Origin of the sequence: Aeromonas media (assembly GCF_000819985.1) — a bacterium.
Classification (GTDB): domain Bacteria; phylum Pseudomonadota; class Gammaproteobacteria; order Enterobacterales; family Aeromonadaceae; genus Aeromonas; species Aeromonas media.
On record NZ_CDBZ01000132.1, the window covers coordinates 1 to 115343 of the forward strand.

A 115343-nucleotide genomic window follows, 5' to 3' on the forward strand; every position below is an offset into this window, starting at 1 on the left:
TAGGCTGATTCAAGGCATTTACGGGAGAAAAGATCGGCTCAAACTGAAAAAATGAAATGACTGAGTCAGCCGAGAAGAATTTCCCCGCTTATTCGCACCTTCCCTAGGTGTTGGGACATGGGAAACTCCTTGACTGAAGAGGGGGCCCGCGCCCCGGCTGGCGCGCATCATAACGGCTGGGAGACCGGGGCTCCAGCCGCAATCAGCTTCGCGAAGGCAAGGCCCTTAGTCGGTGGGCAGGGCTGCACCCTAGCCCACCTCGACCCCGTTCCTTGGCCTGATAGAGCGCCTCGTCCGCTCGCTTGAGGGTCAGCTCAAGGGAGTCCCCGCGCCGCTCCGCCACCCCGAAGGAGGCGGTGATCCTGAGCCCGAGGGGCCAGTCCCTGTAGGCCTCCAGCGCCCCCCTCAGTCGCTCGGCCAGCCGCTCGGTCCTCGCCTGCTCATGGTGCAGGCAGACCAGCACGAACTCCTCTCCTCCCCAGCGCACCAGGCGGCACAGGCTGTCACAATGGCGCAGCAGCTCGCTCACCATGTGCTTGAGCACCTCGTCCCCCATGGGGTGCCCGTGGGTGTCGTTGACCCCCTTGAAGTGATCGATGTCGATATAGATGAAGGAGAGCGGCATCTCCCCCAATTCGCTCAAGAGCTTCTCGCCACCGAGCCGGTTGAGGGCCCCGGTCAGGGGATCGTAGCGGGCCTCCTCCTCGGTGCGGCGGTACTGCTCGGACAGGCTCTGGCTGAGCGCCCCCGCCGCCAGCCGCGCCTCGCGAGCCTTGCGCAGCTTGTCTCCCATCAGCAGGTACTGGGTCAGAAACAGCAGTATTCCGTATATCAGCCAGCCCAGCAGCAGCTGGCGGTAGAAGTCCCCCGGCTTGCCCCAGCGGCCATAGAACTCCAGCTTTTCCAGGATCAACCTGTAGTCCCCGGGCTGCATCCTGTCGTCGGTGGCAAGCTCGATGGCATAGACATGGTGCAGATCCGCCCCCTGCTGCGCCAGCGGGATCCGGTACTGCTGCACCCACCAGGAGCTGGGGGCGAACACCTTGAGGGGGATGTCCTGGATGCGGCCGTAATCATCGGGACGAAAGAGCACCTCGTTGAACTTGTGGGAGATCTCGTCCCCGGCTATCGAGTAGGCGGGATCATAGTTGCGCAGATAGAGGCGCCAGCTCTGCGGCTCACTCCCCTCCACCCTCAGCTTGACCCGCACGCCGTTGAAGTGGGAGAGATCCAGCCCCCACTCGGGGGCAGACAGGGTCAGGATCAGTTCACAGAAGGGGGAGCTGTGGCCCGCGCGCAGCTTGCAGTCGATGGCGGGCTTGTCACCCCCAGGGATCAGCGTGGTGACCGATTGGCCGCCATGGGCGCGATCATCCTGGGCCCTGACGGCCAGGCTGGCCTGGCTCAGGATATCCAGCCGCCGCTCTGGCCCGAACTCGAACACCAGTATGGCCAGCAGGCTGCCGAGCAGCAGGCTCCAGAACAGCATATTGGTCACGCGGGAATAGGATGGGGTCATGACGATCACACCTGAAAAAGAGCTTTTACTCTACACCTTGTAATTCTGCACCGTGCTGATCCAGATCCAAGGTTATTACACGCGCCCTCATGGGCGCCGGGGCATTGGTCGGCTCAGTCAGCGCACAGGGCGTCGCTTGCCATCTGCCGGGCTGAATCCTGTCGGCATTGCACCGCAAGAGGCGGACGCCAGCTCCTGGGGAAACGGGTTCCCGATGTCATCATTCCTTTCACCACTGAGCGCTCCATGCCATGGAAAAATAAAGAAAAATCATCGCAGAGCCCCAGTCTACACAAGCAAGCGGTGCGGCAACACCCCTATCCCTCTTCCCGCAGCGCCCGGTAGAGGGTGGTGCGGCTGATGCCAAGGCGGCGCGCCGCCTCGCTCACGTTGCCGCCACACTCCGTCAGGGTCTGCTGCACCCGCAGCCGGCTCTGTTCGCGCAAGGTGGTAGCGCCTCGGGGAGCCGGCATGGCGACCACCTCCGGCAGATGCAGGTGGGCGGGTTCAATCCAACCCTGCCCTTCCGCCAGCACGCAAGCCACCTCCAGCGCCTGCTTGAGCTGGCGCACGTTGCCGGGCAGGGGATGGGCCAGCAGTTGCCGCTCCGCCTGCGGCGTCAGTTGCAGGGCCGGGTCCATCTCCGAGAGCAGGCGCCGGATCAGCCCCAGGCGATCGCCCTGGGGCCAGGCCCGCAGCGGCGCAAGCTGCTGGCGCCAGCCACAGATGCGGTAATAGAGATCCTCGCGAAACGTCCCGGCTTGTACCATGGCCGTAAGATCCCGGTGGCTGGCGCTGACCAGCCAGAAATCCACCGGCTCGGGTTTGTGGCTGCCAACCGGCGTCACGCTGCGCTCCTGCAACACCCGCAGCAGCCGGGTCTGGGCCGGGAGCGGCAGCTCGCCGATCTCGTCCAGCATCAGGATGCCGCCGTGGGCGGCGCGCAGATAACCCTGGCTGCCCTGGCTGCGGGCGCCGCTGAAGGCCCCGCCCACATAGCCAAACAGCTCGGCCTCCACCAGATCGGCGGGCAGGGCGCCGCAGTTGACGCATACCAGGGGCTTGTCTCGTCGGCTCGACTGGCGGTGCAGGGCGCGCACCAGGTGCTCCTTGCCGCTGCCGGTCTCCCCCTCGATGAGCAGGGAGATGCCCCGCTCCAGCATCTTGAGGGGCACCCCGGCGGTAACGGCTGGCTGGGGCTGGTTTTCGGTTTGAATCACCACAGGTTCGGGCTCCAGCCGCAATCCGCGGCGATCCCGCAGCAGCTGCTTGCCGTCAAACGGGTGCTGGCCGAGCCAGAGCCGTCCGGCCCGGTTGGCCCCGAGCAGCTCGCCCCCCTCTCCCAGCAGCAGGCGGGCGGACCAGAGACTCTGGGGATCGAGATCCACCAGCCAGCCCGGTTGACGCGCCAGCAGGGCGTTTTCCAGGGTCATCGCCAGGAGCCGCACAGTGCCCAGCATGTCGCCATCGTGATGGGCCGCATCGGTGGAGATGTCGAGCACCCCCAGCAATTGCCCGTCCGGCCCGAGCAGGGGGCAGGCGCTGCAACTGAGGAAGCTGTGCTGGGCGAAGAAGTGCTGGGCCCCCAGCACCTGCACCTCGCTCTGCTCGGCCAGCGCTGTGCCTATGGCATTGGTACCCTTGCTCGCCTCCCCCCAGCGGGCACCGCTGCGCAAAAAGATCCGCTCGGCGTGGCGGGCGAAGCCATCGTCACCGCTGGCGGCCAAAATGGCCCCCTCGCCGTCACACAGCAGCAGGCGACAGGGCCTGCCCGCCAGTAACTGGGCAAACAGCGGCAACACGAAGCGCTGGAAGCAGGTGATAAGGGTTCTGTGCTGCTCCTGGCGGGCCGACAGCTCTCCCTGGGGCAGCAAATCCAGCTCGGCGCTCTGTTGGCGGAGCAGGCCCTGATGCAGGCAGCGCTGCCAGGAGCGCTGGATCGGGCTGGGGCTGGGACTGGGAATGGACTGAGGTAACTCGCTCATCACGCCTCCTGTTCACAAAGGGCACAGTGTCACGACCACTGTCCAGAAACGGCACAGTCTCATCGGCACCGCCGCGGTCATTGGTTAATCAAGATACGCCGCCGCACCCCATTTGATAACGTTTTATTAACTTTCGTCCCTCTGGTCAGACCCTCTGGCACGGCCCTTGCGATAGCAGCTGGTCACCGGCCCCGGGCCGGTCAGGACCACACACATAAGGATGATGAGATGATTTACACCGCTCCCGGTCAGGCAGGCGCCCTGGTCAGCTTCAAGTCCCGTTACGACAACTTCATCGGTGGTGACTGGGTGGCCCCCCGCGCCGGCCGCTATTTCGAGAACGTCTCGCCGGTGGATGGCCGGGTGTTCTGCGAGGTGGCCAGATCCGACGCCGCCGACATCGAGCTGGCGCTGGATGCCGCCCACAAGGCGTTTGCCAGCTGGAGCAAGACCAGCGTCACCGAGCGCAGCAACCTGCTGCTGCGCATCGCCGATCGCATCGAGCAGAACATCGAAGTGCTCGCCGTCGCCGAGACCTGGGAGAACGGCAAGGCGGTGCGCGAGACCCTGGCCGCCGATCTGCCGCTGGTGGTGGATCACTTCCGCTACTTCGCCGGTTGCATCCGCGCCCAGGAGGGCTCGGCCGCCGAGCTGGATCAGCACACCGTCAGCTACCACTTCAAGGAGCCCATAGGCGTGGTCGGCCAGATCATCCCCTGGAACTTCCCCCTGCTGATGGCGGCCTGGAAGCTGGCCCCTGTGCTGGCGGCCGGCTGCTGCAGCGTGCTCAAGCCCGCCGAGCAGACCCCGGTCACCATCATGCTGATGATGGATCTCATCAAGGACATACTGCCCCCCGGCGTGGTCAACGTGGTCAACGGCTTCGGCGCCGAGGCGGGTCAGGCGCTGGCCACCAGCGACCGTATCCAGAAGCTGGCCTTTACCGGTTCGACCGAAGTCGGCGCCCATATACTGCGCTGCGCCGCCGACAAGCTGATCCCCTCCACCGTCGAACTGGGCGGCAAGTCCCCCAACATCTACTTCGCCGACGTGATGCAGCATGAGAGCAGCTACATCGACAAGGCGGTGGAAGGCATGCTGATGACCTTCTTCAACCAGGGCGAAGTGTGCACCTGCCCCTCCCGCGCTCTGGTGCAGGCCAGCATCTATGACGACTTCATGGACAGGGTGCTGGCCCGCGCCCGCACCATAGTGCAGGGCAACCCCCTGGACACCACGACCCAGGTGGGCGCCCAGGCGTCCCGCGAGCAGTTTGACAAGATACTGAGCTACATGGAGATTGGCCGCGGCGAGGGGGCCAAGATGCTGATAGGCGGCGGCCCGGCCAAGGTGAGCGGCCTTGAGGGGGGCTTCTACATCCAGCCCACCATCTTCTCGGGTCAGAACAAGATGCGGGTGTTCCAGGAGGAGATCTTCGGGCCGGCCCTCGGGGTCACCACCTTCAAGGACGAGGCGGATGCCCTGGCCATTGCCAACGACACCCAGTACGGCCTGGGGGCGGGTCTCTGGACCCGGGACAGCAACCTGGCCTGGCGTATGGGGCGCGGCATCCAGGCTGGCCGGGTCTGGGTCAACTGCTACCACGCCTACCCGGCCCACGCGGCGTTTGGCGGTTACAAGAAGTCAGGCATAGGCCGCGAGACCCACAAGATGATGCTGGATCACTACCAGAACACCAAGAACCTGCTGGTGAGCCACGACATCAACCCCCTCGGCTTCTTCTGAACCTGCCACCTCTGATGACAAGGGCGCCTGCGGGCGCCCTCTCTTTTTCCACCAGGCTCATCAACCCCCTGGCTGGCCCAGCTGCTGGCGATAACGCTGGGGGGCACACCCCTGCTCACGCTGGAACATGGCGATAAAGGCCGAGGTCGAGGTGTAACCCAGGCGCCAGGCTATCTCCTGCACCGGCATCTCCCCCCGCAGCCAGTCCAGCGCCTTGACCATGCGCAGTCGGGTGCGCCACTGCCCCAGGCTCATGCCCAGCTCCTTCTGGCAGCGCCGTGCCAAGGTGCGCTCCGTGGTGTGCAAGACCTTGGCCCATTCGGCCAGGGTGCGGTTGTCCTCGGGGGCCGCGTGCAGAGCGGCCAGCAGCGGGGCCAGCAGGCGGTCGCGACTCTGGGGCAGGTAGCTCGGCTGGCAGCGGGTGCGAGCCAGCTTCTCGATGAAGAGCTCCCCCTGGCGCGCGTCCCACTCGTCCTCCAGATGGCCGACCCGGCGCTGGGTAAAGTCCTCCAGCAGGGCCCGCAGCAAGGGGGTCAATTCCAGCAGCTGGGGTTCCCTTGGCAGGCGCGGGGCCAGCGCGTGGCTCACATAGATGGAGGTGTAGTCCAGGGTCTGCTCGTTGAAGGCGCTGTGGGGCAGGTTGGCCGGCACCCAGATGAGGTAGTCGGCCGGCGCCACCAACCGCTCCCCCCCGACCTCCACCACCATGACCCCCAGGCTGATGAGGCTGAGCTGGCCCCAGGGGTGGGTATGTTCGGCGCAGGCGTTGCCCCCCTGGATCTGGCGGTAGCGAAAATAGAGGGGGTTGGGGTCGGCCAGCAGGCGATCCTGCTCGGCCAGGGTGAGGCTGCCCATGAAGATTGTCCCAAAGCGGTTATGACATGTCTTATTTACGCTACTTGCATCGTTCAAGACAAGGCTAGACTCTCGTCATCGTATCAAGGAGTGCCTATGCCCTTTCTCTTCCCCCTGCTCGCCATCCTGATCTGGGCCGCCAATACCGTGGTCTCCAAGGCCGCCGCCGGCGTGCTGGATCCCGCCGCCATCTCCTTCTACCGCTGGGTGATCGCCGCCCTGGCGCTCTCCCCCTTCTGCCTGCCGCAGCTGTGGCGCCGCCGGCGCGATCTTCGCCCCTGGCTCGGCAAGCTGCTGGTGCTGGCGGCCCTTGGCATGGTGCTCTACCAGTGCCTGGCCTACTACGCCGCCCACAGCACCTCGGCCACCAACATGGGGGTCATCGGCTCCCTCATACCGCTGCTGACCCTGCTGCAGAGCGCCCTCTTCTTCGGCCAACGTCCGGGCAAGCAGGCGCTGCTCGGCATGAGCCTCTCCCTGTTCGGGGTGCTCTGGCTGCTGGGTCAGGGCAACCCCCTGGCCCTGCTGCACGACGGCATCAATCAAGGGGACGGCCTCATGCTGCTCGGCTCCGCCAGCTATGCGCTCTATGGCCTGCTGATCCGCCGCTGGCAACTGCCGTTCGGCCCCTGGCTCAACCTCTATCTACAGATCCTGCTGGCGGTGCTGCTGCTCATTCCGGTGGCCCTCAATGCCGACTCCCTGGCCATTCCCGCCCAGGGCTGGAGCATGGTGCTGTTCGCCGGGCTCGCCTCCTCCATCTTCGCCGCCTACTGCTGGATGCGCGGCCTCGCCTGCCTGGGGGCGGAGCGCACCTCGGTGTTCATGAACCTGATGCCGCTGTGCACTGCGCTGTTGGCCGTCATCACCCTGGGGGAGCCCATCCACGGCTATCACCTGCTGGGGGGCGGCCTCGTCCTGATCGGCGTCATGATCTCCCAGTTCAGACCGAGGGCGCGCCCCGCCCTGCTGGAAGGGGCATAAGCCGGCACCATCAACCGTGTCCGGCAAAAAGGGAGCCGAGGCTCCCTTTTTGTTTGCAATGCTGTGGTCACGCCGCCTCAGCTGCTCCGGCGCCAGTGGTAACGGCGCTCGGGGCGACCGCGCTGGCCGTAGTTGAGATCCACATCCAGCTTGTCTTCGGACTCCAGAAACTCCAGGTAGCGGCGCGCCGTGGTGCGGCTGAGTGACAGGCGCAGCGCCACCGTATCGGTGGAGAAGGCGGTGTCCGGCTCCCCCGCCAGCAGCTCCAGCACCTGGCGCAAGGTGATGGCGTCTATGCCCTTGGGGGTGTCGCGCACCTCCCTCGGCTGAATTCGCCCCTTGCCCATCAGGCGATCGAGATCGCTCTGCTCCAGCAGGCCGCGCTCGCACAGGCGGCGATGCAGGGTCAGGATCTCGTCCAGGCTCTGCTGGATGCGAAACAGCCGCAGCGGCTTGATGATGTAGTCCTGCACCCCGAGATTCAGGGCCTGCTGTATGGTTTCCACGTCGCAGGAAGCGGTCACCATGACCACGAAGACCTCCCGATTGTGGCTGCGCAGCCGGTTCACCCACTCGAGACCCGAGCCGTCCGGCAGGGAGATGTCCACCACCAGCAACTGGGGTTCGGTGGCGCGCATCATGAGATCGGCCTGGGCCAGGCTCTCGGCCCGCCCCAGCAGGGAGTAGCCCGGGGTCGAGGAGATAAGCTCCGCCAGGATGGCGCCGATCCGCTCGTCGTCCTCGATAACAAGAGTGAAAATTGGCTTCATGACTCACACCAATTGGTTTTTATTCAAATAGATACCGAACAAGGTGGTCTGTTCGGCGGTGCGGCGCCATTCTATCACACCCCCACGGCGGGCCACCGTCTTCTTGACCAGGAAGAGACCTACGCCATGATCGCCGGTCTGGCGGCTGATCCCATAGTCGAACAGGTGATCCGCCAGCGCCTCGTCCACCCCCTCGCCGCTGTCCTCCACCTCGATCACCAGCCGGCGCCCGAAGTCATCCACCGAGATGAGCACCCGGGGCGCGCACCGCTGGCGATTCGCCCAGGCGGCCCTGATGCCGTTGTCCAGCAGGTTGCCGATGCAGGTGATGAGATCCGCCGACACCTCGGCCGGGTACTCCCCGAGGGCCGAGCCGGGATCCAGCACCAGCTCGACCCCCAGCTCCCGCGCCCGGCTGAACTTGCCGAGGATGAGGCCGGCCACCGGCTTGTTCTCGATGGAGCGCAGCAGATCCTGCAGCATGGTCTGGCAGGCCTCGTTCTCCTGCTGGATCAGCTCCACCGCCTGATCCACATGACCGAGCTGCAGCAGACCGGAGAGGCTGCTCAGCTTGTTGGCGAACTCGTGGGTCTGGATCCGCAGCATCTCGGCATACTGGCGCAGGTGAGTCACCTGCATGCCGAGGCTGCCGGTGCCGTCCGGTCGGCTGAAGATCAGCATGCGGCCCGGCTCGCGGCCGCTGAGATCCTGCCAGTGACCGACGAAGGCCTCCCCCTGCACGGTGAAGTTCACCCCCCCCTGCTGGTTCAGGGCGGGCAACAGGCTGGGGGCCAGTTCGGCCAGGGACTGCCCCAGCAGGGCGTGGCGGCCGGTGCCCGGTAGCCGCAACTGATAGAAGGCCGCGCTGTTGAGCATCTTGATGCGATGGTTGCCATCGAGGGCCACTATCCCCTCCGAGATGCCCTCCAGCACCAGATCCTGCTGGGCGAAGCGGTTGACTATGGTCTCCGGCTCCAGATCCAGCAGGGTGCGCCGCAGCCGGTGCTGCAACCAGAGCGCCAGCAGCAGGCCGCAGCCCAGCACGGCGCCAATGGCGCTGATGAGCAGGGCGATCCGCTCCAGATAGATGCCCTCCACAGTCCGCATCAGATAGCCCACCGCCACCGCCCCTATGGCGCGCCCGTCCGCCCCTATCACGGGCGAGAAGCAGCGGATGGCCGGACCGAGCGTGCCTTTGTCCCTGGAGCAGTAGCTGCGCCGCTCCTGGATCGCCGGCCAGATGTCCTCGCCACGGAAGGTCGCACCGACCAGCTCGGGAGAAGGGTGGCTCAGGCGGCGGGCATGCTCGTCGGTCACCACCATGTAGGCGGCATCGGTGCGGCTGCAGATCCCCTGCACATAGTCGCGCAGGCCGGGATCATTGCCCTGCTGCAGGGCCTGCACCACCCGGCTGTCCGCCGCCAGCACCCGGGCCAGATCGCTCCCCTTCTCCTCCAGGTTGCTCTCCAGCAGGTGGCGGATGAAGAGGGCGAGCAGGCCACCCAGGATCAGGATCAGCAGCAGTGACAGCCCGAGGGAGAGGGTGACCAGTTGGTGGCGCAGTTTCATCGATTAACCTTGCAAGCTCAGGAGGCGGACCAATAGTGCGGGCGCCACCAGGTCTGGTCAATGAGCGGCGCGGGATCACCGTCAAAATCCGCCAACCCCTCCTCGCGGGCGGTCAGGGCCACGGCCCTGGCGACCGCGCGGGCCACCTCTCCCACCTGTTCGATAGGGGGCAGCAGCAGCCCCGTCACCAGCGGATAGGCACCCACAGCCCGCACCGCGGCCAGCAACATGCCATCGCTGATGCGGCGCGCCTTGACCGCGCAGGCCCCCAGGCCAATGCCCGGGAAGACATAGACGTTGTTGCACTGGGAAACCACCCGCGCCTCCCCCCCTACCTCGACCGGGGCGAAGGGGCTGCCGGTGGCGAGCAGGGCACGCCCCTCGGTCGCCCGCCACACCTGCTCCGGGGTCGCCTCGGCGCTGCGGGTCGGGTTGGAGAGCGGCAGTATGACGGGGCGCTCGCACGCCGCCCCCATGGCGCCAAGCACCTGCTCGGTGAAGAGGCCGCCCTGGCCGCTCACCCCGATCAGCACCCCGGGCCTCAGCCGGGCGATGAGCTCGGGCAAGGAGCCGCAAGCCTCCTCTGCCGGGCGGGCAAAGGGCTGCTGGGAGGGGGTCAGGTTGGCCCTGTCCAGGCAGACCAGGCCGTCCTGATCGAACAACTGCACCCGCTCTGGACTGCCCGCCAGCCGGGCCAGCATGGCGGCGATGCCGCAGCCCGCCGAGCCCGCGCCGACGATGAGCACCGGGGTGTCGGCCAAGGTGCTGCCCGCCTGCTGCAAGCCCGCCAGCACGCAGGCGGAGGCGACCGCCGCCGTGCCCTGGATGTCGTCGTTGAACATGCAGAGCTCATCCCGGTAGCGGGTCAGCAGGTTGGCGGCATGCTTGCCGGCGAAGTCCTCGAACTGCAGCACCACTTGGGGCCAGCGTTTATGGATGGCCGCCACTACCTTGTCCATGAAGTGGTAGTAGGTCTCGCCGTCGATGCGCGGGGCCTGCCAGCCGAGGTAGGAGTCATCCTCCAGCAGGGCCGGGTTGTTGGTGCCCACGTCCACGCACAGGGGCAGGGTGCGGGCCGGGTTGATGCCACCGGCGGCGCTGTAGAGCGCCAGCTTGCCGATGCAGATCCCCATGCCGCCGATGCCGAGATCGCCAAGCCCCAGCACCCGCTCCCCGTCGGAGATGACGATGACGTCCACCTCCTGATCCACCGCAGCGAAGATGGCGTCCAGCTCGTCCCTGTCGTGCCAGGAGAGGTAGAGACCGTGGCTGCGCAGGTAGAGATCGCTGTGGCGCTGGCAAGCCTCCCCCACCACTGGGGTGTAGATGATGGGCAGGAGCTCGGGCAGGTGGTGGCGCACCAGATCGTAAAACAGCACAGGGTTGTCCTCCTGCAACTGGCGCAGCAGCAGGTGCTGATCGAAGGGGCTCTGCATGGCCGAGACCAGGCGGTAGATGCGGCGGCGCTGCTGGGAGAGGGACTCCTCCTTGTGAGGCATGCGCCCCATCAGCCCCTGACGCTTGCGTTCGGCATAGGGCAGGCTGGTGCCCATCATGATGTCGTTCATGTCGTTTTCCTGTATCCGGTCGTCACGCGAGCAGAGAGATGAGGGCGGTGGCCAGGATCAGCATCACGGCCCCGCCGAGGCGAGAGGAGATCTGGGCGAAGGGCATCAGCTTCATGCGCTGGGCTGCCGACAGCACGGCCACGTCGCCGGTGCCCCCCATGTTGGCCATGCACAGGCCGCCGGTGATGGCCGCCTCTATGGGATAAAAACCTATCATGCGCCCCACCAGGGCCGCCCCCAGGGCGCCACCCACCACAGTGGTCAGCACCATGATGAAGTAGTTGACCGAGAAAGCGCCGATGAGCTCGGGGATGCTGGTGTAGGCCACCCCTATGCCCACCAGCAGGGAGGGGGTGAGGTTGCTCACCACGAATTGATACCAGTCGGCGGCCGCCTGTTCATAACGACGGGGCAATACACCACTCACCTTGATGAAGGCCACCGCCAGTATCATCAGGGCGAAGGGGTGCATGGGGATGAAGTTGCCGAGCAGGGAGCCCAGCACGAACATGCTGGAGCTGATGAAGAGCCCGAGACCCAGGCTCTGCAGGGTCGGCGCCTCGGCCTGCTCGTCGGCGACGCTCTGGCTGTTTTCCTTGACCATCAGCTTGCCGTTACCGGTCAGGGAGGGGTAACGACGACCGAGGCGCGCCAGCAGGGAGCCCACCAGTATGGCCAGGGTGTTGGCGATCACCACGGCGGGCACCATGCGCGACAGCAGGTCGGCGCTGGACATCTGCAAGGGGCCGGAGAGGATCTCCACCAGGGGCACGGCGCCGGCGCCCATGCCGCCACCCATGATGGGCAGACCGATGAGCAGCACCGCATTCTTGAAGCCGTACCCCATCAGGGAGCCGACCAGGCCGACGCTCAGCAGCGCCAACGCCACGCCCCCCAGGATCACCGGCAGGTAACGCATGGCGGCGTTTTTCAGCAGGGCGCCGCTCATGCCGAACACAGATCCGGTCACCAGGCTGGCGATGAAGAAGTTCAGAAAGCCCCCCTCCTTCATGAAGCGGGTGATCACCTCACCGGCCTCGACCGGCAGAATCCGGTACTCGAACAGCGCGGCGCCGCCGAAGATGGCGAGTATGGTGCCGCCCCCCAGGTATTCCCGTATGGGGGGGATCCGCTCGCCCAGCTCGCTCAGCAGGGTGCCGAGCACGAACATCAGCGCCAGGGCGCCGACCATGCCGAGCGGCAGGGAGCCGTTCCAGCCGGCGTAGAGGACGCAGGTGGCAAGCCCCAGGAAGATCATCATGGGCATGCCGGCGATCTGCTGGTCGCTCCAGGCGCCCTTCATCTGTACTTCGGGGGTAGAGAGGTTTTTCATTGTTATGCTCCAGCTTGTGGTGTGGCGCCACTCTACGTATCCCCTCCTCTGCTGTCGGTTAGCGGGCCTGCAAAGCCATATAAAAACATTGAAACCTTAAGCACCATTCAGCCCCTCCGTGCCCCCTCCCCCGCCGAAAACTGAACGTGACCTGCATCACACTATTTACTTAGCCTGCGAAATAAATATAATGCTTAGCAAGCTAAGTAAATAAGGAGCCCGTCATGGGAAAGGATCTGGAAATGCTGCGCGAGCTCTCCCTCGCCGAACAGCTGGGACGGCTGCACCGGTTGTGGCGCACCGTGGCCGACCTCGAGCTGGCCCCCCTGGGACTCACCCACCCGCGCTGGACCGCGCTCTGGAAGCTGAGCCGCCTCGGTGGCCACCTCAGCCAGAAGACACTGGCCGAGGCGCTGGAGATAGAGCTGCCCTCCCTGATGCGCACCCTGGGCCAGTTGGAGGAGCAAGGTCTTATCGAACGCCACTGCTGCAGCCAGGACAAGCGCGCCCGCATCGTCACCCTGACACCGGCCGGCAAGGCGCTGCTCGACAAAATCGAGGATCGCATCATCGCCGTGCGCCGGGAGCTGCTCGCCGGCATCAGCCAGCAGGAGCTGACGCAGTTTGAAGAGATAGTGCACCGCATATCCGCCAACGCCCTCGGCAAGATTGACACCCAGCATGAAGAGAGAGAATAAGATGACCCCGGATCAACAATTCAAGCGCTGGATCAAATGGGCCATCGCCTGCTTCACTCTGGTGTTTGGTTACTTCCTGCTGGCCGACATCAAGATGCCCCTCACCCCCCAGGCCATGGCCACCCGGGTCGTCACTAGGATGGCGCCCCAGGTCAGCGGCAAGGTGACCGAGGTCGCGGTAGCGAACAACCAGCACGTCAAGCAGGGGGATCTGCTGTTCGTGCTGGATCCGGCCCCCTTCGAGCTCGCGGTCGAGCAGGCCAGACTCGCCCTTGATCAGGCCGAGCAACAGAATCGCCAGCTGGATGCGACCCTCAATGCCTATGAGGCTGAGTACAGCTCCCTGCAGACCCAGGCGGCCCAGAAGCAGCGGGAAGCCGAGCGCATCGACGCCCTCTATCGCCGCCACATGGTGTCGGAGCAGCAGAAAGACGACGCCGACAGCGCCGCCCGCACCGCCCGTGCCAATCTGCTGGCCAGCCAGGCCCGGGTGGAGCAGGCTCGCGTCAACCGGGGCCTGCCCGGTGACGACAACCTGCTGCTGCGCCAGGCGCGCAACCGCCTGGCCCAGGCCGAGCTCAACCTCACCTATAGCCAGATCCATGCAAGCCAGGATGGCATCATCACCAACCTGCAGCTCAAGCCGGGCAGCGTGGCCACGGCAGGCTCTCCCCTGCTGGCCCTGGTCTCCGAGCAGGTGGACGTGATCGCCGATTTTCGCGAGAAGAGCCTGCGCCACATCACCCCGGAAAGCCGGGCGCTGGTCGCCTTCGATGGCGAGCCAGGCCGCCTCTACCCGGCCCGGGTCGCCAGCCTGGATGCCGGGGTCAGTGCCGGCCAGTTCGATGCCAACGGTCTCCTGGCCAATCCCGTCGAATCCGATCGCTGGGTGCGCGATGCCCAACGGCTGCGCCTGCACCTGACCCTGGAGCAACTGCCCGCCCATCTGCCGGCCGGGGCTCGCGCCACCGTCCAGCTGCTGCCGGACAACGCCCTGACCGGGCTGCTGGCCCGCGGCCAGATCCGCCTGCTCAGCCTGCTGCACTACATCTATTGAGATGACGACCATGAACCTGTGGCACAGACTCCTTACCGCCAACGAGCTGCGCCAGTGCCTGCGCATCGCCTTTGGCTGCACCCTGGGATTTGTGCTGTGCAAGATCTTCGGCTGGAGCAACGGGGTCTTCTTCACCGTCACCCCGGTGCTGCTGCTGGGGATGATCCCCGTGATGAACGGCCACGCCGCACGCCAGCTCATCGCCTCCGCCGCCATGTGCGGGCTGGAAGTCGGGCTGCTTGGCGGCCTGTTCGGCGGTCATCCCGGCCTGATGCTGCCCATCGTCTTCCTGCTGTTTCTCTACCGCTTTGCCGCCATGTCCCGGGGCAGCCTCTTCCTGTTCGGCGCCAATGGCGTGCTCAGCCTCAGCATCATGCTGCACTTTGCCAGCTACCCCGAGACCGATCTGAACGATCTCATCTTCAGCAACCTCTGGGCCAGCGTCCTGTCGGTGCTCATCGCCTACCTGATGACGGCGCTGATCCCGGATGTGGAGGCGCGGCCCGCCCCCACCCCCTCTCCCAAGGCACCACACCGGATGCGCCACGAGGCGCTGCTCGGCGCCAGCATCGCCACCCTGTCGTTCCTGGTGTTCCAGCTGTTCGATCTGCGGGACTCCATGTCCGCCCAGGCAACCACCCTGCTGGTGCTCTTCCCCATGCACTGGGACGGGGCCCTGAGCTACGCCCGCAAGCGCGCCATGGGCACCCTGCTGGGGGTAAGTTTCGGCATCCTGGGGCAACTGGTGCTCTACGACTGGTCCGGCTTGCTCTTGCTGGTGACCCCGCTGCTCTGGTTGGGAGCCATGCTGTTCAGCCATGCCCATGTGAAGGAGGCGAGCGGCTCCGGCGTTGGCTTCGGCGCCCTCACCACCCTCGGCATCCTGTTTGGCCAGTACCTGACGCCCGGCAACGATCTGGTGTTCAGCGCCCTGTACCGGGTCAGCAGCATACTGTTTGCCATCGTCGCCACCCTGCTGGCCTGCTACCTCATCCACCGCCTGCTCAACCGCTTCGAGGCGACCCGCTTCGGCCATTGATATCTCTTTTCTGTAGCCCAAGGACGGCACCCTTTCGCCCCGCTCGCCTGGCGGGGCGTTTTTTTGCCCGCTGACTGTGCAGGGTGACGGACGCATCCCGACGCAAGAGGGGGACACCGAGGTTGCAGTTGCCTCTCAGCCTGTTAGGCTCAAGGCCATATGACACCGATCAAAGGATGCGACATGAAACAGGCCAAGCTCTTTCTACTGGGGATAGGCACCCTGACCCTGCTCGGCGGCTGCGATCTGGGGGCCGGCAAGCTGGGGGTTACAGGGGGCGATCCCGTCACCTATCTGTGCGAGCAGAACCAGAAGGTGCAGGTGCGCTACTTCTCCCTCTCGGACGAGAGCCTGAACTTCGTCAAGCTCGCCCTGCCCGATGGCAAGGATTACACCCTGCCTCAAGCGGTCTCCGCCTCCGGCGCCCGCTACACCGACGATCACGAGGTGGTCTGGTGGAACAAGGGGAAGGAAGGCTTCGTGGAGATGCGCGATGACGCCGGGGAGTGGCAGAGCCGCTACAACGACTGCAAGGAGCAATAAGCCCCGCAGGCAACAGCGCCCCCGCACAGTGACAAAGACCCCGGCCAAGGCCGGGGTCTTTGTCATCTCACTTCGACGTCATATCGGACCACCACCCGCACCGGGATGGCTTGTGGATTCTGCTCGGACACCCGATAACGCACCTGCGCCAGTCCAGAGATGGCGATGAGATCCAGCACGCCGGGTGGCTCGGATGACAGGACCTCGGGGCTGAACAGATCGCCATTGGAATCGATGAGGTAGCGAAGCGTCACACAGCCCTTCACCGGCCTCTCTTTGGGCAGTCCACCGACCGGATTGAAGTCGCCTATCTGCTCCACCTGAACCCAGTATTTGGGCAGGTCTTCCCAAACGATATCCACCGGAGGCTGATTCAGCTTCGCGGTGGGGCTGGCACAGCCCCCCAACAGGACCAGGGTGGCCCACAGCAACAACAGTTTCAAACGCACTGACACTCCCTCTTCGTCAAACCGCTCGGCTCCTTGAACGGCCAGCCAGTGTCAGACAATGAGGCTCATTCGGGAAGCCCCCATCTGGCGAGACACTCTCGCGGGCAATAAAAAGGCCAACCCTGGGGTTGGCCTTGTTCGCACAGGGATGGCTCAGGCGCGCTTGTCGCTGACCACCAGCCAGAGCGCGTGGACCATGCCGGGCAGACCGCCGAGCAGGGTCAGCACTATGTTGATGAAAAAGTGCAGGCTTAAGCCTACCTGGATAAAGGCACAGACCGGCGGCAGGAAGATGGCCAGCAGGATCTTGAGCAGATTGTTCATCTCATGGTTCCTCATGAAAGATGTCTCGTGATTCGGATGGGCTAACCATAAACATCCCTGGCCTCAACTGCAAACCACAGCGGACAGCTTTCGCGCCTTTCTCGCCCGGGATTGAGCCAGGGTTCAGCTGACGGAGGCCCGCGTCCCCACGTCATCCTGGGATCTACGGGTTGTGGCGATGATCATGCCAGCCGTTGGCAAGGGATCAGTCCCTTGTGCTCCCGCTCCCGCCAGGCGTTGAGATCGTGAATGATCTGGTTGCTGCTGCCGCGCCAGAGCAGGCCGGGATCTGCCAGCTCTTTTTCAAACTTGCCATCCACCAGCACATCCAGCAGGGCGATCAGCTCGCGCTGGGCCGGGCTGAGCTCGCCGAGCAGGTAGCCGGTCCAGCACCAGATGTCCTTGCCCGGGCACTCGGCACGCACCCGCCGTACCAGCGCCAGCACCTGAGGTACGTTGGCGGGGTGGAGCGGATCGCCGCCCGAGAGCGACAGCCCCCGGCGCTTGATGCGGCTGTCGTTGAGATCCTGGATGATGCGATCGCTCATCGCCGCATCGAACGGCTTGCCGCCGTCGAGCCGCCAGGTGCTCTGGTTGTAGCAACCCGGGCACTGGTGCTCGCAACCCGACACGAACAGGGTGGCGCGGGTACCGGGGCCGTTTATGACATCGACCGGATAGTATTGGTGGTAATGCATCGCTTGTTTCCTGCCTCCTTCATAGGGGTGCAAACGGTCGCCATCCCATGAAAATGGCCCCTTGCAACAGGGGCCAGCGCTTCATCGTTACCGCACTTACATATGCTTGACGCGACGTTTCACCTCTTCCTGCTTGCCCGCATTGAAGGGGCGCGCATCCGGGCTGCCGAGGTAGCCGCACACCCGGCGGGTCACCGACACCTTGGCGGGATCGTGGTTGCCGCAGCGCGGGCAGGTGAAGCCCTTGGAGGTACATTCGAACTCGCCGGTGAAGCCGCAGTCGTAGCACTCGTCGATGGGGGTGTTGGTACCGTAGTAGGGCACCTTGTCATAGCTGTAGTCCCAGACGTTCTCGAGCGCCTCCAGGTTGTGCTGGATGTTGGGGTACTCGCCGTAGCAAATGAAGCCGCCGCTGGCGATGGGCGGATAGGGCGCCTCGAAGTCCAGCTTGTCGTAAGGGTTTACCTGCTTTTCCACGTCCAGGTGGAAGCTGTTGGTATAGTAACCCTTGTCGGTCACCCCGGCCACCACGCCAAACTCCTTGGCATCGATGCGGCAGAAACGGGTGCAGAGGTTCTCGCTCGGAGTGGAGTAGAGGCTGAAGCCGTAACCTGTCTCCTCCTTCCACTCGTCGGTGGCCGCCTTGAGCCGCGCGATGATGGCGATGGCCTTCTGGCGCAGCACCTCGCTGTCGAACAGGTGGACGTCGGTGCCATAGAGGGCGTTGATGGTCTCGTGCACCCCGATGTAACCCAGGGAAATGGAGGCACGGCCATGTTTGAAGATCTCGCTGACGTTGTCATCGGCCTTGAGGCGCACCCCGCAGGCCCCTTCCATGTAGAGGATGGGAGCGACCCGCGCCTTGACGCCGTCCAGGCGCTCGATACGGTACATGAGCGCCGTCTTGGCCACCCGCAGGGCGGCATCCAGCTTGTCCCAGAAATCCGCCTCGTCGCGGGATCTCAGGGCGATGCGCGGCAGGTTGAGGCTCACGACACCCAGGTTGTTGCGCCCTTCATGGATCAGGTCACCATTCTCTTCATAAGCACCGAGGAAGGAACGACAGCCCATGGGAGTCTTGAAGGAGCCGGTCACCTTCACCACCTGGTCATGGTTGAGGATGTCCGGGTACATCCGCTTGGAGGCGCACTCCAGGGCCAACTGCTTGATGTCGTAGTTGGGATCCCCCGGCTTGTGATTGAGGCCATCCTTGATGGCGAACACCAGTTTCGGGAACACGGCGGTCTTCTTGTTCTTGCCAAGGCCGGCGATGCGGTTGCCGAGGATGGCACGCTGGATCATCCGCGACTCCCAGCTATCCCCCAGGCCAAAGCCGAAGGTGACGAAGGGGGTCTGGCCGTTGGCGGTGTGCAGGGTGTTCACCTCGTACTCCAGGGACTGGAAGGCGTCGTGACACTCCTTCTCGGTGCGAGCCATGGCGTAGGCATCCACGTCGCCGATGCCCCACTCCTCGGCCACTTCCCGATGCTTGTGCCAGCTGATGGTCACATAGGGAGCCAGCACCTCGTCGATCCGGTTGATGGTGGTGCCGCCATAGATGTGGCTCGCCACCTGGGCGATGATCTGGGCGGTGACCGCAGTGGCGGTGCTGATGGATTTTGGGGTGTCGATCTCCGCATTGCCCATCTTGAAGCCATGGGTCAGCATCCCCTGCAGATCGATCAGCATGCAGTTGAACATGGGGAAGAAAGGGGAGTAGTCGAGATCGTGGAAGTGCAGATCGCCGCTCTCGTGGGCCTGCACCACCTCGCGGGGCAGCATGTGGCTGATGGCGTAGTGCTTGGCGACGATACCCGCCAGCAGGTCGCGCTGGGTCGGGATCACCTTGGAGTCCTTGTTGGCGTTCTCGTTGAGCAGGGCCGCATTGGTCTGCTCCACCAGGCCTCGGATCTCCTGGGCCAGTCGGCCACGGGCCTCGCGGGCCTGATCCCGGTCGTGACGGTACTCGATGTAGGCGCGGGCGATGGCCTTGTCGTCGGAAGCCATCAGGTGGTTCTCGACCCGGTTCTGGATCTCGTGGATGTCCACCTCGCCTCGCCCCTCCAGCTCCTGGCTGACGGCACCGGCGATGCGCTCGGCCAGCATAGGGTTGGCCTGATTGACCGCTTCCGCCGCCCGGCTTACCGCCTCGGCAATCAGCTGGCCATTGAATGGTGCACGACATCCATCGCGTTTGATCACTACCGGTTTCATCGATTTTCCCCGCGTTAAAGGCCTGGCTCTCGCCCTCGGCTCACCCTTGTTGAGTCCCCTTCTCCGCACCTGTCCCCGGCGCAAATAAATTCAGCCGAGGCGTGAGAAACCCGGGCTGACACTGAGAGGGTGACGACTTATGCACAGCTTGATAACACTATATATGGGTGTTTTTTTTATGATAACCCCTATATGTGGGGTCTATTAGGCACCAAAGCAGTACCTCGTTTCTTGATCCAGAACAGGTTTTGGGAGGGGTGGTGCAGTTCACAACCAGCGCCAAAAGAGGCTTATTTAACGCATCCCAGACGGGGAGCGGGCTGGCGCACCATACGACCGGCTGGAAAAAGATTTCCCCTCCGACAGTAATTGACCGGGACAGGCCTGCACCAAGATGGACATAATGAGTGACGACTCTTTTCTTGTCCGATGGGAAGCGACATGAACAAGCCTGTATTGCGGTGGCTGCTACTGCTGCTGTGTACCCTGCCGCTGCGGCTGTGGGGGGCCGAGATCCTGGTGATCAGCAGCTATCACCCCGAGTACCTGTGGGATCGGAGCTACAACGCCAGCCTGGAGGCCCATTTGGGCAGCAACCACCGCATCAGCCACTTCTACATGGATACCAAACGTCGCTCTCCCGATGACTTCGACCAGATTGCCGAGCAGGCGCTCGCTTTCTACCGGCAGACCAAGCCGGATCTGGTGGTGCTCGGCGACGACAATGCCATCAATTACCTGGCCAGAGAGATCGCCACCCTCGGCACCCCTGTGGTGTTTCTCGGCATGAACGAGAATCCGCGCCACAAGGGGCTGGTCGGCCATCCCAAGATCACCGGCGTGCTGGAACGCCCCCTGCTCAAACGCAACATCAACGAGATGAGCCAGCTGATGGGGGGGCTCGACAAGGCGCTGGTACTGTTTGATTCCAGCAACGTATCGCTCACCGCCATCGAGGACGAGTTCAAGACCCAGACCGAGTTCCGCGTCGGCCAGACCCTGGTCAACAGCCAGTTGATCGGCGACTACGGCCTGTGGCAGGAGGCCGTGCTCAACGCCAAACAGAATGGCTATCAAGCCATCTTCATCGGCCTCTACCACACCCTCATCGACGAGCAGGGCAGGCATGTGGACGAACAGCAGGTACTGGCGTGGGCTAGTGGCCACAGCCCGGTGCCGCTGTTCTGCTTCTGGGAGTTTTCGGTGGGCAAGGGCCGCGCCATCGGTGGTCTGGTGCTCGATGGCCGCGATCAGGGGGCCAAGGCGGCCGAACTGGTCAATGCCATACTGGCGGGGGCCCAACCCAAGACCCTGGCTCCGCGTGCCGCCCTGCGCGGAGAGTATGTCTTCAGCGAAAGCGAGTTGGCCCGCTGGCGGCTCACCCTGCCCGACAAGTGGCGCTACAGGACCCTTTGGCGCGACTGACCCAGTCAGGCCCTCATAACAAAGAACCCGGCCATGCCGGGTTCTTTGTTTCTCGTTCTGTGTTGGCGACTCAGCCCTGCAACGCCTGTTGCAGCTCTTCTTCACTCCAGACTGTGATACCGAGCTCCTGGGCCTTGGCCAGCTTGGAGCCTGCCGCCTCCCCCGCTACCAGCACATCGGTCTTGGCCGACACCGAGCCCGCCACCTTGGCCCCCAGGGCCTGCAGCGCCGCCTTGGCATCGTTGCGGGACAAGGTGGTGAGGGTACCGGTCAGCACGAAAGTCTTGCCGGCGAAGGGCTGATCGCTTGCCTCCTTCTTCTCGATGGCCGGCCAGTGGATGCCGGCGGCCAGCAGGGCGTCCAGCACCTCGATGTTGTGGGGCTGGCGCAGGAAGTAGTAGACGTGCTTGGCCACTATGTCCCCCACGTCGGCTACTTCTAGCAACTGCTCCACCGAGGCGGCACGCAGGGCATCCAGGGTGAGGAAATGGTTGGCCAGGTTCAGCGCCGTCGCCTCCCCCACCTCACGGATCCCCAAGGCAAACAGGAAGCGCGGCAGGGTGGTGCTGCGGGCCTTGTCGATGGCGGCCACCAGATTGAGGGCGGATTTTTGCCCCATCCGCTCGAGACCGGCCAGCTGGATGGCGTTGAGGCTGAACAAGTCCGCCGGGGTCTTCACCAGCCCCTTGTCCACCAGCTGCTCCACTATCTTGTCACCCAGACCGTCCACATCCATGGCGCGGCGGGCCGCGAAGTGCTTGATCGCCTCCTTGCGCTGCGCCTCGCAGAACAGGCCGCCGGAGCAGCGGGTCACCGCCTCCCCTTCCAGTCGCTCCACCGCAGAGCCGCACACCGGACACTGGGTGGGGAAGAGGATCTCGCGGGCATCCACGGGGCGCTGCGCCTCCACCACGGCCACTATCTGCGGGATCACATCCCCCGCCCGGCGCACTATCACGGTGTCGCCGATCATGACGCCAAGGCGCGCTATCTCGTCGGCATTGTGCAGAGTGGCGTTGGAGACGGTGACGCCGCCGACGAACACCGGCTTGAGCTTGGCCACCGGGGTCACGGCGCCGGTACGGCCGACCTGGAACTCGACATTCTCCAGCAGGGTCATCTCCTCCTCGGCCGGGAACTTGTGGGCCGTGGCCCAGCGCGGGGCCCGGGCCACGAAACCGAGCTCCTGTTGCAGCGCTATGTCGTCCACCTTGTAGACCACGCCGTCGATCTCGTAGGGAAGCTCGCTGCGGCGGGCCAGGATGTCGTCGTGGAAGGCCTGACAACCGGCAGCGCCCTCCTTGAGCTTCACCTCGGGGCTGAGCGGCAGCCCCCAGGCCTTGAGCTGGTTGAGGCGAGCGAAGTGGGAGTTCCCCAGCTCGTCGCCGCCTATGCCAACCCCGTAGGCGTAGAAGCTCAGGGGACGACTGGCGGTGATGCGGGAATCGAGCTGGCGCAGACTGCCGGCGGCGGCATTGCGCGGGTTGACGAACACCTTCTCCCCTGCCGCCTGCGCCTTGGCATTCATCGCCTCGAAACCGGCCTTGGGCATGAAGACTTCGCCACGCACCTCCAGTCGCGCAGGCCAACCCGAGCCCCGCAGGACGAGCGGAATGGCCTTGATGGTGCGCACGTTCTCGGTGATCTCCTCCCCCGTGGCGCCATCACCCCGGGTGGCCGCCTGCACCAGCTGGCCGTCCACATAGAGCAGGCTGACCGCCAGACCATCCAGCTTGGGCTCGCAGCAGAAGGTGAAGTTCAGCTCGCGCTTGAGGCGATCGCGCATGCGCTGCTCGAAGGCCTGCAGCTCTTCGTCACTGAAGACGTTGTCCAGGCTCAGCATGGGGATCTCGTGGCGCACCTGGCTGAAGGCCGAGAGTGGCTGGCCGCCGACCCGCACGCTCGGGGAGGCCGGGGTTTTCAGCTCGGGGTGGTCGACCTCGAGCGCAATCAACTCGCGCATCAGGCGATCGTATTCGGCGTCCGGCACCGTGGGGTTATCCAGCACATAGTACTGATGGCCGTATTCAACCAGCAGCTCACACAATTGACGGTGGCGGGAGAGGATGTCGCTCATGAAGAAGTCTCGAAGTGTGATGGAACAATCAGTCTGGGGCAGAAATGAAAATGCGGCACCGGGGTACCGCACTTTTCATGGCTGAGGCCAAATGGCGCATCAGTCGCGGCTGGCCTCGTAGGCGGCCAGCTCATGGCGATAACGGGCAATGTCGTCGTCGCTGAGCGGGCTGCGCGAGGCATCGGTCAGCATGGCATCGAGATCGCTCGCCAGCTGATCCGCCGCCTGCAGCATGTGCTCGAATGCAAAGGCCGCATTGCTGCGCAGGGGCAGCTGCATGAAGAGGGACACACCCGGGGTGCTGAACTGCTCCATGCGGTAGGGATTGAAGGTACCCGGCTTGACCATGTTGATCATGGAGAAGAGCACTTCACCCTTGCCGTTGAGATCCTCGTGACGGTGGAAAATATCCATCTCGCCAAACTTGAAGCCCAGCGCCAGCAGGGAGGAGAGCAGGGTCGCCCCTTGCAGATCGTGACCAGGACGGGCCATCAGGTTGATGACATAGACATCCTGCCAGATCTTCTCGACCGGCGGCTGCTCCTGGACGGGCTCTGCCACCTGGACCGGCTCTTCGTAGGCGGGCTCGTCATCATAATCGGGCTCTTCATACGCAGGCGCGGGCTGGGCATAGCGGGCTTGCTGCTGCGGCGCGGGCTCGCGGGCACCGAAGGTCGGCGCCTGGGCGTAGGCCGGCTCCACCAGCGGCTCGTCGTCCAGTGGCTGCATCATGGGTTCGCGCTGGGGGCGGGAGCGGTGCACCGGGGTGCGGCGGATCACCTGGGCAGGCTTGCGTACCGGCGCGGCAGGCACCTCTTCGACAGGCTCGGCGCTCGGCTCCTCATACTCGTCTTCTTCTTCATAGACGGGGGGCGGCGTCACCGGACGGGGGGCTGGCTTGCGCACCACGGGCGGCGGCAGATCGTCATCCTCGTCCTCATCGAAGGCGGGCACGGTGGCGGCACGGCGGGGTTCCGGCTGATGGGCCTCGTCGTTGCGCAGCTTGGGCTCGGCACGACGGCCACCGCTGACCACGCGCACCTGACCGATGCCATCGCTGTCAAACGCATCGCTGTCACGATCCCGTGACTTGGATTCCATCCGACCCAGGGGTTTTTCCTTGATCGGTGCCTGACGGTTCTTTCTGTTGCTCCACAACCCGTGAATGAGCAATGCCGCGATGGCAATACCGCCCAGGGCAACCAAGATGTAACGCAATTCCTGCATTAGCTGCTTCTCTTTCTAGTTTTGCTCAGCCAAAGCGACGGCTTCACCGATGTCAACCGACACGATGCGAGAAACCCCGGGCTCTTGCATCGTGACGCCTATCAGCTGCTCGGCCATCTCCATGGAGACCTTATTATGACTGATGTAAACGAACTGTACTGTGCTCGACATCTCTTTGACAAGAGAACAGAAGCGACCCACGTTCACTTCATCGAGCGGTGCATCCACCTCATCCAGCAGACAGAAGGGAGCTGGATTGAGTCTGAAGATGGCAAAAACCAGCGCAAGGGCGGTTAGCGCCTTCTCCCCCCCGGAAAGCAGGGCAATGGTAGCATTCTTCTTGCCCGGAGGTCTTGCCATGATGCTCACCCCGGCTTCCAAAAGATCGTCCGAGGTCAGCTCAAGCCAGGCACTGCCCCCCCCGAACACTTTCGGGAACAGGGATTTTAAATCTTCGTTGACCTTATCGAAAGTGTCGCGGAAGCGTATTTGTGTTTCTTTATCAATTCTTTTAATGGCTTGGCTCAGAGTTTCCAGCGCCTGCTCCAGATCCTGGCACTGATTTTCCAAGTAGCTTGCCCGGGTTTTCGCCTCTTCATACTCCTCTAGCGCCGCCAGGTTGATGGCGCCAAGTGCCTCCACCTGTGTCTCCAGGGTCTGGATCTCCTGGCGCAGCTTGCCGCGATCGGCGGCGATCAGCACGGCCTGATCGAGATCCACCAGCCGCACGCCCAGCTCTTCGAACTGCTCGTGCAGTCCCTGTCGCCGGGTGAGGTTGCGCTCCCGCTCCAGTCTGAGCTGGGCGAGCTTCTCCTGCAGGGTCACCAACTGTTTGTGGTCGGCGCTTCTGGCCTGTTCCAGCTCGGTCAGCTGACGCTCCAGCTCGGCGAGCCGCTGATGACAGGCCAGCTGCTGCGCCTCCAGGTTGCGTTGCTCCGCCAGCAGGGGCGAGATGTCCTGCACTGCCTGAGCGTCCGGCCCCTTGAGCTCGGCCAGTTCCAGTCCGAGCCGGGCCAGCTCCTGTTCGCGCAGGGCGATGAGCTGCGCCAGATTTTGCTGCGCCAGTTGCCAGCGCTGGCAGCTTGCCTGCTGCTGCTCCCGGCGCACACGCGCCTCCTCCAGCGCCCGCTCGGCACTGGCGACTCCTTCCTGGGCCAGCAAGAGTGCCTCCGCAAGCGGCTCCTCCTGCTCCTGCAGCTCGGCAAGCTGCGCCTCTTCCAGCTCGAGCTGCTGCTGGGCCGCAGCCAGCCGCTCGGCCTCCTCGGCCTGCTCCTTGTCCAGCCGGACCAACTCTTCCCCAAGCTGGCCGAGGCGCAGCCGCCGCTCCTGACGCTGACCCTGCTGCAGGCTCCAGGCTTCCCGCAGTTGTTGCCATCGCAGCTCCTGCTCGCGCAGGGTGCGCTGGTTCGCCTCAAGGGCGCTGTGCAAATGGGCGCGGTCGGCATCTGCGGCCTTCAACTGGGCATCCAGCTGAACCAGGGCCTGCTCCCCAGCGGCCAGTTCGGTGTGTAACCGCTCACGTTCACCGAGCAGCGCCAGGGTGCCGAGGGCGCCGCCCTGGCCGAGATCGGCCCAGTTCGGGCCAAACCAGTCCCCCGCCGGGGTCAGCACAGACTCACCGGCCAGGAGGGATGACTGGCGGGCCAGGGCCGCCTCCCTGTCATCGGCCAGCCAGATGACGTTGAGGAAGGCGGGGATGTGATCCCCCTCGATCCGGGCCGCCAGGGTGCCGGGCACCGCTGGGTGAGCCGGGCCTATCCAGAGCCCGCCCTGCTCGAGGTTGCACTGGTCCCCCGGCTGGGCGGTGAGCCAGCGCCCGAGCACCTTGTCCAGCCCCTGGGCCCACTCGGGCGCGACCTGCAGCCGATCCGCCAGGGTCGCGCCCTGCATCTGCTCCCCCAAAATCTGATCAAGGGTTGTGAGGCGGGCGCCGAGCTCGCGCAGCAGGCCGCCCTGCCGATCCCGCCGTTCTTTGAGGGCCTCGTGGCTGGCCACCCCGGCCTGCCACGCCTGTTCCAATGCCTCGTGGCGGGCGCGAGAGAGTGCCAGCTCATCCGACAGGGCATCCAGCGCGGGCTGCAGGCTCTCACCTTCCCCGCCAAGGGGGCCTGCCTGTTCATCCTCCAGCTTGAGTCGCGCCAGCCGGGTCTTGGCCTGCAGCTCCTGCAGGCCGCTTCGCTGGGCACGGGTCTGGTTGAGCCTGCCCTGTGCCTGACCGAGCTGCTGCTGCCACTGCTGCTGGTGTTGGCGGGCCAGCTCCAACCGCTCGCCGGCCGCGAGGCGAACGGCCTGCTGATCGGCAAGTAACTGCTCACACTGCTCGAGGCGAGCCGACTCCACCTCCCCCTGGAGGACGCCCTCTGTCAGCTGCTCCTGCTGGCTCCCCAGCTCTCCCCTGATGGCCTCGATGCGCTCGCCGAGGGCCTGACGCCGTGCCTGCCAGTCGCGACCGAGCTCGGTCTGGTGAAGCTGCTGCTGTTCGAGGCGGGCGATGGCCTGGCCGCCGAGGAAGATCTGCTGCTGACGACTCGCCTGCTCGGCCTGGGCCTCCTGGCGGGCCACCGATAGTGTGACGTGGCGCCCTTCGCCCGCGGTGCGCTTGGCATCGAGCGCCGCCAGCGCCTGCTCTGCCTGGGCCAGCTCGCTCTTGGCTTCGCCGAGGCGGGTCTCCAGCGCCCACAGCTCGGAGCCGATGAGCTCGGCCCTTGCGGCACGACTGCGGCTCTTGAGCTGCTTGTAACGCTCGGCGGTTTCGGCCTGGGATTTGAGATGCTCAAGGCGGGAACCCAGCTCGCCACGAATGTCGCCGAGGCGCTCCAGATTCTCCTGAGTGTGACGGATGCGCTGCTCTGTCTCCCGGCGCCGCTCCTTGTAGCGGGAGACCCCGGCGGCCTCTTCCATGAAGAGCTTGAGGTCCGCCGGGCGCGACTCCACCAGCCGGCTGACGGTGCCCTGCTCTATGATGGCGTAGCTGCGCGGGCCCAGGCCGGTGCCGAGGAAGAGATCGGTCACGTCCTTGCGACGGCACTTCTGGCCGTTGATCTGGTAGTGGTTGGAGCCGTCACGCAGCACCTCGCGGCGCACCGAGATCTCGGTAAAGCGGCCGAACTCGCCGGGTACCCGGTTGTGGGGATTGTCGAACACCAGCTCCACCGAGGCGCGGCCGTGGGGGCTGCGGTTGATGGAGCCGTTGAAGATGACGTCCGTCATGTTCTCCCCGCGCAGGTGGCGGGCCGAGCTCTCCCCCAGCACCCAGCGCACGGCGTCGATGACGTTGGATTTGCCACAGCCGTTGGGGCCCACCACGGCGGTCATGTCGGCCGACAGTTCGATGCGGGTCGGCTCGACGAACGACTTGAAGCCGGCGAGTTTGATCAGTTTCAGACGCATGGCGACCCGTGTCAGTGGCGAAATGAAGAGGCGGCGGGCGGGCTGTCAGCCCACGAATATCATCCAGCATCCGGGTCCGGCCTGACTGGACGGGATATCGGGAATAATTCGCGACTTTACCAGATCCGGACCCGGCCTTGTTGGGACTACGTAGGCAGCCAGCACACCCATATCATCCGACGTCCGGCCTGACCGGACGGGATATCGGGAATAGTTCGCGACTTTACCAAATTGGAGGCTTGTTTGTAATATGCTGGCACCCTACCCATTCATTGATGGATCTCAGATGAGCCAATCCCCTCACATGGTCAAAGATTCGGTCAGCGGTGCAGACTACTTCCTGCGCGGCTTCTCCCTCATTCGCCAGCCGGGCATCCGCACCTTCGTGCTGATCCCTCTGCTGGTCAACTTCGTGCTGTTCGCCGGTGCCTTCTATGCCCTGCTGCTGCAACTCGACGGCCTGTTCGCCTGGCTGCACCAGCAGATCCCGAGCTGGCTCTCCTGGCTCGACTACCTGCTGTGGCCCATCGCCCTCATCACCATACTGGTGGTGTTCTCCTTCATCTTCAGCTCGGTGATCAACTGGATAGCGGCCCCCTTCAACGGCCTGCTGGCGGAGAAGGTGGAGCAGATCCTCACCGGCGAGGCGGTGAGCGACACCGGCATGCTGGATGTGGTCAAGGACGTGCCGCGCACCTTCAGCCGCGAGTGGACCAAGCTGAAGTACTACCTGCCCAAGGCCATCGGCTGCCTGATCCTGTTCCTCATCCCGGTGGTGGGCCAGACCCTGGCACCTGTGCTCTGGTTCCTGTTCAGCGCCTGGATGATGGCGATCCAGTATGTGGACTACCCGTTCGACAACCACAAGATCGACTTCATCACCATGCGCGATGCCTTGAAGCAGCGCCGCGGCAAGTGCCTGAGCTTCGGGGCCCTGGTCACCCTCTTCTCCGCCATTCCCGTGGTCAATCTGTTCGTGATGCCGGTCGCCATCTGTGGCGCCACCGCCATGTGGGTGGATCAGTATCGCAGCGAGCAGCTTCGCCGCTGAGCCGCGCAGACATAACCAAAAACGGGGGCATGGGCCCCCTTTTCATTACTTAATCTAATGCAAACATGAGAGAGCTTGTCGTGCCAGACCAGGCTTGTTAGGATGCGGGCCTTTCTCGCACCCTGGGATAACTCATGTTACATGCACTCTTCTTGCTCGGCCTGGTGGCCGAAGGGATGACTGGCGCGCTGGCGGCGGGCCGGCGGCGGATGGATCTGTTTGGTGTCGTCATCATCGCCTCGGCGACAGCCATAGGGGGAGGTACCATCCGGGATGTGCTGCTGGGGCACTACCCCCTGCTCTGGGTGGAGCACCCCGAATATGTGCTGCTGGTGGCGGGGGCAGCCATGGCAGGCGTCATCTCGGCCCCGCTGATGCGTTATCTCGGCAAGCTGTTCCTGGCCCTCGATGCTCTGGGGCTGGTGGTGTTCTCCATCTTTGGCGCCGCCCGAGCGCTCGAGATGGGCCACGGGGCCGGCATCGCCTGCATCATGGCGGTGGTGACCGGGGTGTTTGGCGGCGTGCTGCGGGATCTCCTGTGCCAGCGCATCCCGCTGGTGTTCAAGCGCGAGCTCTACGCCGCCGTCTCCCTGGTGACAGCCGCTCTCTACTGCTTCGCACTGGATCAGGGCCTGCCCAATGACTGGGCCGCCTTCGGGGCCATCGGCATCGGCTTCGTGCTGCGGCTGCTGGCGGTGCGCTTCAAGTGGGGACTCCCCACCTTCAATTACCAGTACGCCACCCACTGAGCGCGCCAGTTTCTGGCCAGATTGGCTGGATTGCACACAACAAAAAAGCGCCGGATGGCGCTTTTTTGTTGCTGATGGCAGTGAAAAAACTGACTCAGTTGATCCCTTCCGAACTGAAGAAGGTGGCCTTGTCGGCGATGAAACGGATCTTGATGTTCTTGCCGTCCCCGCCCCAGACGCAGCTGGTGGTGCCGAGCGCATCGTCGCAGCGCTCCGCCTTGCCAAGGATGGCGCTCGCCTCGGCATAGGTGATCCCCATCTTCAGCTTGTCGTAGTTTTCCCGGTTCAGCTTGCTGCACCCGGTCAGCAGCAGGGCGATCAGGCCCCCGATCAGAATCTGCTTCATCTGTCTCTCCTCTGGATAGAGCCCAGAGCCTAGCAGCTCGGAGCCCTCCTGTGCCAACCCGTTACCAGCTGCGCACCGGCCCGGTATCGAGGTGGACGAAGTTGTCGGAGGGGTAGTAACCCACGCCGCCGACCTTGAGGTTCAGAGCCGCCTTGCGCAGGTGCGCCAGCTGCACGCCGGGGATGCGCACATCCACCGCCTGCCCCAGGGTGTGGTAGCTGTGCTTGGCGACGCCACGGCTGCGCTGGCGCTTCTGGCGATTGGTGGCCGGGGAGCGATACCCCGAGATGAGCTGGATCTCCCCCTTGCGGCCCAGCTTGTGCTGCAGCAGAAACAACTGATCGAACAGCTTCCTGTCGATGTTGAACACCTCGTTGCGGCGATAGTCGCGGAAGATATGGTTGAGCTCCGCCAGACCATCGTTCAGATAACGACCATTCTCCCAATAGCTGGCGTTGACCCGCTCGCCGGTATTGAGGTTGAAGAAGCTGAGTTCACGCCCTGTGGTACTGCGGCTCGCCACGGCCGGGAACGACAGCAGGCTGGCCCCCATCAGGCAACCGGCCCCCAGCAGCAGACGGCGTCGGCTTATCTCTTGTTCCAGCATCCGTTGTCTGTCCATTCCAGAGTGAAGTAACAGTGGTGAATGAATTTGATACAGAGGCCGAAACTACCCGCCCGTAAAAGTCATGTCAAACCGCAAAGGCCCATGAAAAAGCCCGGCACTGGCCGGGCTCTTCACTCTGTGGCGGGGATCACAGCAAGCGGCTCTGAAAGCTCACTCGATCGAATCCGTAAATATCATTGCGCAGTTGCTGGCGCCCCTCTTCATCGATCCAGCTGCTCCAGTAGACGGTGAACACCGGGATAGGGGTAGTCAACGGCAACCACTTGGTCTGGGTCTCTTTCAGGATGCTGGCGACCTTGTCCGGCTGATAGCGGGAGTCCGCGAGCAGCAGCTCGGCCAGATCGTCCGCATGCTCGACCCGGATGCAACCGGAGCTGAAGGCACGTGCCCCCTGCTCGAACAGAGCCCTGCGCGGCGTCGAATGCAGGTAGATGGCATCGTTGTTCGGCAGGTAGAACTTGTAGCGCCCCAGGGCATTGTGATCCCCCGGCTTTTGCCGCAACCGATAGGGGAAGCCCGATGCCAGCGCATGGTGCCAGCCATCTTCGCTGAACTGCACCGGATTGCCCTCGCCGTCGATCACCTCGAACTGTTCGCGGTCCAGATAGGCGGGATCCCGTCCCAGCTTGGGCAGAATGTCCTTGCTCAGAATGGAACGCGGCACATGCCAGGCGGGATTGAGCACGATGGAGCGGATCTCGCTGGCAAGGATGGGGGTGGCCCGCTGCTCCTTGCCGACGATGACCCGACTGGTAAAGACCTCGCTGCCGGACTCCACCACGCTCAGGCGGTAATCCGGGATGTTGACCAGCACGTAGCGGCCGGCGAGGTGATCCACCAGATCCCGACGCCACAGGTTGCGCAGCAGCAGGCTGGCACGCACTTGCGGCCCGGTATTGAGCCAGGAGCGGGTCTGACGGCCGATGATGCCGTCGGCGGTCAGGCCATGGCGGCGCTGGAACTGCTTGATGGCCTGCTCTGTCTCGGCGTCATAGGTGGCATCCTGGTGGTTCGGGGCACCGTCCCCCAGCTCGTTGAGGATGGAGCGGATCTGGCCAAGCTCGGTAGCGCTCTCCCCGGCTCGCAGGGTCGGCATGTCCAGGGTCGGCCAATGCTTGGCCATGGGCATGGCCAGCAGCTTGCGCACTTCATCGCGTACGGCCTCATATTCGGCGACTTGGGGCCTGAGCTGTTTGACCTGATCCAGCAGGTTGTCACCCAGGGGCTCATGGGCCAGGGGCTTGGTCAGGTCCAGCTTAAGGGTCTGCATCTGCTCGCGGGCGACCAGGTCCATGGCGCGCCAGGTTTGCTGGAAACGCGCCAGCTTGCCGAAGGCTTCGTCGTAGAGGGCGCCGCGCCGATCGGCCGGGGTCTTCTGCAACTGCTGCCAGAGCCGATAGAAATCCGGGTGCAACTGGGCAAGCACCGCCTCCTGCAGTTGCAGCTCCAGCTCATGGCGTGCCTGTTCTGCGGTACTGTTCTGATACCAGTCATGCTGGATGCTGGGACTGGCCACCACCATCTGTTCTGTGCTGGCATGGACCATGCCAGCCGGCCAGCAGCCCAGCCAGATAAGGTTTGCCAATGCCAACCAATACTTCTTACCCATGCTTCTTACCACGCTTGCCTCAAATCGGTTCACTTCGGCCTGTCAGGCGCAACGGTCAGGTGCCCATGATGCGGGAATGGCGGCGACTTTGCTAGCGGGCGGAGGTGTAGCGTCGCCAGATGAGCGCATGCTCCCCGCTCTTGCCAACGGCCATGATCGCCTGATTGAATCGCTGCACGAATTCGCTCGATATCGTCTTTTTGCTCAACATGAAAGAGGTCGGCGTCTCGTAGATCCCCATCACATGGGGGACCACCTCCTCCAACAGCCCCTCTTTCTTCAGACCCCAGGGAGTGGCCAAACTATCCCCGAGAAATCCGTCTATCCGACCCAGCACCAGTTTGCGGTAATTCTGCACGTCATTGACTGCGCTCACCTGATCAGGGTAACGGCGCAGCAGTTCGGAGATCTCGGCGCCATAGTAGTAGTCCCGGGTGATCCCCAGCCGGTGGCCCTGAGCCAGCCAGCTCCCCAGATCCGTTTCATCGTCGGTGCCGGCCTTGCGCACCCAGAGCGCCGTCCTCCCCGGATTGTAGGCGGTGGAGAACCAGGCATAGCGCGCCCTGTCCTCAGTGAAGTAGGCCTCCATGGCGATGTCCTGCCGCCCCAGTTCCAGCTCGTGCAGCCCCCGCTTCCAGGGACGCTCTACGTAGATGAGACGGCATCCCAACCGGGCCGAGACGGCGTTGAGATAGTCGACCGCGAAGCCGCGCAGCCGCCGTTTGTCGCCATCCTGCTGGTAATAGTGGTAAGGGGGCCAGTCATCGAAACCGACGCGCAGCGGGGAAGGACAAAGCGGTTGAGCCAACAGCGAGTGAAGGGGCAAACAGCAGAGCACACACAGGAAGAGCAGTCTCATGGGTCATCCTTGACAGCGGGACGGGTCATCTTAATTCTGTCAAACGAAAATGGCGACAGATCCTGCCACAGCGATGCACTATATCAGCCATTTGCCTGATAAGGCCATGGGCAGGACAGGGCCCAGGTCGCACTGGATGCCCGCCACAAAAGCAGGATGCGCACGACACCAAAGCCCCTTGGTACGCAGGGGGATTGGGGGTTAATATGTGAGCAAATTTATTTTTGTGATCCACTATGCTTTTTTTGCAATTGGATTAGCATATGCGCGAATCCAGCCTACCTATCCGTCGGGCATCGAGTGAGTAATATGACCTACAAAAAGTTCGGTTTTCTGGCTGCCATCCTGGCATTGAGCGGTTTTTACCTTTACACCCTCTACCTGGCCGCTCACCCCAACGTGAGCCTGGCTTACAAACTCTATTACCTGGAAGGCAAGACCCGCTTCTGGGAACACAACTCCAGCATGACTTACCAGCCGGGCAACGAACTCAACCTGACCAAACCGAGCCGCTTCCTCTCGAGCGAAGGCTGGGCCAAGAAGCCGAGCGAGCAAGGCACCGAGCTGAGCGGTCAGGGTGGACTCTATTTCGTGCTGCCCAAACAGCAGGCTCAACCTGAGCAGCTCACCATCCAGGCCAGGATCAACAGTCCGCAAGCCGGCACCCTGCTCAAGGTGGCGCTCGGCCATGATTTCACCACCACGGTCAAGCTGGCCAAGGCGGGCATCAACGAAATCAGGCTCAACCTGCCGGGCGACTCCCTGACAGCCGATCCCAAGCATCCCAACTTCCTTGCGCTCTCCGCTCCGACACCGCTCAACGTCCAGTCGGTACGTCTGACCGTCGCGCAGTGAAGCTGCAGATCCCAGCATCAGTAGTCTTATAAAATAATTCTTTCAATAAGGAAGTTCCCATGTCGCATGCCGATTTTCGACTCTCTCTGGTCGTGCCCGTTTACAACGAGGAAGAGAGCATAGACGCCTTCATCAGCGCGATAGATGCCGAACTGGCTCCCCTCAAAGACCGGCTTGAAATCGTGTTCGTCAATGACGGCAGCCGCGACCGCACCCGTGAAGTGGTCGAACAGGCCATTGCCCGCGATCCCCGCGTGACCCTGGTCAACCTGGCCCGCAACTTCGGCAAGGAAGCGGCCATGACCGCAGGCCTGCATCAGGCCAAGGGCGATGCCATGGTCCCCATGGATGTAGATCTGCAAGATCCCCCCGCCCTCATCCTGGAATTCGTCAAGCTGTGGCAGACCGGCGACTACGACACCGTCTACGGTATCCGGGTGGATCGCAGCGCCGACACCCCGATGAAACGCCTCACCGCCGGCGGCTTCTACCGCTTCTTCAACGCCCTCTCCACCAGCACCAAGCTGCCGGAGAACGCCGGTGACTTCCGACTCATCGATCGCAAGGTGGTCGAGGCTCTCAAGCAACTGCCCGAGCGCAACCGCTTCATGAAGGGGCTGTTCGCCTGGGCCGGTTTCCGCGCCGTCGGCGTGCCCTACGAGCGTCCCGCCCGCCACGCCGGCGAGACCAAGTTCAACTACTGGAAGCTGTGGAACTTCGCCCTCGACGGCCTGATGAGCTTCTCCAGCTGGCCGCTGCGGGTGTGGAGCTACGTCGGGGTCGGCGTCTCCTTCATCGCCTTCCTCTATATCCTCAAGATCATCACCCAGGTGCTGTTCTTCGGCATCGACGTGCCGGGTTACGCCTCCCTGATGTCGGTGATGTTGTTCCTCGGCGGCATTCAGCTGCTGTCGCTCGGCATCATAGGCGAGTACATAGGCCGCATGTTCGTGGAAGTGAAGCAGCGTCCCGTCTACCTCATCGAGGGAGTCTACGGCCAATATGCCCGGCAGGATGCGGGCAAGCAGCCGGATGCGGCGGCAACCCAGAGTGAAAAGGCGCAGGATGCGGACAAGCAGGAGCCGGCGTCCCAATGATCTCCCGCGAGGAATTCTGGCGGCTGGTTCGCTTCGGTTTCGTCGGCGGGGGAGCTACCCTCGTCGATCTGGGCAGCTCCATCGCCCTGTTTCACACCTGGCCCGCCATCTCTGAGCACCTGGTCACGACCCTGGCCTTTGCCATCGCGTTCTGGTTCTCGTTTTTCGGCCATCGCTACATCACCTTCCAGAAGCAGGGTGCCGCCAGCAAGTTTCTGCTGGTGGCCCTCTTCTCCCTGGCGGTGCGTAACCTGATCCTGAGCGGCCTGCTGTTTGCGGGCCTCTCCGGACTGCTGCCGGTGGTGATTGCCACCCTGACCGTTACCGTACTCACCTACATACTCTCTCGCGTCTGGGTTTTTGCCTGATGAATGACATGACCAATACCCCTCCCCTCGCCGGGGACGCCCTCCCCTATCGCCCGTCACTGCGCATCAGCAGCCGCGACTGGCTGATGATCATCGCCGCCTTCGTGCTGAGCCGGGTGGCCCTGTACGGCATGGGCTATTTCGGCGTCCAGCTCTACGGCGCCCCCGACATAGGCCCGCTGCAAGCCTATTGCCAGTTCGACTGCGTCTGGTTCCAGCGCATCATCGAGAACGGCTACGACCTCTACCCACGCTGGCTGAGCAAGGGCAACGCGGCAAACTGGGCCTTCATGCCGCTCTATCCCATGCTTGCTGGCGGGCTCTCCAGCCTGCTCAACATCGAGAGCCTGATCGGCCTGATGCTGGTGGCCAACATCGCCTTCTTCATCAGCCTGCCGCTGATGCTGCTGGTGCTGCGCCAGCTCAAGCTGGGGGATGAGACCGCCCGTTTCGGGGTCTGGCTGCTGGCCTTCTCCCCCTTCTCCGCCTACTTCGTCTCCGGCTACACCGAGCCCATGTTCATGGCGCTGATGCTGGGGATGTTCCTGTTTGCCTACCGCGAGCAGTGGCTGATGGTGGCCTTCCTCGGGATATTCATCTCCGGGACCCGCAACCTAGGGGTCATGATGGTGTTCCCCGTGCTGATCCTGGCGCTGCAGGCCTATGGCTGGCGCGAATTCTTCCGCTTCACCGAGCGGGCTTTCAAGGTGGTGTTCACCCTCTGGCTCATCCCCCTCGGCCTCTTCTCCTACATGGTCTACCTCTATCACCTGACCGGGGATGCGCTCGCCTTCAAGCACATCCAGGTCGCCTGGGGTCGCTACATGGACAGCCCCCTGGACTGGTGGCTGAGCGGCTTCGAGCTGGGCGGTCGCAAGGCCTACCTCTCCATCATGGTGATCTTCGGCTGGTGCCTGAACGGCTACCTGTTCAGCCAGAAGCGCTGGGCCGAGGCGACCCTGATGTTCATCTGCTGCACCATACCGCTGATGACCGGGCTCAACGCCATGCCGCGCTACATGTTCGGCCTCTACCCGACCCTGCTGGCCATCATCTTGCTGGCCCATCGCTGGCCGTCCATCCGCCCTGCGGTGCTCTGCATCAGCGGCATGGTCGCCTCCTTCATCGCGGTGGCCTTCGTCAACTTCAAGTTCTTTACCGTCTGACGAACGATCCCCCGCAGGCGAACAGCCCCACCTGAACATGCCGGTCCATCGACCGGCATTTTTTATGGCGCCGCGCTCCGGGCAGCAGGGCGGCCATCACACTTTGCCGGGCTTGAAAACGTAACCATTTGAACTGACCTCACAAATCGGCATTTTGCCGGTCCAAGCCCACCCGCAGGGCCCCTAGAATGAGTGCCTCAACGGAACCCGATCTCCTCACTCAGCTCAAGGAATGGCCTATGCGTCCCTCGCCTCGTTTCGATCTCCGCCCATCCTCCCTGTGGCTCGCCCTGCTGGCCACGCCACTGTTCGTCGGTCAGGCGCTGGCCGCCCCCGAGGTGCATCTCCACGTGGATGGCAAACCGGTGGCCGAGGCGCTGACGCTGGACAAGGGCACCGTCACCCTGACCCACAGGCTGGACAAGGGGAACCACCAGATCCGCATCGCCGATGCGGGCAACAGCTGCGGCACCAGCTTCGGGCCGACCGAGGCCAGGCCGCTCCCCTTCGGCACAGCCCAGCCCATGGACAAGTGCAGCAAGGGGGCGAGCTTCACCCTGAGGGTGATGCTGGCCGGTGACTACGAGTTCACCTTCAACCCGGATACACCCAGCCTCAAGGTGCTGCGGGCGACCAAGAAGAGCGAGTTCAAGCGCCAACCCCCCGAAGAGCCCTGCATCCAGTGGGATGGCGGCCCTGTCACCGTATCGCTGCAAGGGGTCTGGCCCAATGGCACCCGGTTGCGGGATGCCTACTCGGGACAGGAAGCCGTGGTCAAGGGCGGCAAGCTGACCCTGACACCGAGCAAGGAGAGCGGCGGCCTGCTGCTGCTCGAGCCGGTCAAGACGGCCAAACCCGCGCCCTTCAGCTGGGAGCAGGCGAGCGTCTATTTCCTGCTGACCGACCGCTTCCACAACGGCGATCCCGCCAATGACCATAGCTTCGGCCGCCAGAAAGATGGTCAGGACGAGGTCGCCACCTGGCATGGCGGCGACTTCAAGGGGTTGACCGAGAAGCTCGACTACATCAAGTCCCTCGGCATGAACGCCATCTGGATCACCCCCATGGTGGAGCAGGTGCACGGCTTCATCGGCGGTGGCGAACAGGGCAACTTCCCCTTCTATGCCTACCACGGCTACTGGGCGCTGGACTTCACCAAGATTGACCCCAACTACGGCGACGAGGAGAGCCTGAAGACCCTGGTGGACGAGGCCCACAAGCGCGGCATGCGGATCATCCTGGACGTGGTGATGAACCACGCCGGCTACGCCACCCTGGCGGATCTGCAGGATCTGGGGCTCACCGATCTCACCCAGAACACCGGCAAATTGCCGACCCGCTGGAACGAGTGGCGCCCGAACGGTGGCCTCAACTGGCATGGCTACAACCAGTTTATCGACTATCAATCGAGCGATTGGAGCAGCAAATGGTGGGGCCCTGACTGGGTGCGCGCCGGCCTGCCCGGCTACCTGCAGCCCGGCACCGACGATGTCACCGGCTCGGTGGCGGGGCTGCCGGACTTCCTGACCGAGTCCACCAAGCCGGTGGGCCTGCCGCCGCTGCTGGCGGCGAAAAAAGACACCCGGGCCAAGGCCCTGCCCAACGCCACCGTGAGCGACTACCTCATCGCCTGGCACACCGACTGGGTGCGTCGCTTTGGCATAGACGGCTTCCGGGCCGACACCGTCAAGCATCTGGAGCCCGCGGTCTGGGCCAAGCTCAAGCAGGCGGGCACCACCGCGCTCAAGGAGTGGAAGGCCGCCAACCCAGACAAGGCCCTCGACGATCTGCCCTTCTACATGGTGGGCGAGGTATGGGATCACGGGGTCGCCAAGGATTTCTGGTATCAGAACGGCTTCGATTCCCTGATCAACTTCGACTATCAGCGGGAGTTCGCCCTGCCCCAGGCCCAGTGCATGGCGGGCGCCGAGCCCACCTATGCCAGCTACGCCAGCCGCATCAACCAGGATCCCGAGTTCAACGTGCTGAGCTACATCAGCTCCCACGACACCAAGCTGTTCTTCGGCGACTATCAGGACGTGCCGCTACAACGACGGGTCGCGAGCAGCTTCATGATGCTGCCGGGGGGCATCCAGCTCTACTACGGGGACGAGTCCGGCCGCGGGCTCGCCAAGGATGGCGGCGTGTTCGATCAGAGCGTGCGATCCGACATGAACTGGCAGGAGCTGGGGAGCGGCGAGAAGGCCGATCTGGTCAAGCACTGGCAGCAACTCGGCCAGTTCCGCGCTGCCCACCCGGCGGTGGCGGCAGGCAGCCACAAGAAGCTGTCCGATGCCCCCTACGCCTTCGTGCGGGAGAAGGGGGAGGACAAGGTGGTGGTGGTGTTCGCCGGCCGGCAGCCATAACCGGGCACGAATCGGACAAACGAAGAGGGGAGCCAGTGGCTCCCCTCTCTCATTGCACAGGCACACTTCATGCCGACTGCCGGGCGATGGCCGGCCACTGCAGCCGTGCCTTGACCAGGGTCTCCTGCCACAGGGGCCAGGCCAGCAAGGCTTGCTGATAGGCGCCCGCCTGACCGGGCAGCGAAATGCCGTAGCTCGCCAACCGATAGGCCATCACCGCATAGAAGGCATCCAGGATCCCTGCCTCCCCAAAGTAGAAGCGCCCTCTCGCCTGGGACCAGATGGTCTGCAAGCGAGCCAGCTCGCCGATGGTCTCTACCGGCGGCTCGCTCTGGGTCGGCGCTCCCAAAAAGAAGGGCAGACGACTGCGGATCTGGCCAAAGCCCGCGTGCAGTTCGGCGCACAGACTGCGGGCCAATGCCCGCTCGGCCCGGTCCGTCGGATAGAGGTGGCGCGCCGGGCACAGCTCGTGGAGATACTCGGCGATGGCGAGGGAGTCGTGGATGCGCAGCATCCCGTCATCCAGCCAGGGCACCAGCCCGGCCGGCGCCGTGCGCTTGAGCCGTTGCAACGCCTTGGCATCCTCCAGATCGAACACCTGCTCCTGCCACTCCAGCCCGCTCATGGCGAGCACCAGTGACGCCCGCATTGCCCAGGTGGAACCTGTGCCTACCGTCAATACCAAGGATCCCATCAATTGCCTCCTGCGTTGGGTTGTTCATGACCACCCCGTCGGCCCCGTTGGCACGACATCTCATGGTCGCCTCACATTTGCACACCAGCGAGTTTGACCCCCTTGGGGAGCAGTGCTAGTTTGATTTTTCAAAACAATCAGTTAGCAAAAATGTGAGCAATGGACAGCCAATTTACCATCGTCATCGCAGATGACCACCCCCTGTTTCGGGGCGCCCTCTATCAAGCGGTGCACATGGCCATCGACGAGGCCAGGCTGCTGGAGGCCGACTCCATCGACAGCCTGACCCACCTGCTCGCGGAGCACCCCGAAGTCGATCTGCTGCTGCTAGATCTCAAGATGCCGGGGGCCAATGGCTTCGAGGGGCTGGCCTATCTGCGCGGCCAGTACCCGGACTTGCCCATCGTCGTGGTCTCTGCCTCGGAAGATGCCGCCATCATCCAGCAGGTGCTGCGACTCGGGGCCCTGGGCTTCATTCCCAAGTCGGTGCCCATGAAGGAGCTGGTCAGCGCCCTCAATACGGTGATCGGGGGGGACAACTGGGTGCCGGAAGGGATCTCCCTCCACCCTGAGTCCGAGGATGGCCCCGACTTTGCCAGCAAGCTGGCCAGCCTCACCCCCCAGCAATACAAGGTGCTGATCATGTTGCGGGACGGCAGCCTCAACAAGCAGATCGCCTGGGAGCTCAACGTCTCCGAGGCCACCATCAAGGCCCACATCACCGCCATATTCAGAAAGCTCGGGGTCAAGAACCGCACCCAGGCGGTCATCGCCCTGCAGCAGATGGACATCAAGGACAGCTGAGCCCCTTGTCACCCCCAGGGCTCATATCACGCCCATCCTTCAGAAAGATCGGGGTCAAGCACCGCACCCAGGCGGTCATCGCCCTGCAGCAGATGGACATCAAGGACAGCTGAGTCAGCAGCTTGTCTCCACCACTATGGCGGTTTGTTGCTCGACAATTAGCACGATCGTACTTTATGCTGCAGAACCCAGAGAGGAGAGTGCGATGAGCAAGGGCCGTCTGACCCGCGACAACATTTTGCAGACCGCCTTCGAGCAGGCGAGCCAGCAAGGGCTCGAGAGCCTGACCATAGGCTCGCTGGCCAGTGCATGCGAAATGTCCAAGAGCGGCCTGTTTGCCCATTTCCAGTCTCGCGACAACCTGCAGATCGCCGTGCTCGCCTACTCTGCCGAGGTGTTCCGGGAGCGGGTGATCCAGCCGGTGCGCCAGCAACGGCACGGCTCCCAGCAGGAGAAACTGCTGGCCCTGCTGCAGGCCTGGCTGGCGTGGAACCAGAGCTTTGCCGGACGCTGCATGTTCCTCGACGCCTGGACTTCGGCCCAGGAGGGGGAGGTGCAGCAGGCGGCCCGCCAGCTGGTGCGTTTCTGGCTCGACTATCTGGCTCGCCAGGTGGTGCAGGGCCAGGAGAAGGGAGAATGGCGCAGGGATCTGGATCCCTGGCGCGCCGTCTACCGGCTATATGGCCTCTATCTGGGAGATCAGGTGTTCAATGCACTGGACTTGTGTCAGGATCCGGCCCGCCACTTCTGGCCCGAGGTGGAAGATCTGCTGACCAGCTGGCGCTGAGGTTCTGGCTCTTCTTTTTAAAAACAGACAAAAAAGCACGACCGTTCGCACATAAAAACCACAGGATGACCATGAGCAGCAAGATCTATTTCAACACCCGCCGCGTCAGCCCGAGCAAGTTGCTGCTGGGGCTTGGCACCCGGTTGCACCACGCGCTGGCACCGGCCCACGCCAAGCGCACCGCCAGCAAGTTGTTGCTGACCCCGCAGCGCCCAACCCGGGAGGTCGCCGCCCCCACCGGGCTGGTGCAGCAGGCCATCCACACCGGTGAGGGCACCCTGATGAGCTACCGGCTTGGCCAGGGCCCGGTGTGGCTGCTGATGCACGGCTGGTCCGGCAGTGCCAGCCAATTCTACCCGCTGATGAGCCATATCGCCGCCCAGGGCTTCACCGCACTGGCCTATGATCACCCCGCCCACGGCCAGAGCGAAGGCAGCACAGGGCACCTGCCCCGCTTCGTGCGCGCCTTCGACGAGATCCTAGCGCGCGTCGGCCCAGTTCAGGGGGTCATTACCCACAGCATGGGGGGCGCCGTCACCCTCAGCAGCCACCACCCCGCCCTCGACGCGCTGCCGCTGCTGCTCATCTCGCCCGTGCTCGACTATGTGCCCCAGCTCTATGGCATGGTGGCCCGCTCCGGCTACTCCATCCGGCTGTTCGATGCGGTGGTCAAGGAGATCGAGCACGAATATAAGCATCCCTTGAGCACTGTCGATCCTCTGGGTCGTCTCGCCCGTCGCCAGGGGGCGGCCCTCATCGTTCACGACGAGGAAGACAGGTTTGCCCCCCATAAAGACTCGTTGCGGGCGGCAGAGGACGGCCGTACCCGGTTGGTGAGTACCCGTGGACTCGGCCATGGTCGCATCCTGGCAAGCCCCCCCGTGTTCGCCGCCTTCGATCAGCTGACCCAGCCCAGAAGCGAGGCCTGATCCCGCCGTACCGGTCGCCTCAAAAAAATGATGAGGCGGCCCATTTTTATCCGGGATACAACGTCTTATAGTTAAATTGCGCGGTGGCACCCCGCCCTTGCAATCACAATAAGGCGCAGCAGCATGGCCAGACCCAATACAGCTCTCCTGTTGACCGGTGGTGGTGCTCGCGCCGCCTATCAGGTCGGCGTACTCAAGGCAGTGGCCGAGCTCTATCCCCGCAACCTCGGCATCCCCTTCCCCATACTGTGTGGCACCTCGGCAGGAGCCCTCAACATCACGGCGCTGGCGTGCTACGCCTCCTGTTTTCACCTGGGGGTGCGCAAGTTGGAGTGGGTCTGGCGCCGTTTCGAGACCCATCACATCTTCGACTTTCATCCCTGCCAACTGCTGTGGCGCACCCTGTATCAGGGCTCGGCCGGTCTCATCAGCCCCCAGAGCAACCACGCCTTCCACCTGTTCGACAATGCCCCCCTGCGCCGCCTGCTGGATCAGCTCATCGACTATCACCGTATCGATGACAACATCCTCTACGGCAGCCTGGAGGCCATCGCCATCACAGCTTCCGACTATGACGACGGCCTCTCCACCACCTTCTTCCAGGGGCGGGCCGAGCATCAGCCCTGGGAGCGGGCCAGGCGGCGCGGCCTGCGCACCCTGCTCACCTCGGATCACCTGCTGGCCTCGGCAGCCCTGCCCTTCGTCTTTCCCGCCACCCCCATAGGCGATCGTTTCTACGGTGACGGCTCCATCCACCAGCTGAGCCCCCTGAGCCCCGCCATTCACCTGGGCGCAGAACGGATCCTGCTGGTGACGCTGGATTCACCCCATCAGGGGAGCGCGTCCCCGCACCAGAGCCGCCTGACCAGCTCCAACATCGCCAGCCACCTGCTCAACACCGTCTTCTCCGACACCCTGAATTCGGATCTGGAGCGACTGGGACGCATCAACCAGACCCTGTCGCTCATCCCGCCGCGGGAGCGCAACCGACTGAAGCTGCGCCAGGTGGAGACCTGCGTCATCAGGCCAAGCCAGGATCTCGACCTCATCGCCCTCGATTACCTGCCCAAGCTGCCGACCCAGTTGCGCCGCCTGCTGCGGGTACTGGGGGTGAATGGCCAGGAGAGCAGCAGTCTGGCCAGTTTCCTGATGTTTCACCCGGGTTACTGTCAGCAGTTGATAAGGTTGGGGTATCAGGATGCAATGGCGCAACGTCAGCACATCGAGTCCTTCCTGGACATCGAAGAGCGGATCCGCGAGGAGGCTTGAACAGGCAGTCGTCGCCCGGACCGGGGGCCTAATGCCCCTCCAGCAGGCGCTGCTCCGCCTGCTCCATGGCCACGGCCGTACCAAACAGCACCAGCCGATCTCCCGCGAGCAGCCTCAGATCGGCCTTCGGCTCCAGGCTCCGCTCTCCGCGATGGACCGCCTTGATGCGCACCTCCCCCAGGGGCAATTCCCGCACCCGACGCCCAACCGCCCAGGCCTGATCGTGCAGCAACACGGGGTGCAGCCGCTCCAGCAACTGATCCGTCTCCAGGTTGCCCGCACTCTGATCTCCCCAGTAGAAGCCATGCAGGAAGCGGTACTGGCTGCTGCGCTCGTGCTCCATGCGCCGGATCACCCGGCCTAGGGGGACGTCGCAGTTGACCAGCAGGTGGGACACCAGCATCAGGGCACCCTCCTGGGACTCAGGTATCACCTCGAAGGCTCCGGCCTGCTTGTAGTGCTCGAGGAAGCTGTCGTCCCGGGTTCGTACCAGCACCTTGAGATCCCCCGCCAACGCCCGGATCTGCGTCAGCATGGCATCGACCCGCTTGCGATCGTCGAAGGTGATGATCACCAGGCGAGCCCGCATCAGACCGGCCGCCAGCAGGATGTCGCGCCGGCTGGCATCGCCAAACGCCACCTGCTCCCCCGCCAGCTTGGCCTCGCTCACCCGCTCGGGATCGAGATCCAGCGCGAGAAAGGGGATCTCCTCGAGTTTGAGAAAGCGGGCACAGGTCTGCCCGGTACGCCCGAAGCCGGCGATGATGACATGCTGATGCTTGCTGAGCCCCGACTGGGCGACCCCGGCGCGCGAGAGCAGGGCCCCGTCGGTGAGGGAGTGGGCGAGCCCCAGCGCCCGCTGCACCAACCAGGGGGTGAGAGAAAGGGTGATGACGCCGACGCCGATGAGCAGGGAGACCATCTCGTGACCGAGCAGGCCATGGTGGCTCGCCAGCGCCAGCAGCACGAAGCCGAACTCGCCGACCTGGCTCAGCATGATACCGGCCGCCATGGCATCGCGCTTGCGCTCCCCCATCAACCGGCCCGCCAGCAGCACCAACAGCGACTTGCACAGGATGAGCCCGAGCACGCAGAGCAGCACCTGCCACCAGGCGTTCGCCACCAGCGTCCACTCCATGGTCATGCCGATGGTGATGAAGAAGAGCCCCAGCAAGACGTCCCGAAACGGCTTGATGTCCACCTCCAGCTGATGACGGTAGTGGGACTCCCCCAGCATCATGCCGGCCAGGAAGGCCCCGAGCGCCATGGAGAGCCCCATCCACTGGGTCAGAGAGGCCGCCAGCAAGGCCACCAGCAGGGTACTGAGCACGAACAGCTCATCGGATCGCGCCCGCGCCACCTCGTGAAACACCATGGGCAGCAGCCATTTTCCCACCGCGAGCAAGACTGACAGGGCAAACAGCCCCTTGAGGGAGGCCCAGGCGACTTCCGCCAACAAGGCGCTGCCCTGCACCTCTGGTCTGGCCAGGATGGGGATCATCACCAGCAGCGGCACCACCGCCAGATCCTGAAACAGCAGGACGCTCACCCCGAGCTGGGCCCGCCGGGTATGGAGTTGCTGCAACTCCCCGAGTTGCTTGATCACCACGGCGGTGGAGGAGAGGGCCAGGGTGCCCGACACCACCAGCGCCTGGGGCAGGCTCAGACCCCACCACCAGCCGAGCCAGAAGAACAGCAATGAGGTGAGCAGCACCTGCAGGCCGCCGACCCCCAGCACCAGCTTGCGCATGGCGAGCAGGCGCGGCAGCGAGAATTCGAGCCCGAGGGAGAACATCAGGAAGACGATGCCGAGTTCCCCTATGGTCTGCATCATGGCCTGCCCGGTGACGATGGCCGCGCCATGGGGGCCGAGCAACATGCCGACGAACAGGTAGGCGAGGATCACCGGCTGACCCAGGCGTCGGAAGATAGCCACCAGCAGGACGGCGGAGAGCAGCAGGATCAACACATCGGCGTACACACATCCCTCTCTTTTATCTGTCCCCATGGCATGATGAGACTGTGCATCGGGCTCCTCGCACCGTCCGGTCATCTTCGGGGCTACGGGACAGGATCCCGCTCCTTCCGGGCGCTCGCGACAAGCGGCACACCGGGGTTATTTACCCTCCCATTTCATCTCGTTAAGCCTAGCCAGCACCTTTGTTTTCCATCGAACATATTTTGGGCACGAGGATTGCAGTAACCCGCCTAATGAGTGGAGAGGTGCAAGGCTGCAACGTGGAAAACACATCGTCATTGAACGGCTTCGGACACGGCATCGAGCAGTGGGTACAGCAGATGGAGCGGCTCACGCCGCTGACCGGACAGGATCCTTATCAGCAACTTCAGGAGCTGCTGAGGCAACGGGATCTTGACGCCCTGCTGGCAATCTTTGCCGAGCGGGTGGCAAAGATTGTCCGGATCCACACGCTCCACCTCGACTGCGGCCAGCCTCACAGCCTCATCGCTCACCCACCCCAGGCCAGACAGGTGCTGCATGGCTATCGCTTCGAGCTGCGCGGCCAGCATGAACAGTTGCTCGGCCAGTTGCAGTACGAGCTGGATCAGCCCATGAGCGACGGCCAGCGACGGCTGCTGGAGCAATATCACCAACTGTTCTGCCTGCCTCTGCCGCTCTATCTTCGGTTAAGCCAGCTGGAACAGCAGGTGCGGCTCGATCATCTGACCGGGCTTGGCAACCGCGCCTATTTCGATGAGGCCATCGGCCGGGCGGTGGAGCAACACTGCCGGGAACCCCACGGTCTGGTGCTGGTGCTGCTGGATCTCGATCGTTTCAAACAGGTCAACGATACCTGGGGTCATCCGGTGGGGGATCTGGTGCTGAGCCGCTTCGCCCAACTGCTGCAAGGCTGCATTCGCGGCACGGATCAGGCGTTTCGCCTCGGCGGGGATGAGTTTGCCCTCTTGCTGCAACCCGCGGACCCCGAGGCCTGGCGCCCGGTCTGGCTGCGGCTGCAACATGTACTGCACAGCCACAAGGAGCTCAGCGCCTTCTCGGTGGGGTGCAGCCTGGGAGCCGCCAGCTGGCACTCTGGCATGGACGTGGAGCGGCTCTATGCCACGGCGGATGCCCACCTCTACGCCCGCAAGAAGGCCGGCGAAGCGGGCATCCTCGAATAGGGCGCCGTTTATCCCGTGCCGTCAGCCAGTGCCCAGGGTGACGGCACGCCGCCACTCCCAGGCCATGCCACCCTCGGGCGCCAGAAATCCGTCGCAGACGAAGAGCCCGGCCACCAGCGCCACCTGCTCCCCGTAGTAGAGGATGGGGATGCGTCCCCTTTGCCAGGAAGGCATCCCGTACTCTTGCAACAACTTCTTCAGGCGTCGGCTGCCAACCCGCCCCACCGGCTTGAGCATGACGCCTGGCGCCACCTGAAAACGTACCGACAGGGGCTCGTCCTCCCGTGGCGGGCGCAGCCCTTCTCCCCCATCCGATGACAGCAGCCTGAAGGTCCCCAGTCCGTCCGGCAGGCGGAGCGTCTCCCCCGCCCGGGTGGGCAACACCTCCTCACGGGGGGCAAGGCCGGGCGGCACCAGATGGAGTCGCCCCTGAAAGCGGCGGCACTCCAGCCCCTGCAGACTCAGCCTGGGGTTCGCGTCTTCGCGCGCCAGCGCCACCTCCTGCCACAGCAGCCCCAGCAGCTCCCGGGACGGCATCTCCCCCCCCTGACGGCGGATCCAGTGGCGCAGCAGGTTGTTGCGCCGCACCGGGGAGAGCGGCTGCAGCGCCTCGATGCACAGCGCATCGCCCTCACCTGCCACCTGCCAGTCCGCCTCCGCTAGCTCGCTGATCAGCGCCTCCTGCTCGGCGCACAGGGCCATGCTGCGCGCCGCCGTCTGGGCCATGGCAGGCCAGCGGGCCTTGAGCTGGGGGATGAGCTGCTGGCGCAGGAAGTTGCGGTCATAGCTCACATCCTCGTTGCTCTCATCCTCCACCCAGCCATAAGGAAGTGACTGCGCGGCTTCCGCCAGCTCGGCCCGACTCACCTCGAGCAAGGGGCGCAGCAGCAGCCCACCCGCAAAGGGTTGGCTCGGCACCATGCCCGCCAGCCCGCGCAGGCCGGCGCCACGCTTGAGCGCCAGCAGCAGGGTCTCCAGCTGATCGTCCTGATGGTGGGCGGTGAGCAGCCACTCCCCCTCCTCCAGCTGAGCGGCAAGGGCCTGATAACGGGCCTCCCGCGCCTGGGCCTCCAGGCTGTCGCCATTGCCTCGGGAGAGCCGCACCCGCTCCACCACGAGCGGCACCGCCAGTTGCTGACACACCGCTTCGCAGTGGGCCACCCAGTCGTCGGCGTGAAGGCTCAGGCCGTGATGGACGTGCAGGGCGCGCAGGGTGAGGCCGTGGGCGTGAGCAAAGCGGGCCGCCAGCACCAGCAGCACGGTGGAATCGAGCCCGCCACTGAAGGCCACCAACAGGCCCCGGGAACCTTCCGGTGCGGGCAGAGTCTGACAAAAACGAGAATAAATACGAGAAATCATAGGCTTCCCCAATACGACCAGGCCGATCTTAGCAGAGTCGGGCTTATCAAGCGCTAACCCGACTGCTAGAGTGAGTTTCCTCCCGACCTGGGCAGGGACGCTGAGTAACCCGAATTGGAATCAGAAAAATGAACAATAAGAAAAGCATACTGGCCGGCCTCATCGGGCTGGCCCTGCTGGCCGGCTGCAGTCAGGGACCGGACCAGACAGACAAGCACTCCGGCCTCGCGCTGGCCAACATGGACACCCGGGTCAAACCCGGTGACGACTTCTTCCGCTACGTGAACGGCCACTGGCTCGGTACCGCCAAGATCCCGGACGACAGGCCCGCCGACGGCGCCTTCTACATGCTGCGGGACAAGTCCCTGGCGGACGTGCGGGTGCTGGTGGAAGGGCTGGACGGCAAGGCTGCCACTGGCACCCAGGCCCAGCAGATCCGGGATCTTTACCAGAGCTATCTGGATCAGAAGACCCGCAACGCCAAGGGCACTGCGCCGCTGTTGCCCATGCTGAGCGAGATAGAGCAGATCCGAACCCCTCAGGACCTCGCCCGCGCCTTCGCCCAGAGCGGCCGCATCGGTGGCAACGCCCCGTTCGGCTTCTGGATAGACGCGGACGCCAAGGCACCGGACAGCTATGCGGTCTACCTCTATCAATCCGGACTCAGCCTGCCGGACAGGGATTACTATCTCAAGACGGATGCCGCCAGCCAGGCGCTGCTGCAAAAATACGAGCAGCACATCGCCGCCATGCTGAGCCGCTTCGGCGAGGCGGATGCGGGGGCCAAGGCCAAACGCATCCTGGCTCTCGAGACCCGGCTCGCCCAGATCCAGTGGGACAACGTGGCCCTGCGGGACAGGGAGAAGAACTACAACAAGGGGCCGGTGGGCGAGCTCAAGCGCCTCGCCCCCGCCATCGACTGGGACGCCTATCTCGGTCAGGCCGGCCTTGCGGGGCAGCAGAGCCTGGTCATCGGCCAGCCGAGCTACCTCGCGGCCCTGAACGAGGTGATGCAGCAGACCCCGGTCAATGACTGGCAGGCCTACCTCAAGTGGCAGCTCATCACGGACTTCGCCCCCTACCTCGACAGCCAGACCGATGCCCAGAACTTCGCCTTCTTCGGCACCACGTTAAGCGGCACGCCCAAGCAGCGCGCCCCCTGGGAGCGAGCGCTCGGGGTGCTGGACAACAACCTTGGCGAGGCGGTGGGCAAACTCTACGTGGAGCGCTACTTCCCGCCCCAGGCCAAGGCCCGTATGGAGCTTCTGGTGGAGAACCTGCGCACCGCCTACGGCCAGAGCATCGAAGAGCTGGACTGGATGTCGCCAGCCACCAAGACCCAGGCCCTGGCCAAGCTCGCCAAGTTCAGACCCAAGATCGGCTACCCGGACAAGTGGAAGGATTACAGCGCCATCGCGATCCGTGCCGATGATCTGGTGGGCAACCTGCAGCGGGCCCGCGCCTTCGAATACGCCGACAACCTGGCACGCCTCGGCAAGCCGGTAGACAGAGACGAGTGGCACATGTCGCCGCAGACGGTGAATGCCTACTACAACCCGAGCAACAACGAGATCGTCTTCCCGGCCGCCATCCTGCAGCCCCCCTTCTTCGACATGCAGGCGGATGACGCGGTCAACTACGGCGCCATCGGCGGGGTGATCGGCCACGAGATGGGTCACGGTTTTGATGATCAGGGCGCCAAATCCGACGGTGACGGCGTGATGCGCGACTGGTGGACGCCCCAGGATCTCAAGGAGTTTCGCTTCCGCACCAGCCGGCTGGTGGCTCAGTACAACCGCTTCGAGCCCATCAAGGGGCAGTTCGTCAACGGCCAGTTCACCCTAGGGGAGAACATCGGCGATCTCGGCGGCCTTACCATCGCCCACAAAGCCTACCTGCTGTCGCTGGATGGCAAGGAGGCCCCGGTGCTGGACGGCTTCACCGGCGAGCAGCGCTTCTTCCTCGGCTGGGCCCAGGTATGGAAGGGCATGTATCGCCCCGAGCTGATGCAGATGCTGCTCGCCTCGGATCCCCACTCGCCGCCGGAATACCGGGTCAACGGCGTGGTGCCGAACATCCCCGCCTTCTACGAGGCGTTCAACATCCAGCCGGGTGACAAGCTCTATCTTGATCCGGCCAAACGGGTCAAGATCTGGTAAACACAGGGTTGACAGGGGCTGGCCGACAACCGGCCCCGGGTCGACCACAGACAGGGCGGGGGCCAGGCCCCTGCCCACTGACACCGCAAGACAAGCAGCAACAAGGGTCACATCCATGAAAGCCTTATTCCTTACTCTCGGCCTGCTCACCCTGCCCCTCGCCAGCCAGGCGGCGGACGGGTTCTTCAAACAGCTGACGCTCCCTTCAGGCCAGGTAGTAACCGTCAGCGAAGGGCGTGGCGAGCCGGCCTCCACCGGCAGCTACGACGTGCGCCTCTACTCCGGCGCCAACCCCCAGTTCCCGCTGGATCAGTTCATCGACGGCAAGGTGCTGCCGCGCGATGGCAGCATCAAGGAGCTCAAGCTGCTGGATCTCAACGGCGACAAGCAGCCTGAGCTCATCGTCGTGGTCGAGAGTGCCGGCAGCGGCCGCTACCTGAGCGCCGACGCCTTCACCCTCACCCCGCAGGAGGGGCTGGACAGCTTCAACCATGTGGAGGGGCTGGCCCCCAATGAAGATGTGATCCAGGCGCTCAAGACCCCCCGCGACTGACCCCCCATCACCACGCCCCGCACTGCGGGGCGTCTTTTGTCCCGCCGCTGACGATGTTCCTTCCCACCTCCCCCGCAGGGCGTCGCCATGGATAGACGGTTATTTTTTCTGCGCTTATAATCGCCGCACCGTGCCATAACGAAACACAAGGAGGTAAAACATGGTTATCCAAGCGTGCCCGATCATTTCGGCCCGCCTGTTCGGCACATTTGCCTGCTCTTGCCTGCATACCATCGCGCTGCGATAGCGGGTTCGAGCAAAGCCGACTCCTTCCACACCGAGACCTTTCTCGACTCTGCCGTTGTCGCCAGCGCTCCTGATGACAGGGATTTCTGATCCCGCCATTTAAGAGAGCAAGAGCATGACGACCCTGATGAGTACCCACTCCCTGCAGATGACTGCGGGACACCTCCCCTTGTTTGACCACATCAATCTCGGCATCCAGAGCGGCGATCGCCTGGGCCTGATTGGCGCCAATGGCTGCGGCAAGAGCACCCTGCTCGCCCTGCTGGCCGGTGAGTTGCAACCCCATGACGGACGGGTGCAGCAGGCCGCCCCCTGCCGCTGCGAGTTCGTGGCCCAGCACCTGCCCCCAAGGCTGCAAGGGCTCGGCACCCGCGCCGTGCTGCAGGATGCCCTGGGGGGTGACCCCGCCGCCGACTGGCAGGTGGACAAGATGCTGACCGAGCTGCAGCTCGAAGAGCAGGCCGAGCTCCCCGCCAGCGCCCTGAGCGGCGGCCAGCACACCCGGTTGCAGATAGGCCGCGCCCTGCTGCGCCAGCCCAACCTGCTGCTGCTCGATGAACCCAGCAACCACCTGGACTTGCCCGCCCTGCTCTGGCTGGAGCAGTTTCTGCTGGGCTGGCGGGGCGCCCTGGTGCTGGTCTCCCACGATGCCCGCCTGCTCGATCGGGTGACCCGCGAGACCCTGATCCTGCGGGACGGACGACTTCATCGCTTCGCCCTGCCCTGCAGTCAGGCCAGGGTGGCGCTGGCCGAAGAGGACGAGCAGGCCCGCCTGCGCCGGGCCGACGAACAAAAGGAGATAGACCGCCTGAGTGCCAGCAGCAAGCGCCTCGCCATCTGGGGGCGCGAATATGACAACGAGAAGCTGGTGCGCCAGGCCAAGTCCATGGAAAAACGCATCACCCGCCTGCAGGAGGAGCAGAGCCAGGTCGCTGCGCCGGCCCCCTGGCGCCTCGAGCTGCACGGGCAGGCACTGCCCGCCGATGCACTGATGCGACTGGAAGCCCTCGAGGTGCGCCCCGCCCCCGGCTTGCCGCCCCTGCTGCGGGCTGAGGATCTCTGGTTGCGGGCTGGCGACAGGGTCGCCCTGCTCGGCGCCAATGGCACCGGCAAGTCCTCTCTGCTGCGCCAATGCTGGCGTGAGCTGGCTTCGCAGGTGGCGGGGGAAGGCTGGTACTGCCACCCCGGCGCCAGCATCGCCTATTACGATCAGTCCCTGCAGCAGCTGGACGACAACGCCACCCTGAGCGACGCCCTCTATCCCCTGGCGCCCTTGCCGGAGGTGACACGGCGCCAGGCGCTGATCCGCGCAGGCTTCCCCTACTCCCGCCATGGCCAACGGGTGCACGCCTTGAGCGGGGGCGAGCGGGCCAGGCTGCTGTTTCTTGCCCTATCGCTCGGCAGCCACCATCTGCTCTGGCTCGATGAACCCACCAACCACCTGGATCTGGCGGGCAAGGAGGAGTTGGCCGAGGCCTTGAACGCCTTCCCCGGGGGCGTCTTGCTGGTCTCCCACGACCGGGATCTGATCGAGCGCAGTTGCAACCGCTTCTGGCTGATCAGAGACGGACGCATCCAGGAGACCCACAGTGCCGAGCGGGCCTATGCCGAGCTGATCGACCAGCAGCAGAGGCCACTAGCTGGCGGGCCATCCGGGCACGACGCCCGCCAGGCCACTGCCAGTGCGGAGGATGACGAAGAGGCCCTGCTGGCCCGCTGGTATGAACTCGATGCCCTACTGGCCGCCGATCTCGCCCGCAAGCCCAGGCACCAGACCCCGCGGCTGCAGCAAGAGTGGCGCCATGAGCTTGCAAGACTGGCCAGCATGCTCGGGTTGGTCGAATCATGAGCGCAGCCATAAACCACCTTGGTCATCCCCCTCTGTTTGACTCAACACAAGCGGCCAGCCACGGCTGGCCGCAAGGAGCCACCATGACTTCAACTTCACCACCAGAGATCAAGCTGGATCCCGTCACCGAGGCCGACCTGCCCCACATCTATCGCGGCCTCTCCGATCCGCGAGTCATCGCCTACTACGGCGTCAGCTACGACAGCCTGACGGCATGCCAGGCCCAGATGGATTGGTACGCCGAGCTGACCCGCACGGGTCGCGGTGCCTGGCACCTCATTCGCGACCAGCACACGGGCAAGCCGTTCGGCGCCATCGGCTACAACGATTCCGACCCGACTCACCGGCGAGCCGAGCTGGGCTACTGGCTCTATCCCGAGCATTGGGGCAAGGGGGTGATGAGCGCGGCGCTGCGACTGTGGCTCCCGCTGACTTACCGCACCACAGCGCTGCATCGGCTGCTGGCGGTGGTGGAAGAGCCCAACCTCCCCTCCGCCCGCCTGCTGGAGCGGGCCGGCTTTCATTACGAAGGCACGGCGCGGGAGTGCGAGTGGAAGGGGGATCGGCCTGTCTCCCTGCGCCACTACGCCCTGCTGCGCAGTGACCTGCCAGACCTTTAAGCACCACCACATCTGATCGCCAGCAAAAAGCCCCGCACTGCGGGGCTTTTCTCATCCAGAGGAAGGCTCACTTGATGGCGCAGACGTCGCCTGATGCCGAGCGACGGCGCCTGCGCCGCCACAGGGAGAAGCAGCCATACCCCAGGCTCAGCACCACCGCATAGAGCACCTGGGAGGCGAGCGCCACCAGCACGGCTGCGCAGAGCAAGACGCTCACCCCCGCCAGCCCCTTGCCCGTGCCGCCGAGCAGGCGCCAGCCCGCCGCCATGCAGAGCAGATAGACCAGCACAAAGTTGCCGTTGGCGTAGCGGATGAGTTCATCGAGCGGCAGCCTGAGCCAGAGGATCAATGTGATGGAGACGAGGCAGATGGCGAGCACCCAGCACAGGGCATTGAGGGGGGCGCCCCGGGCCGAGAGCCGGGAGAGGGAGACGGGCAGTTTGCCTTCCCGCGCCATGCTCCAGATAAGGCGCGCAAACCCTTGCAAGTAGATGTTGATGCTGGCGAAGCAGGAGAGATAGCCGAGCACCGCCACCAGCCACTTGGCGGTGGGGCCGAACAGCAGGGAGAGCAGGGCCGGGATGGCAGTAGCATTGGTCGCCTCGTCCCCATAGAGGCCGTATTTGAGCACCACCAGGGAGTGGACCCAGTAGATGAGCCCCGCCAGCAGCACGCCGCCGAGCAGGGCCAGGGGATAGTCCCGCTCCGGTCGCTTGAACTCCTCCCCCATGTGGGCGAAGGCTTCCAGCCCCACGAAGCACCAGAACATCACCGCCAGCGCCGTGCCCATCGCGGGCCACTCGGCGGCCGTCGGCAGCGGCCGGGCGGCGTCGCGCCAGCTGAGATCCCCCTTGAACCAGATGAGCAGGGTCAGCCCCAATATGGCCAGGGCAATCAACAGTTGCAGGTTGCCGGAGGAGCGCGCCCCCCTCAAGCCGAGCAGGAAGACCCCGAGCAGGGTCAGCAGCTGGATGGCCCACAGGGTCCACTCCCCCAGATCAAACAAGGCGTGCCAGAAACCGGCGGCTATGGTGAGGGCGGCAGGCAGCCCCACCGGCAGCACCGCCAGAAACAGGAAAGCGGAGAAGCGCTCGGCACCGTTGCCAAAGGCGAGCCCGATGAGGTGCGGCGCCCCGCCCGCATGGGGATAGCGGCGCCCGAGGCGGGCGAAGGTGAAGGCGATGGGCAGCACCAGTACGATGAGCAGCACCCAGGCCCAGAGCGAGGCCCCTCCCGCCAGCGACGCTGCTGTCGCCGGTACCACGAAGATCCCGGTGCCGAGCAATGAGGTGGCGAGCAACCCCATCCCCTGCCAGAGCCCGAGATCCTTTTTCAACCCAGACATATCCTTTTGTCCCGTCTAGAAAAACATCCTGCCATGTTAGGCCGCCACCACGGCTTTGTTAAGCACTCTGCGCCGCAAACAAGAAAGCCGCCTCTTGGGAGGCGGCTTCTTTATTCAACAGCGTAACCGGAATTATCAGGCAATCAGCTTGTAGATGATGCCGGACATGGCGATCAGGCCAATCAGGGTCACGAAGCCGTTGCTGAGGTTGCCGGCGTATTTGCGCATGGCCGGGATCTTGGCGACGGCGTACATCGGCATCAGGAACAGCAGCATGGCGATGATGGGGCCACCCAGGTCTTCGATCATGCCGAGGATGCTCGGGTTGATGGTGGCGATGGCCCAGGTGGTCAGGATCATGAAGACAGCGGTCACCTTGTTCAGCTGCTTGATCTCGACCTTCTTGCCCTTCTCGCGCAGCGCCTTGGCCATCAGGCCGTTCATGCCTTCTTGCGCACCCAGGTAGTGACCCAGGAAGGATTTGCTGATGGCAACCAGGGCGATCAGCGGTGCCACTGTGGCGATCACCGGGTTGTCGAAGTGGTTGGCCAGGTAGGAGAGGATGGAGATGTTCTGTTCCTTGGCAGCCGCCAGGTCAGCCGGGGAGAGGCTTAGTACGCAGCTGAATACGAAGAACATCACTGTCATCACCATCATGACGTGGGCACCCAGCAGGATGTTGCTGCACTTCTTCTCCGCCTTCTCACCGTAGCGGCCTTTGTTGTCCACCGCGAAGGAGGAGATGATCGGGGAGTGGTTGAAGGAGAACACCATGACAGGGATGGCCAGCCACAGGGTCTTGATGAAGTCACCGTTGAAGGCCTCGGACAGCGCAGGCGCTTCGGTCACAATGGCACCGTTCCAGTGCGGGATCAGGTAGAGCGCCAGGCCCATCAGGGTGATCACGAAGGGGAATACCAGCACGCTCATCGCCTTGACGATCACCTGGCCGCCGAGGCGAACGATCGCCATCAGACCCAGGATCAGCACCAGCGACAGGATGGCACGGGGAGGCGCCGTCATGCCCAGCTGGTGAACCATCAGGCTCTCGACGGTGTTGGTGATGGCCACAGAGTACATCAGCAGGATGGGGTAGATGGCAAAGAAGTAGAGCAGGGTGATGAACTTGCCTGCGGTCTTGCCGAAATGCTCTTCCACTACTTCGGTGATGTCACCATCACGGGTGGAGCCGGACAGCACGAAGCGGGTCAGGCCACGGTGGGCGAAGAAGGTCAGCGGCAGGGCCAGCACCAGCATGGCCACCAGTGGCCAGAGGCCACCGACGCCGGCATTGATCGGCAGGAAGAGGACACCGGCACCGATGGCGGTACCGTACAGACCCAGCATCCAGACCAGATCGGCCTTGTTGATGCCACGGGAGGAGGCTTTGCTCAAGCTGCCTTCAACTGCAATATTCATGTCAGACATAGGGATGTTCCTGTCATCAAGGAAAGTGGATTCTTACTAGTCGGTGGGCATGGGCCCGGTTCCCTCTCCCTGGAACACCTGCTGTTCGTCCTTTTTTATTCTCAGGCCCCGGCCATTTGGCCATCACTCCATGTGACAACCAAATCGCAACAAACGAAGGCATGAGATCGTGATGCTGAGGGTGTCGCTCGCGCCATTTAACAAATCGGCAACGGCCACCTCATCCGATGAGCTGACTCTAGTTAAAAGGCCCTATTAATCACAGCGTTTTTTTGAATTAATCAACCAAAGTTTGATTCCAGTCGCCTTTCAAACGAGCAAGATCACATTACATACGCCATGTTGCGAAATTTTTTTAACAAATCAAAAATAGGTGGTGGTTTAAAACACCCCTGAAAAGAGCAACAAAGCCGTTACAACCCCCGCAACAGCGTGCCGATTGTCTCCCGCCCTCCCTTGGCGTACCCTTGGTTTTCCCCCTCTGCCGCTTGCTGAACATGACCATCACCCGCACCGATCTTGCCGAACTGGCGGTATTTGCCGCCGTCGCCCGCCACCGCAGTTTCAGCAGGGCCGCCCTCGAACTCGGGGTCTCTGCCTCGGCCCTGAGCCATTCCCTCAAGGGCTTGGAGAGTCGTCTGGGGGTCAGGTTGCTCAATCGCAGCACCCGGGCCGTGGTGCCGACCGATGCGGGGGAACGCTTGCTGACGCAGTTGCTGCCGACCCTGGGTCAGCTGGAGGAGGCGCTGGAGGAGTTGACTCGCCATGGCGATGAACCGGTCGGCAGGTTGAAGATCTGTGCGCCCAGAGCCGCCATTCAAGAGGTGCTGGCTCCTGTGCTTATCGACTATCTGGTGCGCTATCCGCGCATGCAGGTGGAAGTGGTGGAGCTGGAGCTGATACCGCGCCTCATCGAGGATGGTTATGATGCCGCCCTCTTCTATGGGGACATACTGCCCAAGGAGATGATAGCCGTGCCCCTGGGCCCGTTGCAGCGCTACCTGGTGGTGGGCTCCCCCGACTACCTGGCAAGGCGCGGCATCCCTCGCCACCCCTCGGATCTTCGTCAGCACGACTGCATCGGTTATCGCCTCACCCCCCATCACCACTATCGCTGGGCCTTTGCCGCCGATGGCGAGCTGCTGGAGATCGAGGTGAGCGGGCCGCTGACCACCAGCACCCCCGCCCTCTACCTGGGGGCGGCCGAGGCGGGCCTGGGGCTGGCCTACTGCTATGAGGAGGAGGTGAGCGACGCCCTGGCGGCAGGGCGACTAGTGACGGTGTTGGCCGACTGGAGCCCCACCTTTGCCGGCTTCCATCTCTACTATCCCAGTCGCCACCAGCTGGGCCAAGGCCTGCGGGCCCTGATAGACATGTTGAAGGCCCATCATAGCCCGCAAGACTGATGAGCAATATTCATCAATCCATCAAATAAACACCGGATTATCAATAGAAAGATAAGAATCTACACTGTGCCTTCGATCCCCAAACCCGCAGAAGCACAGCTATGTCAGCCTATTTCATTCGCCGTCAGCGGGCCATGACCCGCCGTTTCTGGGGCTATGCACTCCCCTCCATCATGGCCATGCTGGTCTCCGGCGCCTATTACCTGGTGGATGGCATCTTCGTCGGCCACTATGTGGGGGCCGCCGGTCTCGCCGGTATCAACCTGGTCTATCCGGTCATCATGGTGCTGATCGGCCTCGCCGCCATGATAGCCATGGGGGCGGCGACCGCCATCTCCCTCCAGCAGGGTGCCAGAAACTTCGCCCTGGCCCGCCAGGCCCTGGTCAATGCGCTCTGGTTGCTGGGGCTGTTGGGGGCCCTGGCGCCGCTGCTGCTGCACCACTGGCATCATGACATCCTGCTGGCCCTGGGCATTGTTCCGGGCACCGAGACCTGGCAGCAGGCCAGTGACTACCTCACCTGGATTGGGGGTGGCACCCTGCTGCTGGCCAGCAACCTGGCGGTGCCCTATCTGCTGCGCAACGACGGTCGACCTCGCCTTGCCATGGTGCTGGTGAGCGGCGGTGCCCTGCTCAACATACTGCTCAACTACATCATGGTCGGCCGCCTGGGGCTGGGACTGGTGGGCACGGCCCAGGCCACCCTCATCTCGGAAGGGGTGGTCAGCCTGCTTGGCCTCGGCTATTTCTTTACCTCCCGCGCCAGGTTGCGCCTGGGCTGGCGCCAACTGGTGCCCAGCGTCCCGGCCATGCCGAACCTGCTGTTCACCGGGCTGCCGAGCCTGATCGCCCAGTTCAACCTGGGGCTGTTGCTGCTGCTGCACAACAGCCAGCTGATGGTGCACGGATCGGATCGGTCAAGGATCTGGCGGGCTTCACGGTGGCGGGTTACACCGAGGCGGTGTTCATCGTGATCCTGCAGGGGCTGGCCTTCGGCATCCAGCCGCTGATCAGTCAGGCCACCGGGGCCGGGCGCCAGCGGGATCTCAGATTCCTGATGGCCATGGGGCTCAAGATCACTCTCATCTACGGTCTGGCGGTCTGGCTGCTGATCCAGCTGCTGCCCCGCCAGGTCGCCATGCTCTACACCGGGGATCAGGATGCCGAGCTGCTGGCCGCCGCCGTCAGCAGCCTGACCCTCAACCTTGCCGCCATTCCACTGGAGGGGATCATCATGTTCGGCATAGTGCTGCTGCAATCCATGGCTCGCACCCGCCAGGCCCTGGTCATCTCAGCCGCCAAGACGGCACTGCTGCTGCCCCTCATCTTCCTGCTGCCGCTCTGGTGGGGCCGCGACGGTGTGCTGCTGGCCCAGCCCGCAACCGTACTGCTGCTGACTCCGCCCCTGTGCTGGTTGCTATGGCGGGAGTGGCGTCGCCTCACGCAGGCCAAGGCCCCCCGCCACCCGCGCCGCCCCCTGGTACAGGTGAGGGAAGAGGTGATGACGAGATGAGATCTCAGGTTTTCTGCCGCCCATAAAAAAGTCCCCGCAATGCGGGGACTTTTCACAACAGATGCACAGGGGCGTTAGCAGTAGCCGTAACCCAGCAAACGCTGGTAGCGCTGCTCCAGCAACTGGTCGCTGTCCAGCGGGCGCAAGGCAGCGAGATCTTGCTTGATGCGATCCTTCAGGCGCTGGGCCATCAGCTCCACGTTGCGATGGGCGCCGCCGAGGGGCTCTTCGACGATGCTGTCGATGAGCTTCAGCTCCTTCAGGCGCTGGGCCGTGATGCCCATGGCATCGGCGGCCACCGGCGCCTTGTCGGCGCTCTTCCACAGGATGGAGGCACACCCTTCCGGCGAGATGACGGAGTAGGTGGAGTACTGCAGCATGTTGACGCGATCGCCAACCCCGATGGCGAGCGCGCCGCCGGAGCCGCCTTCACCGATCACGGTGCAGACCACCGGCACGGTCAGGCCGGCCATGACTTTCAGGTTGCGGGCGATGGCCTCGGACTGGCCACGCTCCTCGGCACCCACGCCGGGATAGGCACCCGGGGTGTCGATGAAGGTGATGATCGGCATCTTGAAGCGCTCGGCCATCTCCATCAGGCGCAGGGCCTTGCGGTACCCTTCCGGGCGTGGCATGCCGAAGTTGCGACGGATCTTCTCCTTGGTCTCGCGACCCTTCTGCTGACCAATCACCATGACGGGCTCACCGTCCAGGCGGGCGATGCCGCCGACGATGGCCTTGTCATCGGCGTAGGCGCGATCACCGGCCAGCTCGTCGAAGTCGGTGAAGATCTGCTCGATGTAGTCGAGGGTGTAGGGGCGCTGGGGATGACGCGCCATCTGGGACACCTGCCAGGCACCCAGATCGCCGAAGATCTTCTTGGTCAGCTCTTCGTTTTTCTTCTCCAGCCGACGGATATCTTCGCTGAGATCCACGGCACTGTTGTGCTCGCTCACATGGCGAAGTTCATCGATCTGTGCCTGCAATTCGGCGATCGGCTGTTCAAAATCCAGAAAAAGACTCATAGGGACAATAGATCCTCTAATCAAAAACCAATTCAACCCGCTCTCGTCCAAGCAGGACTCGCAAGTCATCTATCAGTTGATCGGTGGGAGTCACCCGCCACTCGGTACCGAGCGTCAATCGCGCCCGGGAGCCGGGCCGACGATAGTTTACCTGAACCGGACAGACTCCGGCACGGGCGGGCTCCAAAATCTCGCACAAACGCGGGAAAAAGCGTTCGTCAATGCGTTGTTCATCGAGGGAAATGCGGATCGCCCTGGCGAAACGCTCCCTCGCATCGTTGATATCCAGCAATTCGCGGGCCGACATTTTAAGGCCACCGGAGAAGTCATCAAAGCTGACCTGTCCAGAAACCACTAAAATACGGTCTTTTTGCATCAATTCTTCGTATTTTTCCAGCGCTTCACTGAAGAGGGTCACATCCAGACGGCCGGATCTGTCGTCCAGGGTGAAGATCCCCATCTTGTTGCCGCGCTTGGTCACCATGCTGCGGGCCGCGATCACCAGCCCCGCCGCCGTGGTCACTGTGTCCCGGGAGGTGGGATGCAGATCGCACAGACGGCCCGAGGTATAGCGACGCAGCTCGCTGCTGTACTGGTTGATGGGGTGGCCGGTCAGGTAGAGCCCGAGGGTCTCGCGCTCCCCTTCCAGCCACACCTTGTCGGGCCAGTGCGGCACGTTGGCGAACGCCTTCTTGACGTCGTCTATCTCCTCGGTGAGCACCCCGAACATGTCGACCTGCCCCACCGCCTGGGCCTTGGCGTGCTGTTCGGCGGCGCGCATGGCCTCCTCCAGCGTCGCCATCAGGGCGGCGCGGTGCGGGCCGAGCCGGTCCATGGCGCCGGAGAGGATGAGTTTTTCCATCACCCGCTTGTTGAGCTTCTTGATGTCGACCCGGTTGCAGAAGTCGAACAGGTCGCGGAAGGGCCCGTCCTGATCCCGCGCGCTGAGAATCGCATCGATGGGGCCCTCGCCGACCCCCTTCACCGCGCCTATTCCGTAGACGATATGGCCATCTTCGTTGACCGAGAAGCGATAGCGGCCGGTATTCACGTCAGGGGGTATGACGGTGAGCCCCATGCGCTGACACTCGTCCACCAGGGTCACTATCTTGTCGGTGTTGTCCATGTCGGCGGTCATGACCGCCGCCATGAACTCGGCCGGGAAGTGGGTCTTGAGCCAGAGCGTCTGGTAGGAGACCAGCGCGTAGGCGGCGGAGTGCGACTTGTTGAAGCCGTAACCCGCAAACTTCTCCACCAGATCGAAGATCTTGATCGCCAGTTCGCCGTCGACGCCGTTCTTGACCGCCCCTTCCTCGAAGCCGGAACGCTGCTTGGCCATCTCGGCGGGGTTCTTCTTGCCCATGGCCCGGCGCAGCATGTCCGCACCGCCCAGGGTATAACCCGCCAGCACCTGGGCTATCTGCATCACCTGCTCCTGGTAGAGGATGATGCCGTAGGTGGGCTCCAGTATGGGTTTGAGGCTCTCGTGCTGCCACTTCTCGTCCGGGTAGGAGATAGCCTCCTTGCCGTGCTTGCGCTCGATGAAGTTGTCCACCATGCCGGATTGCAGCGGGCCGGGTCGGAACAGCGCCACCAGGGCGATCATGTCTTCGAAGCAGTCGGGCTGCAGCCGCTTGATCAGATCCTTCATGCCGCGAGATTCAAGCTGGAATACCGCCGTGGTCTCGAAGCGCTGCAAGAGGGCGAACGACTTCTTGTCATCGATGGGGATGGCGGCGATGTCGACCGGCGGCTTGCCCTCCTTGGCGAGGCGCGGGTTGATCATGCCGAGCGCCCAGTCGATGATGGTGAGGGTCCGCAGCCCCAGGAAGTCGAACTTCACCAGGCCGGCGTATTCCACGTCGTTCTTGTCGAACTGGGTCACCGGGTGGTGGCCGGAATCGTCGCAGTAGAGCGGCGCAAAGTCGGTGATCTTGGTGGGGGCTATCACCACGCCACCGGCGTGTTTGCCGGCATTGCGCACCACACCTTCCAGCCGGCGCGCCATGTCGATGAGGTCCTTGACCTCCTCGTCCTGCTCGTAGAGCTCCGGCAGCTTGGGCTCGGCCTCGAACGCCTTGGCCAGCGTCATGCCCGGATCCGGCGGGATCAGCTTGGAGATGCGATCCACGAACCCATAGGGGTGGCCCAGCACACGGCCCACATCCCGCACCACAGCCTTTGCCGCCATGCTGCCGAAGGTGATGATCTGGGACACCGCCTCCCGGCCATACATCTCGGAGACGTGCTCGATCACCTCGTCCCGTCTGTCCATGCAGAAGTCGACGTCGAAGTCGGGCATGGAAACCCGCTCGGGGTTCAAGAAACGTTCGAACAGCAGATCAAACTCGAGGGGATCCAGATCGGTGATCTTGAGGGCATAGGCCACGAGCGACCCCGCCCCCGATCCCCGACCCGGGCCAACGGGGATGCCGTTGTCCTTGGACCACTGGATAAACTCCATCACGATGAGGAAGTAACCCGGGAAGCCCATCTGGTTGATCACCTTGAGCTCGATGTCGAGGCGCTCGTCGTATTCGCCACGCTTGGCGGCGCGTACCTCGGGATCCGGGAACAGGAAGGCCAGGCGGTCTTCCAACCCTTCCTTGGACTTCATCACCAGGAAGTCTTCGGTGGTCATGTCGCCGGTCGGGAAGTTCGGCAGGAAATACTCCCCCAGACGCACCGTCACGTTGCAGCGCTTGGCGATCTCCACCGTGTTTTCCAGCGCCTCCGGGATGTCGGCAAACAACTCGCACATTTCTTCCTGACTGCGCAGGTACTGCTGCGGGCTGTAGCGGCGCGGACGGCGCTTGTCCATCAGGGTGTAGCCGTCGTGGATGGCGACCCGGATCTCGTGGGCATCGAAGTCGTCGGCCCCGAGGAATACCACCTCGTTGGTGGCCACCACGGGCAGATCGAACTCGGCGGCGATGGCCACCGCCATGTGCAGGTAGACCTCTTCGTCGGGTCGGCCGGTGCGCAGCAGCTCCAGGTAGTAGGCATCCGGGAAGTGGGTCTGGTAGAAGGCGAGACTCTGCTCCACCATCTGGCGGTTGCCCTTGAGCAGGAACTTGCCGAGATCCCCCTCGCGCCCGCCACAGAGTACGATCACCCCCTTGGCGTGTTCGACCAGCCAGCCCTTGTCGATGACGGGTCGCCCCTGCACGTGGCCGCGCTGGTAGCCGCGGGAGATGAGCAAGGTGATGTTCTGGTAGCCGTCGTTGTCCATGGCAAGCAGGGTGAGGCGGAACTGCTCGTCGCCGAGCTCATCGCTCTGCACCCAGAAATCCGCACCGACGATGGGCTTGATCCCCTTGCCATGGGCGGAGCCATAGAAGCGCACCAGACCGCACATGTTCATCTGATCGGTCAGGGCCAGCGCCGGCATGTTGTTGGCCGCGGCCGCCGAGACGATGGGGCCAATCTTTTGCAGGCCATCGACCATAGAGAAGTCGGAGTGGACCCGCAGGTGGACGAAGCGAGGATCGGCCATGGTTATTCGATCCCCAGCGCCCGGCGCACCGGTTTGAAGCTCTGCCGATATTCGGGCAGGGGGCCGCGCTCGGCCAATATGGCGAGGTGTTCGGCAGTGGGATAACCCTTGTGGCGGGCGAAGCCGTACTCGGGATGGCGGCTATCCAGCTCGGTCATCTCGGCATCCCGGGTCACCTTGGCAAGGATGGAGGCGGCGCTGATGGCGGCCACCAGGCTGTCGCCCTTGACCACGGCGCGCGCCTCCATCGGCAGAGCCGGGCAGCGGTTGCCGTCGATAAAGACCAGTTCAGGTGTCATAGAGAGGCCCGCCACGGCGCGCTGCATGGCCAGCATGGTAGCGTGCAGGATATTGAGCTCGTCGATCTCCTGCGGGGTGGCGCGGCCTATGGACCAGGCCAGGGCCTTTGCCTTGATCTCGCCGTACAGGGCGAGGCGCTTCTTCTCGGAGAGCTTCTTGGAATCGGCGAGGCCTTCAACGGGATTGGCGGGGTCCAGGATCACCGCGGCGGTGACCACGTCACCCACCAGAGGGCCGCGACCCACCTCGTCAACCCCGGCAACCAGCTTGTCTTGTGGAATATCGATCGTCATATCACAGGCCTTGAATCAAAACCGGCCCCGCAGGGCCAGTATCAGCACAACATAACGCCAAAAGCGCGCCGCCAGCCATCCTATCTGTCGAGTAGCTCGGCCACCGCCTCGGCGGCCTGCACATCGGCGTTGCAGCGGATCTTCTGGTGCAACTTGGTGAAGGTGGCGATGAGCTCGCTGTTGTCGTGCTCCAGCAACTTGCTGACCTCTTCCACCAGGTTGGCCGGGGTGCACTCATGCTGGATGAGCTCGGGCACCAGCATCCTGTCTGCCAGCAGATTCGGCAGGGAGACATACTCCGTCTTCACCAGCCACTGGGCCAGCCAGTAACTGAGCGGCTTGAGCTTGTAACCCACCACCATGGGCCGCTTCACCAGCATGGCTTCCAGCGCGGCGGTGCCGGACGCCAGCATCACCACGTCGGCGGCGATCATGGCCTCACGGCCCTGACCATCCAGCAGCACCATGTCGAGATCCGGCGCCACCTCGGCCTTGATGGCGAGGAACTGCTCGCGCCGCGTTTCGTTCACCAGCGGCACGATGAAGCCGAGATCCGGGCAGTGCACCGTCAGATGCTTGCACGCCTCGAGGAAGACCGGCGCCATGAAGGCTACCTCCGCATGCCGGCTGCCCGGCAACACCGCCAGCCAGCGACGGGCGGGATCGATGCCGAGCTCCTTGCGCACGGCGGCCTGATCCGGTACCAGGGGGATGTCGTCCGCCATGGTGTGCCCCACGAAGCGGCAGGGAGCATCGAAACGGTCGTAGAAGGCTTTCTCGAACGGCAGGAAGGCGAGCACCATGTCGGTGGCGGCCTTGATCTTGTGAATGCGGCCCTGACGCCAGGCCCAGACAGAGGGGCTGACATAGTGGACCGTCTTGATACCGGCGCGGCGCAGTTTCAGCTCCACCCCGATATTGAAATCCGGTGCATCCACCCCGACGAAGATGTCAGGAGGATTGGCAATAAAGTGGCGCAGCAGCTCGCGGCGCACCTGGAGGATCCGGGGCAGACGTCCCAGCACCTCGCTGATGCCCATGACGGAAAGCTCTTCCATCTCGAACAGGGCCTTGACGCCCAGGGCCTGCATCCGCGGCCCGGCGATCCCTTCGAACTGGGCATCGGGATAGCGAGCCAGCAGCTCGCGCACCAGACCGGCAGCCAGGATGTCGCCGGAGGTCTCTCCGGCGACTATGCCGATGCTGATAGGCTTAGGCACGGATGATCCCGCGCTCGTTGTCCTTGAGGAAATCCACATAGAGCTGGACGGCCGGTTCGGTGGCCGCCATCTCGCTCAGTACCGGCAACACCTCTTCGATGGTCTTGCCGGAGCGGAAGATCTCCTTGTAGGCACGCTTGACGGCCGAGATGGCTTCGGGCGTGAAGCCACGACGACGCAGCCCTTCGGAGTTGACCCCGAACGGCTTGGCGTAGTTGCCGGCGGCCATCACGTAGGGCGGCACGTCCTTGTTCAGGGCGGCGCAGCCACCGACGAAGGCGTGGGAGCCGACGCGGCCGAACTGATGGATGGCAGACAGACCGCCGAAGATCACGAAGTCGCCGATGTGAACATGGCCCGCCAGGGTCGCGTTGTTGGCGAAGATGCAGTTGTCACCGATCATGCAGTCGTGGGCCACGTGGACGTTGACCATGAAGAGGTTGCCGCTGCCCACCTTGGTCAGGCTCTGATCCTGGGTGGTGCCGCGGTGCACTGTGCAGTTCTCGCGAAACACGTTGTTGTCGCCGATCTCGAGGAAGGTACGCTCACCGGCGTACTTCTTGTCCTGGCAATCTTCACCTATGGAGGTGTGCTGGAAGATCTTGTTGCCACGGCCTATCTTGGTCGGGCCCTTGATCACCACGTGGGAACCCACCCAGGTGTCGTCACCTATCTCCACCTCGGCACCTATGACGGTAAAGGGGCCGATTTCAACCCCTTTGCCGATCACGGCAGACTCATGGACGATGGCGGTATCGTGGATGATGGCAGTCTGGTCAATCACGGTTACACCTCGCGTTTGGCGCACATCAGTTCGGCGGTACAGACTACTTCACCGTCGACAGTGGCAACGCCGGTGAACTTGGCGATGCCGCGACGCTCCTTCAGGAACTCTACGTCGAGCACCAGCTGATCGCCAGGGCCGACCGGACGCTTGAAGCGGGCGTTGTCGATGGAGGCGAAGTAATAGAGCTCATTGGGGGACGGCTTGCCCACCATGGTAAAGGCCAGGATACCGGTCGCCTGGGCCATGGCCTCCAGGATCAGCACGCCGGGGAACACCGGCTTGGCCGGGAAGTGCCCCTGGAAGATCGGCTCGTTGAACGAGACGTTCTTGATGGCGCGCAGGGTCTTGCGCTCATCGCTGATCTCGTAATTTTCCACCTTGTCCACCATCAGGAACGGATAACGGTGGGGCAGCAGATCCATGATTTCCTGGATCCCCAGGCTTTTCTTTTCAGTAGTCAAAACAGTACCCTATACCAATCGTGATTATTCTTGATCCAGCTTTTTCTCAAGTCGGCTCAACCGCTTGTGCATCTCTTCGATACGCATCACCCGGGCGGCGGTCTTACGCCACTCTTTATTGGTTTGCAGGGGGATGCCGGAAGAGTAGATGCCGGGCTCGGTAATGGGTCGCATCACCATGGCCATACCTGTGACGGTGGCCTGGTCGCAGATCTCCATGTGCCCGTTAAAGACGGAAGCGCCGCCAATGATACAGTATTTGCCGACCTTGAGACTACCGGCCATAGTGGTCGCACCCGCGATGGCTGTGCCATAACCGATCTCGACGTTGTGGGCGATCTGGCACTGGTTGTCGATGATGACGTTGTCCGCGATGCGGGTGTCTTCCAGGGCACCGCGGTCTATGGTGGTGCAGGCACCGATTTCCACCCGGTTGCCTATGGTCACGCCGCCGAGCTGGGGGATCTTGATCCACTCGCCACGCTCGTTGGCATAACCGAAACCGTCGGCCCCGATCACGGTGCCGGCTTGCACCAGACAGTCCGTGCCCAGGGTCACGTTATGATACAGGGTGACGTTGGCCCACAACCGGGAGCGTGCTCCCAGTCGGGTATTCTTGCCAACGAAACAGCCCGGACCTATGCGGACATCATCCCCCAGCACGACGCCGGATTCGATGACCGCATTGGCGCCGATGGCCACTCTCTCGCCCAGTTGCACATCCGCCGCGATGACGGCACTCGGATGTATATCCGTGGCTGGCTGCGGTGTGGTGTCCAGCAGTTGGGCTACCCGGGCAAACCCCACATAGGGGTCTTTGAGCACCAGGGCATTGGTGGGGCAAAACGGCAGGTCCGCCTCAGTGATGAGCACGGCAGTCGCCTTGCTCTGCTCCAGGAAATGCCGGTACTTCTTGTTGGACAGGAAGGCAATCTCCCCCTCCCCGGCTTTTTCCAGTGTCGCTACCTTGCGGATTTCCCGGGTCCCATCCCCATGGACCTCGGCCCCCAGTTGCTGGGCCAGCTGTGCGAGAGTGAATGCCATCAATTAGTTGCTCTTGCTTACCTGAGAGATAACCTGGCTGGAGATGTCCAGCTTGCTGGCGGCATAGGGAGCAGCATTGCGCTCCAGCACCAGATCATAACCATTGCTCTTGGCGATGGAATCGATGGCAGCTTGCACCTTGGTCAGGATCTTGTTGCGCTCTTCGGACTGACGACGGCCGTTGTCCTGCTCGAACGCCTGACGCTTCTGGTTGAACTCCATCTGCAGTTTGGCCAGTTTTTCCTGATTCTGCTTCTTCTGTTCGTTGCTCATGAAGGCTTCATCCTTCTTGAACTTCTCGACCAGAGCCTGACCGTCGGATTCCAGTTTCTGCAGCTCGCGCATGCGCGGCTCGAACTCGCCCTTCAGTTTCTTGGCCACGGCTTCACGCTGGGGCAGCTTTTGGAAGACTTCGCCCATGTCGACCACGGCGATCTTGGTCTCAGCCCAGGCGGAGCCCATACCGGCAGCCATCAGTGCAAAACTCAAACCAGCTACTTTCAACGCTTTATTCACACTTACTCCTTGGTCCCTCGGTCGAGGGCTACCTGATTTACCTGATTGTGCAAGCGATCTCTGGGACCGGCTTGTTACCTGGTGAGGCACGCAAGCTGCGCGTCCCATCATTGAATACCCCCTGGTGGGGGCGGGCCCGCCTTTAGAAGGTACGGCCGATGTTGAAGGAGAAGACTTCGGTATCGTCCCCTTCGTATTTCTTGAGCGGCTGCGCCAACACGAACACCAGGGGCCCCATGGGAGAGAGCCACTGCAGTGACAGACCGGCCGACATCCGGATATTGCTGGGGTCGGAGTAGTCCATCAGATAGTTGCAACCACTGAAGCAACGGTTCTGGTACTGGCCATATTCGAAGGTGGTGTCCCACACGGTACCGGCATCGATGAAGAAGCTGGTTCGCAGCTGGGGCTGGTAGCTTTCAGACGCGAACGGCGTCGGCACTATCATCTCGAGGGAGGCCACCGCCAGGGCATTGCCCCCCACAGAGCTGTCGGTACCCTGGATCACGTCGTTACCACCCAGGTTGTAGTAGTAGAGCGCCTTCGGGCCGACAGTGTTGCTCTTGAAGCCACGCAGGGTATCGAAGCCACCGGCGTAGTAGTTCTCGAAGAAGGGCAGCACGTGGTCGTAGTCACCGTTGCTGCCGTAGCCATTGCCGTAAGAGGCGCGGGCCTTGGCCAGCATGACCCACTGGTGGTCGGCATCGAACGGGAAGTAATGAGAGTCTTCGGCGTTGAGCTTGAAGTACTGCAGATCCATGCCTGGCACAGTCACCTTGGCGTTCACCCGCTGACGGTCACCGGCGGTCGGGAACTGACCCTTGTTGAGGGTGGAGCGGGTCCAGCCTGCGGTGACGTCCACTGTGTTGAACACCATGCGGTTGTCGCCGTCCAGGTTGGCCTGGTAGACCTTCCAGAACTCATCCACCTGCACATAGGGGTTGGGTTGGGACAGCTTGTTGTTCTCGTAGCCGAGGCTGAAGTCGAGACGGTTGTTCTCGTTGACCGGGAAACCGCTGGAGAGGCGGAAACCTATGGTGGTGTTTTCGTAGTCAACGATGTTGGCATCGGCCGCACTGAACTTGTTGTAGTAGAGGCGGCCACCCAGGCTGACGCCATCGACGGTGAAGTAGGGATCGTTGTAGCTGAGATCGATGTTCTTCGAGTAGTCGTTGGTGCTGGCGTTGATGCCGATCTTCTTGCCGGTCCCCATGAAGTTGTCTTGCTGCAGGCCCGCCTGCAGGCTCAGACCAGACTCGGTACCGTAGCCGATGCCGGCGTTGATGGAACCTGCCGGTTGCTCCTTGACCTTGAAGTCCAGATCGACCTGGTCGTCGCTGCCCGCCACCCGTTTGGTGTCCACTTCCGCGGTCTCGAAGAAGCCGAGGCGGTTGAGACGGGTCTTGGACTGCTCGACGTTGTCGGAGGAGAGCCAGGTGCCTTCCATCTGACGCATCTCGCGACGCAGCACTTCGTCCTTGGTGGTGACGTTGCCGCTGAAGTTGATGTTGCGCACATAGACCCGGGGACCCGGCTCTATGTTGACGATCAGCTCCACTTCCTTGGTCTTGTCATTGACCTGGGGGAAGGTGACCACTTTGGGGTAGGCGTAGCCATAACGGCCGAGGAACTTGGAGAGCACCTCTTCGGTGTGGGTCACCTGGCTGGCGGAGTAGACGCTGCCTGCCTCTATGGGGATGAGCCCCTTCATATCGCCGCCACGGTCGATGAGATCGCCCTTGAGCTGCACGCCGGAGACCTTGTACTGATCCCCTTCCTTGATGTTCAGGGTGACGTAGACGCCCTTCTTGTCCGGGGTCATGGAGACCTGAGTGGACTCCTGAGCGAAACGTATGTAGCCGCGGTCCATGTAGTAGGAGCGCAGCACTTCGATGTCACCGGCCAGCTTCTGCTTCTGATAGCGCTGATCACCGGTGAAGTTCCACCAGGGCACATCGTCCTTCAAGGAGAGCTGGGCCAGCAGTTTCTCTTCCGGGAATACCTGGTTGCCGACTATGTTGATCTGCTGGATCTTGGCCGCTTCCCCTTCCACGAAGGTGAACTTGAGGTCGACCCGGTTGCGGGGCAGCGGGGTGACGATGGCCTTGACCTTGGCGGAGTACTTGCCCACGCCGTAGTAGAAATCTTCCAGTCCCTTCTCGAGGGAGCTCAGCACGGTGCGATCCAGGGGATCACCGACACGGATGCCGGAGGACTCCAGGCTCTGGGTCAGCTGCTCCTCTTTGATATCTTTGTTGCCGGAAAACTCGATGCTGGAGATGGTCGGGCGTTCCTTCACCACGACTTGCAGCACCTGGCCGTCACGATAGACCTTGACGTCCTCGAAGTTGCCGGAGGCATAGAGCTTCTTGATGGCGTTGGCCAGGGCCACCGAGTCCACGGAGTCACCGACCCGGACCGGCAGATTCAACAGGGCGGCGCCCAGGGTCACCCGCTGCAGACCCTCGACCTGTATGTCTTGCACCACAAAAGAGGCAGGGGCCGCCTGAGCCAGGAAGCTGGCTCCCAGCAGGCAACTCAACACCAATGCTTTTTTAACAGCCATTTTGTTCTTATGTGTCCTTGTTGATGCTCTAGCCTCAGAGGCGAGCGAAATCATTAAACAGCGCAATGCCCATCAGTAACATCAGAATGGCGGCGCCTATCCTGAACCCAATTTCCTGAATTTTTTCTGGTACCGGCTTGCCGGTGACTGCCTCGATGAGGAAGTAGACCAGATGGCCCCCATCCAGCACCGGCAGGGGGAACAGATTGATGATCCCCAGGTTGACACTGATGAGCGCCAGAAAACCGAGGAAATAGACCAACCCGTAATCTGCGCTGCTGCCGGCACCCTTGGCGATGGAGATGGGGCCGCTCAGGTTGTCCAGGGAGACGATGCCACCGATCAGCTTGCCGATCATGTCAAAGGTCAGCGTGATCAGGCTCCAGGTCTTCTGGACCCCATGCCACAAGGCTTGCAAAGGCCCATACTGTAACAGAACTCGATACTCATCCGGTAATGGAACCAGTTGCGGCGACAAGCCGACGAAACCGACCAGCTGGCCCCGTACTTTTTTCACATCCGGGGTCAGAGTCAGGGTCAGATCGCTGCCCTCGCGCTCCACCGTCACCTGCAGTGGCTGCTCCGGTGATTGCTGCACCCGCAGGACAAACTCAGCCCATTCGGTGATCGCCTGCTCCCCCACGCCCTTGATGCGATCGCCCACCTGCAAGCCCGCCTTCTCGCTGGCGCTCGAGGGCACTATGGCCTGCACCACCGGCAGCACCTTGCCGCCGAGGGGTACTATCCCCAGGCTGCCGATGGGAGATTCCTTGTCCGGATCGAAGGTCCAATCCCCCAGCATGAGCGTCTTGTCCACCGCGTAGCTGGCGCCTTGCGCCTTCAGCCTGAGCTGGACCGAATCATCACCCAGATGGCTGATGAGGGCATAGGTCACACTCTCCCAGTCCCCGGTCTGCTCGTCGCCGACGCCGACGATCTCCATGCCGGGCTCGATGCCGGCCTGGGCCACGATGGAGGCCGGGCGCACCTCGCCGACCACCGGCTTGACGCTGGGCACGCCTATCATGAACATCAGCCAGAAGGCGAACAGGGCGAACACGAAGTTCGCCATGGGGCCGGCCGCGACGATGGCCATTCGCGCCCAGACGCTCTTGTGGTTGAAGGCCTGTGCCTCCTCCCCCGGCTTGAGCTCGTCGACCCGGCCGTCCAGCATCTTGACGTAACCACCCAGCGGGATCAGGGCCAGCACATACTCGGTGCCGTCCTTGCCGACGCGGCGCCAGATAGCCTTGCCAAAGCCGATGGAGAAACGCTCGACCTTGACACCACAGCGGCGGGCTACCCAGAAGTGACCAAATTCATGTACCGCCACCAGCAGCCCGAGGGCAACGATGAAGGCGCCTATGTTCCACAACACACCGCCCATCAGAGCTTCACCTCGACATCATTCCCGAAGGCGTAGAGAGAGGCCGCTGGCCACCACAGTCCGTTCATCGAGCAAGTTCCTCTATCAGTTGCTGGGCATGGGCACGGGCCCTGCCATCCAGCGCAATCAGATCCTCCAGCGAACCTGCGGCACTGGTGCCCAGTGTCGTCATGATGGATTCGTTGACTCTGGCAATATCCATAAATCCAATGCGCTCTGCAAGAAAAGCCGCGACGGCCTCCTCGTTGGCGGCATTGAGAGAGGTGGTCGCCGCCTGCCCTTGCTGGCAGGCCGCCATGGCAAGTGCCAGGTTGGGATAACGGGCGTAGTCGGGACGGATAAAGCTGAACTCTCCGACACTGAAGAAATCCAAAGGTTCCACACCAGACTCAATCCTGGCCGGGTAGGCCAGGGCGTGGGCGATGGGGGTACACATGTCCGGGTTGCCGAGCTGGGCCAGCACTGAGCCGTCCTTGTACTGCACCATGGAATGGATCACCGACTGGGGGTGGATCACCACCTGGATCTGCTCCGGGAGGGCGTTGAACAGCCAGCGCGCCTCTATGTATTCCAGCCCCTTGTTGATCATGGTGGCAGAGTCCACCGATATCTTGGCCCCCATGGACCAGTTGGGGTGCGCCACCGCCTGAGCTGGTGTAACCCTGGCCAGCTCGTCGATGTCGGTATAGCGGAAGGGGCCGCCTGAGCCGGTCAGCAGTATCTTGCTGATGCCCGCCCCTGCCAGATCGCAGAAACCAGGCTCGCGCTGAATAGCCTCGGGCAGGCACTGGAAGATCGCATTGTGTTCGCTGTCGATGGGCAGCAGCTCGGCGCCATGGTGGCGCACCGCCTCCATGAAGAAGGCGCCGGACATCACCAGGGCCTCCTTGTTGGCCAGCAGGATCCGCTTGCCTGCACGCACGGCAGCCATGGTGGGTGCCAGACCCGCCGCACCGACGATAGACGCCATCACGCTGTGGGCGTCAGGGTGAGCGGCCACTTCGCACAGGGCAGCCTGACCACAGAGCACCTGAGTGGCACAGCCGTGGGTCTTGAGTCGACCGGCCAGATCGCTGGCGGCCTTCTCATCCACCATGACGGCGAAACGGGGGGAGAATTCGAGACAATCCCGCACCATGGCGTCCACGCTGCGAGCCGCGGTCAGCGCCAGCACCTGCCAGCGTCCCGGATTCTGCCGCAGCACCTTGAGGGTGCTCTGACCGATGGAGCCTGAGGCCCCCAGAATGACCAGATTGCGCATCAGAACTCCTGACCGAGTAGCAGATAGCTGAGCAGGAAGACGGGCAGGGCCGCCGTCAGGCTGTCGATGCGATCGAGGATGCCGCCGTGGCCCGGCAGTAGGGTACCGGAATCCTTGATGCCGGCCTCCCGCTTGAACATGCTTTCGGCCAAATCACCGAGTACGGACGCCAGCACCGCCAGCAGGGAGCAGAGCAGCACGACCCCCATCTTGGCCGGCACGAAGCCCATGAACCAAGTCACGCCTATGGCCAGCACGCTGGCGGTAAAGAGGCCGCCCAGCATGCCCTCTATGGTTTTACCCGGGCTGACGGCCGGGGCCAGCTTGTGCTTGCCGAACGCCTTGCCGAAAAAATACGCGCCAGAATCTGCCGCCCAGACCAGGCCCATCACGAACAGCAGGATCCAGGCCCCCATCATGGGGTCGTGATAGAAGTTGTACCCACGGATGGCCACCAGTGACCAGAAGAAGGGCACCAGGGTCACCAGACCGAACAGGGACTTGAGCCAGACGGACTCTTTCCACAACCTGGCGCTTCTGGGGTAACGCAGCACCAGCAGCAGTCCGAGTAGCCACCAGCTGATGGCGGTCCAGAGCACGCCCATCACCAGCGGATGCAGCTGAGGGATCCAGAGTTGCTCTACCGGCACCCAGAACAGGCTGGCACCGAGCAACAGGCAAAACACCAGCGGCAACCATTGTTGCGGCTGGGCAGAGACGAAGGCGCTCCACTCACGGCTGGCCAGCAGAAAGACCAGGGCAGCGAGCAGGGCAAAGAATTTCAATGGCAGGAAAAACAGTGCCCCCAACACCAGGGGTACTAACAGTAATGCGGTAATAATTCGTTGTTTTAGCAAAAGAAACCTCTCTCTTGGGAGCGGGGTTTAGCCGGTCTGTTGCGCGGCGATCAATTCCCGTATCTGTTCACCCGTACACCCGAAGCGACGCTCGCGAGAAACGAAGGAGGCAACTGCCCCGCTGAACTCGGCCTCGTCAAAGTCGGGCCACAAGACCGGGGTAAAATAGAGCTCGGCATAAGCAAGCTGCCATAACACAAAATTGCTGATGCGATGATCGCCACCGGTGCGGATCAGCAGATCCACCGGAGGCAGGTCGGCCATACAGACCTGACGTGCCAGTGCCTCCTCATCGACCGCCTCTGCATCCAGCTCGCCCGCGGCCACGGCGCGAGCCAGCTTGCGGGCAGCCTGGGCTATGTCCCACTGACCGCCATAGTTGGCGGCAATATTGAGGGTCAATCCCTGGTTGCCAGCGGTCAGTGCCTCGGCCTTGGCGATCTTGGCCTGAAGCCGTTCACTGAAACGGGCGGTATCGCCTATCACCTTGAGCCGGATGCCATTGCTGTGCAACTTGTTCACCTCGCGGCCAAGCACCGTCATGAACAGCTCCATCAGGGCATTGACCTCCCCTTCCGGGCGGCGCCAGTTCTCACTGGAGAACGCGAACAGGGTCAGCGCCTCCATCTTGGCACGGGCGGCAAAGGCCACGGCCTCACGCACGGATTTCACGCCCGCCTTGTGGCCAGAGACCCGCATCTTGCCACGGTTCTGAGCCCAGCGACCATTGCCATCCATGATGATGGCGACGTGACGAGGTAAGGACGAGCTGGCGCTATCGCCTAGCGCTGCCAAAAGCGACATTCATTTCTCCCACAAAGACAAAAGCGCCGTGCAGGGGCACTACACGGCGCTCGTAATATACCTGTCAGAGGCTTAGATTTCCATTAGCTCCTTTTCCTTCGCGGCCAGGGCTTCATCCACCAGCTTGACGAAGGCGTCGGTCAGTTTCTGGATCTCTTCCTGGGCACGACGATCGTCGTCCTCGGAGATCTCCTTGTCCTTCAGCAGTGCCTTCAGGTCGGCGTTGGCATCGCGACGGATGTTGCGCACGGCAACCCGGGCACCTTCGGCCTCGGCACGGACGATCTTGGTCAGATCACGGCGACGCTCTTCGGTCAGCGGGGGCAGCGGCACACGCAGGGTCTGGCCATTGCTGGACGGGTTCAGGCCCAGATCGGAGGTCAGGATGGCTTTTTCCACCGCCTGGATCATGGAGCGATCGAAGATGGAGATGGACAGGGTGCGGGCATCTTCTGCCACTACGTTAGCCAACTGTTTCAGAGGAGTGGCGGCACCGTAATACTCCACCTGGATACCGTCGAGCAGGCTCGGGTGAGCACGGCCGGTACGGATCTTGGACATCTGGGTCTTGAGCGAGTCTACGCTCTTGGCCATGCGGTCCTTGGCGTCGTTTTTAATCTCGTTGATCACAGTGTTTTCCTTTTGGCGAACGAGCCGACATGCGGCCCGTATCTATCTTGTTTACTGGCGTAATGGACAAGCGCGCCAGGCGGCTCAGGCTTGTCTCACTTGCTGACGTGGTGGATCAGGGTACCTTCCGGCTCACCCATGATGACCCGACGCAAGGCGCCTGGTTTGTTCATGTTGAACACCCGGATCGGCAGATCGTGGTCGCGGGCCAGGGTAAAAGCAGCAAGATCCATCACTTTGAGTTCTTTTTCAAGGACTTCATCATAACTCAGTTCTTGATAGAGCACTGCATCCGGGTTCTTGACAGGATCATCGGTGAACACACCATCGACCTTGGTCGCCTTGAGCACCACGTCGGCTTCGATCTCGATGCCGCGCAGGCAGGCTGCGGAGTCGGTGGTGAAGAAGGGGTTGCCGGTACCGGCGGAGAAGATCACCACCTTGCCGGCACGCAGCTGGCTGATGGCCTCGGCCCAGCTGTAAGAATCGCAGACACCCTGCAGAGAGATGGCAGACATCAGACGGGCATTCACATAAGCACGATGCAGGGCATCACGCATGGCCAAGCCGTTCATGACGGTCGCCAGCATGCCCATGTGGTCACCCACCACGCGGTTCATGCCCGCCTTGGCAAGACCGGCGCCACGGAACAGGTTGCCGCCGCCGATGACCAGACCGACCTGAACACCCAGCTCAACCAGCTCTTTGATCTCTTGGGCCATCCGCTCCAGCACCGCCGGATCAATGCCAAAACCCTCGGATCCTTGCAGGGCTTCACCACTCAACTTCAGAAGAACACGTCTGTATGCAGGCTTGGGATTGGTACTCATGTCACTGATTCCTGGTCATATAAAGACCGCGACATAAGTCGCGGTCTGGGGAAACGGAAAAACCGGTTCGATTAGGCCTTCTGAGCGGCCGCGATCTGGGCTGCAACTTCAGCCGCGAAATCGGTCTCTTGCTTCTCGATGCCTTCGCCCACTTCGAAACGGGTGAAGGAGACAACGTCAGCGCCTTCTTTCTTCAGCAGCTCGGCAACGGTCATGGAAGGATCTTTCACGAAGGGTTGACCAGTCAGGGAAACCTCACCGGTGAACTTCTTCATGCGGCCTTCAACCATCTTCTCGGCGATGTCTTTCGGCTTGCCGGAGTTGATGGCGATGTCGATCTGGATTTCGCGCTCTTTGGCAACGACTTCGGCAGACACGTCTTCAGGCTTGACGAACTGCGGGCTGTTGGCAGCAACGTGCATGGCCAGATCTTTGGCCAAGTCGGCAGTACCGCCGGTCAGCTTGGTGATAACACCGATACGGGAACCGTGTACGTAGGTACCCAGGTTGTCACCTTCAACCAGCATCACGCGACGCAGGTTCATGTTCTCACCGATCTTGGCGATCAGGTTGGTGATGGTCAGCTCAACGGACTCACCGTTACCGAAATCGGCGGCCTTCAGGGCGTCGATGTCAGCAATTTTCTGGGTCGCGGCGATGTCGGCAATCTTCTGGCCCATGGCCATGAAGCTGGCATCTTTGGCAACGAAGTCGGTTTCGCTGTTCAGCTCGATCATGGCGGCAATGTTGCCTTCGGTACGGGCGAAGATCACGCCTTCAGCGGCGATACGGCCCGCTTTCTTGGCGGCCTTGGCCTGACCGGATTTGCGCATGTTCTCGATTGCCAGCTCGATGTCACCAGCGGCTTCTTCCAGTGCTTTTTTGCAATCCATCATGCCAGCGGCGGTGCGCTCGCGCAGTTCTTTTACCAGGGCGGCAGTAACGTTAGCCATGTCCAGTATCCTCGGTCTTGAATTGACAAGAAACAGGGGCCACAAGGGCCCCTGCTAACCAATTACATCAGCTTGGTTAATAAGGGCTTTACAGTCCTTATCAATTACTCAGCTTCAACGAAGCCATCTTGTTCGGCTTGAACAACGATGTCCTGAGCGCGAGCTTCCAGTACGGTGTCAGCAGCAGCATTCAGGTACAGCTGTACGGCACGGATAGCATCGTCGTTACCCGGGATGACATAGTCAACGCCGTCCGGGTTGGAGTTGGTATCAACGATGGAAACTACCGGGATACCCAGGTTATTGGCTTCTTTGATAGCGATGTGCTCGTGGTCGGCATCGACAACGAACAGAACGTCAGGCAGGCCGCCCATGTTCTTGATACCACCCAGGCTCTTCTCCAGCTTGTCCATTTCACGAGTACGCATCAGCGCCTCTTTCTTGGTCAGCTTGTCGAAGGTACCGTCTTGGCTCTGGGTTTCCAGATCTTTCAGGCGCTTGATGGACTGACGAACGGTTTTCCAGTTGGTCAGCATGCCGCCCAGCCAGCGGTGGTTAACATAGAACTGGTCGCAACGCTCAGCGGCTTCTTTTACGGCTTCAGACGCGGCACGCTTGGTACCAACAAACAGGACCTTGCCCTTCTTGGCAGCTACGGAGCTGATGAAGTTCATGGCATCGTCAAACATCGGAACGGTTTTTTCCAAGTTGATGATGTGAACCTTGCTGCGGGCGCCGAAGATGTAGGACTTCATTTTCGGGTTCCAGTAACGAGTCTGGTGACCGAAGTGAACGCCGGCTTGCAGCATGTCGCGCATAGAAACTTTAGCCATTTTATACCTCTGTATTGGGGTTAGGCCTCCACACATCCCATGTAACCGACCCCAAAGGGGCACCCCGGTACAGGTGTCGATGTGTGTGTGTTATTGAGTAAGGGTGATGGAAAGGGACACAAGTTCCCCATTCCGGCGCGCTTTATACCATAACTTTGGTCAGGACACCACCGGATGGACCGCTAAAAATGGATCCCGGTAGGTGCTGCGACCGCTGGATGACGTTGCGATGACGATCACACTGGAAGTAAACGGGGGTTGGGGATAAAATTTTGCCCTGATTGCAAACGCATCTATTTTTCATTACCTGATTGTTGGGCATCGGCAGGATGCGCAGTCGGGCCCCAAGAGAGATCCCATGTCCATTAAAATCAAGACACCGGAAGAGATTGAAAAGATGCGCATCGCCGGCCAGCTGGCCGCCGATGTGCTGGTCATGATCGCCCCGCACGTCAAGGCTGGCGTCACCACAGACGAGCTGAACACCCTGTGCCACAACCATATCGTCGAGGTGCAGCAAGCCATTCCCGCCCCGCTCAACTATCACGGCTTCCCCAAGTCCATCTGCACCTCGGTCAATGATGTGATCTGCCACGGTATCCCCAATCACAAGAAGCTGCGGGAAGGGGACATCATCAACCTGGACATCACCGTCATCAAGGATGGCTACCACGGCGACACCTCCGCCATGTTCATCGTGGGCCAGACCACACCCCTGCGTCGCCAGCTGTGCAAGGTGGCCCAGGAGAGCCTGTACGCCGCCATCCAGCGCGTGCGTCCCGGCATGTGCATCACCGAAATTGGTGCCGTGATCCAGCCCATCGTCGAGCAGGCCGGTTTCTCCGTGGTACGTGACTACTGCGGACACGGCATCGGGGCCGAGTTCCACGAAGAGCCGCAGATCCTGCACTACCGCAACGGCGGCAAGCTGGAGCTGAAACCGGGCATGTGCTTCACCATCGAGCCCATGGTCAACAGCAAAAAGTATCACTGCAAGGTCAATCCCAAGGATGGCTGGACTGTTACCACCAAGGACGGCGGCGACTCCGCCCAGTGGGAACACACCCTGCTGGTCACCGAGGATGGCTGCGAGGTACTCACCCTGCGCCCCGATGACACTATCGACCGCGTCATCAAACACAGCTAACATCGAACCCCGGCCCTGACCTCAACAGCGCCGGGGTTTTTACTGCCCGTTCCAGCCGTTTGCCTGCTACTTGTGTGTGAGATGCCATGGATGCCAGTCTGCTTTCCCCCCACCTGTTACCCGATGACCAGCTCACCCGTGACAACTGCAAGGAGTATCTGAGCCGATTCCTTGTCTGGCTGCACGAGCGCTTCGATGCCGGTGACAACATCATCGAACTGGTGGCCACCCGCTCAGAGTACATGGACGCGCTGCTGACGAGGCTCTGGCACAAGTTCGGCTTCGACAAGACCAGCCTGACCCTGATCGCGGTGGGCGGCTATGGCCGCGGCGAACTGCACCCCCACTCCGACATCGACCTGCTGATCCTCTACGAAGGGGACGAGCTGGACGAGGTGCTGGGGCTGCGCATCGGCGAGTTCATCGCCTTGCTGTGGGATCTCAAGCTGGAGGTCGGGCAATCGGTGCGCAACGTGAGCGAGTGCATCGAGCAAGGGCGCGGCGATATCACGGTGGCCACCAACCTTATCGAGGCGCGCTACATCACCGGGCGCATGGCGGGGTTCGAGCAGTTGCAGGCCGCCACCCAGCCCCAGCACTTCTGGCCGAGCGAGGCCTTCTTTCGCGCCAAGCGCGAGGAGCAGAGCTTGCGCCACCAGCAGTTTCTCGGCACCGCCTACAAGTTGGAGCCGGATCTCAAGAACAATCCCGGCGGACTTCGCGACATCCAGACCCTGGCCTGGGTCGCCCGCCGTCACTTCGGGGCCACCACCCTGTTCGAGATGACCAGCCACGGTTTTCTCAACCGGGCCGAGTATCGCGAACTGCTCGACTGCCAGAACTTCCTGTGGAAGGTGCGCTTCGCCCTGCACATGGCCATCAACAAGGGGGACAACCGCCTCTTGTTCGATCGCCAGCGCACCGTGGCCCAGATGCTGGGCTTTGAGGGGGAAGGCAACGGCCCGGTCGAGCAGATGATGAAACGCTTCTATCAGACGGTACGGCGGGTGGCCGAGCTCAACGAGATGCTGCTGCAGTTGTTTGACGAGGCGATCCTTGGCAACACCGCCATGGATGTGCGCCGCATCAGCGACGAGTTCCAGCTCCGTGGTCGCCTCATCGATGCGGTGGACTCCGAGCTGTTTGGCCGCGACCCCGCCGCCATACTGCGGCTCTTCTACCAGATAGCCCAGCACCCGGACATCGCCGGCATCCACTCCGCCACCCTGCGCCAGCTGCGGGAGGCCAGACGCACCCTGAGTTGCTGGCTACAGGACCTGCCGGAGTGCCGTCGCCTGTTCATGGCGCTGCTGCGCCACCCCAACGGCATCGGCCAGCCCCTCACCCTGATGCACAAGTACGGGATCCTCGCGGCCTATCTGCCCCAGTGGAACCTCATCGTCGGCCAGATGCAGTTCGACATGTTTCACGCCTACACGGTGGACGAGCACACCCATCGCCTGCTCCAGAACATCCATCGTTTCCCCAATACAGCCAGCCGCCAGACCCACCCGCTCTGCCACGAGGTGTTCACCCAGTTGCGCAAGCCCGAGCTGCTCAGCATCGCCGCCCTGTTCCACGACATCGCCAAGGGACGGCGGGGGGATCACTCGGAGCTCGGCGCCGTCGATGCGCTGGAGTTCTGCCAGTTGCACGGGCTGGATCGCTACGAGAGCCGCCTGGTGGCATGGCTGGTGCGCCACCATCTGCTGATGTCGGTCACCGCCCAGCGCCGCGACATCTACGATCCCGAAGTGGTCACCGACTTTGCTCACAAGGTGCGCGACGAACTGCACCTGGATCTGCTCTATTGCCTGACCGTGGCCGATATCTGCGCCACCAACGACACCCTGTGGAACGACTGGAAGGGCACCCTGCTGCGGGAGCTCTACTTCGCCACCCAGAAGGCGCTGCGCCAGGGGTTGGAAAACCCGCCGGATATGCGCCTCAAGATCCGCGAGAACCAGCGTCAGGCCAGACAGATTCTGGCCCAGCGAGAGGTGCCAGAGGAGGCCGTCAACGCCCTCTGGAACGACTTCAAGGCCGACTATTTCCTGCGCCACAGCCCGGAGCAGATCGCCTGGCATTGCCGCAAGATCATCGCGCACGGCGACAATCCGGCCCCCCTGGTGCTGATCGGCAAGCACCCCATCCGGGGTGGCAGCGAGGTGTTCATCTATTGCCGCGACACCCCGAATCTGTTCGCCACCGTGGCCTCGGCGCTGGATCAAAAGAACCTCAATATCCACGACGCCCAGATCATGAATTCGCGCAGCGACTATGTGCTGGATACCTTCATCGTGCTCGAACCCAATGGCGAACCCATCAGCCCCAACCGCACCGCCACCATCAAGAAAGCGCTGGAGAAGGCGCTGCAGGAGCCGGGCAAGCTGGTGCTGCGCAACAAGCCCCTGTCACGGCGCCACCGCCAGTTCAGCGTGCCAACCCGAGTGGTCTTCTTGCCCCACAAGGGGGAGGGTCGCCACACACTGCTGGAGCTGACCGCCCTGGATACCCCGGGTCTGCTGGCCCGCATTGGTGCCGTCTTCCAGCAGTGCGGCATCGAATTGCATGCCGCCAAGATCACCACCATAGGCGAGCGGGTGGAAGACTTCTTCAGCCTCACCACCCTGGCGGGCGAGCCGCTGAATCAGGCCGAGCAGCAGGCGCTGGAGGAGCGGCTGGTCAATCAGCTCAACCCGCAGGAGCAGGGGGACGAGGAGGGGCGATAATACTCTGGAAAGGCTTCACAAGACGCCGTTTATCGTTCTGATTTATCAATCAGAACAAGTGGTTGGGCCACTTAAGTATAATAAATCGCCTTTCTTTTGAAGAAATCGGCCAGAGCCCTTAAAAACGATTGGAAAAGTGTGATACAACAAACAGAATTTTTTAAAGGAAACCTGTCATGACCCAGTTGCAACAGACCATCGAAGCGGCCTTCGAGCGCCGTGATTCCATCACCCCCGGCTCCGTCGATGCCGCCACCAAGGCCGCCATCCTGGAGGCCATCGACTTGCTGGACTCCGGCAAGGCGCGGGTTGCCGAGAAGATTGCCGGTGAGTGGGTCGTCCACCAGTGGCTGAAGAAGGCCGTGCTGCTCTACTTCCGCATCAATGACAACGGCATCATCAAGGGCGACGACGCCCAGTACTACGACAAGGTTCCCCTCAAGTTCTCCGACTACAGCGCCGAGCAGTTCAAGGCGGCGGGCGTGCGTGTGGTGCCGCCGGCTACCGCTCGCAAGGGCTCCTTCATCGCCCCCAATACCGTGCTGATGCCCTCCTATGTCAACATCGGTGCCTTCGTCGATGAAGGCACCATGGTCGATACCTGGGCCACCGTGGGCTCCTGCGCCCAGATCGGCAAGAACGTGCACCTCTCCGGCGGCGTCGGCATAGGTGGCGTACTGGAGCCGCTGCAGGCCAACCCGACCATCATCGAGGACAACTGCTTTATCGGTGCCCGTTCAGAAGTGGTTGAAGGGGTGATCGTCGAGGAAGGTTCCGTCATCTCCATGGGCGTCTTCATCGGCCAGTCCACTCGCATCTATGACCGCGAAACCGGCGAAATCCACTATGGTCGCGTGCCAGCCGGTTCAGTGGTGGTCTCCGGCTCCCTGCCCTCCAAGTGCGGCAAGTACAGTCTGTATGCCGCCGTCATTGTCAAAAAGGTGGATGCCAAGACCCGTGCCAAGGTCGGCATCAACGCCCTGCTGCGTTCCATCGACGAGTGATCGACCAGCCATCATGGTAAAAGGGGCCTTTTGGGCCCCTTTTGATTTTGGCGCACCTGTCACAGGCAAGCCATGGTGACTCGGTTAAGATAGATGGGTCAGGATCGTTTCAAACCGAGGAAGCCCGATGTACGAGAATCTGAAGAGCCTGGGGATCCAGGAACCCACCTCAGTGGACAGCTATACCCTGCGCCAGGAAGCCAACCACGACATCCTCAAGATCTATTTCAAGAAGCAGAAGGGGGAGTTCTTCGCCAAGAGCGTCAAATTCAAGTATCCCCGTCAGCGCAAGACCATGCTGATAGACTCGGGCACCCATGAGTACAAGGATGTCACCGAGATCAACGCCAACCTCAAGTACGTGGTGGATGAGCTGGATAACCTGACCCAGGGCGTACACGTCGAGATCGATCAGGACATCAAGCAGAAAATCCTGCGTGACCTGCGCCATCTGGAAAAAGTGGTGCAGAACAAGATAAGCGAGATAGAGCGGGACCTGGAAAAACTCTAGGCAGTTTCCCCCCCAGCACAAGGCGCCATCAGGCGCCTTTTTTAATGCCGGTCCACAGGGAGATACCAACGCACTCCCCCCGGATCTGCTCGGCCCCGCCCAGCGGGCTGACACGCGCCCAGCAAAAAGGGAGGCTTGCGCCTCCCTTTTCAAGAACTCTGATATTCAGGCAACAGGATTAGTTGCTCTTCATCCAGATGTCCATGTCGGTTTTCAGGTTGTCGGACTTGGTACCGAAGATGGCCTGTACACCGGAGCCAGCAACCACCACACCGGCGGCGCCCAGCTTCTTCAGACCAGCCTGGTCAACCTTGGCCACGTCCTTCACGCCGACACGCAGACGGGTGATGCAGGCATCCAGGGAGGCGATGTTCTCTTTACCACCGAAGGCAGACACCAGGGCAGCAGACATCTCGTCTTTGCTTTGACCAACGGTCTCTTCGGCAGCTTCGTCTTCGCGACCCGGGGTTTTCAGGTTCATGGCACGGATCACCACGGTAAAGACCACGTAGTAGATGACGGCGTAGACCAGACCCAGACCGACCAGCAGCAGCATGTTGTCGGCACGGGGTGATTGCACCACGAAGTCGATGAAGCCGTTGGAGAAGGTGTGACCGTGCACGACACCCAGCATGTTGGTCAGGACGTAAGCCAGACCGGCCAGCAGCGCGTGAATCGCATACAGCACAGGCGCCACGAACAGGAAGGAGAATTCGATAGGTTCGGTGATACCGGTCAGGAAGGAGGTCAGGGCAGCGGAGGCCATGATACCAACAATCTTGGCGCGGTTTTCCGGCTTGGCAGCGTGAGCGATGGCAAACGCAGCAGCAGGCAGACCGAACATCTTGAACAGGTAACCACCGGCCAGTTGACCGAAGCCGTTACCGGCAGCACGGGAAGCGTCATCAGCAGTCAGGAAGCAGGTCATGATACCGTGTACGGTTTCGCCAGCGGCGTTGACACAGGTACCCGCCTGATAGAAGAAGGGGACGTTCCAGATGTGGTGCAGACCGAACGGGATCAGGGAGCGCTCAACCACGCCGTAGATACCGAAGGCCAGTACCGGGTTCTGGTTGGCAGCCCAGTCGGAGAAGGCACCGATGGCACCACCGATCGGCGGCCAGATGAAGGAGAGCACAACACCCAGGCCGATGGAGACGAAGCCGGTGATGATGGGCACGGCACGCTTACCGGCGAAGAAGCCAAGGTACTCGGGCAGCTGGATCTTGTAGAAGCGGTTGAACGCCCAGGCAGCGACACCACCGGCGAGGATACCCCCCAGCACACCGGTATCGATGCTCTCGACCCCCATCACAGGTGCCATGACCTTCAGGGTCGCGACCATGATACCGTAGCCGACGATGGCAGACAGACCGGATACGCCGTCGTTATTGGTAAAGCCGAGTGCCACGCCGACGGCGAACAGCAGCGCCATCTGGCCAAACACTGAACCACCGGCCTGCTCCATCAGCTGGGAGACAATTTCCGGCAACCAGCTGAAGTGAGCGGCGCCCACCCCCAGCAGAATACCTGCAACGGGCAAGACCGATACGGGCAGCATCAGCGCCTTACCGACCTTTTGCAGATTAGAGAAAGCATTTTTTAACATGTGTGCGCTCCTGAATGGATTTTTTCCGACAACGACTCAGTGCAGTTTATTGATGACGGTGTACTTCATCCATGGCTGCATCGAATGCGTTTTCCGGGGTGTTTATTTTGACCTACAGAATATAACCCAGCAGGGTCTGAAATACCTCCATCGAGGCCAAGGGAATAATAAATTTGGAGGAGAGATCACAAGATAATAAATAAGCAGGAAGGGGGCTATCTTGAATATTATTTCGTATTGTTATAGATTTTCCGCAAAAAGAAAAAAAACACTTCACAATAATTCAAAAGAAAACCAATAAATACCCAAGGAAACTAATTGTAACAATGTGTAACTCATTGCAGCTTTATATTATCCAGTCTACCGATTAAAAAGGCCTCCAACAAGGGAGGCCTGCAATAAATATTACGTTGAATAAATCCGCTTATTCAGTTCTTTTGTGAACGTTTAATCGCATCAATAAAGACGGATTTCGCCTTGGTTGAACCTGCACGCTCGGCTTCATTCACCAGCTGCATCGCCTTGTCGATATCCCCGGCCTTGACCGCCTTCTCGATCTGGCTGCTGTAGAAGGTCTCTGTTTCGCTCAACATCGCGGGGGCAGGTGTACTGGGGGTTGCTGCCACCGCAGCAGTGGTCGCCGCCACGGCCGTCGTAGCCGGTTTGGCCTGACTCATCGCCACCTTGTCCGAATATTCGGGCTTGAACACGGCTTCCAGGCCTTGCCCCTTGGCCATGTCAACGACCTTTATTTGTAGCAGACCCCAAGGAGAATGGGGGATCACGGGATCCTTGATATCCGGCTCAACTGTTCCATTGGCACGGGCGAAGGCCTTGGCAGGATGCAGTATGGTGGTGCTGCCGGACAGCTCGTCGGCCGGGGCGTAGACCACCATGTAGGTTTCGGTCGCCGGGTTGCCCGGCATGCTGCGATCCACGAACACCTTGCCTTCAATCCTGTCATTGTCGAGCAGGTGGGCGGGTTGATACGTGAAGACAGATTCACCCAGCACACGGGTTACCTTGAACTGGGCATCCAGCATGACTACCTTGGGTACGAGCACCGTCTTGCTCACCTGAGAGGCCAGGGTGATGGCCAGGTTGCCGGTATTGACCGGAAGGCGATAGGCCGCGAGATAGCTCATCCCCTCGTCAAATTGATAACTGGGCTGCTTGCCATCGATGGTCAGCAGCGTCTCACCTTCCGGCAAGGAAACATAATTGAATTCGTTGAACCCTGCGCAGCAACTGGTGGCCTGGGAGAGCGCCTGCTTGGCCTGGTCGGCATTACTCAGGATGGAGGCGTGTTCCTGTACGGGCACCACCATGCTACCGGAACAACCGGCCAACAGCGCGGTAACCACGGCCGCGATAGACATCTTTACCAGTTTCATTCTTCTTATCTCCATAACCCGGTTGCCAAATCCTGCTAAACAAAACTGCCCCCATAAGGGGGCAGTGACTAACTTAACTGAAGATATTGCTTACCACCAGGCTTCTGCTTGTACGCCAACCTGATAGGTGTCTTTGGAGGTGTTGCCTTCGAACACTTCTTTGTCTTCATCATTCGCCAGATAGGAGGCGAACACGCGGATCTCCGGACGGGCCCAGAAGCTGGAGCCAGCGGACCAGGCCTGAGCCAGGGTCAGCTTGTAGCCAGCATCCTTGTCATCGGCAGCGCCATTGTTGTAGCTGGTCTTGTCCTTGAAGTAACCGCCTTCGAAGATGGTCTTGTTGAAGTCATCCCACTTGTACATCGGACGAACAACGACGGACATGGTTTCGGTCTTGTCGTTGGTATCCCACATCTCGTTGCCTACCCCGTAGACCAGCTGGTGACCCATCTCCCAGGAGTTGCCCATCGGGATGACGCCCCAGTTGATGAAGCGGTAGCCATCGGCACCGTCTTTGGCCTCGGCACCGTACCAGGAGCCATCACCGTAGTAGGCCATGGTCTTGGAGTAGCCTTCGGTGCCGTACTGCAGCACTGTTTTGTTGAAGCCGCCCAGCACACCCTGGGTCAGTTCGGCGGTCAACATGACACCGTTCTTCATGTTGTCGTTTTTCAGTTCTTTCTGTGCGTCGGTCTCGTTGACCAGGGCATACATGGCGCCCACTTCCAGGGAGCCGTCTTGCCACAGCGGGATACCGGCATAACGCGCGTCCAGGGTGTTGACGTTCAGATCTTCATTCTTCTGATAAACCGGGTTGGCGACAGTACCAGTGTTGGTGTACTGACCGAACACATCGGCCGCGCTGCGGTCGTTGCGGATCCAGGCGAGGGAGACCTTGCCAGGACCAGCTTGGATACCTTCGATACCGGCACCGGCACCGGAGATGTTCCAGTAGTAGAAGTCAGAGATGTGGATGTCATGACGTTGGTAGAAACGCTTACCAGCCCAGAGGGTGGCTTCCGGCGCGAAGCCCAGCAGACCCTTGGCTTGAACGTTGAACTGACGCAGCGCGAAGTCGGAGTCGCCGTTGCACTGTTTGGCGTCGAAGTTGCAGACGGTACCGGTGCCTTCCCAGTCATTGGAACCGTTGGAGGTCATGGCAAACATGGAGTCTACATAGAAAGTCTTGCCATCTTTGTTGAAGACTTCCTGACCCAGTTGCACTTCGCCGTAGGTATCATTTTCGTTACCCAGACGGCCAACCTTGTTGACGTTGTATTTAACCATGTCCCCGTCACCGGAAACACCAACACCTGAACGGAAGTAGCCGTGGAAATCAACGGCGAAGGCGGCTTGGGAAGCCAGGGCAGCGGTTACTGCTGCTGCAATCGGGAGCCACTTTGCTTTCATTTTCATTTTCCTTATTCCCGCTGGGAGTGTGATCCTGATATTCAAGTTCTTATCACTGAAAAACGTTTCAGCGATAACCGGGGTCGATTATATGTAGCCAATTTCGCGACAAACATGAGCTGATTCACAAAACGGTGACAAATCGCGCGCCCCCATCATGGAGGACGAACACCGACATCAAAAAGGCACAACCAAGCAATAAAAAACCCAAAAAACACAAAAAAAAGCAAAACAACACCAAAGAAAGCGCTTTCAAATATTAATTTGCGATGAAGATTAAGTATTTTATCGATCGAATAGTGACGAAAACATGATTGAAATCGCTTTCAGTGCGGAACTTTTAATTTTCTGACGTGTCGCCGTTCTGATGAATATGGGGATGAGAAATCCGATCTGGCGAGGGAAAAATAACCTGACAAAGTGCGGGATATATTTCAAAGAAGGTTAAGTGAGTCCCAAAATAACACGCCCCCGTCAGCAAGCTCACGGGGGCGAAATTTAAAATACGCTGACAATCCGGTTACAGCTTATTTTCCCAGGTTTTCAACCAGGCCAGCGCCGCGACTTCCGGTTCATCCTCCACCGTTGCGTCTATCTCCAGGCGCGGCACCAGCGCGTCGGCAGCCAACTCCTGCAACAGTTCATCGAGCCTGCGCCCAGCCCCGCAGAAATGTTCATAACTGCTATCCCCCATGGCAATGAGGGCATAACGCCATCCCTTCATATAAGGAGCGCGATCGGCCAGGGCCGTGGCGAAGGGTTGCAGATTGGGAGGAATATCCCCCTGCCCCGTGGTAGCGCTGACGATCAGCAAGAAGCGGGACGCATCTATGTCAGTCAACTCTGCTTCGTCGAAGAGCTGGCAGACATGCCCCTGGGCTTGCAGGTGATCCCGCAGTGTCTCGGCCACCAGCATGGCCGAGCCATAGACGCTACCGACCAGGATATCGATGTCGGCCATCAGCGACTCCTCGAACGAAGGATAAGTCCCGGCTCTGGCACCCTGTCCGGAGTCTTGGCCCCGGACAGGGTCTGGGTACTCGGGGTTGCTAGCGGGGTATCTCGTTGAGCCATAAGTGGTTCCTCTGACGAACGTGGCCTACAGCATGCCACAGCCCGGTCAGAGGCCACAAATGATGACGGGTATCAGGCGCCGTAGTCGCTCTCGCTGGCGGGCCACCCCAGCCTGGCGAACAGGCCCAGTACCTCTGGACCAAGTGGCGCCTGGATCCGCATCGGCACCTTGAGCACAGGGTGTTCGAAGCTCAAGCGGTGGGCGACCAGCAGCAGCCGCTCGCAACCATAGTGCTCGCGAAAGAAGCGATTATGCCGGCCATCACCATGGGTGGTGTCACCGACGATGGGGTGGAACAGGTGATCCAGATGACGACGCAGCTGATGCTTGCGACCCGTCTTTGGGAAGAGCCGAACCAGGCTATAGCGACTGGTGGGATGCTTCTTGGAGACGGCATGGGGCAGCTCGACCTGGTGCAGGCGACGAAACGCCGTCACCGCCTCCTGGGCGGGGCGATCGGGGTCGCTCATGGCGTCGGCTATCTTGTCCAGCTGCTCCTTGAGGGGATAGTCGATCAGCCCCTGTTCGGGGGCCCAGCCCCGCACCAGGGCCAGGTACTCCTTGTGCACCCGACGGGCGGCAAACGCCTCGGTCAGAGTCCGGGCCACCGCGGGATCCAGCGCAAACAGCAACACCCCGGAGGTGGGCCTGTCGAGCCGGTGCACAGGGTAGACATGACGCCCACCGATGAGATCCCGGGTCATCTGCATGGCGAAACGGGTCTCGGCCTTGTCGAGCCAGCTGCGATGCACCAGCAGGCCCGACGGCTTGTTGACCGCCACCAGCCAGTCATCCTGATAGAGCAGGGTCAGCTTCATGCCACCACCCGGGTATCGCCAATGAAGTACGCCGCGGCCAGTGGCTGGGCAGGCAGGGGATTGATCATTGCTCCACCACTTTTCCGGTCAGCAGCAGATCGAAACGACCGATGAGGCGCAGCAGTCCGGCCACCTCGGCCAGCTCGTCCTTGTAGGCTTCGCTCGCCATGGGATAGAGGGATACGCTGGTGGGCAGCGGGGCCTGCAGCAGCACTAGCTGCTCCATGCGCGGGATCAGCACGAACTGCAACCATTGATCGAAGCTCAGGGTATCGACGCAAAACGGCAGCTCGCTCGCCAGCGCCTCAGCCCCCGGATGCTCGGCTTGCCAGCGTTCGAGGCGTTGCAACTCGGCGGTGAGTTCACCCAGCAGACCGGCGACCAGCAAATATTGATTCATCTCGTCCTCTTCCTCGTCTCGACGGTCATCCCGCTGCCAGAGGGCAGGGATCCCGTCTTCTTCAAACACGCATGCCAAAAAGGGGCGCTACTATACACCGCCCCCGGGGTGGCTGCCATGCTGCCATCACTTTCATGGCCCGCACCTGCACCACTGGCTATCTGATGCAGCCTCCTTATAATCGCCCGCATCACATTCAGCCGGATGCCTTCATGTCTGCCATCAATACCCTGACCGAATTTCTGACCCAGGCCGAGACCCAGTTCCAGCTGTTCGACATGGGCCGCCAGGTGCGCCCGCTGGCGAGCGATCTCTTCGTTCGCATCGAACAGCAGCAGGAGCCCTACCCCTGGCCACTGCAACAGCATGCCTGGCTCGGTGTGCACTTCTTCCAGCCAGCCGAATCCAGGCACTACCTCTGGTTCCTCAAGTTTGCCCTCGACGAGCATGGTCTGCTCATCGCCAGCGGCCCCAAGCACTTCATGGATCAGGTGGTCGAGACCCTGGGCTACAAGCTCACCGGCGATCTGGACGAGGAGAAGGCGCAGCGACTGGCCGACAACCCCTACACCTTCCGACCGGCCGAGGCCAAGATGGCCAGCCTGCATGCCAAGCTGGCCCGCCAGCTGGAGCAGGCGCCTTCCGCCTACTACGAGGCCCTCTGCCACTACCTGGCGGCGCCGGGGGAAGAGGGGTGGCAGGCCCTGGGGTTGCAAGGCTTCGCCGATCTGGCGGAGCGGCTGCAGGATGAACGCAATCTGGCCCTGGTGTGCAAGGCGCTGCCAAGGCTCTCTCTGGAGCCGCTCTACGCCCTGTGCCAGAGTCTGGAAAATGCACCGTTGCCCCCGGCGCTGCAGGGTGCCCTGCTCGAGCGCATCGGCAAGGAGCAGGAGTGCGCCGACCCCAATGCCGAGACCCTGGCCTACCTGTGCCGGGCGCTGGCCTCCTGCAACGGCAACAGCCTGCGCACCAACAAGCTGCTGACCCTGCTGCACACCCGGCCGAGCCCGGCCCTGCTGCTCGCCATCGCAGGCCGTCTCTGGCCCGATCTGAAAAAACCCGATCTGCTCGGACTGTTTCTGGAGCAGCTCGCCCTGCAGCCCACCCAGTTCTTCAATCAGGTCTTTGCCGAGCTGGTGACACTACCCGCCCTGCGCAATGATATGCTGGCAAGACTGCGTGACCCCGAGCGCAGCGAGGCCCTCGGCCAGGCCATAGGCCGACTGTTCGCCTCGGTATAACCACTCTCGGTGCGGCCGTGCTTTCCCCAGGAAGCACGGCCCAGGCCATACATCACAGAAGGAACCCGCTGATGGGAGAAATGCTTGGAATCTTGCTGCTTGGCGTCGTCGGCTGGGCCTTCTGGCAACAACGCCGCCAGGCGGAGCTGGCCTGGCAATATATGCGGCGCTACTGCCAGCATCACGATCTGCAACTGCTGTCGCTGGCCCGCACCCATCGGGCTCTGGGGCACAAGCCCCTGCGCCTGCTGACCTATTACCAGTTCGAGTTTTCCAGCGACGGGGAGAGCCATTACCAGGGCCAGCTCTGCATGCAGGGCCTGCATGTCGCCGGGGTCGAGCTGCCGCCCCATCGCCTCCCCTCCTAGCCCATGGGGGCAAGGCCGTGGCGGCTGGCTATAATTCTCGACAATCGCCCTTCAAGGAGACACGAGATGGAATTGCTGACCCATGACATGCCTGCCCTCTTCGCCCAGCTGGGCCTGGCCAATGACGAGATAAGCCTGCACCGCTTCATCCGCGAGCACCCTCTGGACAACCAGACCCTGCTGCCAGAGGCCAGCTTCTGGAGCCCCTCCCAGGCCGCGTTCCTGCGTGACGCGCTCTGGAACGACTCCGACTGGTCCGAAGCCATCGATCAACTGGACGTGATGCTGCGCCAGGCAAACTGAGCCGGCCCGCGTCCCCCGCTTTCCCTAGGGCCGGGGTGTGAACTCTGTGCCCCCAATCACGTCTCACCCCCCTGGCTTCCCCACCTCAACAAACTAAGCCTCCCCCCTTAGCACCGCTTTCCTGATGGGCAGGCTTTGATTAAGCTCTGTGCCACCATCCGCAAGCAGCAAGACAGCAGCGCAGGAGCCAAGATGTCAGCCCAAGAGATCATCCAGATAGCCAACGAACTGAGTGCCAGGGGGATCACCCCCTCCACCGCCATGGTCAAGGCCCGCCTCAGTCACCCCGTGCCCATGGCCGAGCTGCTCAAGGTGTTGAGCCAGTGGAAGCAACAGCCCCAGTCGGCAGACCCGGCCCCGGCCAGCGCACCCGCCGTTGCCGCCCCGGCCCAGGCCGTCGATTTGCAACAGCTGGGCGAGCAGCTCAATCGCCTCGAGCAGAAGGTCGATCGCCTGACCGCCCTGCTGCTCAAACAGCAGCAGGATTGATGCCTCCCCATGTATATCCTCGAACTCAACTTTGAATGCTACCGTGACACCTCCCTCGGCGAGGCCGAGCCGGCTATCGTCAACTACCTCGACATGCTGCGCTACCAGGGGCAGATCCTGGGGAGGGAGTTTCCCACCAGCATGCAGGATGGCGGCTTTGTCACTCGGGTGGTCTGCCCGGAGCAGGACAGTCTTCACCCGGACAACCAGAGCGAGCAGGTCGCGCTGGCCGAACAGGGCCTGCACCAGGCGGGGCTGCTGGCCCCCAAGCCCCAGCTGCTCGGCATGGATCTGCTCTCCGACAGCACGGATCCTTGCAGCCAGGAGGGCGAGCGGCCGAGCTGGATGCTGCTCTACACCAGCTTTGTGCACACGTGCTCTCCCTTGCGCTGCGGCGATCATTTCGCCCCCATTCCGCTCTACCGCCTGCCTGCCATCGCCAACGGCGACCACAAGCAGATCATCAAGTGGCAGGAGGATTGGGAGGCCTGCGATCAGTTGCAGATGAACGGCTCCATTGCCGAGCACGCGGTGCTGCACGAGATCAGCGAGGTGGGCAGCCGCCTGCAGCGCCGGGGCAGCGACCTGGCCAGACGGCTGGAGGGGCTCTGCGGGATCCCGACTTACTACTATCTCTATCGGGTGGGCGGCCTGAGCGCGGCCGAGGAGAAAGCCCGCCCTTGTCCGAGCTGCGGCGGCGAGTGGGCACTGGCAGCGCCATTGCACGAGATCTTCGACTTCAAGTGCGATCCCTGCCGGTTGGTCTCCAACCTCTCCTGGGACTTCAAGGACTAGCTCCACCTGCGCTGTTCCCCCCATGAAAGAAGGGCCTTGCCAGATGGCAAGGCCCTTCTCTTTAATACTGGGCGAGCGAAAAACGGTCCGCTTACTGCGGCAAGGTTTCCAGCCGTGCGAGGAAGGCCGGCAGGGAGGGGGCCAGCACCAGACGGCGACCGGAATCCAGCCACTCCAGCCACACCTGGCCGCTCTCGTTATCGAGCGACACCAGCGTCATCTCGTTGCGGGTGGTGGCGATGAAGAGCGACGGCGTGCGTTTGAGTTTGCGCAGCATCAGCAGGTGGCCGATGAGGTTCTCCTTGAGCAGATCCAGATCGGCCTCGTTCCATGGCAGTATGAGTTCGATGCGCAGCCCCTTGTAGGAGCAGGGGAGCGGGCGGCTGAACCAGTGGCCAAACAGGGCAAGGGCGCTCGGGTGCAGGGTCAGCTCGAGGGCATCTGCCATGGCCGCAAAGTCGGCAGGCACAGGACGACGGTACGGACGCCAGGCCACCCGCCCCTCTCTGGGCTCATCCAGCTCGCAAGGGGAGCGCCAGTCGGCCTCCCACTCGCACAGAGGCAGCCCTCGCCTCGCCTCGCCATCGCGCTGCCAGCGTAAAAAGAACTGCTCCAGGGCAGACAAGACTTGATCCGACATCGATATTCCCCACAATAGCGGCCTCTGATCGCCGCAAGAACCTGACCGAAAAATCCGGGCATTGCACCATCAAACCCTTTATCAGACAAGCGTGAGCACACAAGCATGAGCAAACAAGAGAGATACGCAGGCGCCAGCGCGTTGCAGGGCCTGAGCCTGGGGCAGCAGTCTGCCTACATCAGCCAGTACACCCCGTCCCTGCTGCAACCCGTGCCACGCAGTCTGAATCGCGACGATCTCGGCCTTGGCGAAACGCTGCCCTTCCAGGGCTGTGACGTCTGGACCCTGTACGAACTCTCCTGGCTCAATGCCAAGGGCAAGCCCGTGGTTGCGCTCGGCGAAGTGGCCGTGCCCGCCACCAGCCCTAACCTCATCGAATCCAAGTCGTTCAAGCTCTACCTCAACTCCTTCAACCAGACCCGTTGCGACTCCCTGGAAGCGGTGCAGGTTCTGCTGGCCAAAGACCTGAGCGCCTGCGCCGGAGCTGAGGTGAGCGTCACCCTGTTCCCCCTCGATCAGGCCCCTCACCAGATAGCGCTGCTGCCGGGCGAGTGCATCGACGAGCAGGACATCGAGATCGACAGCTACGAGTTTGACCAGACCCTGCTGCAAGGGGCCGCAGAGGCGGACATAGTGGAGGAGACACTGCACAGCCATCTGCTCAAGTCCAACTGCCTGGTCACCAGCCAGCCGGACTGGGGATCCCTGGTGATCCACTACCGCGGCCCGCGCCTCAATCGGGAGAAGCTGCTGCGCTATCTCATCTCCTTCCGTCAGCACAACGAGTTCCACGAGCAGTGCATAGAGCGCATCTTCATCGACCTCAAGCACTTCTGCGCCCCGCAGCAGCTGACCGTCTATGCCCGCTATACCCGCCGCGGGGGCCTGGACATCAACCCCTTCCGCAGCGACTGGGAACCCGTGCCCGCCAACCTGCGCCTCATCCGCCAGTAAACCCGGCGCGACAAGCCAGGGGATCAGGCCCATCACCCATGTCAGCAATGAACTCTGGACGGGCGGGGGTGGGCTTGGATAACATGCCTGCACCTCCGTGCCGTTCTTAATCCAATGAATCAACTGTTTTTTCTGGCAATGATGATGTCCTCCCTGTCGGCTCCGGATCTGGATCTGGCCAAGGAGCAGTTGTCTATCGATCTGCAGCAGGCACAGACCCTGGTGCTGAGCGATCCCGCCAGATGTGTCCAGATTGCCACCTCCTTCCTCGAACGCACGGCCAATAACCCCAAGCAGATCATCAGCAACCGTCAGGAGTACGGCTATCGGGAGCCGATCCTGAGCTATGGCACTGCGACCCAGACCACGGGGGCCTACCTGCTTCAGGGTGAGTGCCTGCAGCAGCTGGGACAGCGCCAGCCGGCCCAGGACGCCTTCGACAAGGGCATCGCCATGGCCGAGAAGGAGCAGCAGTTCGAGCTGCAGGCCCATGGTCTCTATCTCAAGATCCGCAGCAGGGAGATGCAGGAGCATGCCCCTGGCGCCAGCACGATGGCGCTCGAACAGCTTGACAAACTGCTGACCAACCCAGGCCTCAAAGAGAGCCAGCTGCAGGTGTACAGCCGCCTGTTGCACGTCAACGCCAGCATGGAGGGGCGGCAGTTCGATCTGGCCAAGCGCCAGCTGACCGAGGCGCGTCAATGGGCAGAGCAGGCCAAGAATCCCCTGGCCAGGGCTTGGGTCAGCGCCGTGGGAGGGGACCTCTATCAGGCGCTCGGGCAGCCCCAACTCGCCCTCGGGGAGTATATCGATGCCCAGCAGCAGGCAAAGAATCTGCAGGATCCCCTGTTCCTCGGCCTGCTGTCGAACCAGATGATCAGCCTCTATCAGGCAGAGCAGGAGCCGCAAAAGGCGCTGCAGTATGCCAACGAGGCGGCCAACTACTTCCATGCCCTCGGCAACCCCTCCCTGCTGAGCGACGCCCTGATAGTGCTCGCCCGCCTCAACCGGGATCAGAGGGAGATGAACATGGCGCTGGTCTACTTCTTCAATGCCCTGGATCTGCTGGACGAGGGCAACAACCGCACCCGCATCGCCCACCTCAAGTTCGAGATAGGCAAAACCTATCTGCAGACCGGCAACCTGACCCTGGCCCGCAACTACCTCAACGCGGCGCGCCAGTCCCACGAGCAGGGGGACGACAAGGAGTCACTGATCGACACCCTGTTGCTGCTCGGCGAGCTGCACCTCAAGCAGCAGGAGGCGGGCATCGCCATCCTGCAGCTGGAGAATGCCCTGACCCTGGCCAACCGGCTTGGCGACATCCGCCGCCAGTTTGAAATCTTCCGGCTGCTCGCCATCGCCTACGAGCAGAAGGGCTACCTCCAGCAGGCCCTCGAGAGCTACAAGAATTATCACCAGCGCAGCGAGCTGGTCCGCCAGCAGCAGCTCGATCTGGAGCAGGAGGCGGTCCGCGACAACTACGCCCAGGTGGAACGCGCCCAGCAGGTCAAGGAGCTGGAGCAGCGCCTCGACCAGAGCCGGCATCAGCAGGAGCGCTATCTCTGGACCAGCGTCAGCACGGGCCTGCTGCTGGTTCTGTTCATCTACCTGTTCTTCACCCTCTGGCTCAAGCTGCGGGTCGCCCGCCTCAATGCCAGACAGCTGGGCGAGGCCCTGCTCATCGAGCCGCGCAGCGGCCTGGCCAACTGGCAGCGGCTGATGAGCCGCTGGCCTCGCGAGATGGCCAAGCGTCAGCAAAAATCCGATCGCTGGTACCTGAGCGAGCGGCCCACCAGCGAGTTTGACGACAAGCTCCACTACCTGCTGTTCCGGGTACCCTTCCTGGTCAACAACCTGGAGCAGCATGGATATCAGGTCAGCCGCGAGATTGAGCAGGCCTTCGGCCACTATATCAATCAGCTGACCCCCCAGGATGGCCGCATCTACGATCTGCGCGAGGGACACCTGCTCTATGTGGTGCCCCAGCGCCACGTGGCCCAGTTGCACCAGCTGGCGCAAGAGCTGCTGGACACCCTGGCCGCCTTCCCCTGCGAATACCCGCTGGACAGGCACATCAGCCTCGGCATCGTCAGCCATCCCTTCCTGCCCAAGGCGGCGATGGCCCTCGACCATCACGGCCTGTTCGACCTCTGTTATCTGGCGCTTTCGGGGGCCATGCAACTCAGTGAAAAATACCAGCAGAGCGTCTGGTTGGAGCTGGCGGCCATCGATTGCCAACAGGCCGCATTTTTTAATGGCGATGTGTGGCAATGCTGCTTGATGGCAATTGACAAGGGACTGGTAAAAGTAAATTCTTCTCATGAAAAGCAATGGGTTAATTGGCTTCTGCTTTCACGGACGAAAGCGCCGGATAAGCCATGACAACAAGGTACTCAACGGGGTCTTTCATTGGCTTACTGTTGCTGGACGACACAAAAACGATAATGACAACAGGGCGACCTGAACAATGAATGATATCGCTGCCGTAACAGGACAACTGGCAAGACTCAGGGAATCCCTTCAGCAAAAACAGCAGGAGCTCGATGGCATGGCCACGTTCTCCGATGCCGAGCGCACCCGCAGCATCCAGTTTATCGGCAAGCTGATGCAGGCCTGCCGTGGTCACGATCGTGAATTGGACAACCGACTCGCCAAGCTCAAGCAGAAGCTCGATGGCAATCCCCCGCTGTCATCGCTCGACGCCGACCTCGCGGTCATCGAGAAGCTGTTGCAGCAACATGGTCACGCCATGGAGGAGTCCATCAGTCTGACCCGGGCCGCCATAGAACTGGGCAGCAAGCAGCTCAAGTCCTTGAAGGGCTTCCCGGAAGAGACCCGTCGCTCCCTCAAGGAGTTTCTCGCCAGCCCCGAGGGCTATGGCATCGGCGATCACCAGAAGAAGGTGATCCGCTTGCTGGAGTTCTACCAGCAGGCCATCAAGATCCAGCTGCTGCCACGCCAGCCGCTGCTCGCCCCCGAGATGACCACCGAGCTCTCCAACCCGGCGCCCACCGACTCTTTCGATATCAAGGCCCACGCCCAGATCTCCGATGAGCTGCAGCGGCTCATCACCGAGCTCGACTTTGCCGGCTCCGTGGGCGAGAGCCTGGCGGACATCCGCCGCCAGCTGCTGGGAGGGATCACGCCGCCCCTGCTGGCGGAGATCTGCCTGCAGATCATCGAGCTCATCATTGAGGGGACCCGGGAGGAGCGTAAATCCTCCCAGGCCTTCCTCAGCTCCCTCAACGAGAGCCTCTCCGCGGTACATTTCAACTTTACCGAGTCCCTGGACGAGGGGCGGGCGCTGCAAAATGCCGCCCACCTCAGCGGCCAGGCGCTGGAGCGGGAACTCGCCGCCATCGATCGCACCATGGCGACCCATGACTCCCCGTTGTCCCTCAAGGGAGCCATCTCCAGCCACCTGGATACCATCCGTCGCCTGCAGCAGGAGCGGGAGGCCATGGCCAGCCGCGAGCGTCACCTGCTCACCCACCTCTCCAACATGGAAGCCAAGCTGCGACTGATGAAGGAGGAGACGGCCGAGTACAAGAAGCGGCTCACCATCCAGAAGCACAAGTTGTTCCTCGACAGCCTGACCCAGGTGCACAACCGGGCGGCCCTCGACGAGCGGCTCGAACTCGAATACAAGCGCTGGCTGCGTTACGGCACCCCGCTGTGTCTGGCCATCATCGATATCGATCACTTCAAGAACATCAATGACAACTACGGTCACATGGCCGGAGACAAGGCATTGAAAGTGGTCGCCAAAGCCTTGCAGAACGCCTTGCGCGACACCGACTTCATCGCCCGTTTCGGGGGGGAAGAGTTCGTGGTGTTGCTGCCGAACATCAATCCGGACAAGTTCCAGAAACCCCTGGAGAACCTGCGCCAGACGGTCAAGAGCATTCCGTTCCGCTTCCGGGATGCCAGGGTCGAGATCACCATCTCCATCGGCGCCACCCTGTTCCGCGAAGGAGACCATACCACGGACGCATTCGAGCGCGCCGACAAGGCACTCTACAGCTCCAAAAACTTGGGCCGGGATCAGGTCAATCTGGCCTGAATCCGGATTGAACGACGGCTAAAAAACAGGCAAACGCACTTTTCCCCTATTCCCCTGCCCCACCCCTTGCCTCTACTATCGAAATCGAGGGATGCCATGGCATCCCGTCTTCTCCCCAGGGAAAGCACAACGATAACAAGCGAGTGAAAGGGGAAATTATGATTACACACATCAATCCCGTGGGCAGCATGGACCTGCTGTCCCAACTTGAGGTGGATCGCCTCAAGCAGACCGCCTCCAGCGATATCTATCAACTGTTTCGCAACTGCTCGCTGGCGGTGCTCAACTCCGGCAGCCACACCGACAGCTCCAAAGAGATACTGGAGCGCTTCAAGTCCTTCGACATTCATGTGATCCGGCGCGAGCGCGGGGTCAAACTCGAGCTGTTCAACGCCCCCGAGCACGCCTTCGTCGACGGCGAGATCATTCGCGGCATCCAGGAACACCTGTTCTCCGTGCTGCGCGACATCCTCTATGTCTCGACCCAGCTGGAATCCAACCGCCTGGTCAACCTGACCAACTCCACCCACATCTCCAATGTGGTGTTCGCCATCCTGCGCAACGCCAAGGCGATCCTGCCGGGGGCTGACCCCAACCTGGTGGTCTGCTGGGGCGGTCACTCCATCAACGAGGTGGAGTACCAGTACACTCGCGCCGTGGGCAGCGAGCTGGGCCTGCGAGAGCTCAACATCTGCACCGGCTGCGGGCCTGGAGCCATGGAAGGGCCCATGAAGGGGGCCGCCGTCGGCCACGCCAAGCAGCGGGTGCGCAATGGCCGCTACATCGGCCTCACCGAACCCTCCATCATCGCCGCCGAACCGCCGAACCCCATCGTCAACGAGCTGGTGATACTGCCGGACATCGAGAAGCGACTGGAGGCCTTCGTGCGTCTGGGACACGGCATCATCATCTTCCCGGGCGGGGTCGGCACTGCCGAGGAGCTGCTCTATCTGCTCGGCATCATGATGCACCCGGCCAACGAGCGGCAGCCCATGCCTATCATACTGACCGGTCCGAAGGAGAGCGCCGACTACTTCCGCGCCATCGACGACTTCGTCAAGGCCACCCTGGGTGAACCGGCCACCAGCCTCTACCGCATCATCGTCGGGGATGCCCCGGAAGTGGCGCGGGTGATGAAGGAGGCGATGCCGAAGATCCGCGAATACCGCAAATCGGTGGGGGATGCCTACTCCTTCAACTGGTCCTTGCGCATAGAGCCGGAATTCCAGCTGCCGTTCGAGCCGGATCACGCCAGCATGGCAAGCCTGGATCTGCACCGCAACCAGCCGCCCCAACTGCTGGCGGCAAACCTGAGGCGCGCCTTCTCCGGCATCGTCGCCGGCAACGTCAAGGAGGGAGGCATTCGCGCCATCGAGAAGAAGGGCCCCTTCAAGCTGCACGGCGACAAGGAGCTGATGCACCTGATGGACAGGCTGCTGGAGAGCTTCGTCAGGCAGCAGCGCATGAAGCTGCCTGGCAGCCAGTACATCCCCTGCTACGAAATCGTGAAATAAGGGCACTGCGTCCGTGATGACAGGAGGGGCCCAGTGCCCCTCCTCCACTTCCCGGCCCTGGCGTCCGGGGTTAGCATGACGCCCATCCCTTGTTACAATGGGCCGTCCCGACCGCCAAGAGTGCTCCCTGCCATGCAACACCTCAGGCCACACCTGCTCATCATCGATGCCCTCAACCTCATCCGCCGTCTGCACGCGGTGCAGGCCCAGCAGGCACTGACCCCGGCCCAGGCCCTGATCGCCACCCGCGCCAACCTCATCAATACCTGCAAGAAACTGCTGACCGGCAGCGAGCCGACCCATGTCATCGCCGTGTTTGACGGCGAGGTGCACAGCTGGCGCAAGGAGATCTATCCGGCCTACAAGGAGGGGCGCACCCCCATGCCACAGGAGCTGAGGGAGGGGCTGGCCGACTTGCAGGACGCCTTCTGGGAGTGCGGTGTGGATGCCCTGCTCTCCCAGACCGACGAGGCGGACGATCTCATCGCCACCCTGGCCAGCGGTATTGCCCAGCACGGTGCCAGGGCCACCATCATCTCCACCGACAAGGGCTTCTGCCAGCTCATCTGCCCGCAGATCCGGGTCCGAGATTACTTCAACAAGCGCTGGCTGGATGAGGCCTTCGTCCAGCAGCAATATGGCGTCGCCCCTGCGCAGCTGGTGGACTTCTGGGCCCTGACCGGCATTGGCGGCTCCAACATCAAGGGCGTGCCGGGCATAGGGCCAAAGACGGCGACCCAGCTGTTGCAGCAATATGGCGGTCTGGCCGCCATGCTGGACGCCTGCCAACAAGAAGACGCGAGCAAGCCTCTGCTCAAGCTGCGCCAGCACAGGGAGGATGCCCTGCTGGCCCAGCGGCTGGTGCGGCTGCAGCAGGACATCCCCCTCGGTTTCAACCTGCGGGAGATCCGCTATCCACCCGAGCCCGATTCGGAGGCGTGATCCCCGGCACACAATTCCCCGAAACAGGCCGTACCTGTTGACATAAATGGGAAAAATGTAAAGAAACATGGAGGAAGTGGTGCAAAAATGGTATAAAACCGCCGAATCCTCCCCCTCTGTTCCCTAGAAGTGGATACGTCTCATGTCAAAAAGAAAAATTACCGTCATTCCGGGCGACGGCATAGGCCCCAGCATCATCGAATCCGCCATCCAGATCCTGACCCACGCCGGCTGTGATTTTGACTATGACTATGCCGATGCCGGTCTGGTCGCGCTGGAGAAGCACGGCGAGCTGCTACCCCAGGCCACGCTCGATTTGATTGAGAAGAACAAGGTCAGCCTCAAGGGCCCCCTCACCACGCCGGTCGGTGGTGGCTTCACCTCCATCAACGTCTCCCTGCGCAAGAAGTTCAACCTCTACGCCAACGTGCGTCCGGTGATCTCCTTCAAGGGCACCAGGAGCCGTTACGACAACATCGACATCATCACGGTGCGTGAAAACACCGAGGGCATGTACTCGGGTGCCGGCCAGAAGCGCAGCGATGACAACCAGAGCGCCGAGGCGATGAGCATCATCACCCGCGACGGGGCCGAACGCATCGTCACCTTCGCCTTCGAGCTGGCGCGCCAGGAAGGGCGCAAGAAGGTCACCATCATCCACAAGGCCAACATCCTCAAGTCCACCTCCGGTCTGTTCCTGGAAGTGGCGCGCGAGGTGGCTGCCCGCTATCCGGATATCCAGAACGAAGAGATGATCGTCGACGCCGCCTGCATGAACCTGGTCATGTACCCGGAGCGGTTCGATGTCATGGTCACCACCAACCTGTTCGGCGACATCCTTTCGGATCTCTGCGCCGGTCTGGTGGGGGGCTTAGGCATGGCTCCAGGAGCCAACATCGGTGAGGGCGCCGCCATCTTCGAAGCGGTACACGGCTCGGCGCCGGACATCGCCGGCAAGAACATCGCCAACCCGACCTCGGTGATCCTCGCCTCCATCCAGATGCTGGAATACCTCGGCATGCAGGACAAGGCCGAACGCATCCGCGAGGCAGTACGGGCGACCATCGAATCTGGTGATCGGGTGACCCGGGATCTGGGGGGCACGGCCTCCACCAGCGAATTCACCCAGGCCATCATCGACCGTCTATAAATCATATCTAACTGATTGATTTAAAAAGGGAGCTTAGGCTCCCTTCGTTTTATGCAGGATCCCCCTACCTCCCTTGTCAGATGAATACTATGTTCATATGAGGGATAAGGAGATCCACTATGCGTGCTACCTTCATCTTGCTGATCTTCAGCAGCAGTACCATGGCATTAGACAGGCCCATCGACAACGCCTGGTTGACACCGCCCCCTCAGTTCGAGCAACCGGCCAAGCAGACCTGGCGGTCCACCATAGATACCAACGATCTGCTCAAGAGCCCCAAGCCGCTCTCCCTCGGCGTGGACATCATGACCGACAGCAACGGCACCCAGCGGATCACTGCCTACCAGAAACTCAATCTGACGGCCGAGAAGAGCGTGAGCCTCTCCTTCGAAAAGCACAAGCCCAGGATCAAGTTCAATGCCGGCGGTATCAACACGGCGGTCAAACTCCGGGGTGACGGCGTCAAGATGCAGTTCAATCCCACCGACAAGACCATTCCACTTCAGATCGAGCTCAAGATCACCAATGACGAGTCCATGATGCGTTTCGACTACCGCTTCTGAGGGCGCCAGAAAGCAAAAACCGGACGGGGCTACCCCCGTCCGGTTTTTTTGGCGTCACCCCAGGTGACGCGGGTGCCCGAATCAGGACTTGGGTTCGAGCTTGGAGACCCAGAACTTGTTGTAGACGTGCACCGTGATCTCTTCGCGATCGTGGTAGAGCTGCTTGGCCTGGATCACGAACGCATTGTCGATCTCCTTGAGCATCTCCCGCAGCACCTCTATGTTGTGCACCGCCTCGGCATAGCGCTTCTTCATCGGCAGCTTGAGGTTGAACATGGCTTCCTGGCAGTCGTTCTCGCGGAACCAGTCGGCAATCATGTGAACCACCCGCGCCGGCTTGTCCACCATGTCGCACACCAGCCAGTAGGTGTTCTTCTTGCCAGGCCGCCAGACGAAACCGTCGTCGCGAATGTGCTTGACCTGGCCGGTATCCATCAGAGACTGTGCCATGGAGCCGTTGTCCACCGCAGTCACCATCATGCCACGGCGCACCAGCTGATAGGTCCAGCCGCCCGGGCAGGCGCCCAGATCGACGGCCTTCATGCCGGAGGTGAGACGCAGCTCCCACTCTTCCCGTGGCACGAACACATAGAAGGCCTCTTCCAGCTTGAGGCTGGAGCGGCTCGGGGCGTCCGGCGGGCAGCGCAGACGCGGAATGCCCATGTGGAATTCGGAGTTGTTGAAGGAGTAGGAGTACCCCAGCAACAGGTGATCATTGGCCATGAAGAAGGCGTGGAACACCGGACGGTGCGGCGTCTCCTTCTTGGTCAGGATCTCGTTGCCACGCAGCGCCTGGCGCAGCGGCACCGTGAACTTGCGGCAGAAGGCAGAGAGCTCCTTTGCCTCGTTGGTGTCGGCCGTTTCCACCCGCAGATCGCCACAGATGGCATAGTCACGGGTCGCCTCTATGATGGGGGAAACCCGATCGGAGAGGTCCAGATCCTTCAGCTCATGGGTCACCACCAGCATCTGACGGATGAAGATGAGCTCACGGAACGGCAGCTTGCGGGCCAGCAGATCCGCCTGCTCCTCGTCATACAGCTCGAAAATCACGTAACCGCTGTCGTCCTTGACCCGGGCGAAGCCGTAGCACTGCATGTTGCTGGCTCGTTCGGTGATCTCTGCCGCCGCCTCTTTCTCAAAACCCGGGCGGCAATAAAGCAGCAGATTATTCATTTTTTCCTCCAAGACGACAGCCGGCCCATATCAGAGCCGCCCATCCCAACATAAAACAGAGGCCACCGGCCGGGGTGATAAGCCCCAGCCCCTTGCTGCCAAGCAGCACCATGGCGTAAATACTGCCGGAGAATCCCAGGATCCCCAGCACAAAGGCCGTGCCCGCAAAGGTAATCACCTTGCTGCGCACGCCGCACCACCCCAGCACCAGCAGGGCCAGGGCGTGAAAAAACTGATACTGCACCGCGGTGTTGAACGCCGCCAGCAGTGAAGGGGCTATGCCGGTCGCCGCCAGCCCGTGAGCCCCATAGGCTCCCAGCATGGTGGCCGTCAGGCCGAAACAACCCGCCAGCACCAGCCAATGTCGATGTCGATGGACTTGCATCCTCTCTCCTCGTTCTCTGCGCGCGGCCATCCCTTCAGACGCACCGGAACGGAGTCGCCGCGATAAACCCCTTGATTCGCTCCGCCGCCTCGCGCAGGTTCTCCTGCTCGCTCACGCCGCTGGCCTTCCTCGGCTTGAAGCCATGATCCCCATCGGTCAGCCAGTGGACCGATACGGCGGGGGAGAAGGGGAAATCGGCCAGCTCGGCGCGAGAGCCAAAGGTGTCGCGCTCCCCCTGCAGCAGCAGGGTCGGCGTCGTGATCTGCTTGAGCACCTCACCCCGCCAGCGGTCGGGGCTGGCCGGGGGGTGGAAAGGATACCCGAGAATGAGCAATCCTGCAGCATTCATCTCGTCGCCCCCTTCGTGATAGAGCTCGGCCGCCATCCGCCCCCCCATGGACTTGCCCGCCAGGAACAAGCGGGGATGGGCAAATGCGCGCACCATCTCGCGCCAGTGGGCGAGCAGCACGGGCTGCCGGTCCGGCGGCCTGCGCTTGCCATCCAGGGCCCACTTGCTCATGTAGGGGAAGTTGAAGCGCACCACCTCGATGTCCGGCCCCGCCAGCAGGCGCGACAGCTCGGCGAGGAAGGCGTGGTCCATGCCAGCACCGGCGCCGTGGGCCAGCAGAATGCGAACGGGGGCGTCGCTCGCCCCCTCTCTTGTCACATCCATCCCCTCAGGCATCGGCGAGACGGGCCCGGCGACGGGCTTCCTCCTGCTCCACCAGCTCCAGCATCCAGTCCCGGAAGGCCACTATCTTGCCCTGGTCGGACTGCTGCTCCTGGCACACCAGGTAGAAGGCATTCTTGCTCACCAGCACCTGCTCGAACGGGCAGATGAGGCGGCCCGCTTCGATCTCGGGCTGGGCCAGCACGCTGTGACCGAGCGCCACCCCCTGACCGTGGATCGCCGCCTGGATCACCATGGTGGAGTGGCTGAAGATGGGCCCCTGGTTGACGTTCGGGGCGTCGATGTCGAGCTGACGGAACCAGGCCTTCCAGTCGCGTCGGGAGGTGTCGTGCAGCAGGGTGTGCCTGGTCAGATCCTCCGGGGTGCGCAGGGGCTTAGGGCCGGTTAGCAGCAGCGGTGAACAGACCGGGATCAGGTACTCGGTGTGCAACTTGTCAGAGCGCAGTCCGGGCCAGTTGCCACGGCCGTAGTAGATGGCCACGTCCACGTCGTCGGTCAGGGATCCCTCGTCCATGTCCACAGCCTTGATCCGCACATCGATGTCGGGGTGACGCTCGCTGAACTTCACCAGCCTGGGCACCAGCCACTGGATGGCGAAACTCGGCTGCAGGGAGACGGTGAGCGCCCCCTTGGCGCTGCGGGCCAGCAGCTTGTCGGTGGCCTCGGAGATGGAGGCGAAGATGTCCTTGATGTCGAGGAAGTAGCTCTGCCCCTCCTCGGTCAGCAGCAGGGAGCGGTTCTTGCGACGGAACAGCTTGATGCCGAGGTACTCCTCCAGCGCCTTGATCTGGTGACTGATGGCGGCCTGAGTCACAAACAACTCTTCTGCTGCGCGGGTAAAGCTTAAGTGGCGAGCCGCTGCTTCGAATGCCTTCAGGGCATTGAGCGGGGGTAAACGACGAGACATGACACCAGCCGACGATGAGTTTTTCTAATGGGGCGCATTATAAATTGTCGGTTGCGGGTCGACCAGTGAATAAACATAATTCGCCACGCAATCCGTTGCCATATGGCTCACACCTTCTCTTCCATGTTGGTTTACATGTGGTTTTTGTGAGTGGGCCGACAACGGTTGTGGTGTTGTGTTTCTTCCTCTGCGGGAAGAAGGGCTAAATCGATGCGATTTAACCCAGTCTGTCATCTGAATGTGTTTGGCGCCTCCGGTTGGATGGCGCCTTTTTTCTTATCTCTATACCCTGAACTGCCCCACCAGTTGCTGCTGTTTATCCGCCAGTTGCGACAACTCGCGTCCGTTGTCGGCAGAGCTCGCCGCCTCGGCCCGGATGGTGTGGCTCACATCGCGAATATTGCTGACGTTGCGATTGATCTCGTCCGCCACTCCGCTCTGCTCTTGGGCCGCCCTGGCTATCTGCTCGTTCATCTGATGGATGGTGCCGACCGCCTGGATGATCTGCTCCAGCACGCTGACCGACAGCTCCACCTTGCCAAGCGTCACATCCGCCTGGCTGTGGCCCGTCATGATCGCCTTGACCACAGCCTCGGTGCCCGACTGCAGCTCGGTGATCAGCGTCTGGATCTCGATGATGGCGTTCTGGGTGCGACCGGCCAGGTTGCGCACCTCGTCGGCCACCACCGCGAAGCCGCGACCCTGTTCACCGGCCCGCGCCGCCTCGATGGCGGCATTGAGCGCCAGCAGGTTGGTCTGCTCAGCGATCCCCTGAATGACGACGAGGATATCGTTGATGTTGTCGCTGTTGGCGGCCAACCGCTCTACCACGGGCTTGGCATCGCTGATCACCGCCATCAGCCTGGACATGGCCTGCTGGGTATCGGCGACCACGGATTTGCCCTCCTGGGCCGCCATGTCCGCCTGGTTGGCCGCGCTCACCGCCGAGCTGGCATTGCCCACGACCTGCAGGGCGGTGGCGCTCAGCTCCTCGAACGCCGTCGCCACCAGATCCACCTCCTGATACTGGGACTGCATGCCGGCACTCGTGCGAGCTGCCCCTTGCGCCGCCAGCGCCGCGCTGGCCCGGGTACCGGCCACGGTATCGATCACCTGGCTGATGGTGGACTGCAGCTTGTCCAGGAAGTTGTTGAACCACTTCGCCAGCTCGCCGATCTCGTCATCGCGACGCAGGTCGATACGCTGGGTCAGATCACCCTCGCCGCTGGCGATGTCCTTGAGGCGGGCCACCACGGTGCGGATGGGAGCGACGATGCGCCGGGCCATCAGCCAGATGCAGAGCAGGGCAAGGGCTGAGATGGCCCCACCGATCAACAGCTGGGTGGCGACGCTGCGCTGGGACTGGGTCTCCAGCTCATCCTGCAGTTGCAGGGCGGAGGCGAGCACCACGGTCCGGGGCAGTTCGATATAGATGCCCCACTGACGATCCGTCCCGCGCATGCTGACCGGCACGAAGGTCTGCAACAGGGCGCCATCCGGGCTCCAGCGCGTGACTACCTCCCCCTTGGCGAGCCAGCCGTTGAGATCCGCCGCCAACCCCTGCTGCGCCAGGGTATCCCCAAGGGCGACCTTGAACCCTTCGACCCCGGCCACCCGTCCCTCGTGACTTAGCAGCAGCACCTTGCCCTGCCCGTCATAGAGCGTCTTGTCCATCTCCTCCACCAGGCTTTGCAAGGTAGCCAACGAGATGTCGACCCCGACCATACCGAGCAGATTGCCCTGCTCCAGCAAGGGGGCCGTCACCGAGGTCATCAGCACCTGCCGGGAGCCCACCTCGTCCACATAGGGATCGAGCAAACAGAGAGCCTTGCTGCGAATGCTGCAGCTGTACCAGTCATTCTCCAGGCCGCCGTGCCCGGACGGCTTGTCGTTGGCCAGCAGCGCCTCGTCCATCACCTCCAGGGTCACCTTGCCATCGACTCTGGCCCAGTAGCTGGAGAAGCGTCCCTTGTCGTTGGCCCCGAGCGCCGTCGAGCCCTGATAGTTGTCATCTTCCCCATCGAGCTGGTTGGGTTCGAATACCGCATAGACCCCGAGCAGATTGGCCGACGACTCCGCCGCGTCCTGCAACTGCTGGTTCACGGCACTGCGCAGCGCCTCGGAGTGAACGAAGTTGTCCGCCGCGTTCTTGCGCTGGAACAGGATGCCCTCCGCCAGCAGGGTGGCTCTGAAATAGGCCTCGTCGAGGTAGCTGGTCACTCTGGCAGCCTGGGTGGCCCCCATGGCCTTCATCCAGTTTTCTGCCGCGTGCTGCCCCTCCAGGGTGGTGGAGGTGAGCACCTGTTCCTGCATGCGCGCCGCGTTGAAGAGGGAAGAGGCGACCAGTGCGGCGGCACTGGTCAACAGGCAACAACCGGCGATCAGGGTGATCCGCCCCTGAACAGAAAGAGAACTCATGCCACATTTCCTGACGTCTAAAGATGTAAGTACTGTATCGGTTTTGGAAACAAAAACTTAACCAAATCAACTGAGATCCAGGCTGAGTTGATTGATTTCCCCGGCCCCGGGCAGTCCCACCACCAGCCCGAGCAGACGAATGGGCTTTCCTTGAGACCGTTGCAGCCCCTCGTGCAGCAGATCGTGGAAACGGGTCGCCTGGTAGCTCCCCTTGCGATAGACGGTAGTCTGGTGGAAATCGGCAAACTTCAGCTTGATCCCCTGCCCCATCAACGCCTCCGCAGGGCAAGCCTTGGCAAAGCGCAGCTCCAGCTCGGGAATGAGCCGGCCGAGCACGGCCCGGCAGGCGGCTTCATCCAGCACGTCGCTGGCGAGCGTCGTCTCCACCCCTATGCTCTTGCGTATCCGCCGGGCCTGCACCGGCTGCTCGTCGTGGCCCCAGATGCGACCGGCGAGCATCTCCCCGAGCTTGCCGAAACGGCTCACCAGCTCCTCGTTGCCGAGCTGGCGGGCATCCTCGCAAGAGTAGAGCCCGAGGGACTCCAGCCGTTCCGCTGTCTTGCGGCCGATGCCGGGCAGTTTGCCAAGGGGCAGCTGGCGCACGAACTCGTCCACCTCCTCTGGCCTTATCACGAACAGGCCATCCGGCTTGCGCTGCTCGGAGGCGAGCTTGGCCAGGAACTTGTTCGGCGCCACCCCGGCCGAGGCAGTCAGCCCCAGTTCGAGGGCGATGGCGGCGCGGATCTCGGCCGCCATCAGGGTGGCGCTGCCGCCGCAGTGGGGGCTGTCAGTGACATCGAGGTAGGCTTCATCGAGGGAGAGCGGCTCCACCTGCTCTGTGTAGCGCAGGAAGATGGCTTGCAACTGGCGGGAGGTCTCCTTGTAGACGGTCATCCGCCCGGGGATCAGCACCAGCGGCGGACAGAGCTTCCTGGCCAGGGCGCTCGGCATGGCGGAGCGCACCCCGAAGCGGCGCGCCACATAGTTGCAGGTGGAGATGACGCCGCGCCTGTCGGCCGAGCCGCCGATGGCGAGCGGTACTTCCCGCAGGGCCGGATTGTCCCGCATCTCCACCGCGGCGAAGAAGCAGTCCATGTCGATGTGAATGATCTTGCGCATGCCAGAGTCTGTTGAGCTGTCGGCACCTGCCGCACGGTTGCGACACATGGTGCCAGGTTGAGGCAGGGCTCATCTCGGTGAGCCGGAGGTCACGTCTCGCAGGGTCGCCACCAAGAGCCTGGTTGCGTGCCCCCCGTCACAGCCATGATGAGACGTCAAACACCACTGTATGAATAACCAGTTGGCATCTCATGCTACCCCAGCCCTGTCATTTCTGCCAGCGCACGGGAGGAGGCGGGCGGATAGACTCTCAAGGCACCATCCACATGGAACTCAAGGAGGAGAGAGATGAGAGCAATCTGGCCGGGACTCTGCCTGCTGCTGCCACTGACGGGCATGACCAAGGACCATCCGACCGCCGAGTGCAGTTGGTTGTTTGAACGTATCGAGATACTGGAGAAGGCCATCAAGCAGGGGGACGAGCTGGGCACGAGGGAGGAGTTGGCAAAGCGGAAGGTGGAGTTTCGCAACAAGGCCTGCAGCCAATACGATTACTGAACGCCATGAAAACGCGAGCCGACCCGGGGTCGGCTCGCATGCACTCGATGCCCCCATAAGCGGGCGCTCGCCCTCAGAGGATGCGGTTATCCACCAGCATCTTGCGACGGGCCTCTTCCTTGGCCATCTTCTTCTTGCGATTGTCGCAGGGCTCCGGGCAGTCACACTCCTTCTCGATCCCTATGGTGCCGAGGCCGCCACAGGAGCCGGAGATGGTCTTCTTCTGGAAGATGTAGCCGATGGCCATGGCCACCACCACCACCAGAAACACCCCGAAGGTGATCAGAAAGATCTGCATGGTATTACCCCTTACTGTTCTACCAGATACGGCTCAACGGCATCCGGCTACAAGATTCTTCGATACCGCCATCCCGGTGAGTGATGGCGGCCTCTTGGCGATTAACCGGGCTGCTTGGCCAGGTAGGGCTTGAAGGCATCCGAGTAAGCCTCCTCGAAGCCATCGTCCGTCTTGGTGATCACGAAGATGGCCAGACCCCGCTCCTTGGCATAGGCCAGGCTCTTCTGCGTCCCCATGACGGTCAGCGCCGTGGCCAGCCCGTCTGCGGTCATGCAGGAGGGGTGGATCACGGTGACCGAGACCATCCGATGGGTGATGGGCTTGCCCGTCAGCGGATCTATGGTGTGGGAGAAGCGCTTGCCATCCAGCTCGTAGTAGTTGCGATAATCCCCCGAGGTGGCGACGCCGTTGTCCCCGGGCACTATCACCTCCTGCACCGAGCCGGCATTGGCGGTCGGCTTCTCGATGGCGACGCGCCAGGGGTGACCCTTGCCGTTGACGCCATTGATCCGCAGCTCGCCGCCGATCTCCACCAGGTAGTTGCGCGCCCCCAGGGATTCCAGGTACTCGGCCACCTTGTCCACCCCAAAGCCCTTGGCGATGGCGGAGAGATCTACGTAGAGGTCCGGGATATCCTTTTGCAGGGTGTCGGCGTCGACCGAGGTTACCACATGCAGATTGCCGAGGCCCGTCTTCTGCCGGGTCTGGGTAATAAGCTCGTCGGATGGCACCTTGGTCGGTTTGGCATCCGGCCCAAAGCCCCACAGATTGACCAGGGGGCCCACGGTGACGTCCAACGCCCCGCGGCTCTCGCGGCCAATGTGAATGGCCTCGGTCACCACCCGGGCGGTGTCACGGGAGACCACCAGCGGGGTACTGCCCTTGTGCTGGTTGAAGCGCGACAACTCGGAATCCGGGCGATAGGTGGACATCTGATCGTTGACCCGCTCCAGCAGGACATCGACCTCGGCTTGCAGCTTGGCGGCATCCGTGACGGCGGCATCCGCCACCTTGATGGAGTAGTAGGTGCCCATGGTGCTGCCGGTGATGTGGATCTCCGGCTTGGATTGGACCGATTCCTGACCGCACCCCGTCAAGAAAAAGGCTAGCCCGAAGGCTAGCCAGGTCTTTACAACACTGTGCATGGATTAACCACCAAAGTCATCCAGGAGGATGTTCTCGTCTTCAACGCCGAGGTTTTTCAGCATGTTGATGACGGCAGCGTTCATCACGGGAGGTCCACACATGTAGAACTCGCAATCTTCCGGCGCCTCGTGGTTCTTGAGGTAGTTCTCGAACAAGACGTTGTGGATGAAGCCGGTGTAGCCATCCCAGTTGTCTTCCGGTTGCGGATCCGACAGGGCGACGTGCCACTGGAAGTTGTCGTTCTCGGCGGCCAGCATGTCGAAGTCTTCGACATAGAACATTTCGCGCTTGGAACGGGCACCGTACCAGAAGCTCATCTTGCGCTTGGTCTTGAGCCGGCGCAGCTGATCGAAGATGTGGGAACGCATCGGCGCCATACCCGCACCACCACCGATGAACACCATCTCGGCGTCGGTGTCCTTGGCAAAGAACTCGCCAAACGGACCTGAGATGGTCACCTTGTCCCCAGCTTTCAGGCTGAAGATATAGGAGGACATCTGGCCGGGAGGCGCAGTCCAGTTGCTGGGCGGCGGGGTCGCGATCCGCACGTTCAGCATGATGATGCCGAACTCTTCCGGATAGTTCGCCATGGAGTAGGCACGAATGATCGGCTCGTTGACCTTGGACTCCAGCTCGAAGATCTTGAAGCGATCCCAGTCCCCGCGATACTCCTCGGGGATGTCGAAGTTCTTGTACTGCACGTGATGGGCAGGGGCTTCGATCTGGATATAACCACCGGCGCGGAACGGTACGCTCTCGCCATCGGGGATCTGCAGCTTGAGTTCCTTGATGAAGGTGGCCTTGTTGTCATTGGAGATGACGGTACAGTCCCACTTCTTCACGCCGAAGATCTCTTCCGGCAGCTCGATGTCCATGTCGGAACGGACGGTGACCTGGCAGGCCAGACGCTCGCCATGACGGGCTTCGCCCTTGCTGATGTGATCCAGTTCGGTCGGCAGAATGTCGCCGCCGCCGGCCTTGACCCGCACCTTGCACTGACCACAGGAGCCGCCGCCGCCACAGGCGGAGGAGACGAAGATACCGCTGCCGGCGAGCACGCCGAGCAGCTTGCCACCCGCCGGGCTGGTGACAGCCTTGGCCGGGTCGCCGTTGATGCTGATTGTCACGTCACCCGCGGTCACCAGCTTGGACTTGGCGAACAGAATGACTGCCACCAAGGCCAGCAGGATCACGGTGAACATGACCACACCCAGAATAATTTCCATCTATATTTCCTTTCCGATTACAGGGAAATACCAGAGAAGGACATGAAGCCCAGCGCCATCAGACCCGCGGTGATGAAGGTGATGCCAAGGCCGCGCAGGCCTTCCGGAACATCGGAGTACTTCATCTTCTCGCGGATCCCCGCCATCGCGACGATGGCCAGCATCCAGCCTGCACCCGACCCCACGCCATAGACTACGGACTCCACGAAGTTGTAGTCACGCTGCACCATGAAGGAGACACCACCGAAGATGGCGCAGTTCACCGTGATGAGCGGCAGGAAGATGCCGAGGGCGTTGTAGAGCGCCGGGAAGTACTTGTCCAGCGCCATCTCCAGGATCTGCACCAGGGCCGCAATCACCCCGATGAAGGTGATGAAGCTCAGGAAGCTGAGATCCAGGCCGGAGACCAGGGCACCGTCTTTGAGCACGTAGTTGTAGATCAGGTTGTTGGCCGGAACGGCAACGGTCTGCACCACGATAACGGCAATGCCGAGGCCCATGGCGGTCTTGACCTTCTTGGACACCGCCAGGAAGGTACACATCCCCAGGAAGAAGGAGAGCGCCAGGTTTTCGATGAAAATCGAACGAATCAACAGACTCAGATAGTGTTCCATACCTTAATCCTTTGCCTCCACCTGCTTGGGATCCTTGGTGCGTACGCCCCAGATGATCAGACCAATGATGAAGAATGCACTCGGCGGCAGCAGCAGCAGGCCGTTAGGCACATACCAGCCACCATTGTTCACCAGCGGCAGCAGCTCGATGCCGAACCAGGTGCCGGAGCCCAGGATTTCACGCACCGTGGCCACGACCAGCAGCACGGCACCGTAACCCAGGCCGTTGCCGATGCCGTCCAGGAAGGAGGGCAGCGGGGCGCTCTTCATGGCATAGGCTTCGGCACGACCCATCACGATACAGTTGGTGATGATGAGGCCGACGAACACCGACAGCTGCTTGGAGATGTCATAGGCATAGGCCTTGAGCACCTGGTCAACCACGATAACCAGCGAGGCAATCACCGCCATCTGGGCGATGATCCGCACGCTGTTCGGGATCTGGTTGCGGATCAGGGAGATGAACAGGTTGGAGAAGGCGGTGACCGCGGTAACGGCCAGCGTCATCACGAACGCCGTCTTCATCTGGCTGGTAACGGCCAGCGCGGAACAGACACCCAGCACCTGCAGTGCGATGGGGTTGTTGCCGAGCACAGGCGTCAACAGCAATTTTTTCATTTCGCTCTTATCAGCCATTGTTGATTTCTCCTGCACGTACCTTGGCCAGGAAGGGACCGAAGCCCTTGGGGCCCATCCAGAAGTCGAAGGTGTGCTGTACGCCATTACCGGTCAGGGTTGCGCCAGACAGGCCGTCGATTTCATGCTCGGAACCAGCCGGAGCATGGCCCTTGATCACCCGCAGCGCAGGCTGACCGTCCTGATCGAACAGCTTCTTGCCGACGAACAGCTCGCGCCAGGCCGGGTTCTCGATCTCGCCGCCCAGACCCGGGGTTTCACCGTGGTCATAGTAGGTGATGCCCTTGATGGTCTGGCCATCGGCCGCGACTGCCACGAAGGCATACATGGTGGACCACAGACCCTGGCCGTAGATCGGCAGGATGATGTTGTCGACCTTGCCCTCGGCATCTTTCGCGAAGAACACCGGGATCAGCTTGGAGATCTGACGCAGACCGGCCTTGTCGTCGGCAGGCGCCAGGCGAACACTCTTGGCCGGATCTTTGGCCGCCAGCTTGGTGTCGAAGTTGTCGGCATCGCCGTCAACGAATTCACCTGTGGCCAGATCCACCAGACGCGCTTCAATCTTGTCGCCATACAGCTGGGCCAGGTCACGCTTGGCTACCGAGCTGACATCGACACCGGCAACGGACAAGATGTTGCTTTGCTTGTCCAGCGCTTTGTTTTCCAGCTGGGCCGGACGCAGACCCACGGCGGCCACGGAGACCACGATGGAGCAGACCAGACACAGACCAGTCACTACGGCGAGAGTGCCGGTAGTAGAGTCTTTATTAAACGCCACGTGCGATCCTCCGCTTGATGTTCGCCTGCGCCACGAAATGGTCAAACAAGGGGGCAAACAGGTTGGCAAACAGAATGGCCAGCATCATGCCTTCCGGGAACGCGGGGTTCACGACACGGATCAGCACGACCATGACGCCGATGAGGGCGCCGTACCACCACTTGCCCTTGTTGGTAAAGGCGGCGGAAACAGGATCGGTTGCCATGAAGGCCATGCCGAAGGCGAAGCCGCCCAGCACCAGATGCCAATGCCACGGCATGCTGAACATGGGGTTGGTATCGGAGCCGATGACGTTGAACAGCAGGGAGGTCGCTACCATGCCGATCATCACGCCGGCGATGATGCGCCAGGAGGCGATCCGCATGTAGACGATCATGGCCGCACCGATGAGGAT

101 protein-coding genes and 1 pseudogene (1 of these 102 running past the window's edge) are annotated in these 115343 nt (G+C 62.2%); 42 read left to right on the forward strand and 60 right to left on the reverse strand.

Going from position 1 to position 115343, the window contains the following annotated elements:
• Positions 1 to 202: 202 nt before the first annotated feature.
• Together BN1127_RS11005 and BN1127_RS11010 are read right to left on the reverse strand one after the other, a co-directional pair.
• Positions 203 to 1519 carry a GGDEF domain-containing protein gene (locus BN1127_RS11005; protein ID WP_042649484.1) on the reverse strand — a complete coding sequence of 439 codons (1317 nt, stop codon included), beginning with the start codon at positions 1517 to 1519 and terminating at the stop codon, positions 203 to 205.
• Between the two features lie 317 nt (positions 1520 to 1836).
• Complete coding sequence (locus BN1127_RS11010; RefSeq protein ID WP_042649485.1) at positions 1837 to 3504, reverse strand: sigma-54-dependent Fis family transcriptional regulator; 1668 nt, start codon at positions 3502 to 3504, stop codon at positions 1837 to 1839.
• A gap of 228 nt (positions 3505 to 3732) precedes the next feature.
• Here BN1127_RS11010 and exaC point away from each other — a divergent pair, with 228 nt between their 5' ends.
• Positions 3733 to 5250, forward strand: coding sequence for an acetaldehyde dehydrogenase ExaC (exaC, locus tag BN1127_RS11015; protein WP_042649486.1), 1518 nt, complete (start codon positions 3733 to 3735; stop codon positions 5248 to 5250).
• 60 nt (positions 5251 to 5310) lie between these two features.
• Here the strand turns inward: exaC and BN1127_RS11020 are convergent, their stop codons facing one another.
• Positions 5311 to 6105 carry an AraC family transcriptional regulator gene (locus BN1127_RS11020; protein ID WP_042649487.1) on the reverse strand — a complete coding sequence of 265 codons (795 nt, stop codon included), beginning with the start codon at positions 6103 to 6105 and terminating at the stop codon, positions 5311 to 5313.
• Positions 6106 to 6201: 96 nt separating this feature from the next.
• Between BN1127_RS11020 and BN1127_RS11025 the strand changes: the two genes are divergently transcribed.
• On the forward strand, positions 6202 to 7089 hold the full coding sequence (locus tag BN1127_RS11025) for a DMT family transporter (protein WP_042649488.1): 888 nt from the start codon (positions 6202 to 6204) through the stop codon (positions 7087 to 7089).
• A gap of 77 nt (positions 7090 to 7166) precedes the next feature.
• On the opposite strand, the gene BN1127_RS11030 is transcribed toward BN1127_RS11025, so the two are convergent.
• From BN1127_RS11030 to BN1127_RS11045, 4 genes are read right to left on the reverse strand one after another with little or no spacing between them, the layout of a single operon-like run.
• Positions 7167 to 7859 (reverse strand): response regulator, encoded by a 693-nt coding sequence (locus tag BN1127_RS11030; protein ID WP_042649489.1) that lies wholly within the window; start codon positions 7857 to 7859, stop codon positions 7167 to 7169.
• A gap of 3 nt (positions 7860 to 7862) precedes the next feature.
• Positions 7863 to 9428 carry an ATP-binding protein gene (locus tag BN1127_RS11035; protein ID WP_042649490.1) on the reverse strand — a complete coding sequence of 522 codons (1566 nt, stop codon included), beginning with the start codon at positions 9426 to 9428 and terminating at the stop codon, positions 7863 to 7865.
• Between the two features lie 17 nt (positions 9429 to 9445).
• Entirely contained in the window at positions 9446 to 10996 is a 1551-nt protein-coding gene (locus BN1127_RS11040) for an NAD-dependent malic enzyme (RefSeq protein ID WP_042649491.1), read from the reverse strand.
• Positions 10997 to 11018: 22 nt separating this feature from the next.
• The gene (locus tag BN1127_RS11045; protein WP_042649492.1) at positions 11019 to 12329 is read right to left on the reverse strand and encodes a 2-hydroxycarboxylate transporter family protein; all 1311 of its coding nucleotides are present in this window, start codon (positions 12327 to 12329) and stop codon (positions 11019 to 11021) included.
• 224 nt (positions 12330 to 12553) lie between these two features.
• Between BN1127_RS11045 and slyA the strand changes: the two genes are divergently transcribed.
• The 4 genes from slyA to BN1127_RS11065 all read left to right on the forward strand — a co-directional run bounded on the left by slyA (position 12554) and on the right by BN1127_RS11065 (position 15666).
• Entirely contained in the window at positions 12554 to 13027 is a 474-nt protein-coding gene (gene slyA / locus BN1127_RS11050; RefSeq protein ID WP_042649493.1) for a transcriptional regulator SlyA, read from the forward strand.
• 1 nt (position 13028) lies between these two features.
• Positions 13029 to 14084, forward strand: coding sequence for an HlyD family secretion protein (locus tag BN1127_RS11055; RefSeq protein ID WP_041206231.1), 1056 nt, complete (start codon positions 13029 to 13031; stop codon positions 14082 to 14084).
• A 10-nt stretch (positions 14085 to 14094) separates the two neighbouring features.
• A complete protein-coding gene (locus BN1127_RS11060; RefSeq protein ID WP_042649494.1) occupies positions 14095 to 15123 on the forward strand; it encodes a DUF2955 domain-containing protein in 1029 nt (342 codons plus the stop codon).
• Between the two features lie 183 nt (positions 15124 to 15306).
• A complete protein-coding gene (locus BN1127_RS11065; protein WP_005324730.1) occupies positions 15307 to 15666 on the forward strand; it encodes an MliC family protein in 360 nt (119 codons plus the stop codon).
• 62 nt (positions 15667 to 15728) lie between these two features.
• Here BN1127_RS11065 and BN1127_RS11070 read toward each other — a convergent pair whose 3' ends face one another.
• From BN1127_RS11070 to nrdD, 4 genes are all read right to left on the reverse strand, one after another.
• The gene (locus BN1127_RS11070) at positions 15729 to 16115 is read right to left on the reverse strand and encodes an energy transducer TonB (RefSeq protein ID WP_042649495.1); all 387 of its coding nucleotides are present in this window, start codon (positions 16113 to 16115) and stop codon (positions 15729 to 15731) included.
• A gap of 153 nt (positions 16116 to 16268) precedes the next feature.
• A complete protein-coding gene (locus BN1127_RS21470; protein WP_025327864.1) occupies positions 16269 to 16439 on the reverse strand; it encodes a YqaE/Pmp3 family membrane protein in 171 nt (56 codons plus the stop codon).
• A gap of 182 nt (positions 16440 to 16621) precedes the next feature.
• Positions 16622 to 17137, reverse strand: coding sequence for an anaerobic ribonucleoside-triphosphate reductase-activating protein (gene nrdG, locus BN1127_RS11080; protein WP_042649496.1), 516 nt, complete (start codon positions 17135 to 17137; stop codon positions 16622 to 16624).
• A 96-nt stretch (positions 17138 to 17233) separates the two neighbouring features.
• Positions 17234 to 19351 (reverse strand): anaerobic ribonucleoside-triphosphate reductase, encoded by a 2118-nt coding sequence (nrdD, locus tag BN1127_RS11085; protein ID WP_042649497.1) that lies wholly within the window; start codon positions 19349 to 19351, stop codon positions 17234 to 17236.
• Between the two features lie 441 nt (positions 19352 to 19792).
• On the opposite strand from nrdD, the gene BN1127_RS11090 reads away from it, so the two are divergent.
• Positions 19793 to 20776 carry an ABC transporter substrate-binding protein gene (locus BN1127_RS11090; protein ID WP_042649498.1) on the forward strand — a complete coding sequence of 328 codons (984 nt, stop codon included), beginning with the start codon at positions 19793 to 19795 and terminating at the stop codon, positions 20774 to 20776.
• 70 nt (positions 20777 to 20846) lie between these two features.
• Here the strand turns inward: BN1127_RS11090 and ligA are convergent, their stop codons facing one another.
• The 3 genes from ligA to BN1127_RS11105 all read right to left on the reverse strand — a co-directional run bounded on the left by ligA (position 20847) and on the right by BN1127_RS11105 (position 27470).
• Positions 20847 to 22853, reverse strand: a complete 2007-nt coding sequence (gene ligA, locus BN1127_RS11095; protein WP_042649499.1) for an NAD-dependent DNA ligase LigA — start codon at positions 22851 to 22853, stop codon at positions 20847 to 20849.
• Between the two features lie 99 nt (positions 22854 to 22952).
• Positions 22953 to 24080 (reverse strand): cell division protein ZipA, encoded by a 1128-nt coding sequence (gene zipA, locus BN1127_RS11100; RefSeq protein WP_042649500.1) that lies wholly within the window; start codon positions 24078 to 24080, stop codon positions 22953 to 22955.
• Positions 24081 to 24095: 15 nt separating this feature from the next.
• Positions 24096 to 27470 carry an AAA family ATPase gene (locus BN1127_RS11105; protein WP_042649501.1) on the reverse strand — a complete coding sequence of 1125 codons (3375 nt, stop codon included), beginning with the start codon at positions 27468 to 27470 and terminating at the stop codon, positions 24096 to 24098.
• 286 nt (positions 27471 to 27756) lie between these two features.
• Here BN1127_RS11105 and cysZ point away from each other — a divergent pair, with 286 nt between their 5' ends.
• Positions 27757 to 28521, forward strand: a complete 765-nt coding sequence (cysZ, locus tag BN1127_RS11110) for a sulfate transporter CysZ (protein ID WP_042649502.1) — start codon at positions 27757 to 27759, stop codon at positions 28519 to 28521.
• A gap of 134 nt (positions 28522 to 28655) precedes the next feature.
• Positions 28656 to 29270 (forward strand): trimeric intracellular cation channel family protein, encoded by a 615-nt coding sequence (locus BN1127_RS11115; protein ID WP_042649503.1) that lies wholly within the window; start codon positions 28656 to 28658, stop codon positions 29268 to 29270.
• A gap of 94 nt (positions 29271 to 29364) precedes the next feature.
• Here the strand turns inward: BN1127_RS11115 and BN1127_RS11120 are convergent, their stop codons facing one another.
• The 4 genes from BN1127_RS11120 to BN1127_RS11135 all read right to left on the reverse strand — a co-directional run bounded on the left by BN1127_RS11120 (position 29365) and on the right by BN1127_RS11135 (position 32712).
• Entirely contained in the window at positions 29365 to 29616 is a 252-nt protein-coding gene (locus BN1127_RS11120; protein ID WP_042649504.1) for a hypothetical protein, read from the reverse strand.
• Positions 29617 to 29677: 61 nt separating this feature from the next.
• Complete coding sequence (locus BN1127_RS11125; RefSeq protein ID WP_041206241.1) at positions 29678 to 30223, reverse strand: peptidoglycan L,D-endopeptidase MepK; 546 nt, start codon at positions 30221 to 30223, stop codon at positions 29678 to 29680.
• A gap of 148 nt (positions 30224 to 30371) precedes the next feature.
• On the reverse strand, positions 30372 to 31853 hold the full coding sequence (locus BN1127_RS11130; protein ID WP_042649505.1) for a L,D-transpeptidase family protein: 1482 nt from the start codon (positions 31851 to 31853) through the stop codon (positions 30372 to 30374).
• Between the two features lie 91 nt (positions 31854 to 31944).
• Positions 31945 to 32712 (reverse strand): substrate-binding periplasmic protein, encoded by a 768-nt coding sequence (locus BN1127_RS11135; RefSeq protein ID WP_042649506.1) that lies wholly within the window; start codon positions 32710 to 32712, stop codon positions 31945 to 31947.
• Positions 32713 to 33021: 309 nt separating this feature from the next.
• Here BN1127_RS11135 and BN1127_RS11140 point away from each other — a divergent pair, with 309 nt between their 5' ends.
• From BN1127_RS11140 to BN1127_RS11160, 5 genes are all read left to right on the forward strand, one after another.
• Complete coding sequence (locus tag BN1127_RS11140; protein ID WP_042649507.1) at positions 33022 to 33567, forward strand: hypothetical protein; 546 nt, start codon at positions 33022 to 33024, stop codon at positions 33565 to 33567.
• Between the two features lie 59 nt (positions 33568 to 33626).
• Positions 33627 to 34664 (forward strand): glycosyltransferase family 2 protein, encoded by a 1038-nt coding sequence (locus BN1127_RS11145; RefSeq protein ID WP_005324509.1) that lies wholly within the window; start codon positions 33627 to 33629, stop codon positions 34662 to 34664.
• Positions 34661 to 35032 (forward strand): GtrA family protein, encoded by a 372-nt coding sequence (locus tag BN1127_RS11150; RefSeq protein ID WP_042649508.1) that lies wholly within the window; start codon positions 34661 to 34663, stop codon positions 35030 to 35032. The genes BN1127_RS11145 and BN1127_RS11150 overlap by 4 nt, the downstream gene beginning before the upstream one ends.
• A complete protein-coding gene (locus BN1127_RS11155) occupies positions 35032 to 36198 on the forward strand; it encodes a membrane protein (RefSeq protein ID WP_005324513.1) in 1167 nt (388 codons plus the stop codon). The genes BN1127_RS11150 and BN1127_RS11155 overlap by 1 nt, the downstream gene beginning before the upstream one ends.
• 239 nt (positions 36199 to 36437) lie before the next feature.
• Positions 36438 to 38564 carry an alpha-amylase gene (locus BN1127_RS11160; protein WP_042649509.1) on the forward strand — a complete coding sequence of 709 codons (2127 nt, stop codon included), beginning with the start codon at positions 36438 to 36440 and terminating at the stop codon, positions 38562 to 38564.
• 67 nt (positions 38565 to 38631) lie between these two features.
• Here BN1127_RS11160 and BN1127_RS11165 read toward each other — a convergent pair whose 3' ends face one another.
• Positions 38632 to 39258, reverse strand: coding sequence for a glutathione S-transferase N-terminal domain-containing protein (locus tag BN1127_RS11165; RefSeq protein WP_042649510.1), 627 nt, complete (start codon positions 39256 to 39258; stop codon positions 38632 to 38634).
• A 159-nt stretch (positions 39259 to 39417) separates the two neighbouring features.
• Between BN1127_RS11165 and BN1127_RS11170 the strand changes: the two genes are divergently transcribed.
• The 4 genes from BN1127_RS11170 to BN1127_RS11185 all read left to right on the forward strand — a co-directional run bounded on the left by BN1127_RS11170 (position 39418) and on the right by BN1127_RS11185 (position 43047).
• Complete coding sequence (locus BN1127_RS11170) at positions 39418 to 40062, forward strand: response regulator (RefSeq protein WP_005324525.1); 645 nt, start codon at positions 39418 to 39420, stop codon at positions 40060 to 40062.
• 205 nt (positions 40063 to 40267) lie between these two features.
• Positions 40268 to 40849, forward strand: coding sequence for a TetR/AcrR family transcriptional regulator (locus BN1127_RS11175; protein ID WP_042649511.1), 582 nt, complete (start codon positions 40268 to 40270; stop codon positions 40847 to 40849).
• Between the two features lie 71 nt (positions 40850 to 40920).
• Positions 40921 to 41778, forward strand: coding sequence for an alpha/beta hydrolase (locus BN1127_RS11180; RefSeq protein ID WP_042649512.1), 858 nt, complete (start codon positions 40921 to 40923; stop codon positions 41776 to 41778).
• Positions 41779 to 41901: 123 nt separating this feature from the next.
• Complete coding sequence (locus BN1127_RS11185; RefSeq protein ID WP_042649513.1) at positions 41902 to 43047, forward strand: patatin-like phospholipase family protein; 1146 nt, start codon at positions 41902 to 41904, stop codon at positions 43045 to 43047.
• A gap of 28 nt (positions 43048 to 43075) precedes the next feature.
• Here the strand turns inward: BN1127_RS11185 and BN1127_RS11190 are convergent, their stop codons facing one another.
• Entirely contained in the window at positions 43076 to 45028 is a 1953-nt protein-coding gene (locus BN1127_RS11190) for a monovalent cation:proton antiporter family protein (protein ID WP_042649514.1), read from the reverse strand.
• Between the two features lie 230 nt (positions 45029 to 45258).
• Between BN1127_RS11190 and BN1127_RS11195 the strand changes: the two genes are divergently transcribed.
• Complete coding sequence (locus tag BN1127_RS11195) at positions 45259 to 46188, forward strand: GGDEF domain-containing protein (RefSeq protein WP_042649515.1); 930 nt, start codon at positions 45259 to 45261, stop codon at positions 46186 to 46188.
• Between the two features lie 21 nt (positions 46189 to 46209).
• Here the strand turns inward: BN1127_RS11195 and tilS are convergent, their stop codons facing one another.
• Positions 46210 to 47547, reverse strand: a complete 1338-nt coding sequence (tilS, locus tag BN1127_RS11200; RefSeq protein ID WP_042649516.1) for a tRNA lysidine(34) synthetase TilS — start codon at positions 47545 to 47547, stop codon at positions 46210 to 46212.
• Between the two features lie 128 nt (positions 47548 to 47675).
• Here tilS and BN1127_RS11205 point away from each other — a divergent pair, with 128 nt between their 5' ends.
• From BN1127_RS11205 to BN1127_RS11220, 4 genes are all read left to right on the forward strand, one after another.
• A complete protein-coding gene (locus BN1127_RS11205; protein WP_042649517.1) occupies positions 47676 to 49706 on the forward strand; it encodes a M13 family metallopeptidase in 2031 nt (676 codons plus the stop codon).
• A 115-nt stretch (positions 49707 to 49821) separates the two neighbouring features.
• Positions 49822 to 50259, forward strand: coding sequence for a PliI family lysozyme inhibitor of I-type lysozyme (locus BN1127_RS11210; protein WP_042649518.1), 438 nt, complete (start codon positions 49822 to 49824; stop codon positions 50257 to 50259).
• Positions 50260 to 50620: 361 nt separating this feature from the next.
• Positions 50621 to 52354, forward strand: a complete 1734-nt coding sequence (locus tag BN1127_RS11215) for an ABC-F family ATP-binding cassette domain-containing protein (protein WP_042649519.1) — start codon at positions 50621 to 50623, stop codon at positions 52352 to 52354.
• A gap of 83 nt (positions 52355 to 52437) precedes the next feature.
• The gene (locus BN1127_RS11220; protein ID WP_042649520.1) at positions 52438 to 52974 is read left to right on the forward strand and encodes a GNAT family N-acetyltransferase; all 537 of its coding nucleotides are present in this window, start codon (positions 52438 to 52440) and stop codon (positions 52972 to 52974) included.
• Between the two features lie 67 nt (positions 52975 to 53041).
• Here BN1127_RS11220 and yjeH read toward each other — a convergent pair whose 3' ends face one another.
• Together yjeH and BN1127_RS11230 are read right to left on the reverse strand one after the other, a co-directional pair.
• A complete protein-coding gene (gene yjeH, locus BN1127_RS11225) occupies positions 53042 to 54319 on the reverse strand; it encodes an L-methionine/branched-chain amino acid transporter (RefSeq protein ID WP_042649521.1) in 1278 nt (425 codons plus the stop codon).
• Between the two features lie 135 nt (positions 54320 to 54454).
• A complete protein-coding gene (locus BN1127_RS11230; RefSeq protein WP_041206253.1) occupies positions 54455 to 55747 on the reverse strand; it encodes an HAAAP family serine/threonine permease in 1293 nt (430 codons plus the stop codon).
• Positions 55748 to 56244: 497 nt separating this feature from the next.
• Between BN1127_RS11230 and BN1127_RS11235 the strand changes: the two genes are divergently transcribed.
• Both BN1127_RS11235 and BN1127_RS11240 read left to right on the forward strand, forming a co-directional pair.
• Complete coding sequence (locus BN1127_RS11235) at positions 56245 to 57153, forward strand: LysR family transcriptional regulator (protein ID WP_042649557.1); 909 nt, start codon at positions 56245 to 56247, stop codon at positions 57151 to 57153.
• 101 nt (positions 57154 to 57254) lie between these two features.
• Positions 57255 to 58666, forward strand: a pseudogene (locus BN1127_RS11240) (MATE family efflux transporter).
• A 74-nt stretch (positions 58667 to 58740) separates the two neighbouring features.
• On the opposite strand, the gene accA reads toward BN1127_RS11240, so the two are convergent.
• The 17 genes from accA to rpsB all read right to left on the reverse strand — a co-directional run bounded on the left by accA (position 58741) and on the right by rpsB (position 77929).
• Positions 58741 to 59691, reverse strand: coding sequence for an acetyl-CoA carboxylase carboxyl transferase subunit alpha (accA, locus tag BN1127_RS11245; protein WP_005330832.1), 951 nt, complete (start codon positions 59689 to 59691; stop codon positions 58741 to 58743).
• Positions 59692 to 59707: 16 nt separating this feature from the next.
• Complete coding sequence (gene dnaE, locus BN1127_RS11250) at positions 59708 to 63187, reverse strand: DNA polymerase III subunit alpha (protein ID WP_005330830.1); 3480 nt, start codon at positions 63185 to 63187, stop codon at positions 59708 to 59710.
• Between the two features lie 2 nt (positions 63188 to 63189).
• The gene (rnhB, locus tag BN1127_RS11255; protein WP_042649522.1) at positions 63190 to 63780 is read right to left on the reverse strand and encodes a ribonuclease HII; all 591 of its coding nucleotides are present in this window, start codon (positions 63778 to 63780) and stop codon (positions 63190 to 63192) included.
• 80 nt (positions 63781 to 63860) lie between these two features.
• Entirely contained in the window at positions 63861 to 65000 is a 1140-nt protein-coding gene (gene lpxB, locus BN1127_RS11260; RefSeq protein ID WP_042649523.1) for a lipid-A-disaccharide synthase, read from the reverse strand.
• Positions 64993 to 65784 carry an acyl-ACP--UDP-N-acetylglucosamine O-acyltransferase gene (gene lpxA / locus BN1127_RS11265; protein ID WP_082030063.1) on the reverse strand — a complete coding sequence of 264 codons (792 nt, stop codon included), beginning with the start codon at positions 65782 to 65784 and terminating at the stop codon, positions 64993 to 64995. The genes lpxB and lpxA overlap by 8 nt, the downstream gene beginning before the upstream one ends.
• Before the next feature lie 2 nt (positions 65785 to 65786).
• Positions 65787 to 66248, reverse strand: coding sequence for a 3-hydroxyacyl-ACP dehydratase FabZ (fabZ, locus tag BN1127_RS11270; RefSeq protein ID WP_010673414.1), 462 nt, complete (start codon positions 66246 to 66248; stop codon positions 65787 to 65789).
• A 24-nt stretch (positions 66249 to 66272) separates the two neighbouring features.
• Complete coding sequence (gene lpxD, locus BN1127_RS11275; RefSeq protein WP_042649559.1) at positions 66273 to 67292, reverse strand: UDP-3-O-(3-hydroxymyristoyl)glucosamine N-acyltransferase; 1020 nt, start codon at positions 67290 to 67292, stop codon at positions 66273 to 66275.
• A 3-nt stretch (positions 67293 to 67295) separates the two neighbouring features.
• The gene (locus tag BN1127_RS11280; protein WP_042649524.1) at positions 67296 to 67808 is read right to left on the reverse strand and encodes an OmpH/Skp family outer membrane protein; all 513 of its coding nucleotides are present in this window, start codon (positions 67806 to 67808) and stop codon (positions 67296 to 67298) included.
• A gap of 142 nt (positions 67809 to 67950) precedes the next feature.
• The gene (gene bamA / locus BN1127_RS11285) at positions 67951 to 70374 is read right to left on the reverse strand and encodes an outer membrane protein assembly factor BamA (protein WP_042649525.1); all 2424 of its coding nucleotides are present in this window, start codon (positions 70372 to 70374) and stop codon (positions 67951 to 67953) included.
• Between the two features lie 34 nt (positions 70375 to 70408).
• Entirely contained in the window at positions 70409 to 71761 is a 1353-nt protein-coding gene (rseP, locus tag BN1127_RS11290; RefSeq protein ID WP_042649526.1) for a sigma E protease regulator RseP, read from the reverse strand.
• A gap of 64 nt (positions 71762 to 71825) precedes the next feature.
• Entirely contained in the window at positions 71826 to 73022 is a 1197-nt protein-coding gene (ispC, locus tag BN1127_RS11295; RefSeq protein WP_042649527.1) for a 1-deoxy-D-xylulose-5-phosphate reductoisomerase, read from the reverse strand.
• The gene (locus BN1127_RS11300; RefSeq protein WP_042649528.1) at positions 73022 to 73879 is read right to left on the reverse strand and encodes a phosphatidate cytidylyltransferase; all 858 of its coding nucleotides are present in this window, start codon (positions 73877 to 73879) and stop codon (positions 73022 to 73024) included. Before BN1127_RS11300 ends, ispC begins: the two co-directional genes overlap by 1 nt.
• 27 nt (positions 73880 to 73906) lie before the next feature.
• Positions 73907 to 74683: a polyprenyl diphosphate synthase gene (uppS, locus tag BN1127_RS11305; protein ID WP_042649529.1), complete on the reverse strand. Its 777-nt coding sequence runs from the start codon at positions 74681 to 74683 to the stop codon at positions 73907 to 73909.
• Between the two features lie 72 nt (positions 74684 to 74755).
• Entirely contained in the window at positions 74756 to 75313 is a 558-nt protein-coding gene (gene frr, locus BN1127_RS11310; RefSeq protein ID WP_005330806.1) for a ribosome recycling factor, read from the reverse strand.
• A 95-nt stretch (positions 75314 to 75408) separates the two neighbouring features.
• Positions 75409 to 76143, reverse strand: coding sequence for a UMP kinase (gene pyrH, locus BN1127_RS11315; RefSeq protein ID WP_025327915.1), 735 nt, complete (start codon positions 76141 to 76143; stop codon positions 75409 to 75411).
• Between the two features lie 71 nt (positions 76144 to 76214).
• Positions 76215 to 77096: a translation elongation factor Ts gene (gene tsf / locus BN1127_RS11320; protein WP_005330802.1), complete on the reverse strand. Its 882-nt coding sequence runs from the start codon at positions 77094 to 77096 to the stop codon at positions 76215 to 76217.
• Between the two features lie 104 nt (positions 77097 to 77200).
• Positions 77201 to 77929, reverse strand: a complete 729-nt coding sequence (rpsB, locus tag BN1127_RS11325; protein WP_025327917.1) for a 30S ribosomal protein S2 — start codon at positions 77927 to 77929, stop codon at positions 77201 to 77203.
• A gap of 358 nt (positions 77930 to 78287) precedes the next feature.
• Here rpsB and map point away from each other — a divergent pair, with 358 nt between their 5' ends.
• The 4 genes from map (at position 78288) to BN1127_RS11345 (ending at position 83323) form a co-directional block, all read left to right on the forward strand.
• Entirely contained in the window at positions 78288 to 79076 is a 789-nt protein-coding gene (gene map, locus BN1127_RS11330; protein WP_005330799.1) for a type I methionyl aminopeptidase, read from the forward strand.
• 86 nt (positions 79077 to 79162) lie between these two features.
• Complete coding sequence (glnD, locus tag BN1127_RS11335; RefSeq protein ID WP_042649530.1) at positions 79163 to 81808, forward strand: bifunctional uridylyltransferase/uridylyl-removing protein GlnD; 2646 nt, start codon at positions 79163 to 79165, stop codon at positions 81806 to 81808.
• A 176-nt stretch (positions 81809 to 81984) separates the two neighbouring features.
• Positions 81985 to 82812 carry a 2,3,4,5-tetrahydropyridine-2,6-dicarboxylate N-succinyltransferase gene (dapD, locus tag BN1127_RS11340; protein WP_025327920.1) on the forward strand — a complete coding sequence of 276 codons (828 nt, stop codon included), beginning with the start codon at positions 81985 to 81987 and terminating at the stop codon, positions 82810 to 82812.
• A gap of 127 nt (positions 82813 to 82939) precedes the next feature.
• Complete coding sequence (locus BN1127_RS11345; protein ID WP_005330793.1) at positions 82940 to 83323, forward strand: DUF3461 family protein; 384 nt, start codon at positions 82940 to 82942, stop codon at positions 83321 to 83323.
• Between the two features lie 178 nt (positions 83324 to 83501).
• On the opposite strand, the gene ptsG is transcribed toward BN1127_RS11345, so the two are convergent.
• From ptsG to BN1127_RS11375, 6 genes are all read right to left on the reverse strand, one after another.
• A complete protein-coding gene (ptsG, locus tag BN1127_RS11350; protein ID WP_042649531.1) occupies positions 83502 to 84932 on the reverse strand; it encodes a PTS glucose transporter subunit IIBC in 1431 nt (476 codons plus the stop codon).
• 428 nt (positions 84933 to 85360) lie between these two features.
• Positions 85361 to 86326, reverse strand: coding sequence for a MalM family protein (locus BN1127_RS11355; RefSeq protein WP_042649532.1), 966 nt, complete (start codon positions 86324 to 86326; stop codon positions 85361 to 85363).
• Between the two features lie 90 nt (positions 86327 to 86416).
• Positions 86417 to 87736: a maltoporin gene (locus BN1127_RS11360; protein WP_042649533.1), complete on the reverse strand. Its 1320-nt coding sequence runs from the start codon at positions 87734 to 87736 to the stop codon at positions 86417 to 86419.
• 520 nt (positions 87737 to 88256) lie between these two features.
• A complete protein-coding gene (locus BN1127_RS11365; RefSeq protein WP_042649534.1) occupies positions 88257 to 88697 on the reverse strand; it encodes a flavodoxin in 441 nt (146 codons plus the stop codon).
• 185 nt (positions 88698 to 88882) lie between these two features.
• Entirely contained in the window at positions 88883 to 89629 is a 747-nt protein-coding gene (truC, locus tag BN1127_RS11370) for a tRNA pseudouridine(65) synthase TruC (protein WP_041206262.1), read from the reverse strand.
• A gap of 64 nt (positions 89630 to 89693) precedes the next feature.
• Complete coding sequence (locus tag BN1127_RS11375) at positions 89694 to 90029, reverse strand: YqcC family protein (protein WP_025327927.1); 336 nt, start codon at positions 90027 to 90029, stop codon at positions 89694 to 89696.
• A gap of 212 nt (positions 90030 to 90241) precedes the next feature.
• Between BN1127_RS11375 and BN1127_RS11380 the strand changes: the two genes are divergently transcribed.
• From BN1127_RS11380 to BN1127_RS11400, 5 genes are all read left to right on the forward strand, one after another.
• Positions 90242 to 91270, forward strand: coding sequence for a DUF3549 family protein (locus BN1127_RS11380; protein ID WP_042649560.1), 1029 nt, complete (start codon positions 90242 to 90244; stop codon positions 91268 to 91270).
• A 71-nt stretch (positions 91271 to 91341) separates the two neighbouring features.
• Positions 91342 to 91638, forward strand: coding sequence for a DUF3301 domain-containing protein (locus BN1127_RS11385; protein ID WP_041206263.1), 297 nt, complete (start codon positions 91342 to 91344; stop codon positions 91636 to 91638).
• Between the two features lie 66 nt (positions 91639 to 91704).
• Entirely contained in the window at positions 91705 to 91941 is a 237-nt protein-coding gene (locus BN1127_RS11390) for a DUF2789 domain-containing protein (RefSeq protein ID WP_042649535.1), read from the forward strand.
• A gap of 192 nt (positions 91942 to 92133) precedes the next feature.
• A complete protein-coding gene (locus BN1127_RS11395; protein WP_041207059.1) occupies positions 92134 to 92430 on the forward strand; it encodes a hypothetical protein in 297 nt (98 codons plus the stop codon).
• Between the two features lie 9 nt (positions 92431 to 92439).
• The gene (locus BN1127_RS11400) at positions 92440 to 93225 is read left to right on the forward strand and encodes a Zn-ribbon-containing protein (protein WP_042649536.1); all 786 of its coding nucleotides are present in this window, start codon (positions 92440 to 92442) and stop codon (positions 93223 to 93225) included.
• A gap of 91 nt (positions 93226 to 93316) precedes the next feature.
• On the opposite strand, the gene syd is transcribed toward BN1127_RS11400, so the two are convergent.
• Complete coding sequence (gene syd / locus BN1127_RS11405) at positions 93317 to 93865, reverse strand: SecY-interacting protein (RefSeq protein ID WP_042649537.1); 549 nt, start codon at positions 93863 to 93865, stop codon at positions 93317 to 93319.
• A gap of 105 nt (positions 93866 to 93970) precedes the next feature.
• On the opposite strand from syd, the gene queF reads away from it, so the two are divergent.
• The 7 genes from queF to BN1127_RS11440 all read left to right on the forward strand — a co-directional run bounded on the left by queF (position 93971) and on the right by BN1127_RS11440 (position 103054).
• Positions 93971 to 94819 carry an NADPH-dependent 7-cyano-7-deazaguanine reductase QueF gene (gene queF, locus BN1127_RS11410; protein WP_042649538.1) on the forward strand — a complete coding sequence of 283 codons (849 nt, stop codon included), beginning with the start codon at positions 93971 to 93973 and terminating at the stop codon, positions 94817 to 94819.
• A 114-nt stretch (positions 94820 to 94933) separates the two neighbouring features.
• On the forward strand, positions 94934 to 97204 hold the full coding sequence (locus tag BN1127_RS11415) for a hypothetical protein (protein ID WP_042649539.1): 2271 nt from the start codon (positions 94934 to 94936) through the stop codon (positions 97202 to 97204).
• 85 nt (positions 97205 to 97289) lie between these two features.
• Entirely contained in the window at positions 97290 to 98885 is a 1596-nt protein-coding gene (locus tag BN1127_RS11420) for a GGDEF domain-containing protein (RefSeq protein WP_042649540.1), read from the forward strand.
• 158 nt (positions 98886 to 99043) lie between these two features.
• Positions 99044 to 100399, forward strand: a complete 1356-nt coding sequence (gene ppnN / locus BN1127_RS11425) for a nucleotide 5'-monophosphate nucleosidase PpnN (protein WP_041206266.1) — start codon at positions 99044 to 99046, stop codon at positions 100397 to 100399.
• Positions 100400 to 100531: 132 nt separating this feature from the next.
• Complete coding sequence (gene xni, locus BN1127_RS11430; protein WP_005330737.1) at positions 100532 to 101341, forward strand: flap endonuclease Xni; 810 nt, start codon at positions 100532 to 100534, stop codon at positions 101339 to 101341.
• Between the two features lie 142 nt (positions 101342 to 101483).
• Entirely contained in the window at positions 101484 to 102491 is a 1008-nt protein-coding gene (locus tag BN1127_RS11435; protein WP_005330735.1) for an isocitrate dehydrogenase, read from the forward strand.
• 119 nt (positions 102492 to 102610) lie between these two features.
• The gene (locus BN1127_RS11440) at positions 102611 to 103054 is read left to right on the forward strand and encodes a hypothetical protein (RefSeq protein WP_042649541.1); all 444 of its coding nucleotides are present in this window, start codon (positions 102611 to 102613) and stop codon (positions 103052 to 103054) included.
• A gap of 81 nt (positions 103055 to 103135) precedes the next feature.
• Here BN1127_RS11440 and rlmM read toward each other — a convergent pair whose 3' ends face one another.
• From rlmM to dinB, 6 genes are all read right to left on the reverse strand, one after another.
• Positions 103136 to 104230 carry a 23S rRNA (cytidine(2498)-2'-O)-methyltransferase RlmM gene (gene rlmM, locus BN1127_RS11445; protein WP_025327941.1) on the reverse strand — a complete coding sequence of 365 codons (1095 nt, stop codon included), beginning with the start codon at positions 104228 to 104230 and terminating at the stop codon, positions 103136 to 103138.
• Positions 104223 to 104615 (reverse strand): DUF423 domain-containing protein, encoded by a 393-nt coding sequence (locus BN1127_RS11450; RefSeq protein WP_042649542.1) that lies wholly within the window; start codon positions 104613 to 104615, stop codon positions 104223 to 104225. The genes rlmM and BN1127_RS11450 overlap by 8 nt, the downstream gene beginning before the upstream one ends.
• Positions 104616 to 104649: 34 nt before the next feature.
• Positions 104650 to 105288, reverse strand: a complete 639-nt coding sequence (locus BN1127_RS11455) for an alpha/beta family hydrolase (protein ID WP_378002233.1) — start codon at positions 105286 to 105288, stop codon at positions 104650 to 104652.
• A 4-nt stretch (positions 105289 to 105292) separates the two neighbouring features.
• The gene (locus BN1127_RS11460) at positions 105293 to 106213 is read right to left on the reverse strand and encodes a transcriptional regulator GcvA (protein WP_042649544.1); all 921 of its coding nucleotides are present in this window, start codon (positions 106211 to 106213) and stop codon (positions 105293 to 105295) included.
• Between the two features lie 282 nt (positions 106214 to 106495).
• Positions 106496 to 108631, reverse strand: a complete 2136-nt coding sequence (locus BN1127_RS11465; protein WP_042649545.1) for a methyl-accepting chemotaxis protein — start codon at positions 108629 to 108631, stop codon at positions 106496 to 106498.
• Positions 108632 to 108697: 66 nt separating this feature from the next.
• Complete coding sequence (dinB, locus tag BN1127_RS11470) at positions 108698 to 109750, reverse strand: DNA polymerase IV (RefSeq protein ID WP_042649546.1); 1053 nt, start codon at positions 109748 to 109750, stop codon at positions 108698 to 108700.
• 288 nt (positions 109751 to 110038) lie between these two features.
• Between dinB and BN1127_RS11475 the strand changes: the two genes are divergently transcribed.
• Complete coding sequence (locus BN1127_RS11475) at positions 110039 to 110248, forward strand: hypothetical protein (protein ID WP_042649547.1); 210 nt, start codon at positions 110039 to 110041, stop codon at positions 110246 to 110248.
• Between the two features lie 73 nt (positions 110249 to 110321).
• On the opposite strand, the gene nqrM is transcribed toward BN1127_RS11475, so the two are convergent.
• From nqrM to BN1127_RS22115, 7 genes are all read right to left on the reverse strand, one after another.
• Positions 110322 to 110546, reverse strand: a complete 225-nt coding sequence (nqrM, locus tag BN1127_RS11480; RefSeq protein ID WP_005330718.1) for a (Na+)-NQR maturation NqrM — start codon at positions 110544 to 110546, stop codon at positions 110322 to 110324.
• A gap of 101 nt (positions 110547 to 110647) precedes the next feature.
• Positions 110648 to 111691, reverse strand: coding sequence for an FAD:protein FMN transferase (locus BN1127_RS11485; protein ID WP_042649548.1), 1044 nt, complete (start codon positions 111689 to 111691; stop codon positions 110648 to 110650).
• A 3-nt stretch (positions 111692 to 111694) separates the two neighbouring features.
• A complete protein-coding gene (gene nqrF, locus BN1127_RS11490) occupies positions 111695 to 112918 on the reverse strand; it encodes an NADH:ubiquinone reductase (Na(+)-transporting) subunit F (protein ID WP_005330715.1) in 1224 nt (407 codons plus the stop codon).
• A gap of 17 nt (positions 112919 to 112935) precedes the next feature.
• Positions 112936 to 113532, reverse strand: coding sequence for an NADH:ubiquinone reductase (Na(+)-transporting) subunit E (gene nqrE, locus BN1127_RS11495; protein ID WP_005330713.1), 597 nt, complete (start codon positions 113530 to 113532; stop codon positions 112936 to 112938).
• A gap of 3 nt (positions 113533 to 113535) precedes the next feature.
• Positions 113536 to 114168: an NADH:ubiquinone reductase (Na(+)-transporting) subunit D gene (locus BN1127_RS11500; RefSeq protein ID WP_005330711.1), complete on the reverse strand. Its 633-nt coding sequence runs from the start codon at positions 114166 to 114168 to the stop codon at positions 113536 to 113538.
• Positions 114161 to 114949 carry a Na(+)-translocating NADH-quinone reductase subunit C gene (locus BN1127_RS11505; RefSeq protein WP_025327949.1) on the reverse strand — a complete coding sequence of 263 codons (789 nt, stop codon included), beginning with the start codon at positions 114947 to 114949 and terminating at the stop codon, positions 114161 to 114163. The genes BN1127_RS11500 and BN1127_RS11505 overlap by 8 nt, the downstream gene beginning before the upstream one ends.
• A protein-coding gene (locus BN1127_RS22115) for an NADH:ubiquinone reductase (Na(+)-transporting) subunit B (protein ID WP_042649549.1) crosses the window boundary here: on the reverse strand, positions 114939 to 115343 show its 3' portion. It continues 825 nt past the right edge of the window; the window shows 405 of its 1230 coding nt (coding positions 826-1230); its start codon lies beyond the right edge, outside the window; it ends in the stop codon at positions 114939 to 114941. Before BN1127_RS22115 ends, BN1127_RS11505 begins: the two co-directional genes overlap by 11 nt.

Excerpts from the sequence above, each read along its gene's own strand:
- BN1127_RS11005 (WP_042649484.1), bottom strand. The coding sequence starts at position 1,519 with ATGACCCCATCCTATTCCCGCGTGACCAATATGCTGTTCTGGAGCCTG.
- BN1127_RS11010 (WP_042649485.1), bottom strand. The coding sequence starts at position 3,504 with ATGAGCGAGTTACCTCAGTCCATTCCCAGTCCCAGCCCCAGCCCGATC.
- exaC (WP_042649486.1), top strand. The coding sequence starts at position 3,733 with ATGATTTACACCGCTCCCGGTCAGGCAGGCGCCCTGGTCAGCTTCAAG.
- BN1127_RS11020 (WP_042649487.1), bottom strand. The coding sequence starts at position 6,105 with ATGGGCAGCCTCACCCTGGCCGAGCAGGATCGCCTGCTGGCCGACCCC.
- BN1127_RS11025 (WP_042649488.1), top strand. The coding sequence starts at position 6,202 with ATGCCCTTTCTCTTCCCCCTGCTCGCCATCCTGATCTGGGCCGCCAAT.
- BN1127_RS11030 (WP_042649489.1), bottom strand. The coding sequence starts at position 7,859 with ATGAAGCCAATTTTCACTCTTGTTATCGAGGACGACGAGCGGATCGGC.
- BN1127_RS11035 (WP_042649490.1), bottom strand. The coding sequence starts at position 9,428 with ATGAAACTGCGCCACCAACTGGTCACCCTCTCCCTCGGGCTGTCACTG.
- BN1127_RS11040 (WP_042649491.1), bottom strand. The coding sequence starts at position 10,996 with ATGAACGACATCATGATGGGCACCAGCCTGCCCTATGCCGAACGCAAG.
- BN1127_RS11045 (WP_042649492.1), bottom strand. The coding sequence starts at position 12,329 with ATGAAAAACCTCTCTACCCCCGAAGTACAGATGAAGGGCGCCTGGAGC.
- slyA (WP_042649493.1), top strand. The coding sequence starts at position 12,554 with ATGGGAAAGGATCTGGAAATGCTGCGCGAGCTCTCCCTCGCCGAACAG.
- BN1127_RS11055 (WP_041206231.1), top strand. The coding sequence starts at position 13,029 with ATGACCCCGGATCAACAATTCAAGCGCTGGATCAAATGGGCCATCGCC.
- BN1127_RS11060 (WP_042649494.1), top strand. The coding sequence starts at position 14,095 with ATGAACCTGTGGCACAGACTCCTTACCGCCAACGAGCTGCGCCAGTGC.
- BN1127_RS11065 (WP_005324730.1), top strand. The coding sequence starts at position 15,307 with ATGAAACAGGCCAAGCTCTTTCTACTGGGGATAGGCACCCTGACCCTG.
- BN1127_RS21470 (WP_025327864.1), bottom strand. The coding sequence starts at position 16,439 with ATGAACAATCTGCTCAAGATCCTGCTGGCCATCTTCCTGCCGCCGGTC.
- nrdG (WP_042649496.1), bottom strand. The coding sequence starts at position 17,137 with ATGCATTACCACCAATACTATCCGGTCGATGTCATAAACGGCCCCGGT.
- nrdD (WP_042649497.1), bottom strand. The coding sequence starts at position 19,351 with ATGAAACCGGTAGTGATCAAACGCGATGGATGTCGTGCACCATTCAAT.
- BN1127_RS11090 (WP_042649498.1), top strand. The coding sequence starts at position 19,793 with ATGAACAAGCCTGTATTGCGGTGGCTGCTACTGCTGCTGTGTACCCTG.
- ligA (WP_042649499.1), bottom strand. The coding sequence starts at position 22,853 with ATGAGCGACATCCTCTCCCGCCACCGTCAATTGTGTGAGCTGCTGGTT.
- zipA (WP_042649500.1), bottom strand. The coding sequence starts at position 24,080 with ATGCAGGAATTGCGTTACATCTTGGTTGCCCTGGGCGGTATTGCCATC.
- BN1127_RS11105 (WP_042649501.1), bottom strand. The coding sequence starts at position 27,470 with ATGCGTCTGAAACTGATCAAACTCGCCGGCTTCAAGTCGTTCGTCGAG.
- cysZ (WP_042649502.1), top strand. The coding sequence starts at position 27,757 with ATGAGCCAATCCCCTCACATGGTCAAAGATTCGGTCAGCGGTGCAGAC.
- BN1127_RS11115 (WP_042649503.1), top strand. The coding sequence starts at position 28,656 with ATGTTACATGCACTCTTCTTGCTCGGCCTGGTGGCCGAAGGGATGACT.
- BN1127_RS11120 (WP_042649504.1), bottom strand. The coding sequence starts at position 29,616 with ATGAAGCAGATTCTGATCGGGGGCCTGATCGCCCTGCTGCTGACCGGG.
- BN1127_RS11125 (WP_041206241.1), bottom strand. The coding sequence starts at position 30,223 with ATGCTGGAACAAGAGATAAGCCGACGCCGTCTGCTGCTGGGGGCCGGT.
- BN1127_RS11130 (WP_042649505.1), bottom strand. The coding sequence starts at position 31,853 with ATGGGTAAGAAGTATTGGTTGGCATTGGCAAACCTTATCTGGCTGGGC.
- BN1127_RS11135 (WP_042649506.1), bottom strand. The coding sequence starts at position 32,712 with ATGAGACTGCTCTTCCTGTGTGTGCTCTGCTGTTTGCCCCTTCACTCG.
- BN1127_RS11140 (WP_042649507.1), top strand. The coding sequence starts at position 33,022 with ATGACCTACAAAAAGTTCGGTTTTCTGGCTGCCATCCTGGCATTGAGC.
- BN1127_RS11145 (WP_005324509.1), top strand. The coding sequence starts at position 33,627 with ATGTCGCATGCCGATTTTCGACTCTCTCTGGTCGTGCCCGTTTACAAC.
- BN1127_RS11150 (WP_042649508.1), top strand. The coding sequence starts at position 34,661 with ATGATCTCCCGCGAGGAATTCTGGCGGCTGGTTCGCTTCGGTTTCGTC.
- BN1127_RS11155 (WP_005324513.1), top strand. The coding sequence starts at position 35,032 with ATGAATGACATGACCAATACCCCTCCCCTCGCCGGGGACGCCCTCCCC.
- BN1127_RS11160 (WP_042649509.1), top strand. The coding sequence starts at position 36,438 with ATGCGTCCCTCGCCTCGTTTCGATCTCCGCCCATCCTCCCTGTGGCTC.
- BN1127_RS11165 (WP_042649510.1), bottom strand. The coding sequence starts at position 39,258 with ATGGGATCCTTGGTATTGACGGTAGGCACAGGTTCCACCTGGGCAATG.
- BN1127_RS11170 (WP_005324525.1), top strand. The coding sequence starts at position 39,418 with ATGGACAGCCAATTTACCATCGTCATCGCAGATGACCACCCCCTGTTT.
- BN1127_RS11175 (WP_042649511.1), top strand. The coding sequence starts at position 40,268 with ATGAGCAAGGGCCGTCTGACCCGCGACAACATTTTGCAGACCGCCTTC.
- BN1127_RS11180 (WP_042649512.1), top strand. The coding sequence starts at position 40,921 with ATGAGCAGCAAGATCTATTTCAACACCCGCCGCGTCAGCCCGAGCAAG.
- BN1127_RS11185 (WP_042649513.1), top strand. The coding sequence starts at position 41,902 with ATGGCCAGACCCAATACAGCTCTCCTGTTGACCGGTGGTGGTGCTCGC.
- BN1127_RS11195 (WP_042649515.1), top strand. The coding sequence starts at position 45,259 with ATGAGTGGAGAGGTGCAAGGCTGCAACGTGGAAAACACATCGTCATTG.
- tilS (WP_042649516.1), bottom strand. The coding sequence starts at position 47,547 with ATGATTTCTCGTATTTATTCTCGTTTTTGTCAGACTCTGCCCGCACCG.
- BN1127_RS11205 (WP_042649517.1), top strand. The coding sequence starts at position 47,676 with ATGAACAATAAGAAAAGCATACTGGCCGGCCTCATCGGGCTGGCCCTG.
- BN1127_RS11210 (WP_042649518.1), top strand. The coding sequence starts at position 49,822 with ATGAAAGCCTTATTCCTTACTCTCGGCCTGCTCACCCTGCCCCTCGCC.
- BN1127_RS11215 (WP_042649519.1), top strand. The coding sequence starts at position 50,621 with ATGACGACCCTGATGAGTACCCACTCCCTGCAGATGACTGCGGGACAC.
- BN1127_RS11220 (WP_042649520.1), top strand. The coding sequence starts at position 52,438 with ATGACTTCAACTTCACCACCAGAGATCAAGCTGGATCCCGTCACCGAG.
- yjeH (WP_042649521.1), bottom strand. The coding sequence starts at position 54,319 with ATGTCTGGGTTGAAAAAGGATCTCGGGCTCTGGCAGGGGATGGGGTTG.
- BN1127_RS11230 (WP_041206253.1), bottom strand. The coding sequence starts at position 55,747 with ATGTCTGACATGAATATTGCAGTTGAAGGCAGCTTGAGCAAAGCCTCC.
- BN1127_RS11235 (WP_042649557.1), top strand. The coding sequence starts at position 56,245 with ATGACCATCACCCGCACCGATCTTGCCGAACTGGCGGTATTTGCCGCC.
- accA (WP_005330832.1), bottom strand. The coding sequence starts at position 59,691 with ATGAGTCTTTTTCTGGATTTTGAACAGCCGATCGCCGAATTGCAGGCA.
- dnaE (WP_005330830.1), bottom strand. The coding sequence starts at position 63,187 with ATGGCCGATCCTCGCTTCGTCCACCTGCGGGTCCACTCCGACTTCTCT.
- rnhB (WP_042649522.1), bottom strand. The coding sequence starts at position 63,780 with ATGACGATCGATATTCCACAAGACAAGCTGGTTGCCGGGGTTGACGAG.
- lpxD (WP_042649559.1), bottom strand. The coding sequence starts at position 67,292 with ATGGCATTCACTCTCGCACAGCTGGCCCAGCAACTGGGGGCCGAGGTC.
- bamA (WP_042649525.1), bottom strand. The coding sequence starts at position 70,374 with ATGGCTGTTAAAAAAGCATTGGTGTTGAGTTGCCTGCTGGGAGCCAGC.
- rseP (WP_042649526.1), bottom strand. The coding sequence starts at position 71,761 with ATGGGCGGTGTGTTGTGGAACATAGGCGCCTTCATCGTTGCCCTCGGG.
- ispC (WP_042649527.1), bottom strand. The coding sequence starts at position 73,022 with ATGCGCAATCTGGTCATTCTGGGGGCCTCAGGCTCCATCGGTCAGAGC.
- uppS (WP_042649529.1), bottom strand. The coding sequence starts at position 74,683 with ATGTCGCTTTTGGCAGCGCTAGGCGATAGCGCCAGCTCGTCCTTACCT.
- pyrH (WP_025327915.1), bottom strand. The coding sequence starts at position 76,143 with ATGAGTACCAATCCCAAGCCTGCATACAGACGTGTTCTTCTGAAGTTG.
- tsf (WP_005330802.1), bottom strand. The coding sequence starts at position 77,096 with ATGGCTAACGTTACTGCCGCCCTGGTAAAAGAACTGCGCGAGCGCACC.
- rpsB (WP_025327917.1), bottom strand. The coding sequence starts at position 77,929 with ATGGCTAAAGTTTCTATGCGCGACATGCTGCAAGCCGGCGTTCACTTC.
- map (WP_005330799.1), top strand. The coding sequence starts at position 78,288 with ATGTCCATTAAAATCAAGACACCGGAAGAGATTGAAAAGATGCGCATC.
- glnD (WP_042649530.1), top strand. The coding sequence starts at position 79,163 with ATGGATGCCAGTCTGCTTTCCCCCCACCTGTTACCCGATGACCAGCTC.
- dapD (WP_025327920.1), top strand. The coding sequence starts at position 81,985 with ATGACCCAGTTGCAACAGACCATCGAAGCGGCCTTCGAGCGCCGTGAT.
- BN1127_RS11345 (WP_005330793.1), top strand. The coding sequence starts at position 82,940 with ATGTACGAGAATCTGAAGAGCCTGGGGATCCAGGAACCCACCTCAGTG.
- ptsG (WP_042649531.1), bottom strand. The coding sequence starts at position 84,932 with ATGTTAAAAAATGCTTTCTCTAATCTGCAAAAGGTCGGTAAGGCGCTG.
- BN1127_RS11355 (WP_042649532.1), bottom strand. The coding sequence starts at position 86,326 with ATGAAACTGGTAAAGATGTCTATCGCGGCCGTGGTTACCGCGCTGTTG.
- BN1127_RS11360 (WP_042649533.1), bottom strand. The coding sequence starts at position 87,736 with ATGAAAGCAAAGTGGCTCCCGATTGCAGCAGCAGTAACCGCTGCCCTG.
- BN1127_RS11365 (WP_042649534.1), bottom strand. The coding sequence starts at position 88,697 with ATGGCCGACATCGATATCCTGGTCGGTAGCGTCTATGGCTCGGCCATG.
- truC (WP_041206262.1), bottom strand. The coding sequence starts at position 89,629 with ATGAAGCTGACCCTGCTCTATCAGGATGACTGGCTGGTGGCGGTCAAC.
- BN1127_RS11375 (WP_025327927.1), bottom strand. The coding sequence starts at position 90,029 with ATGAATCAATATTTGCTGGTCGCCGGTCTGCTGGGTGAACTCACCGCC.
- BN1127_RS11380 (WP_042649560.1), top strand. The coding sequence starts at position 90,242 with ATGTCTGCCATCAATACCCTGACCGAATTTCTGACCCAGGCCGAGACC.
- BN1127_RS11385 (WP_041206263.1), top strand. The coding sequence starts at position 91,342 with ATGGGAGAAATGCTTGGAATCTTGCTGCTTGGCGTCGTCGGCTGGGCC.
- BN1127_RS11390 (WP_042649535.1), top strand. The coding sequence starts at position 91,705 with ATGGAATTGCTGACCCATGACATGCCTGCCCTCTTCGCCCAGCTGGGC.
- BN1127_RS11395 (WP_041207059.1), top strand. The coding sequence starts at position 92,134 with ATGTCAGCCCAAGAGATCATCCAGATAGCCAACGAACTGAGTGCCAGG.
- BN1127_RS11400 (WP_042649536.1), top strand. The coding sequence starts at position 92,440 with ATGTATATCCTCGAACTCAACTTTGAATGCTACCGTGACACCTCCCTC.
- syd (WP_042649537.1), bottom strand. The coding sequence starts at position 93,865 with ATGTCGGATCAAGTCTTGTCTGCCCTGGAGCAGTTCTTTTTACGCTGG.
- queF (WP_042649538.1), top strand. The coding sequence starts at position 93,971 with ATGAGCAAACAAGAGAGATACGCAGGCGCCAGCGCGTTGCAGGGCCTG.
- BN1127_RS11415 (WP_042649539.1), top strand. The coding sequence starts at position 94,934 with ATGAATCAACTGTTTTTTCTGGCAATGATGATGTCCTCCCTGTCGGCT.
- BN1127_RS11420 (WP_042649540.1), top strand. The coding sequence starts at position 97,290 with ATGAATGATATCGCTGCCGTAACAGGACAACTGGCAAGACTCAGGGAA.
- ppnN (WP_041206266.1), top strand. The coding sequence starts at position 99,044 with ATGATTACACACATCAATCCCGTGGGCAGCATGGACCTGCTGTCCCAA.
- xni (WP_005330737.1), top strand. The coding sequence starts at position 100,532 with ATGCAACACCTCAGGCCACACCTGCTCATCATCGATGCCCTCAACCTC.
- BN1127_RS11435 (WP_005330735.1), top strand. The coding sequence starts at position 101,484 with ATGTCAAAAAGAAAAATTACCGTCATTCCGGGCGACGGCATAGGCCCC.
- BN1127_RS11440 (WP_042649541.1), top strand. The coding sequence starts at position 102,611 with ATGCGTGCTACCTTCATCTTGCTGATCTTCAGCAGCAGTACCATGGCA.
- rlmM (WP_025327941.1), bottom strand. The coding sequence starts at position 104,230 with ATGAATAATCTGCTGCTTTATTGCCGCCCGGGTTTTGAGAAAGAGGCG.
- BN1127_RS11450 (WP_042649542.1), bottom strand. The coding sequence starts at position 104,615 with ATGCAAGTCCATCGACATCGACATTGGCTGGTGCTGGCGGGTTGTTTC.
- BN1127_RS11455 (WP_378002233.1), bottom strand. The coding sequence starts at position 105,288 with ATGGATGTGACAAGAGAGGGGGCGAGCGACGCCCCCGTTCGCATTCTG.
- BN1127_RS11460 (WP_042649544.1), bottom strand. The coding sequence starts at position 106,213 with ATGTCTCGTCGTTTACCCCCGCTCAATGCCCTGAAGGCATTCGAAGCA.
- BN1127_RS11465 (WP_042649545.1), bottom strand. The coding sequence starts at position 108,631 with ATGAGTTCTCTTTCTGTTCAGGGGCGGATCACCCTGATCGCCGGTTGT.
- dinB (WP_042649546.1), bottom strand. The coding sequence starts at position 109,750 with ATGCGCAAGATCATTCACATCGACATGGACTGCTTCTTCGCCGCGGTG.
- BN1127_RS11475 (WP_042649547.1), top strand. The coding sequence starts at position 110,039 with ATGAGAGCAATCTGGCCGGGACTCTGCCTGCTGCTGCCACTGACGGGC.
- nqrM (WP_005330718.1), bottom strand. The coding sequence starts at position 110,546 with ATGCAGATCTTTCTGATCACCTTCGGGGTGTTTCTGGTGGTGGTGGTG.
- BN1127_RS11485 (WP_042649548.1), bottom strand. The coding sequence starts at position 111,691 with ATGCACAGTGTTGTAAAGACCTGGCTAGCCTTCGGGCTAGCCTTTTTC.
- nqrF (WP_005330715.1), bottom strand. The coding sequence starts at position 112,918 with ATGGAAATTATTCTGGGTGTGGTCATGTTCACCGTGATCCTGCTGGCC.
- nqrE (WP_005330713.1), bottom strand. The coding sequence starts at position 113,532 with ATGGAACACTATCTGAGTCTGTTGATTCGTTCGATTTTCATCGAAAAC.
- BN1127_RS11500 (WP_005330711.1), bottom strand. The coding sequence starts at position 114,168 with ATGGCTGATAAGAGCGAAATGAAAAAATTGCTGTTGACGCCTGTGCTC.